The sequence below is a fragment of the Nocardia sp. CA-290969 genome (assembly GCF_050936135.1).
Taxonomy (GTDB): Bacteria; Actinomycetota; Actinomycetes; order Mycobacteriales; family Mycobacteriaceae; genus Nocardia.
The window spans coordinates 4,751,208-4,863,960 of the sequence record NZ_JBNJNJ010000001.1; the positions used below are offsets into that span (position 1 = coordinate 4,751,208).

Annotated in this window: 112 protein-coding genes, 1 tRNA gene and 1 pseudogene (2 of these 114 only partly in view); 56 read left to right on the forward strand and 58 right to left on the reverse strand. The window is 68.0% G+C overall.

Going from position 1 to position 112,753, the window contains the following annotated elements; translation table 11 throughout:
- The 3 genes from crtI to ACQEVO_RS21730 form a co-directional block, all read right to left on the reverse strand.
- Positions 1-58 carry the 5' end (the start) of a phytoene desaturase family protein gene (gene crtI / locus ACQEVO_RS21720; protein WP_432916010.1) on the reverse strand. It extends 1,469 nt beyond the left edge of the window, so only the first 58 of its 1,527 coding nucleotides appear in the window; its start codon is at positions 56-58; the stop codon falls past the left edge of the window.
- Between the two features lie 14 nt (positions 59-72).
- On the reverse strand, positions 73-1,185 hold the full coding sequence (locus tag ACQEVO_RS21725) for a polyprenyl synthetase family protein (RefSeq protein WP_432916012.1): 1,113 nt from the start codon (positions 1,183-1,185) through the stop codon (positions 73-75).
- Positions 1,186-1,280: 95 nt separating this feature from the next.
- Entirely contained in the window at positions 1,281-1,778 is a 498-nt protein-coding gene (locus ACQEVO_RS21730) for a DUF6764 family protein (RefSeq protein ID WP_432916014.1), read from the reverse strand.
- 236 nt (positions 1,779-2,014) lie between these two features.
- On the opposite strand from ACQEVO_RS21730, the gene ACQEVO_RS21735 reads away from it, so the two are divergent.
- Positions 2,015-2,503: a hypothetical protein gene (locus ACQEVO_RS21735; RefSeq protein ID WP_432923412.1), complete on the forward strand. Its 489-nt coding sequence runs from the start codon at positions 2,015-2,017 to the stop codon at positions 2,501-2,503.
- Between the two features lie 147 nt (positions 2,504-2,650).
- On the opposite strand, the pseudogene ACQEVO_RS21740 reads toward ACQEVO_RS21735, so the two are convergent.
- Positions 2,651-3,457: pseudogene (locus ACQEVO_RS21740) on the reverse strand (SAM-dependent methyltransferase); the annotation flags it as partial.
- Positions 3,447-3,716: a hypothetical protein gene (locus ACQEVO_RS21745; protein WP_432916016.1), complete on the reverse strand. Its 270-nt coding sequence runs from the start codon at positions 3,714-3,716 to the stop codon at positions 3,447-3,449. The pseudogene ACQEVO_RS21740 and the gene ACQEVO_RS21745, both read right to left, overlap by 11 nt.
- 364 nt (positions 3,717-4,080) lie before the next feature.
- Here ACQEVO_RS21745 and ACQEVO_RS21750 point away from each other — a divergent pair, with 364 nt between their 5' ends.
- The 8 genes from ACQEVO_RS21750 to ACQEVO_RS21785 all read left to right on the forward strand — a co-directional run bounded on the left by ACQEVO_RS21750 (position 4,081) and on the right by ACQEVO_RS21785 (position 10,119).
- Positions 4,081-5,370 (forward strand): hypothetical protein, encoded by a 1,290-nt coding sequence (locus ACQEVO_RS21750; protein WP_432916017.1) that lies wholly within the window; start codon positions 4,081-4,083, stop codon positions 5,368-5,370.
- Positions 5,352-6,047 carry a RibD family protein gene (locus tag ACQEVO_RS21755; RefSeq protein WP_432916019.1) on the forward strand — a complete coding sequence of 232 codons (696 nt, stop codon included), beginning with the start codon at positions 5,352-5,354 and terminating at the stop codon, positions 6,045-6,047. Before ACQEVO_RS21750 ends, ACQEVO_RS21755 begins: the two co-directional genes overlap by 19 nt.
- 144 nt (positions 6,048-6,191) lie before the next feature.
- Complete coding sequence (locus ACQEVO_RS21760) at positions 6,192-6,407, forward strand: hypothetical protein (RefSeq protein ID WP_432916020.1); 216 nt, start codon at positions 6,192-6,194, stop codon at positions 6,405-6,407.
- A 105-nt stretch (positions 6,408-6,512) separates the two neighbouring features.
- The gene (locus ACQEVO_RS21765; protein ID WP_432916023.1) at positions 6,513-6,998 is read left to right on the forward strand and encodes a GNAT family N-acetyltransferase; all 486 of its coding nucleotides are present in this window, start codon (positions 6,513-6,515) and stop codon (positions 6,996-6,998) included.
- Positions 6,999-7,050: 52 nt separating this feature from the next.
- Positions 7,051-7,449 (forward strand): TOBE domain-containing protein, encoded by a 399-nt coding sequence (locus ACQEVO_RS21770; RefSeq protein ID WP_432916026.1) that lies wholly within the window; start codon positions 7,051-7,053, stop codon positions 7,447-7,449.
- Positions 7,450-7,451: 2 nt separating this feature from the next.
- Positions 7,452-8,252 (forward strand): molybdate ABC transporter substrate-binding protein, encoded by an 801-nt coding sequence (gene modA / locus ACQEVO_RS21775; protein WP_432916029.1) that lies wholly within the window; start codon positions 7,452-7,454, stop codon positions 8,250-8,252.
- Positions 8,249-9,073 carry a molybdate ABC transporter permease subunit gene (modB, locus tag ACQEVO_RS21780; RefSeq protein WP_432916031.1) on the forward strand — a complete coding sequence of 275 codons (825 nt, stop codon included), beginning with the start codon at positions 8,249-8,251 and terminating at the stop codon, positions 9,071-9,073. The genes modA and modB overlap by 4 nt, the downstream gene beginning before the upstream one ends.
- The gene (locus ACQEVO_RS21785; RefSeq protein WP_432916033.1) at positions 9,070-10,119 is read left to right on the forward strand and encodes an ABC transporter ATP-binding protein; all 1,050 of its coding nucleotides are present in this window, start codon (positions 9,070-9,072) and stop codon (positions 10,117-10,119) included. The genes modB and ACQEVO_RS21785 overlap by 4 nt, the downstream gene beginning before the upstream one ends.
- Before the next feature lie 179 nt (positions 10,120-10,298).
- Here the strand turns inward: ACQEVO_RS21785 and ACQEVO_RS21790 are convergent, their stop codons facing one another.
- Positions 10,299-10,760 carry a MarR family winged helix-turn-helix transcriptional regulator gene (locus ACQEVO_RS21790; RefSeq protein ID WP_432916036.1) on the reverse strand — a complete coding sequence of 154 codons (462 nt, stop codon included), beginning with the start codon at positions 10,758-10,760 and terminating at the stop codon, positions 10,299-10,301.
- 96 nt (positions 10,761-10,856) lie between these two features.
- Between ACQEVO_RS21790 and ACQEVO_RS21795 the strand changes: the two genes are divergently transcribed.
- Positions 10,857-11,420 (forward strand): YceI family protein, encoded by a 564-nt coding sequence (locus tag ACQEVO_RS21795; protein ID WP_432916039.1) that lies wholly within the window; start codon positions 10,857-10,859, stop codon positions 11,418-11,420.
- A gap of 233 nt (positions 11,421-11,653) precedes the next feature.
- Here the strand turns inward: ACQEVO_RS21795 and ACQEVO_RS21800 are convergent, their stop codons facing one another.
- The 5 genes from ACQEVO_RS21800 to cobC form a co-directional block, all read right to left on the reverse strand.
- On the reverse strand, positions 11,654-12,928 hold the full coding sequence (locus ACQEVO_RS21800) for a bifunctional RNase H/acid phosphatase (RefSeq protein ID WP_432916042.1): 1,275 nt from the start codon (positions 12,926-12,928) through the stop codon (positions 11,654-11,656).
- A gap of 40 nt (positions 12,929-12,968) precedes the next feature.
- Positions 12,969-13,706, reverse strand: coding sequence for a zinc ribbon domain-containing protein (locus ACQEVO_RS21805; RefSeq protein ID WP_432916045.1), 738 nt, complete (start codon positions 13,704-13,706; stop codon positions 12,969-12,971).
- 115 nt (positions 13,707-13,821) lie between these two features.
- Positions 13,822-14,943, reverse strand: a complete 1,122-nt coding sequence (locus ACQEVO_RS21810) for a Nif3-like dinuclear metal center hexameric protein (RefSeq protein WP_432916047.1) — start codon at positions 14,941-14,943, stop codon at positions 13,822-13,824.
- A 330-nt stretch (positions 14,944-15,273) separates the two neighbouring features.
- Entirely contained in the window at positions 15,274-15,795 is a 522-nt protein-coding gene (locus tag ACQEVO_RS21815) for a nitroreductase/quinone reductase family protein (protein ID WP_432916050.1), read from the reverse strand.
- A gap of 105 nt (positions 15,796-15,900) precedes the next feature.
- Positions 15,901-16,944, reverse strand: coding sequence for an Rv2231c family pyridoxal phosphate-dependent protein CobC (cobC, locus tag ACQEVO_RS21820; protein ID WP_432916053.1), 1,044 nt, complete (start codon positions 16,942-16,944; stop codon positions 15,901-15,903).
- Between the two features lie 43 nt (positions 16,945-16,987).
- Here cobC and ACQEVO_RS21825 point away from each other — a divergent pair, with 43 nt between their 5' ends.
- Both ACQEVO_RS21825 and ACQEVO_RS21830 read left to right on the forward strand, forming a co-directional pair.
- The gene (locus ACQEVO_RS21825; protein ID WP_432922898.1) at positions 16,988-17,491 is read left to right on the forward strand and encodes a low molecular weight protein-tyrosine-phosphatase; all 504 of its coding nucleotides are present in this window, start codon (positions 16,988-16,990) and stop codon (positions 17,489-17,491) included.
- Positions 17,491-18,339 (forward strand): SURF1 family cytochrome oxidase biogenesis protein, encoded by an 849-nt coding sequence (locus ACQEVO_RS21830; protein WP_432922901.1) that lies wholly within the window; start codon positions 17,491-17,493, stop codon positions 18,337-18,339. Before ACQEVO_RS21825 ends, ACQEVO_RS21830 begins: the two co-directional genes overlap by 1 nt.
- A gap of 39 nt (positions 18,340-18,378) precedes the next feature.
- On the opposite strand, the gene ACQEVO_RS21835 is transcribed toward ACQEVO_RS21830, so the two are convergent.
- Entirely contained in the window at positions 18,379-19,329 is a 951-nt protein-coding gene (locus tag ACQEVO_RS21835; RefSeq protein WP_432916056.1) for a cobalamin biosynthesis protein, read from the reverse strand.
- Positions 19,330-19,713: 384 nt separating this feature from the next.
- Between ACQEVO_RS21835 and sigJ the strand changes: the two genes are divergently transcribed.
- From sigJ to ACQEVO_RS21855, 4 genes are all read left to right on the forward strand, one after another.
- A complete protein-coding gene (gene sigJ, locus ACQEVO_RS21840; RefSeq protein WP_432916058.1) occupies positions 19,714-20,652 on the forward strand; it encodes an RNA polymerase sigma factor SigJ in 939 nt (312 codons plus the stop codon).
- A gap of 58 nt (positions 20,653-20,710) precedes the next feature.
- Positions 20,711-21,226 carry a gamma carbonic anhydrase family protein gene (locus ACQEVO_RS21845; protein ID WP_432916061.1) on the forward strand — a complete coding sequence of 172 codons (516 nt, stop codon included), beginning with the start codon at positions 20,711-20,713 and terminating at the stop codon, positions 21,224-21,226.
- A 173-nt stretch (positions 21,227-21,399) separates the two neighbouring features.
- On the forward strand, positions 21,400-21,585 hold the full coding sequence (locus ACQEVO_RS21850) for a hypothetical protein (protein ID WP_432916064.1): 186 nt from the start codon (positions 21,400-21,402) through the stop codon (positions 21,583-21,585).
- Positions 21,586-21,718: 133 nt separating this feature from the next.
- On the forward strand, positions 21,719-22,342 hold the full coding sequence (locus tag ACQEVO_RS21855) for a TetR/AcrR family transcriptional regulator (protein WP_432916067.1): 624 nt from the start codon (positions 21,719-21,721) through the stop codon (positions 22,340-22,342).
- A 2-nt stretch (positions 22,343-22,344) separates the two neighbouring features.
- On the opposite strand, the gene ACQEVO_RS21860 is transcribed toward ACQEVO_RS21855, so the two are convergent.
- A complete protein-coding gene (locus tag ACQEVO_RS21860; RefSeq protein ID WP_432916070.1) occupies positions 22,345-24,171 on the reverse strand; it encodes an Eco57I restriction-modification methylase domain-containing protein in 1,827 nt (608 codons plus the stop codon).
- A gap of 229 nt (positions 24,172-24,400) precedes the next feature.
- On the opposite strand from ACQEVO_RS21860, the gene ACQEVO_RS21865 reads away from it, so the two are divergent.
- Together ACQEVO_RS21865 and ACQEVO_RS21870 are read left to right on the forward strand one after the other, a co-directional pair.
- Positions 24,401-25,582, forward strand: coding sequence for an NAD(P)/FAD-dependent oxidoreductase (locus ACQEVO_RS21865; protein ID WP_432916073.1), 1,182 nt, complete (start codon positions 24,401-24,403; stop codon positions 25,580-25,582).
- A 78-nt stretch (positions 25,583-25,660) separates the two neighbouring features.
- Positions 25,661-26,581, forward strand: a complete 921-nt coding sequence (locus ACQEVO_RS21870; protein ID WP_432916076.1) for an RNA polymerase sigma-70 factor — start codon at positions 25,661-25,663, stop codon at positions 26,579-26,581.
- 31 nt (positions 26,582-26,612) lie between these two features.
- Here the strand turns inward: ACQEVO_RS21870 and ACQEVO_RS21875 are convergent, their stop codons facing one another.
- The 6 genes from ACQEVO_RS21875 to aceE form a co-directional block, all read right to left on the reverse strand.
- Positions 26,613-28,046, reverse strand: coding sequence for an acyl-CoA carboxylase subunit beta (locus tag ACQEVO_RS21875; RefSeq protein WP_432916079.1), 1,434 nt, complete (start codon positions 28,044-28,046; stop codon positions 26,613-26,615).
- A gap of 131 nt (positions 28,047-28,177) precedes the next feature.
- Positions 28,178-29,428 carry a KasA/KasB family beta-ketoacyl-ACP synthase gene (locus ACQEVO_RS21880; RefSeq protein ID WP_432916082.1) on the reverse strand — a complete coding sequence of 417 codons (1,251 nt, stop codon included), beginning with the start codon at positions 29,426-29,428 and terminating at the stop codon, positions 28,178-28,180.
- A 10-nt stretch (positions 29,429-29,438) separates the two neighbouring features.
- Positions 29,439-29,741 carry a meromycolate extension acyl carrier protein AcpM gene (acpM, locus tag ACQEVO_RS21885; protein WP_432916085.1) on the reverse strand — a complete coding sequence of 101 codons (303 nt, stop codon included), beginning with the start codon at positions 29,739-29,741 and terminating at the stop codon, positions 29,439-29,441.
- Between the two features lie 127 nt (positions 29,742-29,868).
- A complete protein-coding gene (locus tag ACQEVO_RS21890; protein WP_432916088.1) occupies positions 29,869-30,783 on the reverse strand; it encodes an ACP S-malonyltransferase in 915 nt (304 codons plus the stop codon).
- 128 nt (positions 30,784-30,911) lie between these two features.
- Entirely contained in the window at positions 30,912-32,243 is a 1,332-nt protein-coding gene (locus ACQEVO_RS21895; protein ID WP_432916091.1) for a PucR family transcriptional regulator, read from the reverse strand.
- A gap of 10 nt (positions 32,244-32,253) precedes the next feature.
- Positions 32,254-35,097, reverse strand: a complete 2,844-nt coding sequence (aceE, locus tag ACQEVO_RS21900; protein WP_432922904.1) for a pyruvate dehydrogenase (acetyl-transferring), homodimeric type — start codon at positions 35,095-35,097, stop codon at positions 32,254-32,256.
- A 210-nt stretch (positions 35,098-35,307) separates the two neighbouring features.
- On the opposite strand from aceE, the gene ACQEVO_RS21905 reads away from it, so the two are divergent.
- The 4 genes from ACQEVO_RS21905 (at position 35,308) to ACQEVO_RS21920 (ending at position 37,048) form a co-directional block, all read left to right on the forward strand.
- Complete coding sequence (locus ACQEVO_RS21905) at positions 35,308-35,862, forward strand: hypothetical protein (protein ID WP_432916094.1); 555 nt, start codon at positions 35,308-35,310, stop codon at positions 35,860-35,862.
- A 130-nt stretch (positions 35,863-35,992) separates the two neighbouring features.
- Entirely contained in the window at positions 35,993-36,415 is a 423-nt protein-coding gene (locus ACQEVO_RS21910; RefSeq protein ID WP_030524044.1) for a DUF3052 domain-containing protein, read from the forward strand.
- A gap of 64 nt (positions 36,416-36,479) precedes the next feature.
- Positions 36,480-36,944: a peroxiredoxin gene (locus ACQEVO_RS21915; protein WP_432916097.1), complete on the forward strand. Its 465-nt coding sequence runs from the start codon at positions 36,480-36,482 to the stop codon at positions 36,942-36,944.
- 32 nt (positions 36,945-36,976) lie between these two features.
- Positions 36,977-37,048 (forward strand) — tRNA-Val (locus ACQEVO_RS21920).
- 119 nt (positions 37,049-37,167) lie between these two features.
- On the opposite strand, the gene ACQEVO_RS21925 is transcribed toward ACQEVO_RS21920, so the two are convergent.
- The gene (locus tag ACQEVO_RS21925; RefSeq protein WP_432916100.1) at positions 37,168-37,878 is read right to left on the reverse strand and encodes a TetR/AcrR family transcriptional regulator; all 711 of its coding nucleotides are present in this window, start codon (positions 37,876-37,878) and stop codon (positions 37,168-37,170) included.
- Positions 37,879-37,993: 115 nt separating this feature from the next.
- Between ACQEVO_RS21925 and ACQEVO_RS21930 the strand changes: the two genes are divergently transcribed.
- On the forward strand, positions 37,994-38,686 hold the full coding sequence (locus tag ACQEVO_RS21930; RefSeq protein ID WP_432916103.1) for an O-methyltransferase: 693 nt from the start codon (positions 37,994-37,996) through the stop codon (positions 38,684-38,686).
- Positions 38,687-38,825: 139 nt separating this feature from the next.
- On the opposite strand, the gene ACQEVO_RS21935 is transcribed toward ACQEVO_RS21930, so the two are convergent.
- Positions 38,826-39,224, reverse strand: a complete 399-nt coding sequence (locus ACQEVO_RS21935) for a DUF5360 family protein (RefSeq protein ID WP_432916106.1) — start codon at positions 39,222-39,224, stop codon at positions 38,826-38,828.
- Between the two features lie 78 nt (positions 39,225-39,302).
- On the opposite strand from ACQEVO_RS21935, the gene ACQEVO_RS21940 reads away from it, so the two are divergent.
- Positions 39,303-40,208 carry an endonuclease/exonuclease/phosphatase family protein gene (locus tag ACQEVO_RS21940; protein WP_432916109.1) on the forward strand — a complete coding sequence of 302 codons (906 nt, stop codon included), beginning with the start codon at positions 39,303-39,305 and terminating at the stop codon, positions 40,206-40,208.
- Positions 40,209-41,002: 794 nt separating this feature from the next.
- Positions 41,003-42,214, forward strand: a complete 1,212-nt coding sequence (locus ACQEVO_RS21945; RefSeq protein ID WP_432916112.1) for a helix-turn-helix domain-containing protein — start codon at positions 41,003-41,005, stop codon at positions 42,212-42,214.
- Here ACQEVO_RS21945 and ACQEVO_RS21950 read toward each other — a convergent pair.
- The gene (locus tag ACQEVO_RS21950; protein ID WP_432916115.1) at positions 42,209-42,613 is read right to left on the reverse strand and encodes a YunG family protein; all 405 of its coding nucleotides are present in this window, start codon (positions 42,611-42,613) and stop codon (positions 42,209-42,211) included. The genes ACQEVO_RS21945 and ACQEVO_RS21950 overlap by 6 nt on opposite strands.
- A gap of 266 nt (positions 42,614-42,879) precedes the next feature.
- On the opposite strand from ACQEVO_RS21950, the gene ACQEVO_RS21955 reads away from it, so the two are divergent.
- Complete coding sequence (locus tag ACQEVO_RS21955) at positions 42,880-44,349, forward strand: glyceraldehyde-3-phosphate dehydrogenase (RefSeq protein ID WP_432916118.1); 1,470 nt, start codon at positions 42,880-42,882, stop codon at positions 44,347-44,349.
- Between the two features lie 74 nt (positions 44,350-44,423).
- Here ACQEVO_RS21955 and ACQEVO_RS21960 read toward each other — a convergent pair whose 3' ends face one another.
- Positions 44,424-45,023 (reverse strand): chloramphenicol phosphotransferase CPT family protein, encoded by a 600-nt coding sequence (locus tag ACQEVO_RS21960; RefSeq protein WP_432916121.1) that lies wholly within the window; start codon positions 45,021-45,023, stop codon positions 44,424-44,426.
- Positions 45,024-45,148: 125 nt separating this feature from the next.
- The gene (locus ACQEVO_RS21965; protein WP_432916124.1) at positions 45,149-46,249 is read right to left on the reverse strand and encodes a GGDEF domain-containing protein; all 1,101 of its coding nucleotides are present in this window, start codon (positions 46,247-46,249) and stop codon (positions 45,149-45,151) included.
- Between the two features lie 237 nt (positions 46,250-46,486).
- Here ACQEVO_RS21965 and ACQEVO_RS21970 point away from each other — a divergent pair, with 237 nt between their 5' ends.
- Positions 46,487-47,389 (forward strand): hypothetical protein, encoded by a 903-nt coding sequence (locus ACQEVO_RS21970; RefSeq protein ID WP_432916127.1) that lies wholly within the window; start codon positions 46,487-46,489, stop codon positions 47,387-47,389.
- 370 nt (positions 47,390-47,759) lie between these two features.
- A complete protein-coding gene (locus ACQEVO_RS21975) occupies positions 47,760-48,071 on the forward strand; it encodes a DUF3303 domain-containing protein (RefSeq protein WP_432916130.1) in 312 nt (103 codons plus the stop codon).
- A 40-nt stretch (positions 48,072-48,111) separates the two neighbouring features.
- On the opposite strand, the gene ACQEVO_RS21980 is transcribed toward ACQEVO_RS21975, so the two are convergent.
- Positions 48,112-49,362, reverse strand: coding sequence for an MFS transporter (locus ACQEVO_RS21980; protein WP_432916133.1), 1,251 nt, complete (start codon positions 49,360-49,362; stop codon positions 48,112-48,114).
- A gap of 465 nt (positions 49,363-49,827) precedes the next feature.
- The gene (locus ACQEVO_RS21985) at positions 49,828-50,445 is read right to left on the reverse strand and encodes a TetR/AcrR family transcriptional regulator (protein WP_432916136.1); all 618 of its coding nucleotides are present in this window, start codon (positions 50,443-50,445) and stop codon (positions 49,828-49,830) included.
- 104 nt (positions 50,446-50,549) lie between these two features.
- Here ACQEVO_RS21985 and ACQEVO_RS21990 point away from each other — a divergent pair, with 104 nt between their 5' ends.
- Complete coding sequence (locus tag ACQEVO_RS21990) at positions 50,550-51,017, forward strand: hypothetical protein (protein ID WP_432916139.1); 468 nt, start codon at positions 50,550-50,552, stop codon at positions 51,015-51,017.
- Between the two features lie 10 nt (positions 51,018-51,027).
- Here the strand turns inward: ACQEVO_RS21990 and ACQEVO_RS21995 are convergent, their stop codons facing one another.
- The 4 genes from ACQEVO_RS21995 to ACQEVO_RS22010 all read right to left on the reverse strand — a co-directional run bounded on the left by ACQEVO_RS21995 (position 51,028) and on the right by ACQEVO_RS22010 (position 55,369).
- A complete protein-coding gene (locus ACQEVO_RS21995; RefSeq protein WP_432916141.1) occupies positions 51,028-51,558 on the reverse strand; it encodes a DUF3145 domain-containing protein in 531 nt (176 codons plus the stop codon).
- Between the two features lie 96 nt (positions 51,559-51,654).
- Positions 51,655-52,485 carry a serine hydrolase domain-containing protein gene (locus tag ACQEVO_RS22000; protein ID WP_432916143.1) on the reverse strand — a complete coding sequence of 277 codons (831 nt, stop codon included), beginning with the start codon at positions 52,483-52,485 and terminating at the stop codon, positions 51,655-51,657.
- Between the two features lie 398 nt (positions 52,486-52,883).
- Complete coding sequence (locus tag ACQEVO_RS22005; protein WP_432916146.1) at positions 52,884-54,014, reverse strand: NDMA-dependent alcohol dehydrogenase; 1,131 nt, start codon at positions 54,012-54,014, stop codon at positions 52,884-52,886.
- A gap of 290 nt (positions 54,015-54,304) precedes the next feature.
- Complete coding sequence (locus ACQEVO_RS22010; protein ID WP_432916148.1) at positions 54,305-55,369, reverse strand: phosphotransferase family protein; 1,065 nt, start codon at positions 55,367-55,369, stop codon at positions 54,305-54,307.
- Positions 55,370-55,448: 79 nt separating this feature from the next.
- On the opposite strand from ACQEVO_RS22010, the gene pabB reads away from it, so the two are divergent.
- Together pabB and ACQEVO_RS22020 are read left to right on the forward strand one after the other, a co-directional pair.
- Positions 55,449-57,089, forward strand: a complete 1,641-nt coding sequence (pabB, locus tag ACQEVO_RS22015; protein ID WP_432916151.1) for an aminodeoxychorismate synthase component I — start codon at positions 55,449-55,451, stop codon at positions 57,087-57,089.
- 29 nt (positions 57,090-57,118) lie between these two features.
- Positions 57,119-57,502, forward strand: a complete 384-nt coding sequence (locus tag ACQEVO_RS22020) for a hypothetical protein (RefSeq protein WP_432916154.1) — start codon at positions 57,119-57,121, stop codon at positions 57,500-57,502.
- A gap of 10 nt (positions 57,503-57,512) precedes the next feature.
- Here the strand turns inward: ACQEVO_RS22020 and ACQEVO_RS22025 are convergent, their stop codons facing one another.
- The gene (locus tag ACQEVO_RS22025; protein ID WP_432916156.1) at positions 57,513-58,013 is read right to left on the reverse strand and encodes a hypothetical protein; all 501 of its coding nucleotides are present in this window, start codon (positions 58,011-58,013) and stop codon (positions 57,513-57,515) included.
- Positions 58,014-58,101: 88 nt separating this feature from the next.
- Between ACQEVO_RS22025 and ACQEVO_RS22030 the strand changes: the two genes are divergently transcribed.
- Positions 58,102-60,315: a TerD family protein gene (locus ACQEVO_RS22030; RefSeq protein WP_432916159.1), complete on the forward strand. Its 2,214-nt coding sequence runs from the start codon at positions 58,102-58,104 to the stop codon at positions 60,313-60,315.
- Positions 60,316-60,389: 74 nt separating this feature from the next.
- On the opposite strand, the gene ACQEVO_RS22035 is transcribed toward ACQEVO_RS22030, so the two are convergent.
- Together ACQEVO_RS22035 and ACQEVO_RS22040 are read right to left on the reverse strand one after the other, a co-directional pair.
- A complete protein-coding gene (locus ACQEVO_RS22035; protein WP_432916162.1) occupies positions 60,390-61,838 on the reverse strand; it encodes a DUF1254 domain-containing protein in 1,449 nt (482 codons plus the stop codon).
- A 96-nt stretch (positions 61,839-61,934) separates the two neighbouring features.
- A complete protein-coding gene (locus ACQEVO_RS22040; protein ID WP_280396852.1) occupies positions 61,935-62,228 on the reverse strand; it encodes a hypothetical protein in 294 nt (97 codons plus the stop codon).
- Between the two features lie 220 nt (positions 62,229-62,448).
- Here ACQEVO_RS22040 and ACQEVO_RS22045 point away from each other — a divergent pair, with 220 nt between their 5' ends.
- Together ACQEVO_RS22045 and ACQEVO_RS22050 are read left to right on the forward strand one after the other, a co-directional pair.
- Positions 62,449-62,727, forward strand: coding sequence for a hypothetical protein (locus ACQEVO_RS22045; RefSeq protein ID WP_432916165.1), 279 nt, complete (start codon positions 62,449-62,451; stop codon positions 62,725-62,727).
- 170 nt (positions 62,728-62,897) lie between these two features.
- A complete protein-coding gene (locus tag ACQEVO_RS22050; RefSeq protein WP_432916168.1) occupies positions 62,898-63,137 on the forward strand; it encodes a DUF6374 family protein in 240 nt (79 codons plus the stop codon).
- 57 nt (positions 63,138-63,194) lie between these two features.
- On the opposite strand, the gene ACQEVO_RS22055 is transcribed toward ACQEVO_RS22050, so the two are convergent.
- Entirely contained in the window at positions 63,195-64,931 is a 1,737-nt protein-coding gene (locus ACQEVO_RS22055) for a BCCT family transporter (RefSeq protein ID WP_432916171.1), read from the reverse strand.
- A gap of 373 nt (positions 64,932-65,304) precedes the next feature.
- Between ACQEVO_RS22055 and ACQEVO_RS22060 the strand changes: the two genes are divergently transcribed.
- A complete protein-coding gene (locus ACQEVO_RS22060) occupies positions 65,305-65,772 on the forward strand; it encodes a MarR family winged helix-turn-helix transcriptional regulator (RefSeq protein WP_432916174.1) in 468 nt (155 codons plus the stop codon).
- Between the two features lie 9 nt (positions 65,773-65,781).
- Here ACQEVO_RS22060 and ACQEVO_RS22065 read toward each other — a convergent pair whose 3' ends face one another.
- Positions 65,782-66,570: an acyl-CoA thioesterase domain-containing protein gene (locus ACQEVO_RS22065; protein ID WP_432916177.1), complete on the reverse strand. Its 789-nt coding sequence runs from the start codon at positions 66,568-66,570 to the stop codon at positions 65,782-65,784.
- Between the two features lie 375 nt (positions 66,571-66,945).
- Positions 66,946-67,611, reverse strand: coding sequence for a TetR/AcrR family transcriptional regulator (locus ACQEVO_RS22070; RefSeq protein ID WP_432916180.1), 666 nt, complete (start codon positions 67,609-67,611; stop codon positions 66,946-66,948).
- A gap of 451 nt (positions 67,612-68,062) precedes the next feature.
- On the opposite strand from ACQEVO_RS22070, the gene ACQEVO_RS22075 reads away from it, so the two are divergent.
- Genes ACQEVO_RS22075 through ACQEVO_RS22090 form a run of 4 tightly spaced genes read left to right on the forward strand, consistent with a single transcriptional unit; the run spans position 68,063 to position 72,961 of the window.
- Positions 68,063-69,559: a sodium:solute symporter family protein gene (locus ACQEVO_RS22075; RefSeq protein ID WP_432916183.1), complete on the forward strand. Its 1,497-nt coding sequence runs from the start codon at positions 68,063-68,065 to the stop codon at positions 69,557-69,559.
- 35 nt (positions 69,560-69,594) lie between these two features.
- On the forward strand, positions 69,595-70,350 hold the full coding sequence (locus tag ACQEVO_RS22080) for a DUF1989 domain-containing protein (RefSeq protein WP_432916185.1): 756 nt from the start codon (positions 69,595-69,597) through the stop codon (positions 70,348-70,350).
- The gene (locus ACQEVO_RS22085) at positions 70,347-70,967 is read left to right on the forward strand and encodes an urea amidolyase associated protein UAAP2 (protein WP_432916188.1); all 621 of its coding nucleotides are present in this window, start codon (positions 70,347-70,349) and stop codon (positions 70,965-70,967) included. The genes ACQEVO_RS22080 and ACQEVO_RS22085 overlap by 4 nt, the downstream gene beginning before the upstream one ends.
- Complete coding sequence (locus ACQEVO_RS22090; RefSeq protein WP_432916191.1) at positions 70,964-72,961, forward strand: 5-oxoprolinase/urea amidolyase family protein; 1,998 nt, start codon at positions 70,964-70,966, stop codon at positions 72,959-72,961. The genes ACQEVO_RS22085 and ACQEVO_RS22090 overlap by 4 nt, the downstream gene beginning before the upstream one ends.
- Before the next feature lie 34 nt (positions 72,962-72,995).
- Here the strand turns inward: ACQEVO_RS22090 and ACQEVO_RS22095 are convergent, their stop codons facing one another.
- The 3 genes from ACQEVO_RS22095 to ACQEVO_RS22105 all read right to left on the reverse strand — a co-directional run bounded on the left by ACQEVO_RS22095 (position 72,996) and on the right by ACQEVO_RS22105 (position 75,694).
- On the reverse strand, positions 72,996-73,649 hold the full coding sequence (locus tag ACQEVO_RS22095; protein WP_432916194.1) for an isochorismatase family protein: 654 nt from the start codon (positions 73,647-73,649) through the stop codon (positions 72,996-72,998).
- 80 nt (positions 73,650-73,729) lie between these two features.
- Positions 73,730-74,878 carry an isochorismate synthase gene (locus ACQEVO_RS22100; protein ID WP_432916197.1) on the reverse strand — a complete coding sequence of 383 codons (1,149 nt, stop codon included), beginning with the start codon at positions 74,876-74,878 and terminating at the stop codon, positions 73,730-73,732.
- Between the two features lie 9 nt (positions 74,879-74,887).
- A complete protein-coding gene (locus ACQEVO_RS22105; protein WP_432916200.1) occupies positions 74,888-75,694 on the reverse strand; it encodes an SDR family oxidoreductase in 807 nt (268 codons plus the stop codon).
- 86 nt (positions 75,695-75,780) lie between these two features.
- On the opposite strand from ACQEVO_RS22105, the gene ACQEVO_RS22110 reads away from it, so the two are divergent.
- A complete protein-coding gene (locus ACQEVO_RS22110) occupies positions 75,781-77,433 on the forward strand; it encodes a (2,3-dihydroxybenzoyl)adenylate synthase (RefSeq protein WP_432916202.1) in 1,653 nt (550 codons plus the stop codon).
- A 47-nt stretch (positions 77,434-77,480) separates the two neighbouring features.
- Here the strand turns inward: ACQEVO_RS22110 and ACQEVO_RS22115 are convergent, their stop codons facing one another.
- The 8 genes from ACQEVO_RS22115 to ACQEVO_RS22150 form a co-directional block, all read right to left on the reverse strand.
- Positions 77,481-77,723: a phosphopantetheine-binding protein gene (locus tag ACQEVO_RS22115; RefSeq protein ID WP_280423565.1), complete on the reverse strand. Its 243-nt coding sequence runs from the start codon at positions 77,721-77,723 to the stop codon at positions 77,481-77,483.
- Between the two features lie 17 nt (positions 77,724-77,740).
- Entirely contained in the window at positions 77,741-78,577 is an 837-nt protein-coding gene (locus ACQEVO_RS22120; RefSeq protein WP_432922907.1) for a siderophore-interacting protein, read from the reverse strand.
- On the reverse strand, positions 78,577-79,881 hold the full coding sequence (gene entS / locus ACQEVO_RS22125) for an enterobactin transporter EntS (RefSeq protein ID WP_432916205.1): 1,305 nt from the start codon (positions 79,879-79,881) through the stop codon (positions 78,577-78,579). The genes ACQEVO_RS22120 and entS overlap by 1 nt, the downstream gene beginning before the upstream one ends.
- Entirely contained in the window at positions 79,878-80,876 is a 999-nt protein-coding gene (locus ACQEVO_RS22130) for an ABC transporter substrate-binding protein (protein ID WP_432916208.1), read from the reverse strand. The genes entS and ACQEVO_RS22130 overlap by 4 nt, the downstream gene beginning before the upstream one ends.
- Before the next feature lie 73 nt (positions 80,877-80,949).
- Positions 80,950-88,452 carry an amino acid adenylation domain-containing protein gene (locus ACQEVO_RS22135; RefSeq protein WP_432916211.1) on the reverse strand — a complete coding sequence of 2,501 codons (7,503 nt, stop codon included), beginning with the start codon at positions 88,450-88,452 and terminating at the stop codon, positions 80,950-80,952.
- A gap of 150 nt (positions 88,453-88,602) precedes the next feature.
- Positions 88,603-89,448 (reverse strand): ABC transporter ATP-binding protein, encoded by an 846-nt coding sequence (locus tag ACQEVO_RS22140; protein WP_432916214.1) that lies wholly within the window; start codon positions 89,446-89,448, stop codon positions 88,603-88,605.
- A gap of 10 nt (positions 89,449-89,458) precedes the next feature.
- The gene (locus ACQEVO_RS22145) at positions 89,459-90,538 is read right to left on the reverse strand and encodes a FecCD family ABC transporter permease (protein ID WP_432916217.1); all 1,080 of its coding nucleotides are present in this window, start codon (positions 90,536-90,538) and stop codon (positions 89,459-89,461) included.
- A complete protein-coding gene (locus ACQEVO_RS22150; RefSeq protein WP_432916220.1) occupies positions 90,535-91,566 on the reverse strand; it encodes an iron chelate uptake ABC transporter family permease subunit in 1,032 nt (343 codons plus the stop codon). Before ACQEVO_RS22150 ends, ACQEVO_RS22145 begins: the two co-directional genes overlap by 4 nt.
- A gap of 433 nt (positions 91,567-91,999) precedes the next feature.
- Here ACQEVO_RS22150 and ACQEVO_RS22155 point away from each other — a divergent pair, with 433 nt between their 5' ends.
- The 5 genes from ACQEVO_RS22155 (at position 92,000) to ACQEVO_RS22175 (ending at position 96,332) form a co-directional block, all read left to right on the forward strand.
- On the forward strand, positions 92,000-92,644 hold the full coding sequence (locus tag ACQEVO_RS22155; RefSeq protein ID WP_432916223.1) for an MspA family porin: 645 nt from the start codon (positions 92,000-92,002) through the stop codon (positions 92,642-92,644).
- Between the two features lie 66 nt (positions 92,645-92,710).
- Positions 92,711-93,373 (forward strand): MspA family porin, encoded by a 663-nt coding sequence (locus ACQEVO_RS22160; protein ID WP_432916226.1) that lies wholly within the window; start codon positions 92,711-92,713, stop codon positions 93,371-93,373.
- 146 nt (positions 93,374-93,519) lie between these two features.
- The gene (locus ACQEVO_RS22165; protein WP_432916229.1) at positions 93,520-94,062 is read left to right on the forward strand and encodes a YaeQ family protein; all 543 of its coding nucleotides are present in this window, start codon (positions 93,520-93,522) and stop codon (positions 94,060-94,062) included.
- A gap of 129 nt (positions 94,063-94,191) precedes the next feature.
- Positions 94,192-95,358 carry an NAD(P)/FAD-dependent oxidoreductase gene (locus ACQEVO_RS22170; RefSeq protein ID WP_432916232.1) on the forward strand — a complete coding sequence of 389 codons (1,167 nt, stop codon included), beginning with the start codon at positions 94,192-94,194 and terminating at the stop codon, positions 95,356-95,358.
- A 68-nt stretch (positions 95,359-95,426) separates the two neighbouring features.
- The gene (locus tag ACQEVO_RS22175; protein WP_432916235.1) at positions 95,427-96,332 is read left to right on the forward strand and encodes a PfkB family carbohydrate kinase; all 906 of its coding nucleotides are present in this window, start codon (positions 95,427-95,429) and stop codon (positions 96,330-96,332) included.
- On the opposite strand, the gene ACQEVO_RS22180 is transcribed toward ACQEVO_RS22175, so the two are convergent.
- A complete protein-coding gene (locus tag ACQEVO_RS22180) occupies positions 96,289-96,969 on the reverse strand; it encodes a nucleoside/nucleotide kinase family protein (protein WP_432916237.1) in 681 nt (226 codons plus the stop codon). The genes ACQEVO_RS22175 and ACQEVO_RS22180 overlap by 44 nt on opposite strands.
- Positions 96,966-97,892: a MerR family transcriptional regulator gene (locus ACQEVO_RS22185; protein ID WP_432916240.1), complete on the reverse strand. Its 927-nt coding sequence runs from the start codon at positions 97,890-97,892 to the stop codon at positions 96,966-96,968. The genes ACQEVO_RS22180 and ACQEVO_RS22185 overlap by 4 nt, the downstream gene beginning before the upstream one ends.
- Before the next feature lie 99 nt (positions 97,893-97,991).
- On the opposite strand from ACQEVO_RS22185, the gene ACQEVO_RS22190 reads away from it, so the two are divergent.
- Positions 97,992-98,597, forward strand: coding sequence for a maleylpyruvate isomerase family mycothiol-dependent enzyme (locus tag ACQEVO_RS22190; RefSeq protein ID WP_432916243.1), 606 nt, complete (start codon positions 97,992-97,994; stop codon positions 98,595-98,597).
- Between the two features lie 149 nt (positions 98,598-98,746).
- Here the strand turns inward: ACQEVO_RS22190 and ACQEVO_RS22195 are convergent, their stop codons facing one another.
- Positions 98,747-99,352 carry a TetR/AcrR family transcriptional regulator gene (locus tag ACQEVO_RS22195; RefSeq protein ID WP_432916246.1) on the reverse strand — a complete coding sequence of 202 codons (606 nt, stop codon included), beginning with the start codon at positions 99,350-99,352 and terminating at the stop codon, positions 98,747-98,749.
- 66 nt (positions 99,353-99,418) lie between these two features.
- On the opposite strand from ACQEVO_RS22195, the gene ACQEVO_RS22200 reads away from it, so the two are divergent.
- Positions 99,419-100,315 carry an oxidoreductase gene (locus ACQEVO_RS22200; RefSeq protein WP_432916249.1) on the forward strand — a complete coding sequence of 299 codons (897 nt, stop codon included), beginning with the start codon at positions 99,419-99,421 and terminating at the stop codon, positions 100,313-100,315.
- A 17-nt stretch (positions 100,316-100,332) separates the two neighbouring features.
- Here ACQEVO_RS22200 and ACQEVO_RS22205 read toward each other — a convergent pair whose 3' ends face one another.
- Positions 100,333-101,181: an LLM class F420-dependent oxidoreductase gene (locus ACQEVO_RS22205; protein WP_432916252.1), complete on the reverse strand. Its 849-nt coding sequence runs from the start codon at positions 101,179-101,181 to the stop codon at positions 100,333-100,335.
- A 54-nt stretch (positions 101,182-101,235) separates the two neighbouring features.
- On the opposite strand from ACQEVO_RS22205, the gene ACQEVO_RS22210 reads away from it, so the two are divergent.
- Both ACQEVO_RS22210 and ACQEVO_RS22215 read left to right on the forward strand, forming a co-directional pair.
- Entirely contained in the window at positions 101,236-101,625 is a 390-nt protein-coding gene (locus ACQEVO_RS22210; protein ID WP_432916255.1) for a MerR family transcriptional regulator, read from the forward strand.
- Between the two features lie 75 nt (positions 101,626-101,700).
- Positions 101,701-102,096 carry a nitroreductase family deazaflavin-dependent oxidoreductase gene (locus tag ACQEVO_RS22215; protein ID WP_432916258.1) on the forward strand — a complete coding sequence of 132 codons (396 nt, stop codon included), beginning with the start codon at positions 101,701-101,703 and terminating at the stop codon, positions 102,094-102,096.
- An 18-nt stretch (positions 102,097-102,114) separates the two neighbouring features.
- On the opposite strand, the gene ACQEVO_RS22220 is transcribed toward ACQEVO_RS22215, so the two are convergent.
- Entirely contained in the window at positions 102,115-102,420 is a 306-nt protein-coding gene (locus tag ACQEVO_RS22220) for a hypothetical protein (protein WP_432916261.1), read from the reverse strand.
- Between the two features lie 181 nt (positions 102,421-102,601).
- On the reverse strand, positions 102,602-103,000 hold the full coding sequence (locus ACQEVO_RS22225) for a PPOX class F420-dependent oxidoreductase (protein ID WP_432916264.1): 399 nt from the start codon (positions 102,998-103,000) through the stop codon (positions 102,602-102,604).
- A gap of 282 nt (positions 103,001-103,282) precedes the next feature.
- Here ACQEVO_RS22225 and ACQEVO_RS22230 point away from each other — a divergent pair, with 282 nt between their 5' ends.
- Positions 103,283-104,581: an NtaA/DmoA family FMN-dependent monooxygenase gene (locus tag ACQEVO_RS22230; protein WP_432916267.1), complete on the forward strand. Its 1,299-nt coding sequence runs from the start codon at positions 103,283-103,285 to the stop codon at positions 104,579-104,581.
- A gap of 155 nt (positions 104,582-104,736) precedes the next feature.
- Here ACQEVO_RS22230 and ACQEVO_RS22235 read toward each other — a convergent pair whose 3' ends face one another.
- Positions 104,737-105,042 (reverse strand): hypothetical protein, encoded by a 306-nt coding sequence (locus ACQEVO_RS22235; protein ID WP_432916270.1) that lies wholly within the window; start codon positions 105,040-105,042, stop codon positions 104,737-104,739.
- Positions 105,043-105,230: 188 nt separating this feature from the next.
- Here ACQEVO_RS22235 and ACQEVO_RS22240 point away from each other — a divergent pair, with 188 nt between their 5' ends.
- Positions 105,231-105,995 (forward strand): helix-turn-helix transcriptional regulator, encoded by a 765-nt coding sequence (locus ACQEVO_RS22240; RefSeq protein WP_432916272.1) that lies wholly within the window; start codon positions 105,231-105,233, stop codon positions 105,993-105,995.
- Here the strand turns inward: ACQEVO_RS22240 and ACQEVO_RS22245 are convergent.
- Complete coding sequence (locus ACQEVO_RS22245) at positions 105,986-106,528, reverse strand: AAA family ATPase (protein ID WP_432916275.1); 543 nt, start codon at positions 106,526-106,528, stop codon at positions 105,986-105,988. The two genes, ACQEVO_RS22240 and ACQEVO_RS22245, sit on opposite strands and share 10 nt — an antisense overlap.
- 132 nt (positions 106,529-106,660) lie before the next feature.
- On the opposite strand from ACQEVO_RS22245, the gene ACQEVO_RS22250 reads away from it, so the two are divergent.
- Positions 106,661-107,188: a helix-turn-helix transcriptional regulator gene (locus ACQEVO_RS22250; RefSeq protein WP_432916278.1), complete on the forward strand. Its 528-nt coding sequence runs from the start codon at positions 106,661-106,663 to the stop codon at positions 107,186-107,188.
- On the forward strand, positions 107,185-107,850 hold the full coding sequence (locus ACQEVO_RS22255) for a nucleotidyl transferase AbiEii/AbiGii toxin family protein (RefSeq protein ID WP_432916281.1): 666 nt from the start codon (positions 107,185-107,187) through the stop codon (positions 107,848-107,850). The genes ACQEVO_RS22250 and ACQEVO_RS22255 overlap by 4 nt, the downstream gene beginning before the upstream one ends.
- Before the next feature lie 96 nt (positions 107,851-107,946).
- Here ACQEVO_RS22255 and ACQEVO_RS22260 read toward each other — a convergent pair whose 3' ends face one another.
- Positions 107,947-108,693: an SDR family NAD(P)-dependent oxidoreductase gene (locus tag ACQEVO_RS22260; protein WP_432916284.1), complete on the reverse strand. Its 747-nt coding sequence runs from the start codon at positions 108,691-108,693 to the stop codon at positions 107,947-107,949.
- A gap of 96 nt (positions 108,694-108,789) precedes the next feature.
- On the opposite strand from ACQEVO_RS22260, the gene ACQEVO_RS22265 reads away from it, so the two are divergent.
- Both ACQEVO_RS22265 and ACQEVO_RS22270 read left to right on the forward strand, forming a co-directional pair.
- Complete coding sequence (locus tag ACQEVO_RS22265) at positions 108,790-109,398, forward strand: TetR/AcrR family transcriptional regulator (RefSeq protein WP_432916287.1); 609 nt, start codon at positions 108,790-108,792, stop codon at positions 109,396-109,398.
- A 30-nt stretch (positions 109,399-109,428) separates the two neighbouring features.
- Positions 109,429-109,623, forward strand: coding sequence for a hypothetical protein (locus tag ACQEVO_RS22270; RefSeq protein ID WP_432916290.1), 195 nt, complete (start codon positions 109,429-109,431; stop codon positions 109,621-109,623).
- Positions 109,624-110,003: 380 nt separating this feature from the next.
- Here ACQEVO_RS22270 and ACQEVO_RS22275 read toward each other — a convergent pair whose 3' ends face one another.
- A complete protein-coding gene (locus ACQEVO_RS22275) occupies positions 110,004-111,530 on the reverse strand; it encodes a hypothetical protein (RefSeq protein ID WP_432916293.1) in 1,527 nt (508 codons plus the stop codon).
- A 9-nt stretch (positions 111,531-111,539) separates the two neighbouring features.
- Positions 111,540-111,938 (reverse strand): hypothetical protein, encoded by a 399-nt coding sequence (locus ACQEVO_RS22280; RefSeq protein WP_432916296.1) that lies wholly within the window; start codon positions 111,936-111,938, stop codon positions 111,540-111,542.
- A gap of 482 nt (positions 111,939-112,420) precedes the next feature.
- Here ACQEVO_RS22280 and ACQEVO_RS22285 point away from each other — a divergent pair, with 482 nt between their 5' ends.
- A protein-coding gene (locus ACQEVO_RS22285) for a DNA/RNA helicase domain-containing protein (RefSeq protein ID WP_432916298.1) crosses the window boundary here: on the forward strand, positions 112,421-112,753 show its 5' end (the start). 1,551 nt of this gene lie beyond the right edge of the window; the window shows 333 of its 1,884 coding nt (coding positions 1-333); it begins with the start codon at positions 112,421-112,423; the stop codon falls past the right edge of the window.

Sequence of the window (112,753 nt, forward strand, 5' to 3'; positions counted from 1 at the left end):
CGGCCAGTCCCGCGCCGATCACCACCACATGCCCGGCGCCACCCGTGACGCGTCGCATCGTGTGTGCCCTCCTCACAGTCGGCGAGTCGTACAGCGGGTGGCCAGGGCATCCAGCAGCGCGCGCCGGCGCACGGGTATCGTCGCGCCGGCCAGCACCTGCCGGGCCGCATCGACACGTTCGCCGATCATCGCCTCGATCCGGGCCGGAGCGCCGGTTGCGGTGATGAGCGCACGTACCCGCCCCACTGCCGCCTCGTCCAGTTCGGGCGCGTCCAGCAAGGAATACAGTTCCTCCCGCTCGCCCGGGCGGGCCATCTCCACCGCGGCCACTATCAGGGTGGTGGCCTTGTGCTGGGCGATATCCGAATCACCCGATTTACCGGTGATTTCGCAGCGACCGTAGACGCCCAGCACATCGTCGCGCAGCTGGAACGCCTCGCCGATCAGGCGGCCGTACTCGCCGAGTGCCGCACCGGCCAGCTCGCCGCAGCCCGCCATGGCCGCACCCATCACCAAAGGCCATTTCACCGTGTAGTCGCCGGATTTCGCCCGTGCGATCGTGAGTACGGATTCCAGCGACGGCCTGGCCCTGATGTCGTTGCACAGATCGGCGAACTGCCCCAGCGCCAGCTCGGTCCGCATCCGGTCGTAATGCGGCCACACCCGCGCGAGGGACGCCGCGGGGACGCCGCTGTCGCGCATCATCTGCTCCGACCACACCAGGCACAGATCGCCGAGCAGCGTGGCGGCCGACTCCCCGAAACGGGCTGCGTTACCGGGCAGTCCGTGGTCGCGGTATTGATCGGCGAATCTCGTGTGGGCGGCGGGCTCACCACGGCGCGCTGCGGCCTCGTCCATCACATCGTCCTGCAGCAGGGCGAACGCTTGCAGCAACTCCATCGCGGCGCAGGCACGCAGCGCGGCGGCGTGCTCACCGGCGCCGCACAACCACCCGGCGTACATGAACGCCGACCGTACGCATTTCCCGCGGCCGGCGTACTGACGCAATACCGGCTCCACCGAGATCCCCGGCACCGGCTCGACGCGGCGGTCCCGGAGGAACTCGGCGAGTTCGGCCAGTACCCGCGTCCGGATTCGGTCGTGCCAGTCCGGCACCTGCTCGACATCGGATACCCGCGGTCTCTTGGGGCACGTACGGGCCGACTGCACGATCTCTGCGTCCATCAGGGTTCCTCGGCGATGCTCCGGCGGCGGATGACGTCACCACCATAACGCGCTTTCGATGCAAAAGCGATGCATCATCAGAATCGCCGGAGCGATCAACGCATGGACACACACCCCTGCCAGGTCTGGAAATCCCCGGCGAACCCGGGACCGCCCGTACACGTCGGCGCCGAGGTTCCGTTCACGGTCACCGACGCCCCCGGCCCGGCGAGGGCGATGGACAGCCCCGGTCGCACCCCGATAGTGGTCGCCTCGGCACCCGGGCCCACCGCGATCGCCGCGGGCCCGGACAGGAACTGCGCGGCCGAGGCCGCGGTGCCGCCGTTCTGCGCGACGGCCAGCGACAAGCTGGTCGGCGCCGCATCGGCCTGGGCGTTCCCATCGAACCCGTACGCGGCGGCGGCACCACCCGCGGCACTCGACGCGGAACAGGCGGCACCCTCACCACCGGCCTGTATCGCCGCTTCACCCGGAGCCGGGCAGGAGGCCGGCGGCGCGGCCGCCGCCGTGGGTCCCCCGACAAGAGCCCACAGCGACGCCGCGCCCACCCCGGCCAGCACACCGATCGAACGCGCAGCAGTGAAATGGAACATGACGGTCTCCTCCATGATGTCGGCGCCGCGGCCGCGGGGCCGGGCTACCGGTCCGAATATCTCCGTCTATGACCCCCTTCACACTACGCCGCTAGTGATTCAACTTCGATGCGTCACGCGAATCGCTCCGGATCCGCCAACCCCCGCTGACAGCGGCAAGCGATCCGGGTAACACGCCCGTGGACGGGTGACGATGACGCAGAGGAAAGGGTTGTACTCATACCGGGAGGACCTTCATGCGCACACTCGGCACCACCCTGGCCGCGGCCGCACTTCTCTGCGTCCCCGCCATCGCTTTCGCCGGCCCCGCAGCCGCCGGCCCCGAACTACAGGCACCCCTCAACACGATGGTCACCGAAGGCAGCGGCCTCTGCTACGGCAATATCCGCGGCAATGTCGATGTGCCCACCGCCCGTATCACCCTCACCTTCGCCTTCTACAACACCGACCCGGCCTTCGTCGCCGACCAGCCCTACGACCCGGACAGCCCCTGCCGCACCACCGCATACGTCACCTGGGAAAACCTCGACACCGGAGCCACCGGCGAGGTCCCGATAGAGTTCGCCGGCGCGGCCGGTTCGATCATCGACCCCAACCAGCATCTCCCGTGGTACAACAGCGCCCAGCTCCCCAAGGAACCCGGCAACTACAAAGCCACCGTGACCACGAAGGAACTGCGCTGGCCCGAGTCGGTCTCCGTCGAATACACGCTCCCCGCCGATTAGCGCCGCATCCTGACGGCGGCGCCCACACGTTCCACCGCTACGCCTTCTCGGCTGTGACTGCCGCAGTCCCCGGCTTCCAGCCGACACCGGCGAGCAACAATCGCTCTGCCACAGAATTGAAGCGTAAGGGCGACCGCACGGCCACCAGTCCCCCGGCGCGACGAGCCCGGGCGTCAGCAACCGCAGGCCTTCGAAGAATCCGGCGATTTGCTCGTAGGTGCGAAACCAGCCCGACCCGAGGAATTCCACATACCGGGCCTGGCACTCCTGCGCGTACTGGTGCAGATTGTCACCGGCGCCGGGGTCGAAAAGGTGCGTAAGTACCAGAAACGAACCAGGAGGCAGCGTTCCGACCAAGTCGCGCACGACTTCCGCCGGGCCGAGAGCGTCGTCCAGGTGATGCAGTACCCCGCACAGCAGCACACCTATCGGATGCTCGAAGTCGAAATACGTCCGGACAGCTTGATTGTTCAACAGGCCAGGGTCGGTCAAATCGCCGAAAACGTAGTGGGACCGTTCGTTCCGCTCGAGCACTGCCCGGCCGTGCGCAACACAGACCGGGTCGTTGTCGACGTAGACGACGACCGGCCGGTCGGCCGATGGGAGACCCCGCGAGAGGTCCACGACCTGGTGGGTGTTGACCGGACTGGACTCCGGGACCGGCAGCCCTGCGCCGAGGTCCAGAAATTGCCACACCCCGGCGGTCTCCGCCAGGTACCGAACCACCCGCTGCTGAAACTTGCGGCATGCCCACGCCGCGGCATACTGGCCCGGCGCCGATTTCTCCAGTTCCTGGGCGACGTCCGCATCAGCAAGATAGTTGTCCTTCCCGCCGAGCATTTTGTTACGGACTCGCGCGGCACTCGGGCGAAAGCCAGGAATACTCTCCGCAGCCCGCGCCTCGGTCTGTGGCACGGCGCCGAGTATGTTCGCGGGGCTGTCGTCAGCCGGCACGCCGCACCGCCCGATGCTGCGCTTTCCATCGGGCGATCACACCATCGATCTCACGTTGTAGGCGTTCGCTGTCCTCGTGGGTCGGCTCGCGTTTCGCATCAGCGTGCGAATCCAAGGCGAGCAATCCATCTCGGGTCCGCTCGAGCAGTTCCCGATACTCCGAGCAATCCGGCCGGCACCGCAGCGTCGACAGCATCACCTCGTCGCGCGCCAGGATCGGACCGGCCACATTCGGCAATCGGACGGGCAGGGGTTCCACGGCAATCCTCTGCTTATCGCACTCGATGACTGTCGGTTCCTAATCGTTTAGTGGAGACATTGTGGGTAAGCGCCCGCCGCCGGGGATGGCCGAGCTGACGACCACCCGTCACGCCCGGGCGGCGCCACCCGTGACGAGCCGGGCCGTGTGCGCCGAAGGCCGGCAGAGCAAGCCATCGACCCGGCGGCGGGGCTGCTTCCACCATTTCGCAGCCGTTCAGCGCGAACCAGGTCCGGACGGGGTACGCCAGAGGTACGCCGGGGGTATTGTCGGTGCACTCGACGCGTAACAGGGGGCGCAACCGGTGGATTCGTGTGGGCGATGGACGGGACGTGAAGTAGCCGCGTTCCGGGAGGCGCTGGGCATGAAGCGTGAGGCGTTCGCAAGCCACACCGGCGTATCCGCCGAGGCGGTGCGGAAATGGGAACGGCGAAGAGAAAGCATCCAGCTCACAGCACCCTACGCCGCGCGAATGGACCGCAAACTGCGCCAAGCAGAAGATGTTGTCGTAGAACGCTTCTGGGCGCTACTACGCAACAGCACCGCTGTCACCGTCACCGAGCCTCAACTCGGCACGCTCCTGGAATCAGCGGCGGACACCGAGCACCTCGTGGTGCGGGCCCACACCGAAGCGGGAAGGGTCGTCCTGGTGTCCGTCCCCCGCCGCGCGTTCGTTGCCGGTATCGGAGCCGGTGCTTTCGGCATGGCCGCGAGTGCCACCCTTTCCAGCGAGACGCTGGCCGCGGTATTCGCCCGCAGCGACATCGACCACGTCAAGTTCTTCCGCGACAAGCGAATGCACATCATCGAATCCGACAACATCTACGGTTCTGCCAGCACCCTCCCGGAGGTGGTCGCCGCCATCGACCGCATACAAGCGCTTCGCCAGGCGAAAGTGGCCGATTCACAGAGCATTCTGCGTTTGCTGGCTATGTACGCCGAAACCGCGGCCTGGCAATGCCAGGACCAGCGGATGTTCCACCACGCCCAGCGCTGGGCCGAGAAGGCCCTGACATGGGCGCACCAACTCGGCGACAACTACTGCATCGGGCTGTCGCTGGTGCGGATGAGCCAGCTTGCCGCCGACCGAGGCGACGGCCCAGGCAGCGGCGAACTCGCCGAAGCCGCCGAGCGCAGCGCTCCTGCCGCGTCACTGTTCACCGCCGCCTCTGTCGCCTACCGTGCACATGCGCTGGCAATGGAGGGCGACCGAACCGGCAGCGCCCGCGCTTATGACACTGCCCGAACACTGGTCGACGCCGCCGACACCGACCCAGGTTGGGGGTTCTTCCTCGATCACGCCTATATCGACGCCTATGAAGCCCACAGCCTCGCGGCCCTCGGCGACAACTTCACCGCCACCACACGGTTCGACCAGGCCACAGCACGGATGCAGTCCGGCTACCCGCGTGACCGCGGTGTCTACCTCGCGCGTGCCGCTGTCGCGCATATGGCCGTCGGCAATATCGAGCGAGCGGCAGCGCTGGGCACTCAGACCCTGCGGATCGGCGTCGCCACCGGATCTGGACGCATCATGGAGCGGGTGACCACCCTGGCGAGCATGATGGACCCCACCAGCACCCAGACCGGCGTCGACGAGTTCGTCGACGAGTTCGAGCAATGGAAGGCGGAGAGTTGCCCCGACCGTACGTAGTTCTTTCCGTCGCGGTCAGCGTGGACGGCTATATCGACGATCTCGTTCCCGAGCGTCTCTACCTGTCCAACGAAGCCGATCTCGATCGCGTCGAAGTCGTGCGCACCGAATGCGATGCCATCCTGATCGGTGCCGAGACTCTGCGCCGCGACAATCCGCGGCTGATCATCAAAAGCCCGCAACGTCTCGCCGCACGCGCAGCCGCCGGGAAATCAGCACATCTGCAGAAAGTTGTGATCACCGGCTCCGGGAACCTCGATCCTGCCGCGAAGTTCTGGCACCACGGCGTCGAGGAACGACGTCCCCTCGTCTACACCACCGATACCGCCGCCGAGAAGTTACGCGACCGCCTCGGTGATCTCGCCGTTGTCGTATCGCTGGGCGCGGCCGTAGGTTTCGGTGCGCTTCTCGATGATCTCGGCGAACGTGGCATCGGCCGTGTGATGATCGAAGGTGGCACCAGTATCCACACCGCGGTACTAGCCGCGGGTCTCGCCGACGAACTGCACCTTGCCGTAGCCCCGCTGCTCATCGGCCAGTCCGATGCACCTCGATTCGTCGACCCTGCCGAGTTCCCAGGCGGTTCCCGCAGGCGGATGCAGCTGGTCGACGTGGCCAAGTTCGGAGATGTCGCCCTGCTCCGGTACCTACCGAAGATCGAGTCCGACGGGAGTTAGCGATGCCATGGCTGCCGCAGTGTCGGGAGCCTGAACATCGCGGATCGACGCAACCGCGACAGCGTCAGTAGGGTGTCCGAGACCAGCGCGCAGGACTTGGGGCGCGTGGTCGATCGGCTCGGTCCGCTTGCGAAGGAGGTCGCGGTGACCACAGCAGAACAACTCCGTGCAGAAGGCCAGGCCAGGGGGCAGGTCAAGGGGCAGGCCAGAATCTTGCTACGCCAGCTCGCCCTGAAATTCGGGCCCCTGCCCGACGGGGTTGCCGAGAGGGTCGAGGCCGGTGAGCCCGCCGAGTTCGAGATGTGGAGCGAGCGAGTGTTGACCGCGAACAGTCTCGAGGAGTTCTTCGGCCGTAGCTGACGCGGAAGGATCGGGCTGCGCGCCGGTGGATCCGACTGACGACCGCTCCCCGATCGGTGTTGTATTCGATTGCTGTGGTGCACTTTTCGGAGGAGCATCAGCGGTATGCGAATACGGACCGTGGTCGCGGACGACTGGCGGATTGCGCGGCGGGTGCGGTTGGACGCGCTGGCCGGGTCGCCGCCGGGGACCTTCTCCACCGGTCATGCCGAAGCGGTGCAGTGGGACGAACGACAGTGGCGGGAGTGGACCGTCCGCCGGGACCCGTTCTTCGTGGCCGAAGACGATTCGGGGCCGGTGGGGTCGGCGGGGGTCATCGTATCGACGGACGGTGTGCCCGAGCTGGTGTCGATGTGGACGGCGCCCGTCGCCCGGGGCACCGGGACATCCGATCGGCTGGTGCAGGCCGTGATGCTGTGGGCGGCGGCCGGGTACCCGGAGTTGCGGTTGTGGGTGGTGGACGGCAACTGGGTGGCCGAGCGGTTGTATCTGCGCAACGGGTTTGTACGGACCGGGGCGACGCGGCCGTGTGCTGAGGATGATCCGCGGCCCGAGCACGAGATGGCGGTGGCGTTACCTCGCGCGGGCTGAGGTCTACAGAAGGGGCATTTTTTTCCGCATGTGCGGATATATACTGCCTCGCGTGACGTATCTGCGGATCAGGGAGGCAGCCGGGCTGCTCGGGGTCAGTGATGACACTGTGCGCCGCTGGATCGATCAGGGGCGGCTGGAGTCGGTCCAGTTGGAGAACGGGCGCAAGGGGGTCCGCGGACAGGATCTGGCGGAGTTCGCGCGGGAGATCGCGGAGGCTCCGGAGCCCGGCGTGACCGTGGCGGCCTCGGCTCGGAACCGGATGCGTGGCATTGTTACCCGGGTAGTCAAGGACACCGTGATGGCGCAGGTGGAGCTGCAGGCCGGGCCGTTCCGGCTGGTTTCGCTGCTGAGCCGGGAATCGGTGGATGAACTCGGGCTCGAAGTGGGCAGTGTGGCGGTGGCGTCGGTCAAGTCGACGCATGTGGTGGTCGAGATACCGGAGAGCTGACAATGACAACGGTAGTTGGACGGGTTCTGCGCGGTGTGGCCGCGGCGGTGGTGCTGGTCACCGTACTGGCCGGGTGCGGCGCGGACGATTCCGGAGGTGATTCCGGTAGTGCTGCGGACGGCGAGATCGGCGGGACCCTCACCGTTTTCGCCGCGGCTTCACTCACCGAGGCGTTCACCACGCTCGGGGAGCAGTTCGAGGATGCTCACCCGGGCGTGAACGTGGAGTTCAGTTTCGCGGGGAGTTCGGCGCTGGCCGAGCAGATCCGGCAGGGGGCACCGGCCGATGTGTTCGCTTCGGCGGCGCTGCGCAATATGGAGCAGGTGGTGTCGGCCGGCGGTATCACCGGCGGGCCGGTCACCTTCGCCCGCAACCGGCTCGAAATCGCGGTGCCCAAAGGCAATCCGGGCAGTATCAGCGGGCTGGCCGATTTCGGGCGGCCCGAACCGCGGATCGCGTTGTGTGCCGAACAGGTGCCTTGCGGGGTGGCAGCGGACAAAGTTTTCGCCGTGGCCGGTGTGACGCCGCAACCCGATACCAGGGAACCCGATGTGAAAGCGGTACTGACGAAGGTCACGCTGGGTGAGGTGGATGCCGCGCTGGTTTATCGGACCGACGTACGGGCCGCGGGCGACGAGGTGACCGGTATCGAATTCCCGGAGGCCGAGCAGGCGATCAACGACTATCCGATCGCACCGGTGGCCGCAGCGCCGAACCCGGCCGCCGCGCAGGCGTTCGTCGATTTCGTGCTCACTCCGCAGGCTCGATCGGTTTTCGCCACGGCCGGTTTCGACGCACCGTGAGCGGCGGCGCGACCTCGTTGCGCCGCCGCCGCGCCGTCCGTGGCCGGCGGCCGTTGATTCTGGTCGCGCCGGCGCTGCTCGGGTTGCTGTTCCTGATCGTTCCGCTGGCGGGCTTGCTTGTCCGCGCGCCGTGGCGGGATCTGCCGGACCGGTTGTTCAGTGCGGAAGTCGGGCAGGCGCTGCGGCTTTCGCTGGTGTGCGCGAGCCTGGCCACGGTGGTGTGCCTGGTGCTGGGTATTCCGCTCGCCTGGCTGCTGGCCCGCGGCGAGCTGCCGGGTCGCGGGCTGATCCGCGCGCTGGTGACGGTGCCGCTGGTGTTGCCGCCGGTGGTGGGCGGCGTGGCGCTGCTGCTGGTGCTCGGCCGGCGCGGGCTGGTGGGCCAGTACCTCTACGACTGGTTCGGTTTCTCGCTGCCGTTCACCACGGCCGGTGTAGTGGTGGCGGAAGCGTTCGTGGCCATGCCGTTCCTGGTGATCTCGGTCGAAGGCGCGCTGCGCGGGGCGGACCCGCGCTACGAGGAGGCGGCCGCCACACTCGGCGCCTCCCGCTGGCTCACGTTCCGGCGGGTGACCCTGCCCTCGATCCTGCCCGGCGTGGCGGCGGGGACGGTGCTCTGCTGGGCCCGCGCGCTCGGCGAATTCGGCGCCACCATCACCTTCGCCGGGAATTTCCCGGGCCGGACCACCACCATGCCGCTGGCGGTGTACCTGGCGCTGGAAACCGATCCGGCCGCCGCCATCGTGCTGAGCCTGGTGCTGCTGCTGGTGTCGGTGGTGGTGCTGGCGGCGTTGCGTGAGCGCTGGATCCGGGGGGCACTGTGACGCTCGCGGCGGAACTGCGGGTGACCCGCGGCGATTTCACGCTCGATCTGGACCTCACCCTCTCCCCCGGCGAGGTCGTCGCGCTACTCGGGCCCAACGGCGCCGGGAAGAGCACCGCCCTGCGGGCGCTGGCCGGGCTCACGCCACTGACCGCGGGTTCGATCCGGCTGAACGAACGGATCTGGGACTGCCCACCCACCGAATTCGTGCCCGCCGAACAGCGTTCGGTCGGCGTGGTGTTCCAGGACTATCTGCTCTTCGCCCACCTCGACGCGCTGGAGAACGTGGCCTTCGGACCCCGCGCACGCGGGATGCGCCGGGCCGCGGCCCGGGCGCAGGCCGCGCACTGGCTCGACCGCGTCGGACTGGCCGATTACGCCCGGAGCCGGCCCCGGGAACTCTCGGGTGGCCAGGCGCAACGGGTCGCGCTGGCGCGGGCGCTGGCCGTCGATCCGGAGCTGCTGCTGCTGGACGAACCGCTCGCCGCATTGGACGCCGCCACGCGGGTGCGGGTGCGGGCCGAACTGGCCCATCATCTCGGCGACTATTCCGGGCATACGCTGCTGGTCACCCACGACCCGCTGGACGCCATGGTGCTCGCCGACCGGCTGGTGATCGTGGAGCACGGCGCGGTGGTCCAACAGGGTCCGCCCGCCGAAGTCGCGCGGCGCCCACGCTCCGACTACGTGGCGGACCTGATGGGGCTCAACCTGTTCCGGGGCGCTGCGGACGGCACCCGGGTGCGGCTCGACGGCGGGGGTGAACTCGTCGTCGCCGAGCCGGCCACCGGACCCGTGTATCTGACCTTCGCGCCGTCGGCCGTCGGCCTGCACCTCGAACGTCCCGGCGGCAGCCCGCGCAACGCGTGGCCGGTCACCGTGGCGGGTCTGGAACAGCACGCGCATACCGTGCGGGTACGCCTCGACGGCCCGGTACCCGCGCTGGCCGATATCACCGCGGCCACCGTCGCCGACCTCCGGATCCGGCCGGGGTCGGCGTTGTGGGCCGCACTCAAGGCCACCGAGATCCATATCTACCCCGCCTGACGATCACCCGGCCCGCCACTCCCTGTGGACGCACGAGCTGGCCGCCACCCGCCGACAGCACACTGCCGGGACACGGGGCCCGGAATGCGGCGATGTGCACGACCTGCGCAGGCGAGCACGGACGGCGGCCGCGATCGAATCGGAGACGGTGCCGCGGAACGAGCACCGCCCGGGTGGTACTACTCCGCGGAGCCGAGCCGCTCGAGGATGCGATCGACGATAGTCGCGAAGGCGTTCACCTGTTCCTCGGTGAGCGCGTCGAAAACCAGCGTGCGTACGGCCTCGACATGGCCGGGCGCGGCCTGTTCGATCGCCGCGCGACCCTGTTCGGTGAGCACGATGAAGGCGCCGCGGGCGTCGTCGGGGCAGTCCTCGCGGCGCACCAGCCCGCGCTTCTGCATCCGGCCCAGATGGTGTGACAGCCGGCTCTTCTCCCATTGCAGGACCTGCCCCAGTTCACCCACGCGGATCCGCGGCTCGGGCTGATCGGTGAGCCGGACCAGGACATCGAAATCGGCCAGCGACAACCCCGAGTCGTTCTGCAGCTGCCGGTGCAGGCGGGCCATGAGCTCCGAGTGCATCGCCATATAACCCCGCCAGGCACGCTGCTCTTTATCGTCGAGCCATCGCGTTTCTGTCATATGCCCAGCGTATCGCAGTAGTTGACATATCACCAATATGAGTGCAGGCTTTATATGACACGTCAACCACTTCTGGATCGCGGAGGAACGAAACCCATGTCGAATCTGAAAGAGCTGAGCGGAACCTACCTCCTGGACCCCACGCACACCCGCGTCGGCTTCGTGACCCGGCACGCGATGGTGACCAAGGTGCGCGGTTCGTTCAACGAATTCAGCGGTAGCGCCTACTTCGACATCGAGAACCCGGAGAACTCCTCGGGTGAGGTGACGATCCAGGTCGCCAGCATCGATACCCGCAATGCCGACCGCGACAACCACCTGCGCGGCCTCGACTTCCTGGGCCTCGACGAATACCCCGAGATCACCTTCCGCACGACGGCGATCTCCCCGACCGGCCCCGACACCTTCGACGCCACCGGCGACCTCACCGTCAAGGGCGTCACCCGCTCGATCACGATCCCGTTCACCTTCGAGGGCCAAGCGGCCGACCCGTTCGGCAACACCCGCGTCGGGTTCGAGGGCTCCACCACCATCAACCGCAAAGACTTCGGAATCACCTGGAACGCGGCCCTGGAAACCGGCGGCGTGCTGGTCTCCGACAAGGTGGTCCTGGAATTCGAGGTCTCCGCGATCAAACAGGACACCGAAGCCGAGGGCTGACCACTCGCGGCGGCCGGCGGCAACCCGGGGCAGCACTTTTCGTCCGACGCCGCGAAAGATCCGACGGCCGCGGCCACCGGTCGGCATGACCGCAACCCCGGCGAGGATCAGCGATACCGCCCGGCACCTGCCGCCGGCGACCATGCCCGGCGGGTGCCGACACGGCAGCATCCAGACGATGGAGGCGCCGGTTCCCTCACCGGGCGCTGCCTGGGGTCATGCGACGCCTCGGGTCAGAGGTAACTCGTATCGTTGACCAGCCGGACCGATGAGCCGCCGTCCGGATAGAACTCCGCGAGCGAGAGCGACGCCAAGTCCAGATGCAGCCGGTACAGCAGTGACGGGCCGACACCCAGCGCGAGCTGCAACAGGGTTTTGATGGGGGTGACGTGGCTGACCACGACGATATTCGCACCCGGATACCGGGCGACCAGATCGCGGCGGACGTTCTCCACTCGCTCGCGGACCTCGTCGAAACTCTCGCCGCCCGGGGCGGGTAAGGACGGGTCGCCGAGCCAGCGGGCGTGCAGATCGGGGTCGCGTTCGGCGGCTTCCCGGAAGGTGAGACCCTCCCATTCGCCGAAATCGGTTTCGGTGAGCCCCTCGATCACCCGGACCTCCAGCCCCAGCGCCGCGGCCGTCGCCTCGGCGGTTTCCCGGGCGCGGCCGAGCGGCGAGGTGACCACCGCGGAGATATCGCCTTTGGCGGCAAGCATTTTCGCGGCGCGGGCGGCTTGTTCCCGCCCCACCGCGGTGAGCGGCGGGTTCCCGCGGCCGGAATAGCGGCGCTGCACCGATAATTCGGTTTGACCGTGCCGCAGCAGGAGGAACCGGGTGGGACGTCCGGTCGCACCGGTCCAGCCCGGCGACCCGGAAAGCCGGGTCGCGGCACTCCGGGAATCCGCGGCCGGATCGGCCCCCGCGGAACCGGCCGTAACGCCTGGAACTTCGCGGCGAGCAAGGTCGGTATCCGCAGCTCCGGCTCCGGCTCCGGCTCCGGCTCCGGCTCCGGCTCCGGACGGCGTGGTAGACGGTCGCTGTGCCGCGGTACTGCCCGGCGAGGTCGCGGCGACGGCCTCGTGGACCTCGTCGATCAGCGCACCGTCGTCCATGGCCTCGTTGGCGAGCCGGTCGGCGTGCGAGTTCTCGGCGCGCGGAATCCAGCGGTAGCTCACCTGATCGAAACCCGCGGCCAGCCGGCGGGCCCGGTCGGCGAGCGGGACCATCGACGCGTGTTTGACCTTCCAGCGGCCCGACATCTGTTCGACCACCAGCTTGGAATCCATCCGCACCGCCACCACCCGTGCACCGAGTTCGGCCGCGGCTTCCAGGCCCGCGATCAGGCCCCGGTATTCGGCGACATTGTTGGTCGTGACGCCGAGCGCTTCCTTACGCTCCGCGAGCACCGCCACCCGGTCGGCGTCGAATACCACCGCGCCGTAGCCCGCGGGCCCCGGGTTACCCCGCGAACCCCCGTCGGCCTCGACGATCACCTCGCGCACACTCATTCCGGCCTCCCACCGCCCGGCCCCGCGCCGGGGCCCGTTCTCACAATCCGGATTCTTTGGTCCGCACCAGCAACGCGCCGCATTCGGGGCAGCGCACCACCACATCGGGCGCGGTTTTCGCGATCCGCGCGATCTCGCCGCGGTCCAATTCGATCCGGCACGCGCCGCAGCGGCGGGCCTGCAGCAGGGCCGCGCCGGTGCCGTGGCCGATGCGCTGGCGGTCGTAGATCGCCAGCAGCTCGTCCGGGAACTTGCCGACGAGGTTCGCACGATCGTTTTCGCAGCGCTGCTGGGCCACCTCGAGATCGGCCATCGCCTGATCGCGGCGTTCGCGGGCGGCGGCCAGATCGGCTTCGGCCTTGTCCAGCCGGGCGCCGGCGTGCTCGTGATCGGCGGCGGAGGCCTCGCGGCGCTCCATCACCTCCAGCAGTTCGTCCTCGAGCACCGAGCGGCGGCGTTCCAGGCTGCCGAGTTCGTGCTGTAGTTCCGAGAGCTGTTTGGCACCGACCGAACCGGCTTCCAGCACACCGCGGTCGCGTTCCTCCCGTTTGCGGACCGCCTCGACCTCACCCTCGAGTTTGCGGATATCGCGGTCCAGATCGTCGAGCACGATCTCCACGGCCACGGCCGCGTCCTTCTGCGCGTTGCGTTCGGCCTCGAACCGGTCGACCTCCTGCTGTTCGGGCAGCACCTTGCGCCGGTGCGCGATCCGCGTCAGCTCGGTGTCGACCTCGGCGAGACGCAGCAGTTGGGCCTGAATCGATGGTTCGACATTCAACGCGAACGAACTCCCTGCACGCTGTGGACGGATAGAACGTCCACCGTACTCGGTCGCCGGCCCGGTCCCTCGGCGGCCGGTCCGATCGTCGCACGGCGAATCCGGACCGGCATCCTCAGCCGCCGCAGCCGACGGTCCACGGGTCGGTCCGCACCTCCGACACCCGGGTTTCCAGCTCCGGTAGCGCGGCCCGGGCCACCCCGGCGGCCTGCGCGCACCACGGGAACTCGGTGGCCCAATGTGCCGCATCGATCAGCGCCGGACCGCCGCGGCGCAGATGCTCGTCGACGGGGTGGTGGCGCAGGTCGGCGGTGAGATAGGCGTCCACACCGAGCCGGGTGGCGGCGTCGATCAGCGAATCCCCTGCCCCACCGCAGACGGCGACGCGGCGCAGCACGCGATCGGGGTCGCCGGCGGAGCGCACACCCCAGGCGGTCGCCGGCAGGGCGGCGGCGGCGCGGGCGGTGAACTCGCGCAGGGTCAGCGGTTCGGGCAGTGTCCCGATACGACCGAGACCGAGATTGCCGGGGAGCGCGGCGCGTTCGGTCACGTGATAGGCGGGTTCCTCGTACGGGTGCGCCGCGCGCAGCGCGGCCAGGATCGTGGCGCGGGCTGGTGGCGACGCGACCACCTCGATCCGGTCCTCGGCCACCCTGGTCAGTTCCCCCACCGTGCCGACGGCCGGGTTCGCACCGTCGAGCGGCCGGAACTGGCCGGTACCGGTGACCCGCCACGCCGCCTCCCGGTAGTCACCGGACCCACCGGCTCCCGCGGCGAACAGTGCCGCGAGCACTGCTTCGGCGTGCTCGACCGGCACCTGGATACTCCATTTATCCACGGCGGGAACGGGTTTCGGATCGAGTGGGCCGGTGACCGTCAGGCCGAGCGCCGCCGCGAGCGCGTCGGAGACTCCGGGGTCGGCGGAATCGGCGTTGGTATGCGCGGTGAACAGCGCACAGCCCGCCCGGATCAGCCGGTGGACGAGGGCACCTTTGGGCCGGTCGGCCGCCACACTGTCCACCCCCCGCAGCAACAGCGGATGGTGCGCGACCAGCGCCTGCGCACCCCATGCCACCGCCTCCTCGACCACGGCCGCGGTGACATCGACCGCGAACAACACCCGCCGCACATCCTCGTCCGGGTCCCCGCACACCAGCCCCACCGAATCCCACGATTCGGCCAGCCGCGGCGGATAGGCCGTCTCCAGCGTCTCGATCAGTTCCGCGAGCCTCGCCACACCACACCTTTCGTAGACCGCCACCCGGCAGCGTCCGCCGGGTGGCTCCCATACGCCTCACCCCAGATCGTCGGTGCAGCGAGTACTGCCCCGGCGACCGAGTGCACCACGTCGGCTTCCGCGCAGCGGGCGAACACCGACGATCCGGCAACAATAATCCGGACCGGCCGGTGAACCGTCCTGCTACCGGTACGGCGAGACACCGGACCACGGCGGCGCGGCCCGGCAGGCGTCCGAGGGAGGTCCTAGTGCTTCGCGGCGCAAGGGGCACGGTGCACCTGCCGCCCAGGCGGCTATGCGCACTTTTCTCGGGCTGCGCTCGCGCTTTTCCTAGCCGGTCTCGTGGGCAGGTCCGTCGCCGTCGAGGGTCAGCACGACCAGCGGCACGGGCCGGTCGACCTTGGACTGGAAATCCGCCAGCAAGGGGTTGTTCGCCAGTACCCAGGCCGCGAACTCGTCGTAGTCCGCACCTTCGAGCACCTTGCCGGTCGCCTGGTGGGTCTTGTCCCGGAGCTCGATGGTGACCTGCGGATTCGCCTTGATGTTGTACCACCAGGCCGGGTACTTGTCCTCGATGAACGAGCTCACGTACATGATGTCGCCCCGATACAAGGGGCCGAGCGGAGTCGTGTGCCGCTTGCCGCTCTTGGCTCCCGTGGTGGTGAGCAGGATGAGGTCCCCGCCCGCGTACGCACCGCCCACCTTGCCCGAGTTCTCCCGGAACTCCTTGATCACATCATCGTTCCAGCCGGCGATGCTGCCCTGCTCGTCCCAGGCCTGGTTCCACGGCGCGTTCGGGTCGTTGTAGTCGGTGATATCGGTCTGCTGCTGTGCCGAGTCGGTTTCGCTCATGATTCGAGGGTGTCGTTTAATCCGGCCGGTTTCTGTCCTAAATCAACGTGCATCGGATACCGAATCGGCCGAGCGGGTCTCGGCTGGGCCTGCGCGCCACCACCGTCAGTCCGGTATCCCCGCGGCACGCAATGCGGCGACGAGCCGGTCCACCTCCGCGGCCGGGCGCACCGCGACGCGCAGGTGGTCGGGCCCCAGCCCTGGGAAGGTATCGCAGCGCCGCACCGCTATTCCCTGCTGCCGCAGATGTTTGCGTACCAACTCCCCGTCGCGGACCTCGAGCAGGAGGAACGGGGCCGCCGCCGGCGAACCGACCCGGACCCCGGCAGTGCCCAGCCGCGCGGCCATCGCCGCCCGTTCGCGGGCGATCCGCACCGCTGCGGCCGCGGTTTCCGCCACCGCTTCGGCCGACGCGGTCGCGGTGATCGCCGCGAGCTGGAGGGTGCCCAGTGGCCAATGCGCGCGACCTCGGACGAGCCGCCGCAACAGTCCGGGCGCACCGAGCAGATAACCGCAGCGCAGCCCGGCCAGCGCCCAGGTCTTGGTGAGGCTGCGCAAGACCAGCAGCCCGTCACCCGCCTCTCCGGCCAGGGTTTCCGGTTCCCCGGGCACGGCGTCCATGAACGCCTCGTCCACCACGACGACCCGGCCCGGGCGCTGCAATGCGCGCAGGGTGTGCGCGGGATGCAGCACCGAGGTCGGGTTGGTGGGATTGCCGACGACCACCAGGTCGGCCTCGGCGGGCACCAGCGCCGGGTCCAGGGTGTAGGGCGGCTCCAGCACGACCCGGGTCACCGCCACCCCGGCTTCGCGCAGCGCGAGCTCGGGTTCGGTGAACGACGGATGTATCACCGCGGCCAGCCGGGGACGTAGTCGCGGAAGCAACGCGAAGCCCTCCGCACCGCCGGCCAGGGTCAGGACGTGATCGGCTTCGATCCCGTGCCGGTCCGCGACCGCCTCCCGGGCGACCCGGTCCTCCTCCGCCGAGGGGTACCGGCCGAGCGAATCCAGTGCCGCGGCCAGCCGTTCCCGCAGCCACCGCGGCGGCGCGGTGCCCTGGACGTTCACCGCGAAATCGAGCAGACCGGGCAGGGCTTCCACATCGCCGTGATGGCGTAGGCCGGCGAGATCGACGTGATCGGCGAGCATGAGACGCACCCTACGTGGCGCCCGCGGCGCCCTACCCGCCAGAATGGCTGTCGTGGGTGAGCTGCACATATCGTTCGTCTGTACCGGCAATATCTGCCGGTCGCCGATGGCGGAGAAGATCCTGGCCGGGCATCTGTCGCGGGCGGGTCTGGCCGGCCGGGTGCGGGTGAGCAGCGCGGGCACCCACGGGTGGCACGCCGGATCGGAGGCCGATCCGCGCACCACCGAGACCCTGCGCCGCCACGGCTACCCCACCGGGCACCGCGCCGCCGAGTTCGGTAACGAGCACTACGACGCCGATCTCGTCGTCGCGATGACCACCGAACACGACCGCCATCTCGCCGTCCGCGGGGTTCCGTCGCAGCGGCGCCGGCTGCTGCGGAGTTTCGACCCGGCCGCCGACGGCCTCGACGTACCCGACCCCTACTACAGTTCGGACGCCGCGTTCGACCTGGTCCGCACCCAGATCGAAGCCGCCGTCCCCGGCCTGCTGGACTGGGTCCGGGCGGCACTCGCCGCCCGCGCCGGCGAACCGGAGCCCGCGTGATGCGCCGCCTGACCTTCCTGCTGCGCCCCGGCTGGCTGATCCTGGCCGCGGTGGTGGCGGCGTTCGCCTATCTGTGCTTCACCGTGCTGGCGCCGTGGCAGCTGGGCAAGAACGAGAGCACCTCCGAACGCAACCAGTTGATCGCGGATTCGGTGGACGCCGATCCGGTGCCGGTCACCGATCTGCTCGACGGCGACACCGGCGCGGCCACCGAATGGCGGAAGGTGTACGCCGAGGGCAGCTATGTCCCGGATTCGACGGTGCTCGTCCGTTTGCGTCATCTCGACGGCGCCCCGGCCTATGGGGTACTCGCGGCGTTCACTCTCACCGACGGCCGCACCCTGCTGGTCGACCGCGGACTGGTCGCCGCCGTCGACGGTTCGCAACCGCCGCCGATCGAACCCGCGCCCACCGGCACGCAGCGGGTCGAGGCGCGGGTGCGGGTCTCGGAGAACGTCGACCCGGAGCGGGTTCCCACTGTGCAGAACGGTGTCCCGCACGTCTACTCCATCGACCTGCCGCAGGAAACCACCGTCCTGGGCCTGCCGCTGACCCCCATCCCGGTGGGCGAGCGCGGCGCCTACCTTCAGCTCGCCGAGAACCAAGCCGGGGCGTTCACCCCCGTGCCGCTCCCCCAGCTCGACTCCGGCCCGTACCTCTCCTACGGCCTGCAGTGGCTGGCCTTCGGCATCATGGCCCCACTCGGCCTCGGCTATTTCGTCTGGGCCGAGATCCGCGAACGCCGCAGGTCACGCGCCCCGGAGCAACCCGAACCGACCGACACCGAGCCGGAACCCGTCACCACGGAAGCACGCCTCGCCGACCGCTACGGCCGCACACCCCGCTGACTTCCCCGGCCGAATCGTGGGACCGGCAAGCGGGTCGGCTCAGCGGCCGCGAGCGCGGCGCCGCTCCCGCGGTACCACGCACAGCGGAGCCAGCACCACGGCCGAGGCCAGGGCGGCGTACTGCACCAGCTCGGACAGCCGCACGGCCCGGCGCAGATCGGCAACGGCCGGCGCCGGGCCGCTGCCCAGTTCGGGCCGGTGTTCGACGCCGTGCCGGTATTCGGTGCGCCCGCCGAGCCGGATCCCGAGTGCCCCGGCCGCCGCGGCCTCCACCACGCCCGCGTTCGGGCTCGGATGCCGCGCAGCGTCCCGGCGCCACGCCCGCACGACCGCCCCCGGCCGGCCCCCGACCATCGGCGCCACCGCAGCCGTGAGCAATCCGGTCAGCCGGGCGGGCAGCAGATTCGCGAGATCGTCGACGCGGGCGGCGGCCCAGCCGAACCGCCGGTAGCGCCGGTTTCGATAGCCGATCATCGCGTCGAGCGTGTTGACCGCTCGATACCCCAGCAAGCCCGGCACACCGGCCACGGCACCCCACAGCAGCGGCGCGACCGCGGCGTCCGAGGTGTTCTCCGCGATCGACTCCAGCGCCGCCCGCGCCAGCCCGTCGGCGTCGAGAACCTCGGGATCGCGCCCGCACAGCGCGGGCAGCAGCTCCCGGGCCCCGGCCACATCCCCGGACTCCAGCCGTTCCGCCATGTCGTGCCCGGTCCGGGCGAGACTCCGGCCGCCCAGCACCGTCCAGGTCGCCAGCGCCACCGGCAGCACACCACCGCGACGCAGCATCAGACCCGCCCCCACCGTGGCGCCGACCAGCACCGTCTCGTGCACGATTCCGGCCCGCCGCCGGTCCGCATAGGTCACCGTTTCCAGCGACGCCGCGAGCATCCCGAATCCGGCCACCGGATGCAGGCGCCGCGGGTCGCCGAACACACGATCCAACACGAACCCGGCAAGCAGCCCGGCCGCGGTCGAAACACCTCCACGCACCCGGTGAGCGTAGCCAGCCGGCGCATATGACCGGACCCTGGTGGTCGGCACGGTGCAGCTCCGGTCGCGCCGTCCCCTGCGCACCCACGCTGCCCGAATACGGCTCGGCACCCGAAGACCACGCCTTGGTACGCGCCCCTCGACGGTCCGGACCCCGGCACAGGTGTCCATCGGCGGGATGACCGGCGGCGTACTGTGGTCCGCGCCCGACAGCCCGCAACCTCGGCACATCGCTGTCGAGGCGCAGCGGTGGCAGGCTCGGGCGAGCCGCGCCCCGGTACGGCAATATCCCGGCGCGCGGTGCGGTTGTCACAGAGCAGAGGCCGGTTTCGTCGTCTCGACGACACCGATCGCCCGCCCCGGGCCAGAGGACAAGGAACCGCAGTGACCGACCGATCCGCCCCCGCCGACCTGGCCGCTCGTTTCGAAGAACTGCGCCCGTACCTGCGCCGCCTCGCCTACAGCACGCTCGGCAGTCTCGCCGACGCCGACGATGTGGTGCAGGAGGCGTGGCTGCGGTTGCAGCGGCATCACGAGACCGGCGGCGCACCGATCGACAACCTGCAGGCCTGGCTGACGACCGTCGTCGGGCGGCTGGCGCTCGATCAACTGGGGTCGGCACGGGTGCGGCGCGAACAGTATGTGGGCGAATGGCTACCCGAACCCGCGGTCACAGAGTGGGAGGACCCGGCCGACCGCATATCGCAGGACGAACGCGTCACCATGGCGCTGCTGGTGGTACTGGAATCGCTGTCCCCGGCCGAGCGCACCGCCTTCGTCCTGCAGGACGTTTTCGGGATGGCGGGCCCGGAGGTCGCCGAGGTGGTGGGCCGTACTCCGGCCGCGGTACGCCAGCTGGCATCCCGGGCACGGAAGCGGGTCGAGGACGGTACGCCGCGGTTCCCGGCCTCACCGGACGAACATCGCAAGGTGGTGTCGGCGTTCGCGCTGGCCTGGCGGTCCGGTGATATGAACGCGCTCCTGGGCGTGCTCGACGAGCGGGTCACCCTCACTGCCGACGGCGGCGGCAAGGTCCCCGCGATCCGCAAACCGGTGCGCGGCGCCGAGCTCATCGCCAAGATGCTGCTCGGCTGGTACCACGCGCCGTCGGCGCCCGGCGGGTGGGGCCGGGCGATCGAGGTCAACGGGGAACCGGGCCTGCTGGTGTTCGACGGCAGGCATCCGGGGATCTTCTCCTTCACCGTCGATGCGGGCCGGATCACCGCCATCCACGCCGTGCGCAACCCCGACAAACTCCGCAACCTCCCGGACGATATCGACGGCGAATGGATCCTGAACACCGCCGAGCCCGACGTGGGCTGAGCGGCACGACGACCGGCCGTCCCCGCGGACCCGGGTGGCACCGGGTTAAGTTCGTGGCATGAGGATCGAAGTCAGCGGACACCGGCCCGAGATTCACGAGGACGCGTGGATTGCGCCCACCGCCTGCGTGATCGGCAAAGTGAAGCTCGAGGCCCAGGCGAGTATTTGGTACAACGCTGTGCTGCGCGGGGATACCGAACTGATCACCGTCGGCGAGCGCAGCAATATCCAGGACGGCTGTGTACTGCACGCCGACCCCGGATTCCCGACCACGGTCGGCGCCGGAGTGTCGGTGGGTCACAATGCGATCCTGCATGGCTGCACCATCGAGGACGACTGCCTGATCGGTATGGGCGCGACCGTGCTCAACGGCGCCGTGATCGGGCGCGGCAGCCTGATCGCGGCCAACGCGCTGATCCCCGAGGGCGCCCGGATCCCGCCGGGTTCGCTGGTCGCCGGAGTGCCCGGGAAGGTGCGCCGCGAACTGACCCCCGAACAGCAGCGTGGGCTCGAGCTCAACGCCATGGTCTACCTGCACCACACGTCCGAGCACCGGACCGCGAAGGAGTTCTGAGGCGCACCCCGCGAGACACTTTTCTGGACAAGCGTCCAGTTGGTGGCTGATACGATGGAGCCAACGTATCCGGGGAGACGGGCGAGCCCGAAACCCGCTGTCCTGCAAGGCGTCGGCGTTTCGGGCGAGCCCGAGCACGTAGGCACCACGGGTGCCGGCAGGAGGTTTGACGGGTGGCGTGTGAGCGTTCCGAGACGCGCCGGCCGAACGGGCAGGTCAGCGTGGCCGATATCGCCGCGCAGCCCGGGGGGATCGAGGCGCTGCGCCGACGGGTCCACGAACTCCGTTCCCGCGGAGTGGATTTCGCGGCCAATGCGATAGAACACGAGATGGCCGAACTCGACCTGGCACCGGAGTGATACCGGGCACGAAAACAACGCAGCAGGCTTTCCGGCCTCCCCGAGTGCGGTACATGCGGCCGGCGGAGGCCGAAGCGTCGGCGCCGGTATCGCATCACGCAATGAACACAGGGTCCGATACAGTGTGGAAACCATGCCACCCGTACCGCCGATCCTGCAACGCATCCTGTCCGAACCTCCCGCCGACAGCGTGAAGGTGCTCGACAGCGCGTTATCGGCGTTCCTGGATTTCGGGATCAAACGGACCAGCATGGGCGAGATCGCGCGCCGCGCCGGAATCAGCCCCGCGACCCTGTACCGCCGCTTCGAATCGAAGAACGACCTGGTGGAAGCGGTGACGATCAGGGAGGCGCAACGCTTCGTCGTCAAAATCGACAACCGGGTGCGCACGGTGGCCGGCTCCGAGGATCAGCTCGTGGAGATCTTCGTCGCCTTCATCTCCGCCATCGCCGGTAACCCGTTGCTGCTGCGCCTGCTGCGCACCGAACCCGACCTGGTGCTGCCCCGCCTCACCACCGAAGCCGGTCCGATACTGGCCGTCGGCCGCACCTACCTGGCCGCGAAACTGCGCGAACTGAGCGATAGCGGGGACAGCGCCGATTTCGACCCCGACCTGATCGCCGAGATCATGGCCCGGCTGGCGCTATCGCTGGCACTCACCCCCGACGGTCTCATCCCCATCGACGACGAAGCGGCCGGCCGGGAGTTCGCCCGGCGCACCCTGCTCCCGATGGTGTCCGGGCACAAACCCGGCTGAGCTCAGAGCGCGAACGATCGGTTCACCAGCTCGTCCAGTTCGCCGTGGGCGGCCGGCCCGGGGTCGGGGTCCTGCGCCAGTTCACGCACCAGCCGCACGATCGCGGCGGCGCACGCGGTCGCCGGATCCGGCACCGGCAGCCGCGAAACATACTGGGTTATCCAGCGCCGGCGACCGGAATACAGCCGGTTGCCGCAGACCGCGTCGTAGAAGCGCACACCCAGCGACGAGTTCGCGACACCCATCATCAAACAGGCCAGCTCCTCGGCCCGGGCTTCGCCACCGAGATCGGACAGCGAGATCCAGTAGCAGTCGCCGTTGACCACCGCTCCCGAGCGGTCCAGCGCGAATCGCGGCCGATCGCTGATATCGGGGAACACCATCTTGGGCATCCGCCACAGATGCGGCCGCTGCGGCACCCAGTGCTCGAACCATTGGCGCCCGGCGCCGGTGAGGTAAGTCCGCGCGCTGAGCACCTCGCGATGCTGTTCGAGATAGGCCGCGGTCCGCGGATAACGCTCGAGGTCCACCGGTCTCCGGCGCGGATGATCCAGGTCGTACGGGTACAGGACCCGGGTCTCGCGCCGCCGCACGATCCGCCACGGCCGCAGATCGTGGTGGGTGATGAGGTCGCACAGCAGCTCGGGTTCGGCGGCCGGATCGCCCCAGTGCGCCGCGATGAAGATCTTGTCGGCGTTGGTCTTGATCCCCACCCGGATACGTCCCAGGTCCCCGAAGGTGCGCCACCTCCGCTCGGCGACCCCGCGCAACCAGTCGTCGTGCCCCACCCGCGACATCCGCCACCCCATCGAGGCTGCCGCCGCGCCGGGTTCGGTCGCCAGCTCCCCCACCGTCACCGCGAACCGGCGGCCCTGCCGCCACACCATTGCATCGGTGGTACCGCCCAGAGCCGCGAACAGTTCCGGCTCACCGTCCCCGGCCGCCGGGCTTCCCACGGGTTCGGCGGCGCCGCGCGACACGCTTGCGGTGCGCCCGGCCACCGCCTCCGGTGCCTCCCGGGCCGAGACGGCCGGACCGCACTCGGCGCGCGAGCCCGGCGCTCCCACGGCCGGTAGCGCGCCGGCCACGCCCTCGATTTCCCTGCTGCGGGTGGTTTCGGCCCCCTCCTCGTAGACCGACACGTACCGGCAGCTCCCCCACGTCCCGCCGCGCACGGCGATCGTCACCGCCGGCAGTACCGCCGCCTCGAACAGCTTGGTATCCCCCAGGTCGTACAGTTCCACCGGCGTCAGATCGACCAGCAACACCCTCCGCAGGTTCGCTCCCGCCTTCGTGGTGAGAAACCGATTGGCACACAACAGACCCAGCACCGCGCCCGGCGCCATCAAGCGCGGCAGTGCCGCGACGAACGGATGGGTGAGATCGATCCGGCCCCGCAACCCGAACTGCCCGCGCAATGCCAGCGCCGCCTCCCCACCCAACTGCTGAGTGCGCACATACGGCGGATTAGCGATCACCACATCGAACGATTCGGCGGGCATATCCGCACAATCGGCCAGAAAATCCCGCTTCCGCCATTCCGCGCCGATCCCCGATTCCGCGGCTCGCTGCCGAGCCAGCGCCAGCCCCGCCGGATCCAGGTCGTAACCCACCAGCTCGACCGGAACTCCCGGCAGCCGGTCGGCCAGCGCCGCCTTGATGGCGAACAACAGCTCGCCGGAGCCACACGCCGGATCGAGGACCCGCACCCGTCCCGAGGTGCTGATCCGCGCCGCCACCCGGCCCGCCAGAAAACCCGCGAGCGCTGCCGGGGTGTAGTGCCGGCCATGACGCTTTCGCTCGCGAGCCCCCGCTCCATCGCGTCCCATCTGCGCATTGTCGTCCACGGGGGCGGGTGACGGGCGACTTCCCGGTTTTCGACACGGCCGGCGTGGTGGGCGGCGCACAGCGGCGCAATGCAGGCGAGGTTGCCGGTCACCTCCGGCGGCACAGCCGGCTCCGTGCATGTGACCCAGATCACTCTTCCGAGTGTCACGTTCTCCGCGACCCGTCTGTCTCATCACCGACCCCGCACAAAGCGCCACCCAAGGAGCAGTGATGAACACCGACACCACCCACGAGATCGTCGTCCTCGGAGCCGGCTACGCCGGCCTGATCGCCACGGCCCGGCTGGCCCGCTACACCCGCAAGTCGGACACTCGCATCACCGTGGTGAACCCTTCGTCCCGCTTCACCGAGCGGTTGCGCATGCACCAGGTCGCGGCAGGTCAGGAACTGACGGACTTCCGGATCCCGGACCTGTTGACGGGCACCGGCGTGGAGTTCCGGCAGGGGGTGGCCACCGCCATCGATACCACCGGCCGGCAGGTCTGCCTCGACGACGGTGCGGTCCTGCACTACGACACGCTGGTCTACGCACTCGGCAGCACCACCGACACCGGCATCGTGCCGGGCGCGGCAGATCACGCCTGGACCCTGAACGACCCCCGGGCGGCACATCACTTCTCGGAACGACTGCCGGAGATCGCGGCCGCCGGCGGGACGGTCACCGTCTGCGGTGGTGGGCTCACCGGCATCGAGGCAGCCGCCGAGATCGCCGAGGCGTACCCCGCGCTGACCGTCACGATGGTCAGCGCCGCCGAACTCGGCGCCATGATGGGCGACAAAGCCCGCGTCCACCTCAACCGTGCCCTGGACCGGCTGGGTGTCGTGCGCAGGGTGGGTGTGAAGGTCGACAAAGTGCTGCCCGACGCCGTGCGCCTGGACACCGGCGAACTCGTCGGCTCGGATCTGACCCTGTGGACCACCGGCGTGCGGGTGTCCCCGCTCGCCACGGAGTCCGGGATCGCCACCAACGCGCAGGGACTGATCATCACCGACCCCACCCTGCGGTCGGTCTCACATCCGGAAATCCACGCCATCGGCGACGCCGCCCTGGTCCGGCAGCCATGGGGACAGCTCCACGGCACCTGCCAGAGTGGCGTGGTCACCGCTGACTACACCGCAACTGTCATCGCCCGGCTGCTGCGCGGGCAGGCACCGAAGCCGCTGCGTTTCGGCTACTTCCACCAGCCGGTGAGCCTGGGCCGCAAGGACGCGGTCGTTCAGTTCACCCGTGCCGACGACACCCCGGCCCGGTGGTATCTCACCGGCAAGGCCGCAGTGATCTACAAAGAGCAGGTCAGCGGCACCCCGCCGGTAGCGGCGAAGATGAGTCGCTACGTCAAGCTGCCGGTTCAGTTGTCGAAGGGCGGCCGCGCCACCCGGAAAGTGGCATGACAGGCACCGGCACCGGCCAGAGCTACCCGGCTGCATCCCGGCCCGGCCGTCCGAACCATGACCGGAGGAAGGATCTCCATGCCAGCGCACAGCACCGACCCCCCGTTGCCGGCGCAGCCCGGTAACGCGACCGCCGACCCGTTCGCCGAGCATCGCCGTTTGCTCTTCGCCACCGCGTACCACCTGCTGGGCAGTGTGGCCGATACCGAGGACATCCTCCAGGACGCCTGGCTGAAATGGAACGCGGTGGATCCGGCGTCGGTGGACCGCCCCAAGGCCTATCTGGTGCGCACTGTCACCAACCTGGCGCTCAACCGCCTCACCTCCGCCCGGACCACCCGCGAAACCTACATCGGACCGTGGCTTCCCGAACCACTGCTCACCACACCCACTGCCGCCGAGGAGACCGAAATGGCCGATACCGTGTCCACCGCCATGCTGGTCGTCCTCGAAACCCTCAACCCCGTCGAACGAGCTGTTTTCGTGCTACGGGAGGTCTTCGGCTACTCGCACACCGAAATCGGCGATCTCCTCGACCGCCCGGAGGCCACCGTCCGCCAGATCTCCCACCGCGCCCGCTCGCACGTCCGGTCGCGCCGCCCCCGCTTCGGCGCGGACGACGCCACCCGCCGTGAGGTCACCGAGAAATTCATGGCCGCATGCCACGGCGGTGACCTCCCCGCCCTCCTGGAACTGCTCGCACCGGACGTGACGCTGTGGAACGACGGCGGCGGCATCGTCACGGCCGCCCGGCGTCCGCTACACGGGCCGGATCATGTGGCCCGGTGGCTGCTGGGCGTCATGACCAAACCGGTCTCCGCCGGCATTCGTCTCGAATCCGCGGTGGTCAACGGCGAGCTGAGCGTTATCGGCGTCATCGGCGAACATCGCATCGGTGCACTCACCTACGACATTCACGAAGGACGCATCGAAAACATCCGCTTTCAGGTCAATCCCGAGAAACTGAACGGTCTCCGCACCGTGGACGGTGCCTCGTGAGCCCGCAGTTCGCAGAAATCCTGAGCACGGACTACAGCGGGATGTTCTTGTGGTGGCTGGGGCGCGCCGGGACGGCGGCCAGGGCCGCGGCGATTACGCTGCGGGTCTTCGCGGGGTCGATGACCTCGTCCACGACGCCGATGGCGAGAGCGCGTTCCACACCGCCGGCGATGGCCTCGTGTTCGGCGGTGAGCCGTTCGTGCAGCGCCTCCCGCTCTTCCTCCGGCGCGGCGGCCAGCGCTTTCTTGTGCAGGATGCCGACCGCGGCCTTGGCACCCATCACCGCGACCTCCGACCCCGGCCAGGCGTAGACCGCGGTGGCGCCCAGCGAGCGGGCGTTCATCGCGATATAGGCGCCGCCGTAGATTTTGCGAGTGACCAGGGTCACCCGCGGAACCCGGGCTTCGGCGAAGGCGTGCAGCAGCTTCGCGCCGCGCCGGACCACACCGTCCCATTCCTGGCCCACACCGGGCAGGTAGCCGGGAACGTCGGTGATCACGATCAGCGGGATACCGAAGGCATCGCACAGCCGGACGAACCGGGCCGCTTTCTCGGCGCTCTTGGAGTCGAGGCAGCCACCCAGCCGCAGCGGGTTGTTCGCCAGCACACCCACCGTGCGACCGGCGAGCCGGCCGAGACCGGTGACCATGGACCGGGCGTAGCCGCCCTGGAGTTCTTCGAAGCTGGATTCGCCGTCGACATTGTCGAGCAGTTCGTGCACCAGCGGTTTGACGTCGTAGGCACGTTTGGCCGATTCCGGCAGCATGGCCCGCAGGTCGACATTGCCGTGTTCGGCGGCGACCGGATCGAATTCGCCCTGTTCGGCGAACATCGAAACCAGGCGGCGCGCCCGGTGCACGGCATCGGCCTCGTCGTCGGCGACGATATGGGTGACGCCGGACTTCTTGCCGTGGGTTTCGGGACCGCCGAGGGTGGCCATATCCACCTGCTCACCGGTCACACTGCGCACCACATCGGGGCCGGTGACGAACACCCGGCCCTCGGGCGCCATGATCACGATATCGGTGAGGGCGGGACCGTAGGCGGCGCCGCCGGCGGCGAAACCGAGCACCACCGAGATCTGCGGTACCAGACCGGACGCCCGCACCATGGCCTCGAACACCAGGCCGACGGCGTGCAGCGCCTCGACACCTTCGGCGAGACGGGCCCCGCCGGAATGCCACAGGCCCACCACCGGAACACCGGAGTCGATGGCGGTATCGATGGCGGCGACGATGTGCTTGCAGCCCTCGACACCCATCGCGCCACCCATCACGGTGGCATCGGAGCAGTAGGCGACGGTCCGCACGCCGTCCACTTCGCCGATCGCGGCGAGCACACCGGACTTGTCCCGCGGATGTAGCGGCAGCACGGTACCGGGGTCGAAGAACCGTTGCAGCCGGCCGAGGGGGTCACGCGGGTCTGTCGCGGTGTCCTGGTGGCGGGCCGGGGCCATGGTTGTCATCGCGTTCTCTCCTCGATGATGTGTGGCCGAGGCACGGGCCACAGGTGTCGAAAGCCCGCGCGGGGGCCGCCGGTGTCCCGGCGGCCCCCGCACTGGGTCGTCGAATCTATTCGGTCAGGTCCGAAAAGCCGTCAGGCCCGACCGAAGGCGAGCGCGACATTGTGCCCACCGAAACCGAACGAGTTGTTGATCGCGTACTCGATCTCCTGGCGCCGGGCTTCGCCGTGCACCACGTCGAGGTCGATCTCGGGATCCTGGTTGTCCAGGTTCAGGGTGGGCGGCACGATACCGTCCCGGATGCTCAGCACTGTGAGCACCGACTCCAGCGCACCGACGGCACCGATCGAATGACCGAGCGCCGATTTGGGTGCGTAGACCGAGGCATGGTTGCCGACGGCCTTGTTGATCGCCTTCGCCTCGGCGGTATCGCCGATCGGGGTGGCGGTGGCGTGCGCGTTGATATGGGTGATGTCCTTCTTGGTCAGCCCCGCGGTCTGCATGGCCCGGGTCATGGCGCGGGCGGCGCCGGTGCCCTCGGGGTCGGGTGCGACCAGATGGAAACCGTCGGAGGTGATCCCGGCGCCGAGCAGGCGGGCGTGGATCGTGGCTCCGCGGGCCTTGGCGTGCTCCTCGGTCTCGATGACCATCAGCGCACCGGCCTCACCGAAGACGAAACCGTCACGGTCCTTGTCGAACGGACGCGAGGCGGCCTTCGGATCCTCGTTGCGGGTGCTCATCGCGCGCATCATGGTGAACGCCGCGATCGGCACCGCGTCGATGAAGCCTTCGACGCCGCCGGTGACGACGATATCGGCGTCACCCATGACGATCATCCGCCAGGCGTTGGCGATGCCCTCCGAACCGGACGAGCATGCCGAGACCGGAGTGACCACTCCCGCCCGGGCCTGCAGCTCGAGACCGACGACGGCGGACGGCCCGTTCGGCATGACCATCTGAACAGCGAGCGGCGAGATCTTGCGATAGCCCCCGTTCTTCAGTTTGTCGACCGAATCGATGAGCGCGTCACCGCCACCTAGTCCAGTGCCGATGGCCACACCCAGCCGTTCCGGATCGACCTCCGGGCTGCCCGCATTGCGCCACACCTCGCGACCGAGCACGGTCGCGAGCTGCTCGACGTAGGCCATCCGGCGGATCTCGACCCGGCTCAGCAAGCTTTCGGGACGGACCTTGAGGTGGCCGCCGATGCGGACGGGAAGGTCGTATTCCTCGATGAAGGAATCCTCGAGAACGTCGATACCGCTCTCGCCGTTGAGGAGTCCCTTCCACGTCGCATCGACGTCACCCGCGATGGACGTGGACGCCGCCAGGCTCGTGACGACGACGTTCGGGAAGTTCCCGTTCAAGGTGGAAGGAGTGGTCACGGTGTCGGCCCTACTCGGCGCTGTCGAACTTGGCCTTGAGCTCGGCGGCCATCTCGGCGTTCTCGGCCTCGAGCTTCTGGACGTACGCGACGGAGTCGCCGACGGTCTTCAGGCTGGCGAGATCCTCGTCCGGGATCTTGACCCCGTACTTGTCCTCCATTTGCACCGCGATCTCGACCATCGACAGGGAATCGATGTCCAGGTCGTCGACGAAGGACTTCTCCAACGTCACCTCGGAAGGCTCGATACCGGTCACCTCTTCGATGATCTTGCCGAGTTCCTCGACGATTTGTTCCTGGGTCAGAGCGGCCACTTCGTGGCTCCCTTCTTGTTTCTTCCGTGTAGGGCTCTACAGGTTTCTTCGGGCCGAACCGGCGATCGGTTACGCCGTTCGGGTGGCCGTGGCCTCCCGGGGTCGGGAAAACACGGCCGCAGGCAAGCTAGCCGGTGCTCGTGAGCCCGGCCAGCGCGGGGATGTCCTCGGGCGTTTTCAGCGCCAGGTTCGGGGTGCCCTTGAGCTCCCGTTTGGCAATGCCGACGAGGGTGCCCGCCGGTGGCAGCTCCGCCACCGCCGAAACGCCGGCCTGCCGGACGGTTTCGGTGCACAGGTCCCACCGGACGGGCCGGGTGACCTGCGCGGCGAGCTTAGCCACCGCGTCGGCACCGGATTCGACCGGCTTACCGTCGGCGTTGGACAACAGTGTCCGGGTGGGCTCGTGCGGCGTGATCTCGGCGATGGCCGCCGCTACCGCCTGCTGGGCCGGTGCCATGAACTCGGTGTGGAACGCACCCGCCACCGGCAGTGCCCGCACGCGTGCCTTCTCCGGCGGGTTCGCCGCCAGTTCGGCCAGGGCGTCGAGTCGACCGGCCGCGACGATCTGGCCGGCGGCATTGCGGTTGGCGGGCACCAGCTCCAATTCCTCGAGCCGGGCCAGCACGGCGGCCTCGTCGCCGCCGAGCACCGCGGACATACCGGTCGGCTCGAGCGCGCACGCTTTCGCCATTTCGGCACCGCGGATAGCTGCCAGGGTAACCGCTTGGTCGGCGGAGATCACTCCGGCGACAGCGGCGGCGGCGAGTTCACCCACCGAATGGCCGGCCACGATGGTGTCGGCCGGTACCCGCTTCTCGCCGATCTCGGCGAAGGCGAGCAGCGCGGCCGCGACCACGAGCGGCTGGGTCACCGCGGTGTCGGTGATCTCTTCGGCGGTCGCCTCGGTGCCGAGCCGGACCAGATCCAGACCCGATTCCTTCGACCACAGTGCGAGGCGGTCATGCGCGCCCGGCAGGTCGAGCCAAGGCGCGAGCATGCCGGGTGTCTGAGAGCCCTGTCCAGGGGCGAACAACGCGATCACGTACCTAAGAAAACACTGTGAGGGCACTCTCGCGAGATGTCGACGCGAATGAAGCTTTCGCACGGCTTTTGTATGGTCCCCACAAAAGCCCGCGTGGGGTGTCCGGATCGACCGAAACGTCCCAGCCGTTACAGCCCATCTTTGTCGATCGGGACAAAAGTTTCTTCTGGTACGGATGTTGACGATTCGTTACGAGTTCGTGTCAGCCGACCCACTGTGGCGGCAATTCGGAGCACGTAGGCGTCCCGCGGGTTCAGCGGATCGCGACCCGTCACTTCACTGATCCGCTTCAGGCGATACCGCACAGTATTTGGATGAACGTACAGTTGCCGAGCGCACATCTCGACCGCACCGCCGCATTCCAGGTAGGCATCCAGGGTGTCCGCGAGCGCGGAACCGGCCGACGCCAACGGAAGCACAAGGTACTCGACAAGTGCGTCCACCGCAGCTCGATCGCCGAGCAGGGCACGTTCCGGCAACAGTTCCATCGCGTGCACGGGTCGCGGCGCGTCGCGCCAGCCGATCACCGCTTCCATACCGGCCAGTGCTTCGAGGGCGCTGTTGTGGGCGGCGCCCAGAGTTCGAGTGGTGGGCCCGATCACCACGGGACCGTCGGAGAACGCCTCGGTGAGCAGATCGTCCATGAACGGCGTGGAATGCGGTGGGTCCATATGACCGCTGACCACCATCACCAGCCGCGACCCCTGCACCACCGCGAGCGCCGCGCGGCCGTGCCGGGCCGCGATGGTATGCACGGCGCCGACCACGGAGACACCCTGATCCAGCGGCGGGGTACCGACGAGCACCGTGGCGGGCGCAGTGGCGTCCCAGTTCAACGTGGCCGCCCGGGAGAGCATGTCCGGGCCGGTGTCCCCGCGTACCACCGCGTCCACCACCAGCGCCTCCAGCCGGGTATCCCAGGCGCCCCGGGATTCGGCCGCGCTGGCGTACACCGAGGCAGCCGCGAAACCGAGCTCCCGCCCGTACCGCAGCACCGCCTCGGTGAGCGCCACCAGCTGGCGATCGTTGCGCGCCAGGGCGGGTAGCCATTGTTCGAAGAACTCCATGGCCACCCGCACCATGTCCACGGTCTGGCGCAGCGTCAGCCGCCGCGCCAGATCCTGCGGGATCACCTGGAAGGCGTCCAGGCTGAACCGGATATCACTGTCCGGGTCCTGTAGCCATTCCAGGAAGTTGACCACCGCGGTCTGCACCAGCATCTGCACCCCGGCGCGCTGAGCGGCGTCCAGATCGGCGAAGAACGGCAACCGATCCTGCATCGACCCCACGGCCTCGGTGGAAAGCCGCCCGGAGAACTGCTTGACGCGTTTGAGCAGTGTGTCCGGCAGGGGGTCGCGGGTCTGCCGGTTCGGCGACAGTGCACCGGTCGGCAGATATACCTCGTGCTCGGAGGAGCCCTCGGTGACCCGGCGGGGCCGCGGTGGTCTGCGTTCGATCATCGAGTTGTCGTCACTCCGCGTCTCCTGCCCCGCCGGCGGTGAACTTCTCCGCGGCGGATACGTCGTCGATCCGGTACCGGGCCGCGGCCTCGGCGGCCTTGGCGGGGTCTATCTTGCCCATCCGGGCCAGTCCCGCCAACGCGGCGACGGTGATGGATTCGGCGTCGACGTTGAACACGCGGCGCGCGGCCGGGCGGGTGTCGGAGAAACCGAACCCGTCGGTGCCCAGGGTGGTGAAATCGCCCGGCACCCATTTGCGGATCTGGTCGGGTACCGCGCGCATCCAGTCCGATGCCGCCACGAACGGCCCCTCGGCGCCGGCCAGCGCCCGGGCGATATAGGGCTGACCCGGATCCTCACCCGGATGGTGCAGGGCCTCGATCTCCAGTTCGAGGGCCTCGCGGCGCAGCTGCCCGTAGGAGGTGACCGACCAGACGTCGGCCGCCACGCCCCAGTGCTCGGCCAGCAGCTGCTGGGCGCGCAGACCGTCGGGCACGGTGACGCCGGAGACCAGGATCTGCGCGCGCATCTCGCCCGCCCCGCCCTTGCGGTACAGGTAGATCCCCTTCAGCAGACCGTCCACGTCCAGGTCCTCGGGCTCGGCCGGCTGCTGGTAGGGCTCGTTGTACAGGGTGAGGTAGTAGAAGATGTTCTCCCCGCCGAACCCGTCCACACCCGGAGTGCCGCCGTACATCCGGCGCAGCCCGTCGCGCACGATATGGGCGATCTCGAAGGAGAACGCCGGATCGTAGGACACCACAGCCGGATTGGTGGACGCCAGCAGCAGCGAATGGCCGTCGTTGTGCTGCAGGCCCTCACCGGTGAGCGTGGTCCGCCCGGCGGTCGCTCCGAGCACGAACCCGCGGGCCAGCTGATCGGCGGCGGCCCACAGCCCGTCGCCGGTGCGCTGGAACCCGAACATCGAATAGAAGATGTAGAGCGGGATCATCGGCTCGCCGTGCGTGGCGTAGGAGGTGCCGACCGCGGTGAACGAGGCGGTGGACCCGGCCTCGTTGATGCCCTCGTGCAGGATCTGCCCGACGGCGCTCTCCTTGTAGGCGAGCATCAGTTCCGCGTCGACCGAGGTGTAGAGCTGGCCGTTGCGGTTGTAGATCTTCAGCGACGGGAACCACGAGTCCATGCCGAAGGTGCGGGCCTCGTCCGGGATGATCGGCACGATCCGCTTGCCGATCTCGGAGTCCCGCAACAGCTCCTTCATGAGCCGCACGAGGGCCATGGTGGTGGCCACGTTCTGCTTGCCCGACCCCTTGCGCACCGACTTGTACGCCTCGTCGCCGGGCAGTTTCAGCGGTGCGACGTTCGTGCGCCGTTCCGGCAGGAAACCACCGAGCGCCTTGCGGCGATCCAGCATGTACTGGATCTCCTTGGTTTCCGTGCCCGGGTGGTAGTACGGGGGCAGGTACGGATCCTTCTCCAGCTCGGCATCGCTGATCGGGATCCGCTGCAGGTCCCGGAAGTCCTTGAGATCCTGCAGCGTCAGCTTCTTCATCTGGTGGGTCGCGTTGCGGCCCTCGAAATGCTTACCGAGGGTGTAGCCCTTGATGGTCTTGGCGAGGATCACCGTGGGCTGGCCCTTGTGCGCCAGCGCCGCCGCGTACGCCGCATACACCTTGCGGTAGTCGTGACCGCCGCGCTTGAGATTCCAGATCTCCTGATCCGACAGATCCTGCACCAGCGCTTTGGTGCGCGGATCGCGGCCGAAGAAGTGGTCGCGGACGTAGGCGCCGTCGTTGGCCTTGTAGGTCTGGTAGTCGCCGTCGGGTGTGGTGTTCATCAGGTTCACCAGCGCACCGTCCCGGTCGGCGCCCAGCAGCGCGTCCCACTCGCGGCCCCAGATCACCTTGATGACGTTCCAGCCGGCGCCCCGGAAGAACGACTCCAGTTCCTGGATGATCTTGCCGTTACCGCGCACCGGGCCGTCGAGACGCTGCAGGTTGCAGTTCACGACGAAGGTCAGATTGTCCAGACCCTCCATCGCCGCCACATGCGCGAGACCACGCGATTCGGGTTCGTCCATCTCGCCGTCGCCGAGGAACGCCCACACATGCTGATCGGAGGTGTCCTTGATCCCGCGATCGTGCAGGTAGTGGTTGAACCGCGCCTGGTAGATGGCGTTCATGGGCCCGAGGCCCATCGATACGGTCGGGAACTCCCAGAAATCGCTCAGCAACCGGGGATGCGGATACGACGGCAGACCCTTGCCGAGGCCGCCGTGGCTGTATTCCTGGCGGAAACCGTCGAGCTGGTCGGTGGACAGCCGGCCTTCGAGGAAGGCGCGGGCATAGATACCGGGCGAGGCGTGACCTTGGATGAAGATCGAATCGCCGCCGCCGGGATGGTCCTTACCGCGGAAGAAATGGTTGAACCCGACTTCGTACAGCGCCGCCGAGGACGCATAGGTCGAGATATGCCCGCCGACCGCGATCCCCGGGCGCTGCGCCCGGTGCACCATGATGGCCGCGTTCCAGCGGATCCACGCCCGATAGCGCCGCTCGGTCTCCTCGTCGCCGGGGAACCAGGGCTCGTTCTCGGTGGGAATGGTGTTGACGTAGTCGGTGGACGTCAGCGAAGGAATGGAAACCCGGCGCTCACCGGCGCGTTCGAGCAGCCGCAGCATCAGGTAGCGGGCCCGTCCCGGGCCTTCGCGCTCGAGCATCTCGTCGAAGGATTCGAGCCATTCGCTGGTTTCCTCCGGGTCGATATCCGGTAGGTAGGAAGCCACTCCTTCACGAATCACGCGGACTCGGCCACCGGGCGGCGCGCCGTTGGCGTCGCGAGGGGTGGGAGCGGAACCCGGCTCAGCGGATTCCGCCGGGACGCCAGAGTGGATCAGATCGGTCAAAACTGCTCCTCGTACAGGGGGTGGTCGAGCTGATGGCTGCGGTAACCCCGGATGGCCCGCTGGTGTGCGGATCACCCGTGACGACTTGTCCGGGCGCGCCCGCGTCCTTGCGTGGCGCGTCCCACATCATCATGTCAGCCGACCATCCAGTACCGTTCGACAGGCAGGGCTACGCAGTGGTAACCGAGGAGTCGGAGGACGATGCAAGGGCTGGACCCGCGCCGATTCGGGCTGGTATGCGCAGCGGCGGCACTGGTCACCGGCGTGACCCTCGCGGGTTGCGCGAACCGGATCGAAGGTGTCGCGACACCGAACGCCGCCGAAGCCACCGCCTACCGCAACCTCGCCTCCTCCTCGGCGGCCGCCGCCACTTCCTCGCAAATCGCCGCCGCGCGCGACCGCGCCGTCGCCGACAACTGCGCGCAGTTCCCCGGCACGACCGGCGCCGGGGTGGCCAAGTACAACGAGTTCGTCGACGCGCACGACAGCAACGCCCCCGACTACGACGCCAAACGCGACGCCGCGGTGACCGCGATCGACGACGCCGCGAATCAGGTGCAGGGCCGGGCCGACGCCGCCGGCACGAACCTGCCCGAGGACTTGAAGGCGAAACTGATCGAGTACGTCAACGCCGCCCGCGCACTCGCCCAGGCCACCGGCGCGATGACCTACACCTCCCCCGTCGGTCCGCTCAACGAGGCGAGCCGGCGCGTGAACGACGCGCGCAACGCGGTCCGCGATGCCTGCCCCGGCTGACCCTTATCGCCCGTCACCAGGGCTTTGTCGCGACATCAGAAATTCGATCTACCCGATCGGCTTGCGTTAGGGCCGATAACCATGTTCGCTTGCAGATATCTTGTAGTCGGGAGTTGAGGAGGACGCCACCGTGGTCGCCGCGGCGGACGATCAGAATTTCGCTCAGAAGCTTGGCATCACCCACGGCATGGTTGTCCAGGAGCTGGGCTGGGACGAGGACACCAACGACGACCTCCGGGCCGACGTCGAGGAGACCTCCGGCAGTGAACTGCTGGACGAGGACTCCGACGAGGTCATCGATGTCGTCCTGCTGTGGTGGCGGGACGGCGACGGTGACCTGGTCGACGAGCTGATGGAGGCGATCGGCCCACTGGCCGACGACGGCTTCATCTGGGTGCTGACCCCCAAAACCGGTAACGACGGGCACGTCGATCCCAGTGAGATCGCCGAAGCCGCACCGACGGCAGGTCTCACGCAGACCTCGGCGATCAAACTCGGCGAATGGTCCGCCAGCCGGCTGGTACAGCCCAAGGCGCCGACCAAACAGCGCTGAGCCGCCCACAGCTGTGCCGCACCTCCGTGGACCGGATGTGCGGCAGGAGATTCGGAGGAGACCCATGCCCCTCGAAGTAGGCACCCAGGCGCCGGAGTTCACGCTCAAGGACCAGAACAATCAGGAAGTCTCGCTGTCGGATTACCGCGGCAAGAAGAACGTCCTGATCGTGTTCTACCCGCTCGCCTTCACCGGCATCTGCCAGGGCGAGCTGTGCAAGGTCCGCGACGAACTGCCGCGCTTCCAGAACGACAACGCCGAGATCATCGCGATCTCGGTGGGCCCCCCGCCGACCCACAAGATCTGGGCCGCGGAACAGGGCTACACATTCCCGCTGCTGTCGGATTTCTGGCCGCACGGCAAGGTCGCCCAGGACTACGGCGTCTTCAACGACGTCACGGGCTTCGCCAACCGCGGAACCTTCGTCGTAGACCGCGAGGGAATCATCCGTTTTTCGGAAATGAACGGCCCCGGAGAGCCCCGTGACCAGGCGGCTTGGGAGAAAGCGCTCGCCGCGCTAGATTCATAGACCGTTCCCCCCGGACACGCTCCGGGGGCTACGGGCGTATAGCTCAGCGGTAGAGCTCTGGTTTTACACACCAGCGGTCGGCGGTTCGAACCCGTCTGCGCCCACCGACAATATTCGACTGCTACTGCGTTGCAGACCATCGTGGCGGCTCACGCGGGTTTATGGGCCTGCGTAGCAGCGTCCGGCACTCGATGCCCGCAAGCCGGTCGCCCCGGGACGGAATTCACCCCGCGGGAGCGGCGAGGTTTTCTATCGTGCGGATCACCTCGGCGACCATGTGATCGAAGAGGCCGTCAGAGTCGAAACGAGACTGCGTCGCTGCCCGTCGCAGTAGCGGAAGATCGAGATCACTGCGCTGGTCGAGCCAATTCTGCGGCGCCGGGTACTGCTGGTCGACCGCGGCGCCGATATCCACCCGGTAGTCGACCAGCAACACCAAGCCGTAGATCCGGATCATCAGATCGGCATGGACGAGGAGTGCATCGTCGAGGCTCAGGCCGACCTCGACCAGAAACCGGAGAAACCCTTCGGGGGCTGTGAGGCGTTGCGCGGGGACGCGCATATCGCCGACCTGCTCATCCAGCGAAACCAGTAGCGCGCGGGGATAGCGGCGCGCGATCTGGCGGTGCAACCGGCAGAACCCGCGCAGGCTCGCCCGCCAGTCCTTCGGGTCGAGCTCGGGTTCGGGCCACTGCGACAGCCACAGCTGCACGGCCCGATCGACGACCTCCGACCGGTCCTGTACGTGCCGGTACAGCGCCCGGACGGTGACACCCAGCTCGGTGGCGAGATCCTGCATCGTCACCGCCTGGAACCCCCGGCGTCCCGCCAAGCCGAGCATGGTCGCGGCGATGGAATCGGCGGTCAGTGTGGCGCGTCCGGCGCGAGTGCGCGGGCTGCGGCGCCGACGGCCCGGCGGAAGCGGTTCGGACACCGGCTGGATCTTACGCGTGCCCATTAACGTTCACAACACATTGACATTAAGCGTTTCGGTCCCGAAACTGGGGTGCCGGCACCAACCGGTAGCGAGCGACCGAAAGGCCATACCGATGACATCCAGTCCGCTGCAAGACCCCGATCTCGACCGGCTCGTCGCCGACCTGCAACAACGCAGCGCAGACCAGATCACCTCGATCACCACCTATTTCGCCGATCGCGCCGCTCGTGGCAACGCCGCGGACCTCGAGAACCTCGACCCCGACGCCGACGGGTTCCTCGCCGACAAACTCGTCGCCCTCGAACACGACAAGGCTCTGCTGTGTCATCGGCTCTGCCTGGCATTGCGGGCACGCCACGTGGTGGAGGTCGGCACCTCCTACGGGGTTTCGACGCTCTACCTCGCCCAAGCCGTCCGGCTGGTCACCGACGCAGACGGCGGCACCGGCACTGTGATAGGCACCGAGAAAGAACCCGACAAAGCCGCCGCCGCGAAAGAGAACTTCCGGCGTGCCGGACTCGACGCCTATATCGATCTACGGGAGGGAGATCTCCGCGAAACTCTCCTGGACCTGCCACCATCCATCGATGTCGTCTTGATCGATATCTGGCCGGCGATGGCGCGACCGGCCCTCGAACTGATCACACCCCACCTCCGCCCCGGCGGACTGATCCTGGTGGACAACACCGAAAACCGTCCCGACACCTACCGCGACGCCTTCGAATACATCGACGACCCCGCCAACGGCCTACTCCCCCAGACCCTCCCATTCCGCGGCGGTCTCGAGATAATCGTCAAACGCTGACCGCCGATCAGCGCCGGAGCACAGCACCGGGTAGCCCGAGAACCGTACATGCTGAGCAGCCCGTACCCGCGCTACCGCATCCGTGGTTCGAACCTGCGTGTGAATACGGCCCCAGGACGGTGGGCACAACTACCTCGGCTCAACGCGCCGCCGTCGACGGGGTAGCGATGAGCATGGCGGTGATGGCCACCGTGGGAAACAGAACCAGCCAGCCGTTGGGAATCCACCAGGCAGGATCGAACTCGCAGCGAATCAGATAGAAGTTCAGTGCCATCACGCCCGCCGCCGCGGTGGCCGTGAGGGAAACGAGCATCAGCCGTTCGCCGGCCTCCGGCCGGCGACGCGCCAAGAGCAGGCTGCCGAGGCCGAGGCCGATCGCAGCAAGATCCAGGCCGAGGAACGACCAATTCCACTGCTGCAAGAAGGGGTCTGCGCCGACGCTGACCACACCCAGCACAGTGGCGATCCAGTAGGCGAGGAATCCCAGATCGGTCCACAACAAAACTCTCTTGATGCGCGCGAGGCCTCCGCCTGTCATGCTGTCGATTCTGCTACAGACAAGCAAGCACCGGGCGAAGGACAACGGCGGAAGCACCGCTTCCGGGACTATGTCATCGTGATCAATCCGAAGCCGAACACCAGCCCCGAGACAGCTGCGGGTTCGGTGCGCGTGGCGACTTTCAATATTCTGTCACCGCTGCTCGCCGATTGGCACCGCCGAAAGACGGTCGTGGCAGAACAAATACGGGCGGCCGAACCCGACATCATCGCTCTGCAAGAGATCGACTCCGGTGAGGATCGCGAGCAGGGCATTACCGATCTACTCGGCCCGGGCTGGCACGTCGCGTGGCACTCCCGAGCAACACCGGATGGCGTCGGATTGGCGCTGGCCAGCCGCTGGCCGTTCAGCAGTATTCACGAACACGGCCTGGGTGTCACCGATCGCGCGGCGGTATTCTCATGGTCGGCTGTGGTCGTCGCCGAGGTCCGCGCTCCACAACCATTGGGTGCACTGCATATCGCCCACCACAAACCGGTCTTCCAGTTCGACTACGAATACGAACGCGAGTTGCAGGCAGTCGAGGCGGCCCGGTTCATCGAGGAAGTTCTCGACGACCGCAATGAGCACGTTGTCGTGGTCGGCGACTTCGACGCCACCCCCGACTCGTCGAGCGTACGGTTCTGGACCGGTCGCCAGTCACTGGCAGGTGTGAGCGTCAGCTATCACGATGCGTGGGAAGCGCTGCGGCCCAACGAGCCCGGGCATACCTTCACCCCGGACAACCCGCTGGTCGCCTGCGGCGATATGTTCTCCGCCGCCGGACGGCGCATCGACTACGTGATGGTGCGAGGCGGGAGTTTCGGGCCCACGCTCGAGGTGCGGTCCGTCGACCGAATCGGTGTCCAACCGCAAGATGGGATCCAAGCGAGCGACCACTACGGCGTTGTCGCCGAACTGACAGTTCCTGCCCGCGCACCCGGGAACTGGGCGGACATCCGGAATAGGCCGGCGGCCGGGTAGTCATCGTCATCTCTCTGCTCATCCGCGGAGGTGGCGGCCGCACCCGCCACCAGGTACACCGACCCCTGAACCATCTCAACGGGTAGGCCAGATCAGACACCACAGCAGCACCAGCAGCGGTATCCCGGCTGCAACGATCAAACCGAAGGCAACCACCCGTACTACCGGCCGCCCCGACCCGAGTCCTGCCCATACCGCGGCCCTGTGGCAGGCCACTGAAATCCCCTCGGGTACAGTCGCATCGGTGTAATGAGCGCCGCGAGCTCGGTAACTGCGTTTCTGTATCCGACCACGTGAGCAAGCGATGGCACCACTATCGCCGAGGCGCTGTGCTCGAAAACCACGTCGGCCACTATGAGCGCCGAGGTCATCGGCCCGGTATCGAGATGTACCGTCCACACCATGTGATACCCGTGGCGTTCCGCCAATTCACTGATTTCCGTATCGCTGTGCCCGTCCATGTCTCTACGGACCAGTCCGACCGCTCGCTGCGGCTCGCCCATGATTCACCCCGTTCGAAGTGTGTTGGTTCGGTGCCCGGTACCGGGGGCATTTCGCCACCGGCCTGCCTCCCGTCGGGCAGGCGATGCGCCGCGCGAGGTGCGGCGTCGGCCCGGTGCCGGGCACCGAAAGGAACGTAAGGCGTAGAGCCCGGCCGAAGCGGCGGCAGATTCGCGAACCCTTCTGGGATATACCGAGATCGGTATATCGTGCGATCTGGCATGAGAACTTCGGCGACCATGGCTCGTGTCCCGAAGACCAATCCATTGCGGCACAAACAAGCGGGGGCTGAGATGTCTGTGACCATCGGCGAGAAGATTCGGCGAATACGCAGGTCGAGCGGTCTGACCCAGGCAGAACTCGGCGCACTGATCCATTTCACCCAACCGGCCGTCTCACACCTGGAGCACGATGGACCAGCCGCTTACGATGTGCGCGTCTTGCGCCGCGTGGCAACGGCGTTGCAGGTTCCGCTGACCGCGTTGCTGGCAACTGATGAGGAGGCGGAGTTGAAGCGACGCCAGTTCTTCAAGGCCGGGATGATCAGCACCGGGGCGACGCCGGCTGTCGATACCGAGGGGCGAACGTGCTCGGCCGTCGCCGAGCACGAGAAGATCGGCACATCCGATGTCGAACGAATTATCAGCAGTGTCAACCGGTTACACGAGCTTCAGCTTGTCGCGGGCGGTGACCGGCTGTGTGATCTGGCCGCGAACCAATCACGCTATGTGCAATATCTGCTCGATCACGGCGACTACTCCGAGAAAGTCGGAGCGACGCTGGCTCGTGCAGGTGCAGAAATGATGACGGTGGCGGGCTGGATCCATTACGACGCCGGACGCTGGGAAAACGCCAAACGCTACTATGCCGACGCCGCCCAGGCCGCCACGGCAACAGGCGACGGGGTTGCCGCGGCGCATGCGTGGATAAACGCGTGCCTGCTGTCATATCGGGACGGATCTCGGCCGCGAGAAGGCATCAAGCTGGCCGAGGCAGCCCAGTTGGCTGCGCGTCGTGAAGGAGGTCCCAAACTGCGCGCGCTGGCGGCCATACGCGAAGCCGAGGCCCACGGCGTCATCGGGGACCGCTTCGCAATGGTGGCAGCTGTCGGACGTGCACATCGAGCATACGAATCAACCCGGGGCCGTGATCCCGGCTACCTCGCTCATCTACCCGAAGCGCAGATCAGCGGGCTTACCGGACTGGTCTTCATGCGAATCGGCAGCCATCGGGAAGCCACCGCCTACCTGCACGCTGCGATCGCGGGTACGGCCGCCTATCCCCGAGAGACGGCAGCCTGGCAGATCAGGCTCGCCGAGAGTTATGTGCAGTCGGGCTCCATTGCCGACGCCTGTACATTGCTGACCGAGAATTTCGATTCCCTCGGCGCTGTTGCCTCCACTCGGTTGCAGGCGGCACTCCACGGAATCGTGTCGGCCATCCGGCCGCACAGCGCGGTACGAGAGGTACGCGAGCTACTGGGTATGTGGACAGCCCGATCATGACCGTTCAACGGCGCTGAGCGCTTTCGCCACGCGCGCGCTGAGCAGTTCGTACCGCTGCCGAGTGCTGTCATATGACAGGCAGTAATCCCGCGTCGATGGCTTCCCTCCGGTTTTCGGCACCGGTGCGGTGAAGCTGGTGCCGGGTGGGAATTGCTGCGCGGTCAAATCGATGATCTGCCCATCGACCGAATTGAGGTAATGCGAGACCGTTACGCCACTGGGCAGGGTCGCGACCGTGTTGAGGATGTCTCCCCCGAGATAGTCGTGAACTACGCACGCCGTAACGGCGCACTGTCCCTTCGCTGGGACATCGGTTCCAGAAGCCGGTGCACTGCTGGTTTCGGCGGACCAGGAGGATCGGATCGCATCGATCAGAGCGGCCAAGACGACAGGGCCCATAGTGCGATATTACGTCGGTGTCCCGCAGCTCGGTTCGAAGAAACCGGCGCGGTCAGGGCAGGGGCGTGACCGCGGATGGTTGCCAGGCGCCGCAGTTGTAGAGGGCCTCTTCGCCGGGCGGGGCCGGCACTTCGTCTTCGTGTCGTGGCAGCCGAGCGCGCGCCGACGGGCGAACCTCTCAACTGGGCGGCGGGGCGTTGTGAACTCCGCGAGCCCGTTAGCCTTCGATGGATTACCGGAAATGCGCAGAGTAGGAAGCCGAACCAGTGACTACTGACCACCTCGACCGCTGGAACGCCTACGAAGCGTCCGCGGAGGCAATGATTCCGATCATCGGCAGGCTGTACCGGCAGAAGGGAGTGACGATTCTTCTGCACAGCCGATCGCTGGTGAACAAATCCGTGATCAGCATCCTGCGCACCCACCGGTTCGTCCGGCAGATCGAGGGCGAGGAACTCTCGGTCGAGCAGACCCTGCCGTTCCTCGAGGCGCTCGCCACGCTGGATCTGGGGCCGTGCAAGATCGACCTCGGCCGCCTGGTCTTGAACTATCGCGCCGATGCGCGGGGGCTGTCGATACCCGAGTTCACCGCGGCAATGCTCGCCGACATCACCGGCGGCAACAAGGCCGAGTCGCGTGGCCCCCGTGACGTGGTTCTGTACGGCTTCGGCCGGATCGGCCGGCTGGTCGCCCGGCTGCTCATCGAGAAGACCGGATCCGGTAACGGGCTGAACCTGCGGGCCGTGGTGGTGCGTAAGGGCGGCGAGGGCGACCTCGTCAAACGGGCGTCGCTGCTGCGGCGGGATTCCGTGCACGGCCAGTTCGACGGAACGATCAAGGTGGACACCGGCAACGACACGATCACCGCGAACGGCAGCGTGATCAAGTTCATCTACAGCGACGATCCGGCGACGATCGACTACACCGAGTTCGGGATCGACGAGGCAATCCTGATCGACAACACCGGCCGGTGGCGTGACCGCGCGGGCCTGGCCCAGCATCTACGCCCCGGGATCGCGAAGGTGCTGCTCACCGCGCCGGGCAAGGGTGATGTGCCGAATATCGTGCACGGGGTCAACCATCGCGGCCTGGATCGGTCGGAGCGGATCGTCTCGTGCGCGTCGTGTACGACCAACGCGATCGTGCCACCGCTCAAGGCGATGGACGACGAGTTCGGCATCGTCCGCGGTCATGTGGAAACGGTGCATTCGTTCACCAACGATCAGAACCTGCTGGACAACTTCCACAAGGCCGACCGCCGCGGTCGTTCCGCTCCGTTCAACCTGGTGATCACCGAAACCGGCGCCGCGTCCGCGGTCGCGAAGGCGATGCCGGATTTCAAGGCCAAGATCACCGGGAACTCGATCCGCGTCCCGACCCCCGACGTCTCCATCGCGATCCTGAACCTGCAACTCGAACGCGAAACCACGCGCGCGGAAGTGCTCGAGTACCTGCGCCAGGCGTCGCTCTCGGGGCCGCTGAGCCGCAATCTGGACTACACCGCGGCCACCGATGTGGTGTCGACCGATTTCATCGGTTCACGCGCGGCGTCCATCGTCGACGCCAACGCCACCATCGTCGACGGTGACACCGCGATCCTGTACCTCTGGTACGACAACGAGTTCGGCTACTCGTGCCAGGTGGTGCGGACGGTGCAATACATCTCGGGCATCGAGTATCCGACCTACCCGCTGCTCGGCGACCCCGCCGCAGCCGCGCTCACCGCGAGCGTGTAGCCCGGGAACAACCGGCCCGACCACGCGGACCGGCCGGGCGGCGGAACCCGGCGCACCACGTCCGCAGGCGGACGCTAACCGCATCCCGGGCCGGACCGCAGGACCGTTCTCGCCAGGGTCGCAGGTGTTCCGGTGGTCGTATCGACGATCGTGTCGTAGGTGAAGCCGTGGTCGTGGACGGTGTGGAAGTGCCCCCGGGCCAATCCGGCCGGATTCCTACGCCCCTGCTCCCGCTGCTCGGCGACGGCCAGTGGGCAGGTGACGGAGACCAGTTGCACGTCCAGGCCGGCCAGCGCTTCCATCCAGACCGGCAGCAGGTCGGGGCTCAGGAGCATTTCGTCGATGACCACGTTGTCGCCGCCGTGGGCGAAGGCGGCGGCCGCGGTGCATGCGGAATGCAGCATTCGCCGGCCGACGTGGCCATAGCGGATGACCACGGTCGGGTGGCCGTCTTCCGCCGGGGCGGTGCGGTCGTACCAGAATCCGTCGCGGCTGAGCGGGCCGTCGCGGCCGCCGCCCCAGTTCGGAGGCACCAGAGCGAACAGGGTGTCGATGCCCCAGTAGACGAACGGGGTGTGGCTCTCGTCCTGGATGGCGCGAGCCAAAGTCGTCTTGCCCGAGCTGGACGTTCCGTTGAGAAGGATGACTCGACCGGCAGGTGCTGTGCGCGGCATCCGGCCAGAGTAGTCGACTGACGCTTCTGCGCTTCGGCAACCGACCTCGAGCACATCGTCGCCGTGACCGGCGACGGCCGCGGGCTCCCACCGCCGCGTCCCGTCCCGAACCGGCCTCGGCGGCGCTACCCGGGGACGGGATGGCGGTGCCCCTGTGGCGGGGTGAGTTCGTCGACGACCACCAGGTTCCCGCCGGACTGTTTGGCGCGGTACATGGCGGCGTCGGCGGATTGCAGCAGGCGGTCCGGGGTCGGGCGCGGACAGTGCGGGCAGACGGTCGCATCGAAAACCGCGACGCCGACGCTCGCGGTGACCTCCACCGTCGTTTCCGGCGGTTCGGCGACCGCGCGGCGCAGGCGTTCGGCTTCGGCGCGGGCGGCCGCGGCGGCGATGGGGGCGGCGACCACGAACTCCTCACCGCCCGTGCGGGCCACCACAGCCGCATCCCCCGCGGCATCGTGCAGGCGGCGGGCGGTCCGTACCAGGACCGTGTCGCCGACTCGGTGCCCCCAGGTGTCGTTGACGCTTTTGAACCGGTCGAGGTCGAAGGTCATCACGCAGATCGCGGGATACCGCTCCACCAGCTGCGGCAGCCGGCTCTCCAGCCCCCGGCGGTTGAGCAGTTCGGTGAGCGGGTCCGACAGCGATTCGGTGCGCAGCAGCCAGTACATGAGCTGCAGCGCGGGCAGCACGCTGACGGCCGATACGAGCAGCAGACCGACCGCGATGGCCAGCCGGATGTCCTCGCCGCCGGTAGCGAGCCGCGCCGCGAACACGATCCCGGACAGCACCGCCCATACCGAATGGGCGGCCAGGACCCGGGCGCTGTGGAAGAAGCCCACGTAGCTACCGGTGACCACGAGCAGCACAGCACCCATCGCGCCGAACAACCGGTCCTGCACCTGGAGGAATTCGATGGTGAACAGCACATCGGCGAAGGCGATCAGCATCAGCGATTCGGTTTTGCCCGGCCAGGGCAGCAGCCACCAGCGCAATGCCCACAACGTCCCGGACAGCACCCCGACGGTCGAGGCCACGCCGGGGTTGCCGGGCGGGCCCACCGGCGAGCCCGCGATCACCGCGCCCATCACCGCGATAACAGCGCCCGCGACGCCGAGCAGTACCTTCAGCGGCCCCAGTGCCGATCGGGCCGCCAGGGTGCGGATCAGCCAGCCGTAGTCGACGGGATCGTCCCACCAGGCTCGCAATGTTTTGCTGTCATTCATCGACTCACCCTTGGTCCCGACCGCGTTACCCACCGTCGCTCGTACCGGGTGTGAGAGTTCCACGGAATCTCACCAGCTCATCCGGTGCAGTCTAGGCCGAACACACTCATATCCGGCACACGAGTATGTGTCGCATCCCACGAACGGCGTATCGGCCGCATCGATCGGCCCAGTGCCCCGTATCCAGCATCAGATCACCCACCCGACACGCCGATCCCACAGCACACGCCGTACGCGATGTGGCCATACAGCCATCCCATCGCTAACTTTCGCCACATGGTCGGAGCGCAGCACGAGGCGATGCACCGGATCTTCCAAGACGATCCGGGCGTATTCGCCCGCGCCATTCACGAACTGAAGCTCCCTTTCGGGGACCCGATAGCGGTCGAGATCCTGCCGACCGATGTCACCGAGATCGAGCCTCTCGAACGCCGGATCGACACGCTACTCCGCATCACCACACGGGACGAAACGTTCCTGCTGGTCGTCGAGGCGCAACGCAGCGAGGACGCCGACAAGCTCATTTCGTGGCCCTACTACCTGACCTACCTGCACAGCAGGTACAAACTGATCCCTCACCTGCTGGTGATCTGTCAGGACGAGAAAATCGCCCGCTGGGCGGACAAGCCGATCACCGCCGCATCGATCGGCCGGACCAGCTTCGTTGCATATCCGCTGGTCCTCGGGCCCCACAACGTCCCGATCGTGACCGATCCAGCAGAAGCGGCAGCCGATGTCCCGTTGGCCGCGCTTTCCGCCATCACTCACGTGAACGACCCATGCATCGGTGCCATACTGAAGGCACTGGCCGGCGCGCTGCAGAGCATCGACGAGAGCGACGCCGAAGTTTTCGCTCTGCTCACCGAAGCCGGCCTCGGGAAGACCCCGGCCGGAGACACTTGGAGGCACCTGATGACCCTGACCTCGTCGATGATCCGCACGGTGACCACCGAACGCATTCGCGATGAAGGGCGCGCCGAGGAAGCAGCGGGCAGCGTCATCAGGATCCTGGAGCGCCGTGGGCTCACGGTCAGCGCCGAGGTTCGGAACCGGATCGGGTCCTGCACCGATCTCGAGCTTCTCCGCGACTGGCTCGACCGCGCGACTACCGCGACGTCCGCGGAAGAAATTTTCACCTGATCAATTTCACTCGGTCCCCGGAGCGCGGCGGCCGGAGTGATCCCCGCAGGACCATTGAGATAAATTATAGCTAAGCGCTATAATTGCGGCGTCATTATCTCGTCCTGCAAGTGGAAATCCGGCTGCATATCGAACAGCTGCCATCCCGCAAGCATCCCCAGCCGAGCAGTTCAGGCGAAGTTCCGGTTCTCCTCCACCGCTCGCCCGAGCATGAGCGGGACCCGCAGCCGCATCGAGTCCACTTGTCAGCAAATGGCTTTCGCAACAGCCCGCCGGAAACTGCGACACGACCGATATCGCCTGAGCGGGTCATATCTCGATGGCGGGCACCCATTCGCGTAACGAACTTCGGAACATCCCTGGAGGACCGATGAAATACGTAGTTTCCTGGACGTATCGCTGGACCGGCACCGCGACGGAGAACGAGGACAGCATCCGCCGCGCACTGAAGGTTTTCGAAAATTGGAAACCGGTCGAAAGTGTCACCTACCACCAAATGGTCGGCCGGCTCGACGGCAGCGGCGGGTTCGCCGTGATCGAAACGGATAACCCTCTGGATCTGGCCGACGGCCCCAAGATATTCGGTTTCTTCGCCGACTACGAGGTCCACCCCGTCGTCGAAATCGCCGAATCAGTGCAGACGATCGAGGAGGGCGTCACCTTCCGGGAGTCGATCGGCTGATATCTCGGTGCCGAGAGCCGGCCAGCCCAGCCACGTCCGCTCAGACGTCCACGGGCTGTTTCTCGCCGCGGGCCACCCGGTCGAGCGCGGAGCACGCAGCTGGTCGTAGCCGCGGGGCGTGCAGGGCCGGAAGAATCGCGGCGATCGCCAGTACGGCCAGAACGATGCCGAGCACGATCGGGGCACGCAAACCGAACTCGGGAATGAGCCGGGAACCGATCGCCGAGCCGAGTACGACACCGAAGGTGATGAACGAGGTGTGCACCGTGTTCACGAGCACTCCGGTGCCTCCGGCGCGCTGGACGCGCACCGCCATCGCCGGGTTCATGGTCACGCCGACGAGGCCGATACCGAGCATGAACAGGATCACGAGCGGCTGGGAACCGGCGCCGAGGGCGAAACCGAGGAGGAAGACGATATTCAGCAGCGTGCCCACCAGCAGCGTCGGCACGGTGTGGCGATCGGCCAGCCGGCCGACGAGGAAATTGCCCAGGACGGTGGCCGCGCCATAGGCGAGCAGTAGCAGCGGCACAGCGTCTTCGGTGAAGCCGGTGATCCGGGTGAGGATCGGGGCGAAGAAGCTGAAGACGGAGAACGTCGCACCGATGATCAGCGTGCTGGATACCAGTGCGAACAGCAGGCGGGGCCTGCGGAAGACCCGGAGTTCTTCCGTGAACGTTTCGGTTCGGGCGTCGGGCCCGCCCGCCTCGCAGGGGTTGTGGACCAGCGCCAGGGTGAGCGCGGCCGCTATCGCGGTGAGGACGGCGACCGCCCAGAACGCCGCCTGCCAGCCGAGCCGGCCGCCGATGAAGGTGGCGAGCGGCAGGCCCAGCAGGGTGCCGAGCATGAGACCGCTCATCGCGACACTCACCGCCCGGCCGCGGATACTCGGGTCGACGAGCCGCATACACAAAGAGACGGCGAGTCCGAAGAACGCCTGCGCCGCAATACCGGTCACCACCCGGGCCACCACCATCACGGCATAGGAAGAGGCCAGCGCCGCCAGCAGATTACCGGCGAAGAAGATCACGAAAACGGTCATGATCGCGGCTTTGGGCGGTATCCGCAGCAGCGCCAGGATCAGCAGCGGCCCGCCGAATGCCATGGCGACGGCGAAAATCGTGACGAGGTAGCCGATCTGCGGGATACCGGTGTCCAAACTCTCGGCCAGTTGCGGCATCAGACCGGCGACGGCGAATTCACTGGTAACCATGGCGAATACGCCCGCGGCGAGCACATATACGGCGGCGGGGACAGCGAGCGCCCGGCCGCTGGGCAACGTGGGTGTCAACGAAACTCTCCTGACCAATTCTGGAATAAACGTTCTAAAACTCGGATGGGCATTGCCTGCAACGCTCGGCACGACAGGACCGCACGAGCCGACGGGTCGGCCGTGCAAACCAACCGCACTACCCGGCCGCGGCTCCTCGGAGCGAACACCGGCCCATGGATGGCGGACGATTTCGGCAGCCGGTGGTCATCGAACACGCGCCGGCACACAATTCGCCGTGACGACCATGCGGCAGCGACCACGCACCTTGCCGGAAAGCCCGGCTTTCAACCGGAGCAGGCAACGAAGACGCCCGTACACCGGGTGAGCCTCGGCAGGCCACCACGACCAGGGCGGCGCACGAGCCGTTGCCGCCGCAAACACGGCCCGCACAGCACTACGGCTACACGGTGATCGCTCGCAAATATTTTGTAACAAACTGTCCAAAATTACCGCGCGCGATAGATCGAGCCCGCTCATACCGGCTCAGCCTTCCAGCGGCTGCGGCCGCAGCCCCCGCAGGGTCGCCGCGATGATGTCCCGAGACCACGGCCCGGCGACCCTCCCCTGCGACGACACCCGCAGCCCGGCGACCGCCGAGTTCACGAAGGCCGCCAGACCTTCGGCGGAAATACTCGTCGTGATCTCCCCCGCCGCCTGCCCCGCCCGCAACACGGCGCTGAGCAACTCCAGGCGGGCGGCGGTATCGCGGCCGATCCGTTCGACACTGGACTCGTAGGCGGGATCGTCGGCAAGTTCGGTCACCGTGTTCACCGCGAGGCAGCCCAGCGGCGCACCGGATGCCGCGCGTTCGGATTCCTCGGCCGCGACCCGGTGCAGCAATGTCTCGATACGGTCGAGCGTGCCCTGCGTGGTGTCACCGACGATTTCCTCGGTGCGTGCCAGCGTCCGGTTCAGGTAGGCGTCGAGGCATTGCGCAAACAACTCGTCTTTGCTGCCGAATGTGTTGTACAGACTGCTACGACCGAGACCCGTTGCGCGACAGAGGTCTTCCGCGCTGGTGGCATGGAGTCCCGAGCGCTGGAACTGCCCCATGGCGGCGTCGATGACCTGTTCGTGTTCGAAGCTCCGCGGTCGTGCCATGACAGCACCCTAACGCGTTTTGTAACGATATGTCCATAACTCGGCTCGATCCCGGCCGCACAGACCTCGTTGCCCGGGCGCGCGCCATTCGCGATGATGGGCCGATGAGCAAGGTCACGCTGTCGACCGAACTGCCCATCCCCGCCCGCGACGCCTGCCTGCTGGCGCAGCGTCCGGAGTTGTTCGAATACGTTGTCGCACCCCTGCTCCGCGTGCCCGATCTCCACTTTCCCGATCCGATCGCGCCGGGGGTTTCCGGCTCGGCACGGCTGTGGTGGTTCGGTTTCGTGCCGAGCTGGACCCATCGGCTCACCCTGATCCACCTCGGCCCCACCGAGATCTACACCAACGAGGGCGGCGGCCCGGTCCGCGTGTGGAACCATCGCCTCACCTTCACCCCGCTCGGCGAAACGCGGTGCCGATACACCGACGAGATCGAGGTGGCGGACGGCTGGCGCGGGATCGGCGTCCGGCTGTTCGTGCACCTCATGTTCCGGCACCGGCAGCGCCGCTGGCGGGAACTGACCCGAGTCCTGGCGGCGAGCGGCTGGGTCCGCGGCGAACCGCGATGAGCCCCGGGGTTCAGCCCACGTCGCGGCGCAGCCAGGTGATTTCGGCGCCCTCGCTGCCGGTGCGGTAGACCTCGAGGTCCTCGTCCCAGGCGGTACCGAGGGCCCGGTCGATTTCGGCGGAGAGGTCGTAGACCGAATGCCGGCCCAGTTCGCGGGCGGCCTGCAACATGACCCGCAGGCGCATCTCGCTCACCATCACATCACCGTTGGCGCTGGTGGCGCCGTGCCACAGGCCGAGGTTCGGAACGAAACTGTAGCGTTCGCCGTCGACCCCCTCGCTGGGATCCTCGGTGACCTCGAACCGCAGCACCGGCCACGAGCGCAGCGACTGGGCGATCCGGGAGGCCGTACCGACGGGGCCCGCCCATTCGGTGGTGGCGCGGAGCTGGCCGGGCGCCGCGGGTTGCGCTGTCCAGCGCAGGCCGGCGGGGCTACCGAGCGCGGCCGCGAGCGCCCACTCGATATGCGGGCACAGCGCGGTGGGCGACGAGTGGATGTAGACCACACCCGCCGTCTCCGCGTATCGAGCCGATGCGCGCACCACGTACACCTCCGGTTTCGACGATGCTCGTCTTCCCCAACGATCCCGTCGACAAGGCGTTGCCCGAGTGTACTCGAGTGCCCGGTGTTACATGTGTTACTGCGCGGCTGTGTTGCCGGCGAGTGTGGTCTCGCCGATGACCGAATCGCTGAACGGGGGCCATACTTCGCGCGACCAGTCACCGAAATTCTCGTCGCTCAACGCGACACACGCCACCTGGACCTGCGGATCCACCCAGAGGAACGTGCCCGACTGACCGAAATGACCGTATGTCCGTGGCGAGTTCGCGGTTCCGGTCCAATGCGGTGATTTACCGTCGCGGATTTCGAAACCCAGCCCCCAGTCGTTCGGCCGTTGCGAACCGAAGCCGGGCAGTACGCCGTTGCTGCCGGGAAACTGGACGGTTGTCGCGGCGGTATGGGTTTCGCCCGAAACGAGCCGCGGTTCGAGCAGTTCGGCGGCGAAACGCAGCAGATCGGCCAGGGTGGAATGCGCGCCGTGCCCCGCCGAACCGGTCAACTCGGTGGCGGACATCCCCAGCGGCTCGAAAACGGCCTCGCGCAGATACTGCGGGAACGGGATACCGGTGTGCTCGGCGACGAAATCGGCCAGCAGTTCGAAACCCGCGCTGGAATAGATTCGCTTGGCCCCGGGGCGGGCGAGGATATCGGTGGTGTCGAAGGCGACCCCCGAGGTATGCGCGAGCAGATGCCGGACGGTCGACCCAACCGGTCCCGCCGGCTGGTCGAGTTCGATCGCACCTTCTTCCACGGCGATCAGCACCGCGTACGCCGCCAGCGGTTTCGTGACCGAAGCGAGTCGGAAGACCCGGTCGCCCTCGCCCGCCGACCACGTTCCGTCTCGGGTGACCACGCCCGCCGCCGCATGCCGGACCGGCCACTGCTTGATCTGCTCGAGTGCGCGCACAAGTCGAGGTTACGAGACGCGTCCGTCAGCACGGAATTCGCCCGAGCATGATCGCACGGCGAGACCCCCGACGGATGCGGCGCGCGGCCGACCCGGATGCCACGGCCGGTTCGGCACCCGAAAGCCGGCCACGGCCGCACACCGGAGCAACCACCGGCGGGCGCTCGGAGCGACCGCGTACAGGAGACGGCAACGCGTCGGCGGCGCACTCATCGCCTGAGCAGGGTCGAGCACAGGCCGTTCGCCGCGATATCGCACTCGATCGGGGGTACCGGCGCTTTTGCTTTTCGACCCCCGTGGTCCCGCCCGCGGCGCCCAGCGCGTCCGGGCGCCGGGCGGGCCGAGTGCACGCCCGAGCGGGTGCTCGCAGCCCGCCGGGCGACTCCGCCGGCGCGGGATCAGCGGTCGGCGTCGGTGTATTTGATGATGCCGCGAATGTTCTTGCCGTCCAGCATGTCCTTGTAGCCCTGGTTGATGTCTTCCAGCGCGTAACTGCGGGTGACCATATCGTCCAGGTTCAGCTGTCCCGACTTGTACAGCGACAGCAGCTTCGGCACGTCCTGGCGGGCATTGCCGCCGCCGAAGATGCAGCCCTTGACCGTTTTCTGCAGCATGCAGAGCAGGAAGTTGTTCATCTTCACATCGAAGGCGTCCATCCGGCCCATGGAGGTGACCACCAGGGTGCCGGCCTTCGCGGTGAGGATGAGGCCCTCTTCGATGTAGGAGCCCTCCATCTCACCCATGGTGAGAATGACCTTGTCCGCCATCCGGCCCTCGGTGACCTCCATCAGCGGGGCGATGGCCTCGGTCATGCTGGCGTAGGCGTGGGTGGCACCGAATTTCATGGCCTGTTCCCGTTTCCACGGGTTCGGGTCGATGGCGACGACCTTCTGCGCCCCCGAGAGCACCGCACCCTGCAGCGCACTCATCCCGACACCACCGACACCGACGATCGCCGCGGTCTCCCCCGGCATGACGTTGGCGACGTGGGTGGAGGATCCGAAGCCGGTGGGCACACCACAGCCGACGAGGCAGGCCACCTCGAAGGGGATCTCCGGGTCGATCTTGACCACCGAGGTGTGGTGCACCGTCATGTACGGGGAGAACGTCCCGAGCAGGCACATCGGGATGACATCCTTGCCGCGGGCCTGGATGCGGAAGCTACCGTCGCTGACCGACTGCCCGGACAGCAGGCCCATGCCGAGGTCGCACAGGGCCATGTTCCCGGATACGCAGGCCGGACAGCGGCCGCAGGCCGGGATGAACGACAACACCACGTGGTCGCCGACGGCGAGGTCGGGCGGCGTATTGGGTCCCAGCTTGGTGATGACGCCCGCGCCCTCGTGGCCGCCCATCGCCGGGAACGACGGCATCGGGGTGGCACCGGTGACCATATGGTGGTCCGAATGGCACATACCGGCGGTTTCCATCCGGATCTGCACCTCACCGGCGCGGGGATCGCCGAGTTCGATTTCCTCCACGGACCACGGCTCGTCGATCCCCCACAGGATCGCGCCCTTCGTCTTCATTCGTGTCCGACCTCTCGCATGCGCGGGCTTTCATGTGACAGCCTCCACACTACGATACGAACTGGAACACGTTCTAGTGGGTTGGCGAAGAATTTCCGCGGACAACTGGTCGGCCGACCACCACGCCGCCTCCACCGCTACGCGGGCGGCGCACAATACACCCGAATCGTCCGCTTCCACCGCCGATACCGCAACAGCCGCCGGCGTCCGGCATGCTCCACCCCGCGCACAACAGTGGCCCCCGGGTACAACCGAGGGCCACCGTACCGTGTGGGGAGTGAAACTTGTTCCTACTCCATGAGGCCGCGCGCCCGCGCGAACAGCTCCAGAGTGTTGGCGTGCAGGAAATCGCCGACCTGCTTGGGCGCCTTACCGGCGAACGCCCGCGCGTAGGTACCTTCCAGCACGATGCCGAGTTTGAAGCAGGCCAGCACCGTGTACCAGGTGACGGCACTCAGGTCGCGGTCGGAGAACTTGCCGTAGTGCTCGATCATCTCCGCGCTCGACGGCAGACCTCCGGCCGCACCGAGTTTGCCGATCAGCGCGGCGCCCGAGGTGCCCGGTTCCGGCCGGGTGGCGATCTGCCAGCCCAGATCCAGCAGCGGATCGCCGATGGTCGACATCTCCCAGTCCACCAGCGCCGCTACCTCGGGGCGCTGGTAGGAGAACATGATATTGGCGAGATGGCAGTCGCCGTGCAGGATTCCGGGGGTCCAGGCGGCGGGGCGGTGGCGTTCCAGCCAGTCGGCCACCTCGGTCACACCCGGGATCTCCGGCCCGGGGTAGCCCTCGTGCGCCGAGTACGAGTCGAGTTCGTGCATCCACCGCCCGACCTGCCGCTCGAGGAAACCCTCCGGTTTGCCGTAATCGGCGAGTCCGAGCGCCAGGTAGTCGAGGGCGCCGAGGCGGGCGATGGCCTCCACCGCGGAAAGCCCCATGGCGTGCCGCGCGGCGGGGTCCGCGGCGACCTCCGCCGGCAGTTCGGTCTGCGGGTTGTAGCCCTCGATCGGTTCCATCAGATAGAACACCGCGCCCAGCACCGATTCGTCCGGTTCGGCCGCGATCACCCGGGGCGCGCGCACATCGGTCTCGGACAGCGCGCCCAGCAGCCGCGCCTCCCGCCGGATCACCTCGTTGCTCTTGGGCCGCAGATGCGCGGGCCCCCGGCGCAGCACGTAGTCCCGTCCGCCGCGGGTGAACCGCAGCATGATGTTCTGCGTACCGCCGCCGAGGGTTTTCACCTCCCGGAACTCACCACCGGGGAGCCCGCGCTCATCCATCCAGTTCCCGACCACGGCGAAATCGACGTGTTCGCGATCCACGCCTACCGGCTGCGCAACAGACATGCCTGACATTGTGCCCCACCTCGCGTATGCAACTGCGGGCAACCGACAACAGTTTGGGACACGGGTTCGGCGTAGGGTTCGGACCACGATGTCTTTCACCGCCACAGTCCAGCACCGGGTGCTCGAACGCGCCGTAGACACCGAGGCCGCCTTCCTCCGCCTCTACGGCACCTCGGACACCGCGTTCTGGCTGGACAGCGAACACGTGGAACCGGGGTTGGACCGCTTCTCCTTCCTCGGCGACGCCGGCGGCCCGCTGGCCGAGGTGGTGCGGTACCGGGTCGGCAGCGGGTTCGTCACCGTGACCGGTTCCTGTGGCCGGATCCGGCAGGAACCGGGCACCGTCCTCGACTATCTGGCCGCCACGCTGCGCACCCGCCGCCTGCCGCTGCCCGCGGAGCTGCCGTTCGACTTCGCGGGCGGTTACGTGGGCTACCTGGGCTACGAGGTCAAAGCGGAATGCGGGGGCGCGGCCGCACACCACGCGCCCACGCCCGATGCCCAGTGGATCTTCGCCGACCGGCTGGTCGTGGTCGACCACCTCGCCGGACGGACATACCTGCTGGCTCTCACCGGCGCGGGCGAAAAGGCTCGCCGGGCGACCCGAGACTGGCTGGACGCCACGGCCGCCGTACTCGCGGAGTTGCCGACCTGGTCGAATCCCCCGCCGCTCGGCGATTACCCGGGCCTACCGGAGTTCGGCGCCCAGCACCCCGCCCCGGCCGGCACTCACTCCGGCATCACCACACCCGGAGCCGACCACCGCGCCACCACACCCGGAGCCGACCACCGCTCCGCGGCGTCCGGAGCCGATCACGACCAGGCGGCGGCCGGTGTAGATGGTGAGCGTTCCGCGTTCGAGCACCATCTCGTCCGCGGCCATGCGCAGTACCTGCGCGATATCGCGGCGTGCCAGGCCGCGCTGCGCGCCGGCGAATCGTACGAGATCACGCTCACCGATCAGCTGATCCTGCCCGCCACTGCCGGCGGGCTCGAGACCTACCGCGTGCTGCGCCGCGCCAACCCCGCCCCGTATTCGGCCTACCTGCGGTTCGGCGACCTGGAAATCGCCTGCTCCTCCCCCGAACGCTTCCTGAAGATCGACCGCACCCGCACGGTCGAGACGAAACCCATCAAGGGCACCGCCCGCCGCGATCCCGACCCGGCCGTCGACGAACGGTTGCGCCGCGCGCTCACCGAGGACCCGAAAACCCGCGCGGAGAACGTGATGATCGTCGATCTGCTGCGCAACGATCTGGGCCGGGTCTGCGAGATCGGCAGTGTCCGGGTGCACCGGCTACTCGCCACCGAAACCTATTCCACCCTGCACCAACTGGTTTCCACTGTTCGCGGGACATTGCGCGCCGAGACCGATGTGATCGACTGTCTGCGCGCGTGCTTCCCCGGCGGTTCCATGACCGGCGCGCCGAAGATCCGCACCATGGCGATCATCGATGAGCTGGAAACCCAGGCGCGCGGGATCTATTCGGGCACCATCGGCTTCCTGGGCCTCGGCGGTACCGCCGACCTCAATATCGTGATCCGCACCGCGGTGCGCCATGCCGGCCGCTGGCAGATCGGCGCCGGCGGGGCGATCGTGCTGGATTCGGAGGCCGCGGCCGAATACGACGAAATGCTGCTCAAAGCCGGTGCGGTCTACCGTTCCGTGGCCGCGGTGGCCGCTGGGCGGTCCCGCCCGCCGAGCGATGTTCCGGCCGGTATCCGATAAGTAACCGCGAACAGCGCCACAATGGAGCGATGGCACAGCTCTGGGTGAAAACACATGGTGGGGACTGGCTTCGGGCCGATCAGATCATCGAAATCGGGATCGAGGCGGTGCAGTCCGCGCACGACGGCACGGGCACGGCCGAAGTAGTCGCGCGGCTGGCGGTGGCCACCGGCAGCGGGAACTGGGATTACGACCGGGGCGGCGGCACGGTCGGGCCCAGCGCGCGGGTGCTCGGCCGCTACCCCGATGCCGCGGCCGCGCAGCGGGTGGCCGATCAGCTGGTGCTGGTGCTGCTCAACGCCGCGCGCAACGCGCAGATCACCTTCGAAGGCGAAGAGGTTCTGGTCCGGCCGGTCCACGACCGCACCGATCACGACACCCCCTACAACGGCCACGCTCTCGACCCGAGCTGACCGCCACCGCTCACGGTTTACGGCGCGGCCGCTTCCGGGGCGGGTCGGGTTCGGGTTCCGGCAGGTCCGGCGCGACGATACCGGTGATCCGGCCGAGCCGGCCCACCCCGGGCAACCGGGCGAGCGCGCCGAACAGATCCTCACCCAGTGCGATCAGCGCCTCCAGCCGGGGCAACAGCCGGTCGTAGGCGGCGAAGGCGGGGTCGGCGAGGGCCAGCGTGCGGTCGAGACGGTCCGCCGTGGCATTGAGCCGGTCGATGGCGGTGGACAGATTGTCCAGCAGATCGGGCAGTTGCGCGGCCAGCTGCGCCGAGGCCGGTGGCAGCCGCACCGCCGTATCGAAGGCCTGGCCCGCGGTGAGTTGCGCGGCCTCCAGCGCCTGACCCGCGGCGGATTGCGCCGCGTCCACCGCCGACTGCGCGGCGGCCAGCACATCGGCGGGCGTGGGCACCCGGCGCGCCCCCGGCCGGTTCGCTGACCTCTTGTCCCCCGGCTGTACCGGATCGGGCATACGACAACTCTGCCGCATCCACCCCGAACAAGGCCATGACCTGCGCGCCTGCGGGCGTGTCGGGTGCGCATGGCATAGTGCGACGACGATGGAACTGAGCAAGGGCGCCAATACGCCGATACCGACATCTCTTCTGGCCGTGGTGATTTCCTGGCGGTCCGAACATGTGGTGGACGCGCACGCCCTGCTGCTGCGCGGCGACGGGACGGTCCGCGACGACAAGGACCTGGTCTTCTACAACGCGCCCCGGCACATCTCCCAGGCCGTCACCCTGGACCAGGATCCCGCGCCCGGTACGGCCCGGCTCAGCGTCTCGCTGCCGCGGACGGAAGCCGAAGTGGACCGGATCGTGGTGTCGGGATCACTGGAAACCGCCGATTTCACCCAGCTCGACGACCTGTCTCTCACCGTGCACGCCGTGGACGGTCCGGTCGCCCGGTTCGCCGTCACCGATACCGAGGCGGTGACGGCCATGATGTTCGGCGAGTTCTACCGCCGCGACAGGGGCTGGCGTTTCCGCGCCGTCGGCCAGGGCTGGGCGTCCGGAATGGCGGGCCTGGTCACGGAGTTCGGGATCCAGGTCGACGATCCGCCGCCGGGTCCGCCGGGTGGCGCACAGCGCCCGCGCACACCGGCCGACCGCACCGGCCCCACTGCGACGGACTCGGACAGCGGACGAGCGCTCGGCGCCGGCGCACGCCCTTCGGGCGGTCCCGGAGAGGCGGGCGCCGTTGTCACCACGGCCCAGGCACCCCATGGGGACCCACCACTCGGCAGCGGTGGACCCGCACCCACGGCCACCCTCCCGAGCCGGCCGGAGCCGGCACGCTCGGCAATCCGGCGCACCGAACCGGGGCGGGGAACACCCTCCGGCGCGATTGCGGCAGGCGAGTCCGCAGAACCCGCACAACCGGCAACTCGGCGCGGCGGTTTCGATCCGCGGGAGCAAGCGCACCCCCGGGCGAACGGAGCGACCCCGGCCGGAGCGACCCCGGCCGGATCGGCGGACGCCGGAGCCATGGTGGATCGCAGCCGGTCCGGCGAGCACGGCGGTGCAGACCAGGCACCCGAGAGGCATCCCGGTAATGCCCACTACCGGCTCGACGAGCGGCCCGGGGCCGGTATCGCCCCCGCCCCCTGGGATCGTTTCGCCGAACCACAACCGACCCGGCGCACACCGGGCACCGTGACGCTCCGCCGGCTCACCGTGCCCGAACCCACCCCTGTCGAACCGCCGCCGGGGTCGGGCCGCGCCGACTGGTACCGCGACCCCACCGAGCCGACCTTGTTCCGCTGGTGGGACGGCGAAAACTGGACCTCCGACACCCGGCCCACCGCCCGCCCGCATCCGCACGACTGCGACCGCTGCGGGGCCCGCCGCCGGCGCCGGGTCTTCGGCGGACATCATCCCTGCGCCGCGTGTGCCGCGCAGACCGAGGAATTCCTGATCCACTGGCATACCCGCGCCGCGCGGGTGCTCGCCGCGTCAGGACCGCGCGGTGCCGAATGGGATGCGCTGTGGGCGTCGCTGCGCTATCAGCGGATCGACGAATCGGCCGCCCGGGCGGCGCTGCAACCGGAGGCGTGGCAGTACGTGGAGCGGCGGGTCGCGTTCGCCTTCGCCGACGGGCAGATCTCGGCACAGGAGTACGACGAGTTCGACCATGCCGTCACCGAACTGGGCTTGACCGGCCGCCCGATCGACGATCTGCGCGCCCGGATGGTGCGGGGCCGGGCCCTGTCCCGGCTGCGCGAGGGCGATCTGCCGACGGTGCGTACCCCGGATCTGCATCTGGACGCCGAGGAGCTGGTCTACCTCGATATCGGCGCCACTCATATCCGGGAACTGGCCCGCGGGCCCAAGCACACCGACGGCCGGTTGATCGTGAGCACCAAGAAATTACGTTTCGTGGGGTCCGGCGCCGGTGTGGAGATCCCGTGGTCGCGGATCGTCTCGGTATCGGCCGAGTACGAGACGGTCGTCGTCGCGGCCACCTCGGCGCGCGGTGGCGCGAGTTTCGCCGTCGCCGATCCGGAATATCTCGCCGCCGCGCTGGAGGGTGCGCTGCGGATCGCCAAACGGCTGGTACTGGCTCCCGGTCAGCGTGATTCGCGCAGTATCCCGCAGGAGGTCAAGGCCGAGGTGTGGCAGCGCGACGGCGGTCGCTGCGTGGAATGTGGAGAGGGCCACTACCTCGAATTCGACCACATCATCCCGCTCAGCCGCGGCGGCGCCACCAGCGCCGCCAACCTCCAGATCCTGTGCCGCGGATGCAATCGGGACAAGGGCGCCAATATCTGAGTGCCCGCGCGTATCCCGTCCGCACCGTCCGGCTCCGCATCGGGTAGCCGGCAAGGTGGCGGCCTCGTTGTTGCTCAGGGTTCGAGCGGCGGCGGGAACCATTGCTTGTCCAGTACCCGCTGGTCCGGTTCGTACAGGCGCATGACCAGCGAGAACTGTCCTTGGTCGGGGATCGGCAGCCAATTCTGCCGCGGCACGTCCGGCCCCGGATCGGTGGCCTGGACCAGGATCTCGATCGTCCCGTCGGGCGCCGCCACCGGTGCGACCGGATGACCCACCGTATGCAGATCCGCCGGGTTCTGCACGAGATAGCCCTGATTGTCGTAGGCGGTGAGCGACCAGAACGCGGCCACCGGTGGCGCCTGCCCGGGCGGGAACCGCAAGGTGAACTCCAGCGGGGTGCCGTCGTCGTCGGCCTCGCCGAACAGCGCCGGATATACCACGACCACCGCCAGGTTCGCGCCGACTCCGCGGTTCGCGGTCGCCGCCCGCAACAGATAGTTGGTGCCGTAGCGGCCGACGTTCAGGTCCACCACCCAGCCGTTGCGCAACAGGCTGCCCGGGTCCACATAGGCCGCGATCTTGCTTTTCGCCGCGTCGACGCCCGCATCGAGTTCGCCCGTGCTCACCCCCTCCGGTGCACCGCCCGGCCGGATACCGATGGTGGCGAACCGCCGCATCGCGGGCTCGTCGGCCGCCGCGGGCGGATTGTCCTCCATGAGTTCGCACATGCGCTCGAAGTACTCGCGGGACGGCATCTTCCTCAGGGTGTCCAGGCCCGCCGATTCCGACCAATCCTGGTTCTCCGGAATCGAATCGGATTCCGCGGCGGCGGGGGTGGTCCAGGCACTGAGCGGGGCCAGACGCAGCCGGGACTGGATGGCGCGCACGGCCGGCACGTCCGACGGGCCGCGTACCTCGATCCGCCCGTACAGCCAAGCGTCCGCGGTGGGCACCGGCAGCTGCACCGTCCCCGGCGGAAGTTCGCCCTTCCAGCCCGGTCCGGTGACGGCGTAGGTGAACGGCGCGGACGCACCCGGTTCCACCTGGGGTTGCAGGCTGGTGGGCGTGAACACGGTATTGGACCAGGCGTCGAGGACCTGCATCACCCAATACCGGTCCTCGATCTCCGGCACTTCGAACAGGACGGGTTCCTCCCGCAGGTCCAGCCAGGCCACCGAAAACAAATTGTCCAAATCGATCTGGACCACGGTGCGCTGACTGGCCGCGGGCAGGCTGGAGGTGTGCTGGAACCGGTTGGCCGAGCTGAACTGCAGCGCGCGACCGCGGATCGTATCGATCAGCATGAGCGGATAGCCGAAAACGTACGCGTCGGACGCCACTTCGCGGCGATCGGCCGGTGTGCCCGACGGCATGATCTCGGTATCGTCGCCGGTTTCCCCGCAGGCCGCCAGCCCGGTCGTCGCGAGCAGGCCCAGCAGCGCACGCCGGGACATCCGGAACCGGTCGGGTGCCGAACCACGCCGCGAACTACCGGATACCGCCGCCGGGGCCTCGCCCATGCGCATTCTCCCTGCTCATCGCCGTCGACTGGACCGCTTTGCAGGATACGCCCAGGATTAGCCGAACCGTTGCCGCCACGGTCGGCGCGGCTGTTCTCACATGGTGAGCACGGTGTTCATGATGGTGCCGGCACTGGTGGCGACGACACCGCCGATCATGGCACCGGCCACCATCTTCGGCGATTGCATCGAGCTGCCGGACCATTTTTCCCAGGCGAACTTGCCGCCGGCGTAGACAATGCTCACCGTTCCGGACAGGATCGCCAGCCAGGTCGCGTAACGGACGAACTCCATGATCTTGTCCGCCAGCGGCGGCGGTTCCGGAGTGGGATTGCTGACCTGTGCGTATACCGATACCGCGTCGACAACCGACGCCGCGATGATGCTCACCGTCTGCTCCCTCACCTCTGTTTGCGGGCACTGCGACCCCACCTCCATCATCCAGACGCAGCCGGGCAGGGCGCAAGTTCTTGCCGCGCATCGTCTTTCGCGCTATAACCGCTGATGCCCCCGGATCCCTCCCCGGAACTGGGATTACTGCGACCATCCCGGCGAGCGGTTACGATGCGTGTGCGTTCCCGCCCTCCCCGAACACAGAGTGAGCTGCGAGATGATACTGGCCGCCGTCACCGATACGCTCCTGGCGCAAATCGGCAATCCCACCCCACAAGCCCCACCGCTGGCGGACAAGATCATGCAGCTGGTGCAGTATCTGACCTGGTTCGTCCTGCTCGCCGGTATCTGCGCGATCATCTACGCCGGCGGCCGGTTCGCCTGGGAGAAATGGTCCGGTGGCGGCCTCGAATCACCGAAGATGGTGGCCGGTGCCATGATCGGCGGCGTGGTCGCCACCAGTGCGGGCACCATCATGAACGCGGTGATCGGCTGAGCCGCTCGCCCGCAATCGATTCCGCTCGAGGTCGGCACATCGGGCCCGGGCGCGGTCCGGACGACCGCCCGGACCTGCGGTGATCCGCTCGGATCGAGCCGCTGACACCGCCGAATGATGGCCGATTTCCGCTATCGAAAATATGTTCGATTTGCGGTAGCGTGACCCGCATGCCCGAACTCGCGCCCATCCCGTTCGCCCGGCTCAACCTCGAACAGGTACGGGAACGACTGCTCGCCGCGGCGGCCTTCGGCGAGGTGCTGTCGCCCGATCAGCTCGAGGCTCTGGCCGGCAAGCTCAGCGCCGGGCTGAGCATCTACATCGAGGCGACGCAGAACAGCTCGCCGCGGGCCCACCGCCCGGCGCCGCCCGGGCGCGCCTGCCTGGATTTCCGCGGGCCCCGGCACTGAACCCCGGCCGCCGCGAGGATCGCGGAGCCGGGACTCGGTGCCGGGTGCGCGGCCGCGCTACTCGCGGGGATCGGATTCGTCGTCGTCCACCGTTTCGACCGGCGTGGTGACCAGCGCGAATTCGCCTTCGTGCAGGGCCGTCCCCTGCACCACCGCACCCTCGACGAGTTCCACACCGAGGTTCTCCCGCATGATGATCGGATCGCGGCGCACATCGCGGTACAGCGATACGCACATCATCACCATGACGATCATGAACGGCAGCGCGACCACGGTGGTGAGGGCCTGCAACCCGGTCAACGCACCGCCCAGATCATCGGAATCGGCGATCACCAGCATGATCGCGGCTACAGCGCCGGTGGCCGTACCCCAGAAGATTACCGTGACCCGCGACGGTTCGATACTGCCGCGCTCGGACAGTGTGCCCATCACGATCGAGGCCGCGTCGGCACCGGAGACGAAGAAGATACCCACCAGGATCATCACCAGCACGGTGGTGATCGAGGTCAGCGGATATTCGTCGAGCAGATGGAACAGCGCGAAATCGGGGTTCACACTGCCGTCCGGTTCGGTGAGGTCGTGGTTCTCGCTCTGCTGCCGGATCGCCGCACCGCCGAAAACCGCGAACCACACCAGGCTCACCAGGCTCGGCACCAGCAGGACACCGGCCACGAACTGGCGGATGGTGCGGCCGCGGCTGATCCGGGCGATGAACATACCGACGAAGGGGGTCCAGGAAATCCACCACGCCCAGTAGAAGATGGTCCAGCTCGACAGCCACTTCTCCATTTCCTCGCCACCGGCGATCCCGGTGCGCGAGGCCATGGTGGGCAATTCACCGATGTAGTCGCCGAGGGCGGTGGGCAGGAAGTTCAGCATGAACAGGGTGGGTCCGGCGACGAAGACGAAACCCGCCAGCACCACGGCCAGCACCATGTTGATATTCGACAGCCACTGGATGCCGCGCGCGATCCCGGAGACCGCGGAGAGGACGAAGGCGATCGTCAGCCCGGTGATCACCAGCACCAGGCCGAGTTTCGCGACGGTGTCGATATAGCCGTTGAATTCGAGTCCGGCGCCGATCTGCAGGGCACCCAGGCCCAGCGAGGCCGCCGAACCGAACAGCGTCGCGAAGATCGCCATCATATCGATGGCCTTACCGCCCAGCCCTTCCGCGACCCGCTTGCCGAGCAGCGGCCGGAATACCGACGAGAACAGCTGGGAACGGCCGCGGCGGAAGGTGGAGTAGGCGATGGCGAGCCCGGCGACCGCGTAGATCGCCCACGGGTGCAGGGTCCAGTGGAACAGCGTGGTGGCCAGCGCGACCTCACTGGCCTCCGGGCTCCCGGGCGCGGCGGTACCCGGCGGCGGGGAGGTGAAATGAGTCAGCGGTTCGGCGACGCCCCAGAACATCAGGCCGATACCCATCCCGGCGCTGAACATCATCGCGATCCAGGAGACCGTCCGGAATTCCGGTGTCTCGTCGTCGGCACCGAGCGGAATCTTGCCGTAGCGGCTGAGGGCCAGCCAGATCACGTAGACGACGAACGAGGTGGCGACCAGCACGAACAACCACCCGGTATTGGTGATCACCCAGGCCTGCGCGTTGGAGGCGACCCGCGCCAGGCTCTCCTGGTCGATGGCTCCCCACAGGACGAAGGCCACCGCCCCGATCGAGGTGATCCCGAAGACCAGCCGGTCGATTCCGCGCTTGCGCAGCGCCGGTCTGCCTTCCGGGGAGCCCGGCAGACCGCCTTCGGGCGTCGCTGGGCCTGATCCGGCGTCGATCACCATGGACGAGTCCTTTCAGATCGCACTCCTGCGTTCCGCACACGACCACGCACACCACGGGGACCAGCCGTTATTCGGTCCTCGCCTGCGCCCGCGCCGCATTGCCGAACGGATGTACCGGGAAAAACCGTACCGCCCCGTCCGGTCCGCGAGGTACCGAACACGATCCGGCAGGTTTCGTGGCGGCGATCGAGACCTCGCCGCAACGGGCCGCCGGACGGCCGGGCGCCGCAGCGCAGCGGGCGCGCAGGCGGGAATCGGACTTGCACGATACAACGAGTATGTATGATGCAACACACTCCCGGCGGCGTGGTATAACGACTGGCGGGACGCCCGCCGAGCCCGAGGGCAGAAGCAGACGAGCAGGACACCCGCCATGGACAAGCCGACCCATCTCATCGAATTCGAAACCATGCTGCTGGGGCGGCACAGTCTCAACGCGCACCTACGCCGGCCCGACCATCTGGACCGCAGCGCCTACCTGGTGCTGAGCCGGCTGTGGATCGAAGGCCCCATGTCCATCGGCGAACTGGCCGAAGCCTTCGGCCTGGACACCTCGACCGTGCACCGGCAGACGGCGGCCATGATGAAAGCGGACCTGGTCGAACGTATTCCCGACCCGGCGGGTGGGGTGGCGCGGAAATTCCGGATCACCGCGGAAGGGGAACGCCGGCTGCGGACCGACCGCGAATACAACGTCAACGCGCTCGACCGGGTGCTGCGCGGGTGGAGCGAGCAGGACGTCCGGGCTTTCGCCGCCTACCTCGAGCGGTTCAACACCGATCTCGAACAGCTCGAGGCACGGCCTTGGCCGCGACCCACCCCTACCGAACCGGGCCGGTAGCACGCGCCGTCAGAACCGCGACATATCGACCTGCCGCCGCACATTGGACACCGCGGTGACCACCGCCGTCCCCAGCGGCCCGGTGCGGTCGTAGAGGGCGACGGTGCCGACCGATATCCCGGCCACCCCCACCTGGTCCTGTGCCAGCACACCGATACCCGGGCCGATGGGCAGCCGCGCCAGGGTCAGGGTCACATCGGAATTGATGTAGCCGATACCGGCGCTGCCCCAGTTGGTCATGAAACTCGCCGCGTCACCGGCCATCGCGGCGCGCTGGAAGGGGGTCACCGGATCGCCCGCCACCACCGGCAGCATGTTCTGCCAGATGGCCTTGCGTTCGGCGTTCTGGGAGGCGGCGAAATCGCGGGTCCATTCGCCGTCGCCGCTCTTGAACAGCGGGTGCGCACCGGCCTCGGAGGTATCCGGGATATCGGGAACCGGGAGGTCGCGGCCGGGCTGCCAGAGGTCGCCCGCGGGCACCTCACCGGTGCGCAGATAGACCACGGTCGCACGCGAACGCACCTCGTCGTGCTGCACCAGCTCGGCGTCGATCACGCAGATGCGCTTGCCCTCCCGGACCACCGTGCTGCGCAGCGATGTGGGTTCGTCGGCCACCGGGCTGAACAGGTCGACGGTGAGCCGAGCCGGAACGAACTCCTGCCCGGGCGACCGCGTTTCCAGTTCGCGGGCCAGCAGCCCGCAGATCGCCGGACCGCCCACCTGGGTGGGGCTCCAGCTGGATATGGCAACCCGGGTGGGCAGGAACTGCTCACCTTCTCTGGTGAAGAATGCCAACACGGTATCGACTCCTCTCGCGGCAACCCGCACCAGAATTACAACACGTTCTAGTTTCCGCTGGTGAGGAGGTACCCCGGCAGCAGCACCGAGACCACTCGCCCGCCACCGCCCGCGGCCCCCGTTCGGCCACCGGCAGGATCCCGCCGTCGGGCCGGGCCGAACCACCCACTGCGCACCTGCTGACCCTCGGCACCACCGCGTGCACCCACCGCCGCCCTTGTTACGCGCGGGCTGCCGTAACCCCCCGGGCATGCCCGGCGATCCCGCGACCGGGATACCGGCGCCGGCGGCGGCCGGTCGACCGGCGCCCAGGCGCTGACGCCCTACGGCGAACCGGGCACAAACGCCCCGACGACTCCGGCGGCGACCGGCCGGTCAGGCACCGGAGGTGCCCATGAGGGCGTCTGCCGAGTCCGCGACCGTGGCGACGTCTCCGTGCCAGCCCAGGACCCGCAGGACCGCCTCCGCGATGGCACCTCGCGTATCGGCCGATACCGCACCCTCGTCCGAACGGATGTTGATCACGGTCTCCACCAGGCGGAACGGGATGGCCGACGCTTCCGCGACACCTCCCGCGCCGATTTCGGCGACGACGCGGGCCGCCAGCGATTCGTAACTTTCACGCAGCCTGTCGCGGCGCACCCGGAATTGCGCGAACCGCTCGCCGCGCAACTCCGGCAGGAAGTACAGCGCGCCGACATTCCACCGTGCGGCGCACAACTGCTCGATATCGAAACGCGCCAGCGCATACAACCGCACGGCGGCCGGCTCGCCGCTTTCACTCAGCCGGGCGGCCAGTTCCGCCGCCTCGGCGATGGTTTCGCCGAGCAGGGCGTCGAGAATATCGTCCTTGGCGGCGAAGTGATGGTAGAGCGAGGCCTGCCGGATCCCCACCGCTTCGGCGATCGCCCGCGTGGAGGTGCTGCCGTAGCCGTTGGTGGTGAACAGTTCGGCGGCGGCGTCGAGGATTTCGGCACGCGGCGTACGCCCTTGCCGCCGCCGCGCCTCGAGACGCGGCCGGCCCGGACCGAGTTGGGTCATACACCCATTGTCGCCGCCGCCGGTCCCTCGCCGGCCCCGGCCGGTACTCCACCGCCGCCGGGGATCGAGCTCCTCGATCCGGTCGCGGGGCGAGCCGGTGTCATCCTGCACCACGACGATCGCACCACGAACGCGCAGCGGCCGCCGGCCGCTCTCGTGGCAACAGGCGTTGCTCGCCCGCACAGCGGACACCACGCCCGGTCCGTTGGCGGCCGGCAGGCCCTCGGGTGCCGCTGCGGACTCCTGGCACCTGAGCGTCCGCGCCCGGAAACCATCGGTGCTCACGATGCCGCAGGCGCCGGTGACCAATTTCTGTCACTCGACAGAAATACAGGCAACGCAGACGTTACGCGTGAGACCGATACGGATACATCGCCGTCACCACGACGTCTCGGCGCGCGGGAAAACTTTCAAGCGATAGATATTCGTGTCGGATGAAGGGCCCCGGGCCATGATCATTCTCGGAATCGCGGTCAGCGTGCTCGCGGTAATCGGCATCGGCCTGCTGGTTGCCCGCAAGGTGGACGGGGACAGCGTCAACTTCCTGGTCGCCGGACGATCGCTGGGCCTGCCGCTGGTCGCGGCCGGACTCATGGGGCAGGCGGTCGATTCCAACGCCACGCTCGGCAACACCGATCTGTCCGGCTCGCTCGGTTTCTGGGCGGGCGCGTCCCTACCGCTCGGGCTCGGGCTGTGCCTGCTGCTCACCGGTATCTTCTTCGCCAAACCGATGAACCGCATGGGTTTGCTGACCCTGCCGGACTTCTACCGGATCAAGTACGGGCGCGGCGTGGAACTGTCCGCCTCGGTCCTGATGATCTTCAGTTTCTGCATCCTGCTCGCCGGCAACCTGGTCGCGGGTGGTTATCTGTTCGAACGTTTCCTGGGCGTCCCCTACACCGCGGGTGTCCTGCTCATCGTGGCGATCGTGCTCACCTACACCGTCTCCGGCGGAATGTTCAGCGACGCCTACACCGCGCTGGCGCAGATGGTGATCACCGTGATCGGCTCGCTCTCCCTGCTGATCTGGGTGGGTTCGACCTACGGCATCCACATCCCCGACGGGATGGGCCCGTTCGACCTGGGCCAGCTGAGCAATACCTCCGAAGGCGCGGCGATCAACTGGGCCACCCTCATCGCGCTCGGGATCGGCGATATCGTCGCGATCGATTTCATGCAGCGCATTTTCTCCGCCCGCTCCCCCGAGATCGCCCGCCGCGCCTGCTTCGCCGGTGCCGCGGGCACCGCCCTGGTCGGTATTCCGTACGCGCTGGTCGCGCTGGCCACCACCGATATCGTCGACGCCGAGGGCGGGCCGCGCCTGCTGGCCCTGCTCGACGAGCACGCACCGGCGGGCCTGGCGATCCTGGTGCTGTCGGCGGTGATCGCCGCGTCGTGCTCGACCGCCAACGGAGCCATTCTCGGCACGGCCGCGGTCGCGACCCGCAATATCGCCGGCCGCACCGACCGCACCGATTCCGGCGGTCGCGACACCCTGCTGCGCGATGTGCGGATCACCATGCTGCCCGTGGCCGCGGTGGCCATCTTCTTCGCGGTGCAGGTGCCGCAGACCGGCATCCTGCTCACTCTCGCCTTCGACCTGATGCTGGCCGGGTTGATCGTGCCGTTCGTGGCCGCGCACCTCACTCGGCGAGTCACCACGGCCGCCGCGGTGGCGGCAATGGTCGTAGGGCTCGGCGTGCGGCTGGTGCTGTTCGTGCTCACCCCCACCATGTACGGCGTGCCGAATACGGTGCTGCACCTGGAGAATTCGCTGATCGGTCCCGGTTTCGACGGCTGGCCGACCTTCCTCGGGTTCCTGGCGTCGCTGGTCGCCTTTCTCGGCGTCCTCGCCGCGCAGCGACTGCGGGACGCCCGCCGCACTGCCACGACGCCGCCCGTCCCGGTGCCGCTGCCTGCCCCGGAACCCGCCAATCAGCCCGGCTGATCCGCGTCCGCCCGTCCGACGAGCAAGGAAAGACGATGACACCTCCCACCACCGCCTCCACGACGGGCGCCCGCGAGCACGCTCGCGCCCAGGCCACGGCCACCCTGGCCACCCCGGATCTGCCGGAAGGTGTCCGGCTCGCGGACACCACCTGGACCGTCCGGCTCCCGCCCGGCGGCCACACCAGCACGGTGCTCGGCCGCGGCACCCGGTTGCGGCTGGCCGATCCGCAGGGCTCGGCCTGCGCGCATCTGTTCCTGCTGCGAGCGGAAGCCCCGTGGGAGCGCCTCAATATCGCCGACACCATGAAAGTGCCCTGGCAGGCCTATATCGGGCCCGGCCATCCTCTGCTGTCGGACCAGGGCAGGGTGCTGGCGACCGTCCTCACCGATACCGCCGGGCGGCACGACACCCTGTGCGGCGCCACCCGGGAGGGCCGGCTGCTGCTGGAACGCGCGGGGAGCAAACACGGTCTCGAACCCCGGGATATCGGCCCGACGCTGTCGTTGTTCCGCGGTGTACGGGTCGGCGCGGACGGCAGCCTGAACGCCTCCGGTTCCGCGGACCCCGGCGCCTGTGTCGAACTGCTGATCCACCTGCCCGTGACCGTGCTGGTGGTCAATACCGCCCATCCGCTCGACGACGCCCCCGTCACCGATCTCGACCTGGTCGCCTGGCCGGGCGCACCCCTGGACACCACCACCGTGAACAGCGACCCGGAATACCTGCGGGCCGTGCAGAACACCGAACAGGCCTGGTCGGCCGCCCGGACTCGACAGGAGTGGGTATGAGCAACGCTGCCACCGCGACCGTAGTTCTCGACGAAACCGTGCCGGCGTGCGCGCCGTGGTCGGCGATCGTGCGCGCGGGCGAACGGCTCGACATCATCGACCTGCACGGTAACCAGGCCGTGGACTGCCTGCTGTACTCGGCGGCCGATCACACCGACCGCTACAGCGCGCAGGCCACGATCACCGCCCAGCGCAATATCTTCCTGACCACCGGCAGTGTGCTGCGCACCGACGCCGGTACCGCGCTGATGACCGTGATCGCCGACGAGGTCGGCAACCACGACACCATCGCCGGGGCCTGCTCCCAGGAGTCGAATACGCTGCGCTACGGCCACCACACCCGCCACCAGCACGCCTGCGTGGAGAACTTCCTGGCCGAGGCCGCGAAATGGGGTATGGGCAAACGGGATCTGGTATCGAATATCAACTGGTTCATGAATGTTCCGGTGGAATCCGACGGCACGCTCGGGATCGTCGACGGCCTGTCCGCGCCGGGTAAGACGGTCTCGCTGCGCGCGGAGATCGACACTTTGGTGCTGGTCTCGAACTGCCCGCAGATCAACAACCCGTGCAACGGTTTCGATCCGACGCCGGTGCGGATGGTGGTGACCCGATGACCGCCCCGGCGGCGCTCGAGCCGGATCCCGGGATCGCCGTACCGCAGGCGATGGTCGAACGACCGGGCATGCTGACCACCGTCCAGGACTGGCCCGGCCGGACCGGCTACTGGCATGTGGGCGTGCCGCCGTCGGGCCCGATGGACGATCTGTCGTTCCGGCTGGGCAACCGCGCACTGGGCAATGCCGAGGGCGCCGCCGGGCTGGAATGCACGATGGCCGGGCCGGCGCTGCGGTTCCCGGAGCCGACCTGGGTGTGTGTCACCGGCGCACCCGTCGACGTGACGGTCGCGGGCCGGCGGGTGCCGCTGTGGCGGCCGGTCCTGGTACCGGCGGGCGAGCTCCTCGATATCGGGACCGTACGGGGACCCGGGATGCGCTGCTACGTCCTGATCTCCGGCGGTGTGGCGCTGCCCGACTACCTGGGCAGCGCGGCGACGTTCACCCTCGGCCGGTTCGGTGGGGTCGCCGGCCGCGCCCTCGCCGCGGGGGATGTGCTGCCTCTCGGCCCGGCACCCGAGGCGCCGTCCGGTCCGGTCCCGGGTGGCGAACAGCCGGTACTCACCCGCACCTGGCAACTGGCCGTCACCGAAGGACCGCACGGCGCACCGGAATTCTTCACCCGCGCCGATATCGACACCCTGTACGGCACCGCCTACGAGGTGCATTTCAACTCCGACCGCACCGGCGTCCGGCTCATCGGGCCCAAACCCCGCTGGGCGCGGCCGGACGGCGGCGAGGCCGGGCTGCATCCGTCCAATATCCACGACACCGCCTACAGCGTCGGCGCACTCGATTTCACCGGCGATACCCCGATCCTGCTCGGCCCGGACGGTCCCAGTCTGGGCGGTTTCGTCTGCCCGGTCACGGTCACCGCCGCCGACCGGTGGAAACTCGGGCAGCTGTGCCCGGGCGATAGGGTGCGATTCGTCCCCGTCCGGGCCGATCGGACGGCCTCGCCCCGCGCGCTCGGCCCGGAACGCCGCGCCGGCTGGCCGACGGTTCTGTCGAGCGGCGGAGACGGCGACGACGGGGTCGTGCGGCGCGCCGAAACAGCGGACGGCACCCCGATCACCTACCGCCGCGCCGGGGACGACGGAATCCTGGTCGAATTCGGCACGATGACCTTGGATCTCGAACTGCGCGCCCGGGTACACGCGCTGCACGAACGGCTCCGGCTCGGCCGGGAACGCGGGATCACCGAGCTCACGCCGGGCGTCCGGTCGCTGCAGATCCGCCTCGACCCCACCGTCCTGAGCACCCCGGCGGCGCTGGATATGCTCACCGAGATCGAAGGCGAACTGCCCGCCGCCGCGGATCTGGTGGTGCCCAGCCGCACGGTCGAACTACCGCTGTCCTGGGACGATCCGGCCACCCGGGAGGCGATCACCCGCTATATGCACGGCGTACGCGCGGACGCGCCGTGGTGCCCGTGGAATATCGAGTTCATCCGCCGGATGAACGGGCTGGACTCGGTCGACGATGTTTTCGATACCGTCTTCGCCGCCGAATACCTCGTCCTCGGTCTCGGCGACGTCTATCTCGGTGCCCCACTGGCCACCCCGGCCGACCCGCGACACCGGCTGATCACCACCAAATACAATCCCGCCCGTACCTGGACTCCGGAGAACGCGGTCGGCATCGGCGGCGCGTACCTGTGTATCTACGGAATGGAAGGCCCCGGCGGATACCAGTTCGTCGGGCGCACCACTCAGGTGTGGAGCCGGACGGACCACGAAACACCCTGGCTGCTGCGGTTTTTCGACCGGATCAGCTGGTATCCGGTGAGCGCTGAGGAATTGCTGGACCTGCGGGCCGATTTCGCGGCCGGGCGCGGTGAACTCCGCGCCCGCGACGGCGAGTTCCGGCTGGCCGAGCACCGGCGGTTCCTTGCCGACAATGCCGCATCGATCGACGAGTTCAAGACGCGCCAGGCGGCGGCCTTCGCGGCCGAACGGGAATCCTGGCGCAGATCCGGCGAACTCACCGAATGAGGCCCGGCGGGTGCCGGAACCCGCCGGGACCGGCTCAGGCTCCGGCGTGTACCGGCGCCTCGAGCTGGGCCAGCACCCCGTCGGTGCTCAGCACCATGCCGCAGCGCCGGGCGGTGTAGCGCAACGCGATCGCATGCTCGTCGCGGCTGAAATCCGCGACCGCGTCGTGCACCATGAAGGCGCGGATATCGTTCATGAAGGCCTCCGCGGCGCTGAGCATACAGCCCATATGCGCGTAGACGCCGGTGACGAGCAGCTGGTCACGATTGCGGTAGCCGAGCAGCTGGCGCAGATCGGTGCGCTGGAACGCCGAGTACCGCCATTTGGTGACCTGGATATCGTTCTCGTCCGGTTTCAGCTCGGCGATGACCTCGGTATCCGGGCCGTCCGACATACCGGTGCCCCAGAAATCCGCGAGCAGGCCGCGGCGGTCGGGATGCTGATCACCGGGCTGCATACTGTAGACGACCGGAATGCCCAGCTCATGACATTTGTCGCGGAGCCGGACGATATTGTCGATCATCGTCCGGGCCGGATCGCGATCGAGCTGGTACGCGGTGAGGAAATAGTTCTGCATGTCGTGGATCAGCAGGGCACATCTGTCGGGGTCGAGTCGCCAGGACACCTGGTTGGTGATCTCGTCGTCCAACGACGGCATCGCATAGGGCGCGATCGGCTGCATGGGCATGTCCAGAACTCCTCATCTCTTGGGGCCCACAACTTTCTGGCAGGCTGCGGGCCCGGGCGCAGTAGCGGAATATCGTCGGGTCAGGGCACCGTGGCGGGCCTCCCGGTGACTCCCAGCGGGCCGAGGACGCGCTGGAGTTTGCCGGTGGTTTCGGCCAGTTCGTCGTCGGGATCGGATTCGGCGACGATGCCGCCGCCCGCGTACGCGAGCAGGGTCCGGTGGTCGGCGGCCAGCTCCGCACAGCGGATGCTCACCATCCATTCCCCGTTGCCGTCGGCATCGCACCAGCCCACCGCGCCCGCGTAGAAGCCCCGTTCGCCTTCGAGTTCGGCGATCAGCCGCGCGGCCGCGGCGGTCGGGGTACCGCAGATCGCCGGGGTGGGATGTAGCGCGTCGGCGAGTTCGAGTGCCGTCGGGCCGCCGGCCGATACCGTCGCGCCGATCGTGGTGCCGAGATGCCACATGGCCGGTGTCTCGGTGAGATCCGGGGCCGCGGGGGTACGCACATCGGTGCACCGGTCGCGCAGCACATCGGCGACATGCCGCACCACATAGCCGTGCTCGTGCTGGTCCTTGGCCGAGCCGAGCAGGGTTTCGGCGGCGATTCGGTCGGCCACCGGATCCTCGACTACCCGGCGGGCGGACCCCGCGAGCGGATGGCTGGTGACCTCCGGGCCGAGCCGCCGCACCAGGATCTCCGGGCTCGAACCCACCAGGTGGCGGCCGGTGTACACACCGCCCGCCGCGGAAAGGTCCACCAGGTAGCCGTTACCGGCGTGATCGGTGGAGACCAGCAGATCCAGCAGATCGACCGCGCGCACCGCACGGCCGGTGCGGGCCCGGACCTTCCTGGCCAGAACGACTTTGCGCAGCGGGTTCGCCGGATCGGCCAGCAACCGGACGGCACTGCTCACGCGGCGGACGTGTTCTTCCGGCTCCGGGAGACTTTCGGTGATCGCGATCTCGGGCGCGCGCACCGCACGGGCGGCCCGGGGGCCGTCGGTGATCGCGACGGTTTCCGGTGCCCACAGCGCGGCGGGGGCACCGGGAGTGAACGGCAACGCGCCGACGATATGGCTCACCCGCCGCGACCGCAACTGGGCGGCGGCTTCGGCGGCGCTGTGGAAGACACGGTTCCCGGCGGACGCGGTCACGGTGCGTTGCGGCCGGGACAGGACAAAAGCGGGATCCGCGGGATACGCGGAATTCTCGGCGTTGATGATGATCATCCTCTCGTGTCACATATCCAGCGTTGCGCCGCCGTCGACCCGCAGGTCGTGCATGGTGATGTGGCGCGCGGCATCGGAAACCAGGAAGCGGACGGCGGCGGCGATATCGGCCGGTTCGGCGATCCGCCGCAACGGGATTCCCAGCCGGTAGTTCTCGGGATCACCGTCGAGCAGGCTCGCCCGCGCGGTGTCGCCGAGGCCGTGCTCATCGGAATCGGCGTACATTCCGCGCAGCAGCGGGGTATCGGTCGAGCCGGGCGATACCAGATTCACCCGCACCCCGTGCGGTGCGACCTGCAGCGCCAGCGACCGGGTGAACGCGGTGGTGGCGGCCTTGGCGGCGCCGTATGCGGCCAGCCCGACCCTGGGTGTGGTGGCGGAATTCGAGGAGACGACCACGATGGAACCGCGCCGCACGGCGACCATTTCGCGGGCGGCGCGCTGCGCGACGTACACGGCGGCGTTGGTATTGACGGCGAGGCAGCGCTGCCATTCGTCGGCGGCGGTGTCCAGTGCCGAGCCACCGATCATCGCGCCGGCGGTGTGCACCACGATCCGGGGCGCGCCGGATGCGGCGACGGTGCGGTCGAACGCGGCGGCGACGGCCGCGGCGTCACGGAGATCGATTTCGGTGCCCCGGGCGGTGATTCCCTCGTGCTGTTGCCCGATCCGATCGGCCACCTCGTGCACCCGAGGGTCGGTGTCCCACAGTTCTATGAGCGGAGAATCGCCGGCGAGTTCGGTGGCGACGGCCGCTCCGATACCCCCGGCGGCTCCGGTGACGATGACCCCTTCGCCCCATTGCTTCGTGACCATTAGGTTAGCCTAACCTGAAGTTACATCGTAAGGCTAGCATTCCGGTGTGACATCGAACAAGATCGCCGATCGGAAAGAGGTGCTCCATGCCATCGTCCGTCCTGCCCGGTTTCACTCCGTGGCCACCGGATCAGGCCGCCCGGTACCGCGCCGAAAAGTGCTGGACCGGTGAGACGTTCGCGGACCTGCTGAGCAACCGAGCCGCGGCGACCCCGGAGGCGATCGCGGTCGTCGACGCGAACCATCGCTGGACCTACGCCGAACTGGACCGCCGCGCGCGGTCGCTGGCCACCGGGCTGATGCGGCTCGGGATCGGCCGGCACGACAGGGTCCTGGTGCAGCTGCCCAACCGGGCCGAATTCGTCGAAGCGATCTTCGCGTTGTTCAAGGCCGGCGCGCTGCCGGTGTTCTGCCTGCCCGCGCACCGGGCGGCCGAACTGGTGCCCATCGGCACCGCGAGCGGCGCGGTAGCGATGATCACCTGCGACACCCACCAGCGTTTCGACCATGCGGCGCTGGCCGATACGGTCCGCCGGCAGGTCGATACCCTGCGGCACGTCCTGCTGCTCACCGACCACCCGGACGCCGAGTTCGCCGAGGGCGCAACGAATCTCGCCGACTACCGTGACGAACCGGGCGATATGCCCGCGCTCGACGCCGGTGATGTCGCATTCCTGCAGCTCTCCGGGGGCAGCACCGGAATCCCGAAGCTCATCCCCCGCACCCACGACGACTACCTCTACAGCGTGCGGCGCAGCGCCGAGATCACCGAACTGGGCCCGGACTCCGTGTACATGGCCACTCTGCCGGTGGCACACAACTTCCCGATGAGTTCGCCGGGCATCCTGGGCGCGCTGTACGCGGGCGGGACGGTCGCGATGACACCGGACCCCACCCCGTCGACGGCGTTCGCGGCGATCGAACGCTTCGGGGTCACCATCACCGGACTGGTGCCGCCGCTGGCGCGGCTGTGGGTCGAACGGGCCGAAAAGGGCGGCGAGCTGCCGGACCTGTCCAGCCTCCGGGTGGTTCAGGTGGGCGGGGCCCGCTGCCCGGACGAACTGGCCCGCCGCGTGGGACCCGCGCTGGGCGTCACCCTGCAGCAGGTTTTCGGGATGGCCGAGGGGCTGGTGTGCTACACCCGCCTCGACGATCCGATCGAGGTCGTGGTCTCCACCCAGGGCCGGCCGATGTCGGGACTGGATCAGATCAAGATCGTCGACGACAACGGCGACGAGGTCGCGCCGGGCGCGGACGGCAATCTGAAAACGCAAGGGCCCTACACGATTCGGGGCTATTACGACAACCCCGAAGCCAACGCCCGCAGCTTCGATGCCGACGGCTGGTACAGCACCGGCGATATCGTCGCGTTGCGCCCGGACGGCAACCTCGTGGTGAAGGGCCGCGCCGGCGACTGGGTCAACCGGGGCGGCGAGAAGGTGTCGGCCGAAGAGCTCGAGGCCCATCTGCTCGAACACCCCGGGATCCGTGACGCGGTGATCGTGGGAACCCCTGACCCGGTACTCGGGCAGCGGATCTGCGCCTTCGTCCAGCCCGCCGATCCGGCCACGCCACCCACGCTGACCGCGGTGCGCAGTTTCGTCCGCGAACGCGGTATCGCGGCCTGGAAGATGCCGGACGCCGTGGTCACCATCGAGGAATTCCCGGAAACCGGAGTCGGGAAGACCAGCCGCCGCGATCTGCGCCGGCTGCTCGCCGAGGGCCACCGCGCACAGTGACCCGCGGTGCCGCGAACCACGCGCCCGGCGCGGTTCGCGGCGCCCGGTCACGGGCACAGCACCTCCAGCCAGGACTCCAAGACGGGGTCCCCGGCCAGCATCATCGGATCGACGGTCTCGTGACCCTCCGACCGCCATTTCTCCACCAGTTGCATGATGCGCACCGAATCCAGCCCGGCGTCGAGCAGATTGGTGTCGGTGGACAGTTCCTCGACCGGAACCCCCATCACCTCGGCGACATCGCGGATGAAGCGGTCGCGATCGGTGACGGCCGCCGCGTCGTTCGTCATGTTGTTGTGTCCTCTCGTCATTCTTCGCCGTCGAAATTCGCGATGCCGTGTTTCCAATAGCCCGCGATCAGGCAATCCTTGGGGCCGACACCGAGTTCGCCGCGGACCCATTTGCGGATCGGGCGCAGCTGCCCGGCCTCACCGGCCACCCACGCGTACACGTTCTGCCCGTCGGGCACGGTGACCGAGCGGATCGCCTTCTCCAGCAGATCCCCGGTGCCCGGTGCGGCGTCGCCGCGATGCAGCCACCGGACCTCGATCCCGGCCGGCGCGTCCAGATCGATCTCCTGGGTCGCGTCGATGACCTCGACGAACGCCCAGCCGGTGGTCTCGCGCGGGAGCCATTCCAGCCAGCGGGCGATCGCGGGCAATGCGGTGATATCCCCGGCGAACAGGTAGTTGTCGTAGCTGGTGGGCACCACCACGCCGCCGGGTGGCCCGGCGATATGCATCCGGGCGCCCGGTTGTACGGCCAGCGCCCAGTCCGAGGCGAGCCCGCCGGGATGGACGGCGAAATCGATATCCAGTTCGCCGGCCGCGGCGTCGTAGCGGCGCACCGTGTACTCCCGCGAGACCGGCCGCGGCGCAGGCCATTCCAACGAGAGACCGTCTTTCACCGGCAGCCGCAGCGAGCCGTCGCTGTCGGGGAAGACCACCCGGACGTGTTCGTCGGGCACATAGCTGTGGAACCCGTCGAGTCCCGGACCGCCGAAGGTGATCCGGATCAGCCCCGACCCGACCTGCGCGGTCCGCAAGACTTCCAGTTCCCGCAGCTCGATCGGATAGCCGACCTTCGCACCGTGTGTACCGGCCAGCACCTCGGCGATCCGCTCACGGTAGGCACCGCGATCCATCACACACCGTCCTTTCCTTTGTCCGCGATTCCGGTGGCCTCGACCGGCGGTTTCACCGGCGGCCCGGCCGGTGCGCCGGGCGCGGTGAGCCGGGCCAGCGGCACCATGAAGAGCAGGGCGAGCACCAGCAGCCCGAGCACTGCACCGCCATAGACCACCAGGGCGGCCCCCGGTTCCACGAGCCCGCCGATCACACCGGCCGCCATCGAACCGAGCGCCGTTCCGGTAACCGATTGCACCAGTTGCAGACTCGACAGCCGGCCGCGCATATCCTCCGGCGAATGCTGCTGCAGCACCGCGTAACGCAGGATGTTGTTCACCGCGCGCGCGATGCCGAAGGCCGCGAGTCCGAGGAAACTCCAGGCGATCTGCGGCCACGCGCCGGCCATGATCACGCCGAGCGGCATGAGCGCCAGCGAGACCAGCAGGGCCAGGCCGTTGCGCCGGGTGCGGCCGATCCAGCCGCTGGTCAGGGACCCGAGTACGGCGCCGACACCCGGGGCCGCGTAGAGCAGGCCCAGTGTCGCCGGACCGGCCTGCAGCGTTTGGTCCGCGAACGCCGGCAGCAGGACCAGCGGTCCGCTGACGAGCATGGCAAGCAGACCGCTCACCAGCACCGCGCGGATAACGCGGTGACGCATGGCGAATACGATCCCCTGACCCATTTCCACCAGCGGATTCCGCAGGTCCCGGGCCGGTGGCGGAGCCGAGCCGATGGCCCGGATCAAACCCACGGTGGCCGCGGTCGCCGCCGCGGCCGCGAAGAACGCGAACGAGACCCCGATCTGGGCGATCAGCACACCGGCGATGGCCGGGGTGATCATGGTGCCCAGGTCCGAGGTCAACGTGATCAGGGCCCCCGCCGCCGGCATCTTCGCGCGGTCCACCAGCATCGGCACCAGCGCCATCATCGCCGACCCGCTGATCCCGCCGGCCAGCCCGTCCACGACACCGGCCGCGTAGATCACCGGCAGGATCGGATCGGCCAGGATCGCGTTGATACCCAGCGCCAGGAACGCCAGCCCGGCCGCGGTCCGCGACCACTGCATCACCGTGCGCCGGTCGAACCGGTCGGCGATCACCCCGCCCGCCAGGCTTCCCGCGAACAGGGCGACCGCCATCGTGGTCGATACTCCGGCCACGTGCAGGCTCGACCCGGTGAGGTCGTAGACCTGCACCGGCAGGGCCACCATGAGCAGCCCGATGCCGAGCACGGAGATCAGCCGCGCGCCGAAGGCACAGCGGAACCGCCGGCTCTCCCGCAACGGGGAGATATCGATGAGGAGGCCGGCGGTGGCTGTCACTTGAACTGCTCCTGGATCAGGTCGAGGGTGTTCATGACGCCGCGGTAATCCGGCCGGTAGCTGGTGGCCGGCAGTTCGTAGACCTTCTTGTCCTTGAACGCGGGCAGCTGCGCGAACATCGGGTCCTTGGCCAGATCGGCCGCGCTCTTGGCACCGCTGAGCGGAACCACGATCACCACGGGCTGGTCGACGACCTTGGTCAGCAGCTCGGGGCTGAAGTTGAACCAGTCGGCGGAGGGGTTGATCTCGGGGTTACCGGCCTTGGCGACAACCTGGTCGTCGGCCTTGAAACCCAGCTCGGCCAGCAGCGTCGGCAGAGCGGCGTTCGGCAGGACCATCTTCGGCTTACCGTCGGCCGCGGACTGGAAGTAGCCGATCTGCTGCGCGGGCGCCTTGACCGTCTCGGCGACCTGCTTGAACTTATCGTCGTAGGCACCGATCAGCTCGCCGACCTTATCGCCCTTGCCGACCACATCGGCGAGCAGTTTCAGCTGATCCTGCCAGCCGGTGACGTCACCGGGCACCAGCACGGTCGGCGCGATGGCACTGAGCTGATCGTAGGCGTCGGTCGACTGTTTGGCCGGGAAACCCTGGCCACCACCGATGATCAGGTCGGGCTGCATCGAGGCGACGAACTCCACGTTCACGCTCTGCCCGATCGGCACCACCTGGGTGCCCTGTTCGGTCGCGTCGGCCTCCCACGTGGGCGGGAACTTGCCGCTGCGGTCGGTCACGCCGAGCACCCGGGTGTCCGCCGCGACCACCGGAACGTCGAGGTCGTAGAGGTAACCGGCGAGCGCGCCGTTGAGCACCACGACCCGCTGCGGGTTCGCCGGCACCTCGATGGTGCCCTTCTGGGTCTGGATCGGCCGGGTCCCGGATTCCGCGGCCGGCTCGGCATCGGAGCTACAGCCCGCGACCGCGACGACCGCGACGAACAGGCCGACTACGGCACGTAGCCAGGCCGCGAAGCGGCTGTGGGATAACAGCGACATAGGTGTTTCACTTTCTTTCTCGAACCACCGGGGCACCGGATGATGCCGCGGCAGAGTCTGTGGGGCGCACGGGTCAGGTCCGCAGCGCCGGATCGGTATCGAGCAGCGCGGCGACCTCGGCCCATCCGGCGTCGGAGACGATCCCGAAATGGGTGTAGGGCAACCGGCGCGGGATGATCCGGGCGCCGGCGGCGCGCCACCCGGCCAGCTGGGCCGCGACGCGCGGTGCGTCGTCCTCCGCGCCGGGGTCGGCGGCGTAGAGCGCCACCGGGCCGGAATACCGCGGGGCCGTGGATTTCGTGACCATGTGCAGGAGTTCACCGGCGGCGCCGCGGACGAGCGCGGCCAGATCCGGTGCGTCGTCGGGCAGTTCCGGCAGCAGGGCGTCCAACCGGGCGGGGTCGGCGAGGGCCTCGGCCGCCTGTTCGGCCAAGTTCGCCAGCGGATGCGAATCGACCAGGCCCGCGAACGCGACCTCGGCGCCGGCCGCGGTGAGCTGCGCCGCCATCGCGTGCACGATATTGCCGCCGAGCGAATAACCCAGCAGGTGATACGGGCCCTCGGGCTGGATTTCGCGCACGGTCGCCACATAACGCGCGGCCAGTTCGTCGATGGTGGTTGCCCCGGAATCCTCGCCACGCAGCGCGGGCAATTGCAATCCGATCAGCGGGCGGTCGGCACGCAAACGCCGGGCCAGCGGAGCGAACTGCCACGCGGTCCCGCCCACCGGATGCACGCAGAACAGGGGTTCGGCGCTACCGCGGTCACGCACGCGCAGGACATGATCGAGACGGCGGCCGAGCATCGCGATTTCCTCGGACACCGGCTCCGGCGCCGCCGATGCGGCCGGCACCGATTCCGGCGCCGCCGAACGCCGGTCGAGGGAATCGGTCCCGGCGGGCGGGGCGGCCCCTTCGATCCGCGCCGTGAGCGCCCGCACGGTGGGCGCCTCGAACACGTCGTCGACCACGACCTGGTATCCGGCTCGCCGCAACCGCCCGACCAACCGGACCGCGGTGAGTGAATGCCCGCCGGCGGCGAAGAAATCATCGTCGTACCCGATCGCGGGGATACCGAGCACGGCGGCCATCGCAGCGGTGACAGCCTCGGCCACGCCCCGCATACGCGAGGCCGCCGAAGACCTGTCCTGCCCTGGTAGCGGCCCACGTGAACCGGCCGACGCGACCGCGTTCCCGGCCGATCCGCCCGGGCCCGGCGCTGAACCGGCGAGGCCGGCCGGCGCTCCTGACCCCGCCGAACCGCCCGGGCCGATCGGAGCGCCCGGCCCCACCGTCGAGCCGGCGGCACCTGTTGTCGTCGCGACCGCGGTCGTGCTGCCGCGACCGGCCGGTATACCCGGCTCCACATCCGATCTCCCCTGACCGACCGCGCCGACCGTCCCCACAGTGGACCCGTCGGGACATACTGTCGCCGGCGCCACGGCCGGTCCGCCGGAGCCGGCCGGACCGCCGGCAACTCCCGCCGGACCGCCCAGGGTCACCGCGTCAGCGATGGCGGCCGCGTCCACCGGATACTCAGGGACCGGCAGCGCCTTGCGATCCAGTTTGTCGCTGATCGTCATGGGGATCTCGTCGAGTTCCACGAAGGCCGCGGGAATCATGTACGACGGCAGCACGTCACGCAGCGCGGCCCGGAGCGCCTCGGGGTCCACAGTGGCCCCGGAACGCGCCCGCAGGTAGGCCACCAGGCGTTGATCGCCGGGAATGTCCTCGCGGAGGATCACCGCGACCTGGGCGATCTCGGGGCGGCGCAGGATCGCCGATTCGATATCGCCGAGTTCTATCCGCTGTCCGCGCAGTTTGATCTGGCTGTCGGTGCGGCCGATGTAGTCCAGTTCGCCGTTACCGCCCCAGCGCACGAGATCACCCGTGCGGTACATGAGTTCACCGTTCCCGGCGGGGTCGGCGACGAAGGTCCGCGCGGTGCGCGCCGGTTCGTGCAGGTAACCGCGGGCGAGTTGCACACCCGTCAGATAGAGCTCGCCGACCGTACCGAACGGCACCGGCCGCAACCGCTCGTCGAGCACCCGCACCCCGGCTCCGCCGGGCGGGCGGCCGATCGGGACCGTGTCCTGATCGGTGTCGTCGGTGACGTGGTAGGTGATGCAGACCGCGGCCTCGGTGGGCCCGTACAGGTTGTTCACCTTGGTACCGGTCGCTTGCCGGAACCGCTGCGCGGTGGCCGGGGGCAGCGGTTCGCCGCCGGTGAAGACGCAACGCAGCGCGGAACAGCCGGACAGGTAGCTTTCCTCGGCCATGGTGGTGAGCATGGAGGAGGTCATCTGGACGGCGGTCACGCGTTCGTCGGCCATGAGCTGCGCCTGGTAGTAGGGGTCGCGGTGGCCGTTCGGGCGGGCCAGCACGATCCGGGCGCCCACCAGCAGCGGCAGATAGATCTCCAGCAGCGAGGCGTCGAAGGTCGCCGGGGTGCGGTACAGCATGGTGTCGCCCACGCCGAACCGGTGCTGTTCCTGCAACCAGGCGAAGGTGTTCACGATGGCGGCGTGGCTTACCGCGACACCCTTGGGCACACCGGTGGATCCCGAGGTGAACAGCAGGTACGCGGCGTTGTCCGGGCGCAACGGCGCGAGGCGGTCGGCGTCGGTCAGTGGTCCGGTCGCGAACCCGGCCAGGTCCAGGGTGTCGGTGGCGACGACGGGCGCCCGCCCGGTCGTGAAATCGTCCGCGCTCGTGGTCAATACCAGCGCCGGGCGTGCGGTCGCGAGGATCGTATCCACTCGTTCGGCGGGCTGGCCCGGATCCACCGGCAGATAGACACCGCCCGCACGGCTGATCGCATGTGCCGCGATCACCGCGTCCGCGCAGCGCCGCATCGCGACCACCACCACGGTCTCCGGACCGATGTCCCGGGAAACCAGCCAGCGGGCGAGCCGGTCGGCGCGCGCACCGAATTCGCGGTAGCCGATCGTCACCCCGTCGGCGGTCACCGCCGGCGATTCGGGGTCGATTTCCGCTGCGGTGGTCCAGTCGGCCAGTGTCGCACCGTGTGTGTCCGGGTGCCGGGTCTCGTCGAGGACCGCGCGCACGGTGGCCGACGGGTCGGCCACCAGCGCGGTGAGCACCGCCCCGAGCCGCGCCGCCATCCGCTGTGCGGGCGCCTCCTCGACCGCGCCCGGTGCGTAGTGCAGCATCAGACGGAAGCTGTCGCCGGGCAGGGCCGTCACGGTCACCGGATAGTGGGTGAGGCTGTGCACGGCGACGTCGGCCACACCGACCTCGTGCGTGTCCTTCGGCCCCACACCGGTTTTCGGGAAGTTCTCGTAGACAACCAGGGTGTCGAAGAGCTGTCCGACCCCCGCGGCGCGTTCCACGGTGGAAAGCCCGAGATACCCCTGGTTCTGCAGTTCCAGTGCGGTCCGCTGGAAATCGGCGAATTGTTCGGCCACCGGCCGCGCGGGATCGAGGGTCATCCGCATCGGGACGGTATTGCTGAACAACCCGACCATTCCGCCCACACCGGGCAGATCGGCGGGCCGGCCCGAAACCACCGCGCCGAACACGACGTCGGTGCGACCGAGTTGTTCGGCCAGCACCATCGACCACGCGCCCTGCAACAAGGTGTTCATGGTGAGCCCGTGCGCCCGGCCGAAGGTCTCGAGCGCGGCCGCGGTCTCCTCCGCCAGCGGTACCCGCAACCCGACCGCCGCCGCACGCGGACCGGGCGCGCCGATCAGGCCGGGCGCCTCCAGCTCCGCCAGGTACTCACCCCAGCGCCGGGTCTCGGCGGCGGTGTCGCGGGCGGCGAGCCACGCCAGATACGTGCCGTAGTAACCCGGTTCGGGCAGTTCCTCACCGTGGTAGCGGGCGAGCATCTCGCGCAGCACGATCGGCACCGACCAGCCGTCGGCCAGCAGATGATGAGCGGTGAGCACCAGCCGGTGCACGGTATCGGACAGCCGGATCAGCAGGGCGCGCAGCAGCGGCGGAGCGCCGATATCGAACAGTTCCGCGCCCGCCTCTTTCTCCAGTGCCAGGGCGCGGTCGGCGGCGTCCGGCCGGTCGCGCAGATCCGCCACCCGCCACGCGACCCGTGGATCGCGAGGGATCACCTGAACGGGCTGATCGGCCTGGTCGTAGCGGAACGCGGCACCCAGGTTCGGGTGCCGGCGCAGCACGTCCGCGAACGCGGCCGCCAACCGGTCCGGATCCACCGGGCCGGCGAGTTCGAAACGGGCGGTGAGGGTGTAGACATCGGCGGCACCGTCACGCAGCGCGTGGAACAGCAGACCTTCCTGCAACGGCGACAGCGGCAGCACATCGGCGATCGGCCCGTGCGCGGCGGCCAGTTCCGCGAGATTGCCCGAGGGCAGGGCGATCGTCACGGATTCGGCACGCGGCAGCGGCTCCGGACCGGCTTGCGCCGAAACCGCCACGGGCTCGGCCGCGGCGGCCAGATCGGCGAGACTGCGGCGGGTCAGCAGATCCTGCGGCGCGAGCACGTAACCGCGTTCCCGCAACCGGGCACAGACACCGATCGCGGTGATGCTGTCGCCGCCCGCACCGAAGAAATCGTCGTCGATATCGACATTGTCGCTGTCACGACCGAGCAATTCGGCCACCACCTCGCCGAACGCACGTTCGGCCGGTGTCACCGGCGGCCGTCCACCCGAGGTTTCCACCGGATCGGGCAGCGCGGGCCGGTCGACCTTGCCGTTCACCGTCCACGGAAGTTCGCCGAGCACGACGATCCGGGCCGGCACCATCGGATCGGGCACCAGTTCGGCCAGCCGGTTGCGTAGCCGGGCGCCGAGGTCCGCGGACCCGTCCGCCGAGTCGACCGCGGCGTCCTCGGTGGCCACCACATACCCGATCAGACTCGGCCGCCCACCGAGCTCGCGGATATCCGCGGCCGCCGCCAGCACCTCGGGCAGTCCGCTCAACGCGGCCTCCACCTCGCCGATTTCGATGCGGTGCCCGCGAATCTTGACCTGCGCGTCGGCCCGCCCCGAATAGAAGTAGCCCTGCCCCGGCACCCAGCGCGCCAGATCGCCGGTGCGATACATCCGCGCGCCGGGCGGACCGAACGGGTCGGCCACGAAACGCTGCGCACTGACACCGGGCCGGCCCAGATACCCCTGCGCGATCCCGGCACCCGCCAGATACAACTCCCCCGGCTGCCCGTCCGCGACCACCTGTAAACCGTTGTCCAGCAGGTACGCCCGCACACCCGGCAGCGGTACACCGATATGCGGATCGGTCCCGCGCACGGGCGCGCCGATGGCATCGACGGTGGCCTCGGTGGGCCCGTACAAGTTGACCGCGACGATTCCGGCGTCCTGCACCTGCTGCCACAGGTCCGGCGGGCAGGCTTCGCCACCCAGCACCAGCAGCCGCGGCGCCACGTCCGCCAGACCGTGGGCGAACAGCGCGGCGGCCAGCGTGGGGGTGCCGTCGACCACCTCGATCCCGTCCGCGCCGAACGCCGCCACCAGCGCGGCGGGGTCGCGACGGAGCGTGCTGTCGTACAGCTGGATCCGGTGCCCGTCGAGCAGCCACAGCAGCGGGTCGAGCGCGGCGTCGAACGCGAAGGACGTGGTGTGCGCGATCGCCAGCCGGCGGCCGCCGGCGCGATCGACGGTTTCGGCGTAGATCCCGGACCGGTGCCCGGCGAGCAGTTGCGCAAGTGCGGTGTGGTCGATCACCACACCCTTGGGCGTGCCGGTGGAGCCGGAGGTGTACAGCACGTAGGCGGGATGGTCTCCACGGACGGCAACCCCTTCCGGCGGGGTTTCCGGGTAGTCGCGCAGTGCGGCGGCGACCTGTTCGTCGTCGAGCGCGACGACCCGGCCCGCGAGTTCGCCCGCCAAGGCGTGGTCGGTGAGCACGAGTACCGGCGCCGCGTCGTCGGCCATCGTCTGCAACCGGGCCACGGGATGTTCCGGGTCCAGCGGCAGATAGGTCGCGCCCGCGCGCCACACCGCCAGCAGCGCCACCACCAGATCCGCGGTGCGCGGTAACGCCACACCCACCGGATCACCGGTGCGCACACCCTGATCGCGCAGGTACCGGGCCAGCCGATTCACCCGCGCCCCGAGTTCGGCCGCGGTGTAGCGGTGTTCGCCGGCCACCAGCACTGTCTCGCCGGCGTGTTCGGCGACCATCCGGTCCAGCGCCGCCGGAATCAGTTCGGTTCCGGCCGCGGCCGCGGGCCCCGGCCGTTCCGCGAGCAGCCGGCCGCGATCGGCCCGGTCGAGCAGTTCCAGCGCGCCGACCGGCACCTTGTCCAGTTCGGTGAACGCCTCGATGACCCGCACCAGCCCCGCCATCCGGCGGTAGGCGGTCTCCGGATCGTTGGTGCGCGCATCGCATTCGAAGTTCAGCAGCACGGATTTATCGGGTAGCGGGGTCACCACCAGCCCCAGATCCTCCGGTGGCCCGCCGGCGATATTGCGCAGCACGCCCTTGGCGCCGTCGAAATCCAGTGCGAAATCGAAGACCTTCAGGTTGATCCCGATCCCGTGCAGCAGTTCGCCCGCACCGAAACCGCGCAGATCGCGGGCCAGATCGGCACCGCTGTAGCGCTGATGCTTCCGCATCTCCCGCAACGTTTCCGCGACCCGCACCCCGAGTTCGCCGACCGTCTCGTGCGCGTGCACGGCCAGCCGCAGCGGCAGGACGTTCACCGCCATCGCCGGAGTGCTCAGCGCGACCCGCCCGACCCGGCCCATCATCAGCATCGACAGCACCACATCCGAGGTGCCCAGCAGCCGTTGCAGATACGCCGCGTAGCAGGCGATCAGCCCGTCCGCCCAGGTGATCCGGTAGCGCTCGGTGCAATGCTTGAGCCGGTCGAGGGTGGCGACCGGCAGAATCGCCTCCGCGCGGATCGTCCGCTCCACCGCGCCGCCGAGCGCGGTACCGCGCCCGTCCAGCGACGGTGCGGGACTGAGCTGTTCCTGCCAATAGTCCTGGTCGGCGGTGAACTGTTCACTCTCCCGGTAGGCCTGTTCGTCGGCCACCAGATCGGCGATGCTCCCGAAGGTCGCCTTCGGCGCTTCGGTGCCCCGGCGCAGTGCCGTGTAGTGCGCGGCCACCCGCCGCGAGAGCAGCGCCGCACTGTATCCGTCGACGATCAGGTGGTGATACAGCTGCACACACCACACTTCGCATTCGGTGAGCCGGATCAGCGTGTAGTTGTAGAGTCGCCGGTCGACCATCCCCCGGCACCGCTGCGCGGCTTCGTGCCGTTCCAGCGCGACGGCCTCGTGTGCGAGCGATACCGGATCCGCGGCGCCACGCAGATCGATCATCGGCCGCAGCACCGCCGGTTCGTTGCCGACGAATTGCCGGGGGCCCGAATCGGTATCACGGAACCGCAGCCGCATGTTCTCGGCCTCGGCGACGGTGCGCCGGATGGCCTCGGCCAGCAACTCGACGTCGATCGGTTCCGCGCCGGATATTTCGAGAACCTCGCCGACCAGGTAGCGGCCGGATTCCGGATCGAACTGCTGTGCGTTCCAGATTCCCAGCTGGGGGCCGGTGAGCGGCAATCCTGGATCGCTGACCATCGACGCGTTCTGCACTGCCGCCGGCACGGCAACTCCCTTCGCTGTGAACCACTTTCGCCTGTCGCGCTGCCCGGTGGAACCCCGCGGCGCGACACACGATCACAGTTGAGGTTAGCCTAACCTTTACTAAAGTAAAACATCTTGATTGTAGTAAGACCTAGTGCTCCCGACCGGCGTTCAGTGCACCCGCACAGCGTTCACACCCAGCGGAACCACCAGCGGCGAACCCGTTTCCGGATCGCCTATCACCCGACAGCCCAGGTCGAAGACCTTCTGCACCAATTCCGCGGTCACGATCTCGCGCGGCGGCCCGGCCGCGACCACCGCGCCGTCGCGCATCGCGATCAGGTGATCGGCATAACGGAACGCATGGTTCAGATCGTGCAGCACCGCGACCACCGTCCGGCCGGTCTCCCGGTTCAGTTCCCGGCACAGGTCCAGCAGTTGGATCTGGTGCGCGATATCGAGAAACGTGGTCGGCTCGTCGAGCAGCACGATCGGGGTCTCCTGGGCCAGCACCATCGCGATCCACACCCGCTGCCGCTGCCCGCCCGACAGTTCGTCGACCAGCCGCCCGGACAACTCGGTCACCCCCGTGGCGGCCATGGCCGCGGCCACCGCCTCCTCGTCGTGCCGCGACCACTGCCGGATCAGCGACTGATGCGGATACCGGCCGCGGGCCACCAGATCGGCGACCCGGATTCCCTCGGGCGCGGTGGAGGTCTGCGGTAGCAGGCCGATCCGGCGGGCCACCTCCTTGGCGGGAAAGGAGCCGATCGCCTTTCCGTCCAGCAGCACCGTGCCGGATTCCGGCGCCAGCAGCCGCGAGAGCGCCCGCAGCAGTGTCGATTTACCGCAGGCGTTGGGTCCGATGATGGCGGTGAAGGTGCCGTCGGGGATATCGACGGTGAGTTCGTCGCTGATCACCCGGTTGCGGTAGCCCAGCCGTAGCCGGTCGGCCCGCAACCGGGCGGCCGCGCCGTCGGTCTGCACGCCCGCGTTGTGCTCGATCTTTTCGTCCACGAAAGTTCCCTCAGTTCCGTCGAGCCTCGACCACCAGCAGGTAGGCCAGATACGCGCCACCGACCGACGCCGTCACCACACCGACCGGCACGGTGGTCGGCGCGAACGCGCGGCGGGAGATCCAATCACACAGCGCCAGCAGGAACGCCCCCATCGCCGCCGCGGGCAGCAGCGCGGTCGTCGGCGTCCGGGCCAGGCGGCGGCCCAGCTGCGGGGCCGCCAGCGCGACGAAGGCGATCGGCCCCGCGACCGCCGTCCCGACGGCGGTGAAGGCGACACTCAGCACCGTGAGCACCACTCGCGCCCGCCCCACCCGGACCCCGAGGGCCTGCGCGGCGTCGTCCCCCAGTTCCAGGATCTGCAACTGACGCGCCGCGGGCACCACCGCGATCGCGAGCAGGACGAGAACCACCAGCGCGGGCGTGATCTCGGCCCAGGTCAGGCCGTCCAGCGTGCCGACCCCCCAAGCGGCGGCCGACATGGCGGCGTCGAGGTCGGCGCGCAGGATGAGCCAGGTATTGACCGCGGCCAGCATCGCGCCGATACCGATACCGACGATCACCAGCCGGAACCCCTTGACGTTCTGCCGGAACGCGAGCACGAAGATCGCCAGCGCGGTGGCCAGCCCGCCGCCCACGGCACCCGCGGCCGTGGCGTAGTACCCGCCGCCGGCCAGGATGACCAGCAGCGCACCGGTGTACGCACCGGAGTTGAATCCGACGATATCGGGGCTGCCCAGCGGGTTGCGGGTCACCGATTGCAGGATCGCACCGCTGATTCCCAGTGCCGCGCCGAGCACCAGCGCCATCAGCACCCGCGGGAACCGCCATTCCCACACCACGAGTTCGTCGCCGCCGACCCCGCTGCCGAGCAGCGCCCGCAGCACCCGGTCCGGCGGAATCGCGAAATCCCCCGACCCCAGTGCCACCAGCGAGACCGCGCAGGCCCCGACGACCAGCACCACCGACACCACCACACCGCGCACCCCGATCCGCGCGGTGAGGCCGCGCGCCCGCAGCACGCGGACGGTGCGGCCGAAATCCACGGCCGAATGGTTGCCGATCCGGGGCTGTTTCCGCACCGTGGTCACGACTGCCTCATCTCCGAGCGGCGGGCGAGCCAGATGAGCACCGGCGCGCCGAGGAACGCCGTGACCACGCCCGCGGAGAGCTCGTCCGGCGGAATCGCGACCCGGCCGAGCACATCGGCGAAGAGCACCAGCGCCGGCGCCAGGACCAGCGCATAGGCGACGATCCAGCGATAGTCCGGCCCGACGATCCAGCGCGCGATATGCGGTACCGCGAGCCCGACGAAGGTGATCGGCCCGACCGCCGCCGTGGCCGTCCCGCACAGCAGGATCAGGGCCAGGGCGGTGAACGTCCGGGTCCGTGTCACATGTACGCCGAGCGCGCGGGCCATATCGTCGCCGAGCGCCACCGCGTTCAGCGAACGCGCGGCGATCCCGGCGAAAACGATTCCGGCCACGATGAACGGTGTCGCGCCCGCGAGCACGTCGTAACCGCGGCCGGTCAGCGCGCCCGCGTCCCACTGCCGCATCTCGTCGAACGCATTCGCGTTCAGCAGGATCAGCCCCTTGGTGATACCGGTGAGCACGGCCGTCACCGCGACACCGGCCAGGGTGAGCCGGATCGGGTCGGTACCCCCGCGGCCGACGGTTCCCAGCCGGTACACCGCCACCGACACCACCGCCGCCCCGGCGAAACCGAACCACACATAGGAGGCGATACCACTGGCGCCCAAATACGCCACCGCGACCGCGATCGCGAAGGCCGCGCCGGCATTGATACCGAGCAGTCCGGGGTCGGCCAGTGGGTTGCGGGTGAGGCCCTGCATGAGGCAGCCCGCGATACCGAGCGCGCTGCCCGCGAGCAGGCCGAGCAGGGTGCGCGGCAGACGGTATTCGCTGATGATCAGATCATCCGGTGATCCGCTGGGCTCCCAGAGCGCAGAAAGGATCTCCGTGATCGGAATCTGCTTGACACCCACCGTCAGGCTGAGTATGCAGGCAAAAATCAGGAAGATTGCCGCAAGTAACCACCCCAACCACCTGCGGATCGAGACCTGAGTGTGATATTCATAGGACGAACCGGTCGTCATGACACGGTGCTACAAGAACTGTGCATCGAATCGTCCCTTCCCGGCACGTATGAGATACGTCACGGTCGTAGCTCACAATTTTTGTTAACTAACCTTTATAGTGAGCTGAGGCTAACCTAAGTACAACAGGCTAGCAACAGACTGTGCCGCAAGGCGCGGAGCCACCGGCCGTACCCGGCCGGGCTGCAAGAAGATAGACAGGATGAGGGATTTGATGGCGCAGTACTTCGTCACCTGATCGCCCAGGTATCGACGATCCGACACCACCGGTGGACTCTTCGTTCCCACCGGATTTCACCTGCGAGTACGCAGCACCCGGAACAAGGCATGCCTTCGGCTGCTCTCGTCCCGGGGATTCGTGCTGCCGTTTTCGCCGGCCACCGCGGCCACGACCGCCTCCGGCGATGCCTCGCGAGACCATGAGGGACACACGATGAATATCAAAGGGATTGCTGCCACCGCGGCGATGACGGCGGCGGTTATCGGCGTTGCCGGTGGAACGGCGAGCGCGGACACGTTCGTGCCGCTGCCCGGCGGTGAGAAGGCCGGCCCCGGCGGCAAGGTCACCCGCGTCAACGAGAGCGCGCTCATCTCGCCGTCGATGTCGGCCAACGGTGCCGGCCGCGTCGCGTGGCTGACCGCGCAGGTGCACGCGGACGTCACCGCCACCCCCGAGGGCGAAGCGGGTCCGTGGAAGGGCCCGACCAACGCGCCGGGTACCAACAACTCCTCCACCCACGGCGCCTCGCGGCTGAGCACCGGCTACATCGTCGGCTGCCAGGTCAGCATTGCCGAGAACGCGCTCTCCGCCGGTGTTTCCGCCAGCGTGGACACGACCTCCTTCGGTGGTAGCGGTTCCCTGAGCATCAAACTCGGCCCGGGCGAAGTGAAGTTCGTCCACATCGAGGGTGTCGACATCACCAAGCCCGGCCAGTACTGGGTCGACTACAAGGATGTCGAGATGAACATCGAGGGCTGCGCCGGCTACGCCCAGGCCCGGTCCTACTCGGTGCTCGAGATCATCGGTGACCACTATTCGAAGACCACCCTGTACGGAGCTCCGTTCAGCATCGGCTGACCTACGTCAGCACTGGTCGATCAATCCGTCGCTGAACGGAATATCTCTTCCGAGAGGGAAAATGTCATGTCTGTAGTGAAGAAGAGCGCCGTGCGTATCGCCAGCGTCGCCGCCGCGGCAGCCGCCGCCGTCGGCCTGTTCTCGACCGGCGCCGCCAACGCCGATACGTTCATCCCGCTGCCCGGCGCCGAACTGCACCACACCCTGCCCAACGGGCTGCAGGTCACCGCCCGGATCGCCAACGAGTCGGCGCTGATCAACCCGTCGATGGGTTCGACCCCGCTGCACCGCAACACCTGGGTCTCGGCCAGCGCGCAGGTCGAGGTGCACGGTAAGCACAAGGGCACCAAGATCACGCCCGGTTACGTCGTGGGCTGCCAGGTCGATATCAGCGGTGGCACCGGCCAGGGCGGCGCGGGTGCGGCGATGAAGGGCGAGAATCTCTCCGCCAACGCCAGCACGGGCGCGAACCTGACCCTGGGCCCCGGCCAGGCGACCTCGTTCCTGATCCTCGATATCGAGAAGCCGGACGTGTACGGCAACGAGGGCCACCAGTTCGCCACCAAGTTCACCGGCCCCAGCGGCTCGGTGACCTGGACCGACACCACCATCGGCCTCAACGGCTGCGCCGGTTACGCCCAGGCCCGCTCGTTCGTGCGGGTCGAGGTGAGCACCGATAACGGCATCTCCGAGTTCCGTGTCTGGGGCGCGCCCTTCAGCCTCGGCTGATTCGAGCCCGCTCACGCAGGTACCGAACGTAGCCCCGGCCTCTCCGGCCGGGGCTACGTTCGGCTCGTGACCGGTTGGCGGGTCCACCCGCCAGTGCCATCCGGCCCGGACCCGGTCGCCCTGCCGCCGTATAGGCTGACCCGTCTATGGCTATCGGCGCGACTCTGCACACCTTCGCTGTCCAGCTCTCCGACGTCGACCGCGGCGTCTACCAGGAGCTGGACCTGCGCCTGGCCCGGCATCCCTCGGAGACCGCGGAATTCCTGGTCACCCGGCTGCTGGCCTACTGCCTCGAATACGAGGAGGGGATCACGTTCAGCGACGGCGGGGTGTCCTCGGCCGACGAGCCCGCTGTCCTGGTCCGCGATCTCACCGGCCGGGTCACCGCATGGATCGAAGTGGGTGCCCCCGATGCCGACCGCGTCCACCGCGGCAGCAAACTCGCCGACCGGGTCGCCGTCTACACCCACCGCGACCCGGTGAAGGTTCTCGCCTCGCTGTCGGGCAAACGGATCCACCAGGCCGAGACCATCCCGCTCTACAGCGTCGACCGTGCCTTCGTCGACGCCGCGGCCGCCCGCTTGGAGCGACGCAACAATGCCACGCTCTCGGTGCTGGAACGACAGCTCTATCTCCAGCTGAACGGCACCGATCTCACGGCACCGATCGCCGAGCACCCCCTCGCCTGACGCGGCCGCACGGCCCCGGGCGCATGAGCGGGCAACTCCCACTGTCCGATGGTTCCGGTCACACTCCCGTCACGCCGGACCGGCTCGTCTCGTCTACCGAAGAGAAGAGCCGACCGGACGGAGAGAACCATGCCCGACCCGCAGCACACACAGGTAGTAGTCCTCGGCGGCGGTTACGCCGGGACCGTGGCGGTCAACCGCCTGCGGCGCCGCCCCGATATCGACATCACCCTGGTCAATCCCCGGGCGGAATTCGTCGAGCGGATCCGGTTACATCAGCTCGTCGCCGGAACCGGCAGCGCGACAGTCCCCTACAGTTCCCTACTCGGTGACGGCGTGCGGCTGGTCGTCGATACCGCCGTGCGTATCGATACCTCGGCCCGCGCTGTGGAACTGGCGGCCGGCGGCGCGCTGCCCTACGACTATCTCGTGTACGCCGTCGGCAGTACCGCCGGCGATACGGCGCCGGTACCCGGCGCGGCCGAATATGCCTATTCGGTGGCCGAGCTGGAGCAGGCGCACCGGTTGCGGGAAGCAATCGACGGTCTGCGGCCCGATACTCCGGTGACGGTGGTGGGCGCCGGTCTGACCGGTCTCGAAACCGCCACCGAGCTGGCCGAATCGGGGCGCCCGGTGCGCCTGCTCTGCGGCGGCCTCCTCGGACCGAGTCTGAGCGCGCCCGGCCGCCGGTCGGTCGCCCGCCGGCTCGCCCGCCTCGGTGTCGATGTGCGGGAATCCGCGGTGGTCGCCGAGGTGCGCGCCGATGCCGTGGTACTCGGCGACCGGACAGTCCTGCCGAGCCCGGTGACCATCTGGACTGCCGGATTCGGCGTCCCGGAGCTGGCCCGCGCGAGCGGATTGCACACCGATGCGCTGGGCCGGCTGATCACCGACGAGACCCTGACCAGCATCGACGACGACAGGGTGATCGCCGCCGGCGACGCCGCCGCCCCGTCCGGGCAGCCGTTGCGGATGAGCTGCCAGTCCGCGACCCCGCTGGGCGCTCAGGCCGCCGACACCGTGCTGAACCGGATCGCCGGGGCGCGGCCTACCCCGATCGATCAGGCCTTCATCGGTTCCTGTGTGAGCCTGGGACGCCGTGGCGCGATCGTGCAGGCGGCCCGGCGCGACGACACACCTGTCAATGTGTTCCTCGCCGGCCGGGTGGCGGCCGCGGTCAAGGAGACCATCTGCCGGAGCACGCTGTGGCAGATCCGCCGGGAGGCGGCGAAACCCGGTTCGGCCGTATGGCTGAAGGGCGGCCGTAAGGCGGTGGAGCCGGAATCGGTGACGTGAAACCGGCTCTGCGATCATGAGTGGCCGACCCGCACCCGACACATTCGAGGAACAGGACCCCGCCCGCCATGAAATCCGGTCTGTTCGCCGGACTCGCCACCGTCGATATCGCCTACCGGGTCGGCGCCTACCCGGCCGAGGACACCAAGACCCGGGCGGTGGACCAGTTCATCGGTGCGGGCGGCCCGGCGAGCAACGCGGCCGTCGCCTACGCGGCACTCGGCGGTGCACCCACCCTCGTCACGGCGGTCGGGCGGCATCGGCTCGCCGATCTGATCCACGGCGACCTGTCCGCCCATGGCGTGCGGATCGTCGACGTCCTGCCCGGCAGCGATCATCAGCCGCCCGTATCCTCCATCGTCGTCGCGGATTCGGCCGCAACGCGCACGATCGTCTCGATGGACGGCGACCGGATCACCGTCGAGTACGACCCCGGGCTTGCCGACCATCTGGCCGGCGCGGAATTCGTGCTGGTGGACGGGCATTATCCCGCCATGGCCGCAGGTCTCTGCGCGCAGGCACGGGCTCGCGGAATCCCGACCGTCCTGGATGCGGGCCGGTACCGCGAGACCCACGCCGCTCTTCTTCCGCACATCCGATCCGCGATCTGCTCGTCCGCATTCACACCACCGGGAATTACGCCCGGGGACGTCGAGGCCGTCATCGGCTTCCTGCGCGCCGCGGGGGTCGCGGATATCGCGGTGACACACGGAGCCGGACCCATCACCGGCGTCTCCGGCGACCGCGCTTTCCATATCGACGTACCGGCCGTCCCCGCGGTGGACACGCTCGGTGCGGGCGACATCCTGCACGGCGCGTACTGCTACTACGCGAGCGCGGGCCACGATTTCGTGGACGCCCTGACCCGCGCCGCGGCGGTGGCGAGTTTCTCCTGCCGGTTCTTCGGCACCCGGGAGTGGTGTTCGCGCCTCAGCGAACTACCCGGACGAGATACCGATCCCCCCGGGCCGTGAGGACGAGATCGGCGCGTCCGACGGTCGCGGCCACGAGCGCCGCGTTCGGCAAATCCGTGCCGGTGACCTTCGCTCGGGCCACGGCCGGCGGTTTCCCGCCGGCGAGATGCCGCTCGTACAGGCGCCGTTCGATCAGCTCGGTAGCGGCGTCCAGATACCAGCACTCGTCGAGCAACGAGCGCACCTCCCGCCAACCCGGTGCGTCCAGCAGCAGATAGTTGCCCTCGACCACGATGAGCCGGTGCCCGCGGAAAACGACACCGTCCGGCACGGGATCGTGAATCCCGCGGTCGTAGACCGGCCACCCGACCTCGGCGCCCACCCGTGCCGAACGCAGCTCGCCCAGTTTCGCCGTGAAGGCGCCCGGATCGAAAGACCCCGGTTCCCCTTTTGTTCCGAGTTCGCCCGCATTCGACAACTCCCGGTTCGTCCGATGGAATCCGTCCATCGGCGCGACCCCGGCAAGAGCGCCGGCCTTCCGGTTCAATGCCGCGCAGAGCGCTGCCGCCAGCGTGGACTTTCCCGCGCCCGGCGGTCCGGCCAGCCCCAAGACATACCGTCGCCCGGAATCGGTGCCGGCAGCCGTCCGCACCCGGTGCGCCAGATCGTCGATCGAGAGGCCGAGCCGGGCTCTCACCGGCTTGCCTCGCTCGCCGCCGGCCGCCGCGGAACGCGGACATCCGGCCCGACCGAACGGAGGAGGGCGGTGTCCAGCCACTGCTGGACCGCGCCCGTGGTGTGGGGCGTGCCGAGCGCTTCGGCGGTGAGCGCCCAATAGCGCGCGGCGGTGTGATCGGCGGCCGGGACACCGCGGGCCAGCGCGCGCCGGAATCCGGCGGTGTCACGGCGACCGCGGGCAATCGCGTGCGCCGCGACGTATCGGTCCAGTTCCGAGCCCGCTGCGGGCGGATCGCCGGCGGCGAGCCGGTGCGCCACCGCGGCATGGGCGGATGCCATCTCGTCGATCAACCCGCGTCTGTCCCGGATCTCCGGTTGCGCCGGGCCCCAGACCTGCCGGGAGAGCACTCGTGCCAGTGCGGGCGAGCGCACCAGCCGGCCGAGTTCGGCGAAGACGAGAACATGACGTGATGACGGCACCGCCGGCAGCCGCGGGATATCCATCTCGACGAAACCGTCGAACAGCGGCGCCGGCATTCCGGCCAGGATCCGCCGCCAGAAGTCGATGAGGTCCGTGCGCGCCGTGCCGCGATCGGCGACCGCCGCCAGTTCGGCGAGCACCAGCGGATCCTCGGCCTGCTCGACCGCGACCAGCAGCGCGCGCCGCCAGGACAGCGCATCGATGTCGGCTTCCACAGCGGCCCGTTCCGCCGCGACCACCTCCGGGACCGCGCGCACCCCGGCGAGTACATCGGAGATGGCGGCCAAGCCGAGGCCCAGCGCCCGCAACCGCCGCACGGTATGCAACCGTTCGAGGGCGTCCGGGGTGAACACGCGGTGGCCGCCGCTGGTGCGCTGCGTTGCCAGAATCCCTGCGTCGCAATAGAACCGGATGGTTCGCACCGGGAGGCCGGTGCGCCGGGACGCTTCCCCGATACTCACCGCATTCGAAGGATAAGTGAGGTAGGTCACAACTACTGGAACCTCCACCCGACTGGAGTTCCTACGCTACCGGAACCCTCGAATACAGGAGATCCGGATATGAACGACACCGAAGAACTCGTCTGGACGGCCGTGTCCGCCGAACGCACCGGCCTGGCCGACCTACTGGAAGGGCTGACCGAAGAACAGTGGAACCACCCGTCGTTGTGCGACGGCTGGCGAGTCCGCGATGTGGTCGCCCATATCCTGCTCACCTCCCAGGCAAAGCTCCCCTGGCTGCTGTGGCAGACGGCGCTGGCACGCGGCAGCATCACCCGGATGAATTTCGGCACCGCGATCCGCTACGCCGACAGCACGTCCCCCGCAGAACTGCTCGCCGAACTCCGCGCGATCGCGGGCCTGCAGCACAAGCCGATCGCCACCAACGCCGTCGACCGCCTGATGGACCTACTGGTCCACGGCCAGGACATCGCCGTCCCGCTGGGCATTCCCCGGGAGATGCCGATCGACTCCGCCCGCTGGTCGGCCGACCGCGTCTGGAACATGGGCTGGCCCTTCCACGCCCGCCGCACCCTCGCCGGCCACCGGCTGACCGCGACCGATACCCACTGGTCCGCGGGTTCGGGCACCCCGGTAGCCGCCCCGATCGCCGACCTCCTACTCCTTGTCACCGGCCGGAAAACACCAGCAAGCCTCTACCCGTAATCGCCTCGGGGCGCGGCCTCCGTGGCTGCTGCGTGGGTTGCGGCGATCGCGGCTTGGATCTGTGAAGCGAGGGTGACATTCCGCGCCTCACACGCCGGGGCATCCGTGTCGCAGGAATCCCGGCATTCGGTATCAGCCGGTCACGCCGACTATGAACTACGCCCGGTGCCGCGGAGAAACTGTTCGACCGTCGTATCGACCAATCCGTCGAGCATCCCCGGTTCGATGAAATCGCCGTTGACGAGCGAGGCGAGCCCCTGCATGGTCGCGAACAGTACGAGTCCGAGCTGCCGGGTATCGCCCGCAGGTAGAGCTCCCTGTTCCTGCCCCTCCACGACCAGATCGTTCATCAGCGAGAACGGCGCTTCGGCCGCGCGGGCGATCCGTTCCGCGCCCGGCCGGTGCTTACCGGTGTACATCAGCTCGAGGAGCGCGGCGTTCTCGGTCGCGAAGCGGGTGTAGGTGGCCATCGCGACCCGCAGGCGGTCCGGAAAATCGCCGCCGGCTTCCACGAGCGCGGCACGCAGCGCCGTATCCAACTGGGCGAAACCGGATTCCGCGAGCGCGTCGAGCAACGCCTGCCGGTCCGCGAAATGCCGGCGCGGCGCGGCATGACTGACGCCGATCTCCCGGGCCAGATCCCGCAGCGACAACTGGTCCGCGCCGCGTTCCCGCAGGCTGCGCCCGGCCGCGTCGAGCAGCGCGGTCCGGAGACTGCCGTGGTGATAGGGCCGTTCGGCGGACAGGTCGGGCATAGCGCCCACCCTAGCGAATCGACGTTTCCGTCGACAACATTGTTGCCATCGTCTACTTTGTAGACTATGACAACATTCTCCGCCTCCAGCGTTCCTTCCATGACAGATCGCACGGTCATCGTCACCGGCGCGAACAGCGGAATCGGCCGCGTCGCCGCCCGCGTTCTCGCCGCCCAGGGAGCCCGTGTCGTTCTCGCCGTACGCACCCTCGACAAGGGCCACGAAGCCGCCGCCTCGATGACGGGCAACGTGGAAGTCCAGCGGCTCGACCTGGCCGACCTCGCCTCGGTACGCGCCTTCGCCGAAAATTTCACCGGCCCCGTCGATATCCTGATCAACAACGCGGGCGTGATGATCCCGCCCCTCACCCGCACCGCGGACGGCTTCGAATTACAGTTCGGCACAAACCATCTGGGCCATTTCGCCCTCACCAACCTGCTGCTCCCGCAGATCCGGGAACGGGTCGTCACCGTGTCCTCGAACGGCCACAAAACCGGCTCGATCGATTTCGACGACCTCAACTGGGAGCGCAAACCGTACCGGGCGATGCCCGCCTACGCCCAGTCCAAACTGGCGAACCTGCTGTTCACCGCGGAACTCCACCGCAAACTCACCGGCGCCGGCTCTCCTGTCCGCGCCACCGCCGCCCATCCCGGCATGGCGGCCACCAACCTCCTGCGCTCCGGCAGCCGCGGTCTCGCGACCCGCCTCACCGAGAAGGCAGCCACCCTGTTCGCCCAGAGCGACGAAGCCGGCGCCCTGCCCACGCTCTACGCGGCGGTCGCCGATATCCCCGGCAACAGTTACGCGGGACCGAGCGGATTCATGGAGGGCCGCGGCGCTCCGAAGCTGGTCGGCCGGTCCGCCGAAGCCCGGGACGCCGCGACGGCACAGCGCCTTTGGGAAGTCTCGGAATCGTTGACAGGGGTCACGTTTCCACAGCACGCGCTCCGGTCGAACTGATCCGACGCCGAACCAACTCAGCGGCCCAGCCCATGGACCACCTCGGCGAACCGGTCCAGCCGTTGCAGCGCCGCGTCGCGCGGGAGGACAGGAACGATGCCGAGCAGAGTGCGATGAATGCCCAACTCCACGAGGCGCTCCAAGTCGCGAGGTTGTGGATCGAACAGTGTCGCGATCACCGGCACCGGTGGCCGGCCGTGGCGGTCGGCCAGCGACCGGAGTTCCCGAACACCCTTTTCGAGCTCGTCGAGCGGAATACCCACCGGGGCCAGCCAACCGTCGGCGTGATCGAGTATACGTTCGTGCGTGGACGGTCCCCAGCCACCGAGCCACACCGGCGGGCGCGGCTGCTGCACCGGTTTCGGCCACGAATACAGCGGATCGAAATCGACGAACCTCCCGTGGAATTCGGCCTGTTCCTCGGTCCAGATGGCGCTCATCGCCAGCAGTCGTTCCCGTTGTAGCGCCACGCGGGTGCGGGGGTCGGTGCCGTGGTTGCGCAGCTCCTCACGCAGCCAGCCGACGCCCACGCCCAGCTCGAACCGCCCGCCCGAGGCCAGGTCCAGGCTCGCCACCTCCTTGGCCAGGATGATCGGATCGCGCTGGACAGCCAAGGCCACGGCGGTGCCGATCCGGAGCCGCCGGGTCGCGGCCGCGGCGAACGACAGCGTGACGAACGGGTCGAGGTTGCGGTAGTAGTCCCGCGGAATCTCACCGCCACCGGGATACTCGGTGGCGACCGTGACCGGGATATGGGTGTGCTCGGCCACGAACAGCGATTCGAAACCGCGGTCTTCCACCGCTCGGGCAAGGTCGGCCGGGCCGATACTTTCATCGGATACGCCGGTGAAGATTCCGATATGCATGCGGCTACGGTAAACATTGACACCAATGACAATGTCAAGGTCGAGGTGAGCGGAATGCAGATCGGCGAACTGGCACAGCGCACCGGCAGCAGCACCCGCTCCCTGCGGTACTACGAGCGCCAGGGCCTGCTGTCGGCCACGCGCAGTGGCAACGGCTACCGCAGCTTCGACGACTCCGCGGTCGACACGGTGCTCCGCATCCGCGCCCTACTCGCCGCAGGTCTGTCCACCGACGTCATCCGCCGCATACTTCCCTGCACCCGCGGCGCGGTCCCACAACTCGAACCGTGCACCGAGGTCGTGGCGGTCCTGCACTCGGAGATAGCCCGGATGGACACGCTGGCCGCAAACCTGGCCCTCTCCCGCCGGCTCCTCGCCTCGATCCTGCTCGACTCCGGAATCCCGGACCCCGGCGACAATCGCCGGCAGCACGCACCTGCGTGACGGGACGCTCGCGAGGAGGGAATCTCCTACCGCAGAACGATTCTCGTCGGACCATATCTCCGTAGACTCACCACGATGACGGGCATCGACAAGCCGCTACCGAGCTACTTTCCCGGGTGGCTCGACCGGTTGGGCATACGACTGGTGAATCCTTGGATGCGCCGGGTCGCGCCGTGGCTTCCGGGTTACGCCGTCGTCGAGCACACGGGCCGCCGGACCGGCCGGTCCTACCTCACTCCGGTCGCCGCATTCCGCAGGGGCCGGGTGATGGCGGTGGTCCTGTTACACGGCGAGACCGACTGGGCGCGCAATGTCGTCGCCGCGGGAGGTGCCTCGCTGCGCTACCGCCGGACGACGATCATCGTGGGAAACCCCCGTGTCCTGCGTCCGCGCCGGGCTTCCGCGGACGTGCCGCGTATCGCACGGCTCGGCAACCGACTGGCCGGGATTCTCGTCTTCGATATCGAATGACCGACCGCCTCGGCGGTCCTATCCCACTCGCCGGTCGATACGGACACCGAAACGCGCGGCGAGGACACCGAGCAGCGCGCCTGCCACCGTGGGTGCCAGCACCAGACCCACCCACAACCAGCGGGTCGGCCACATCTTCCACGCCATCTCGCCGAACATCTGATCCGAGTCCGGTTCGTAACTCGCCCAATAGCAGCTGACCGTGTTCGGTCCGAGCCACCACCACACCGCGGTCATACCCACCGCCGCGAGCCCGCACAGCACACCGAGCACGGTCGCGGCGAGCACGGTGCTACGCATCGCCGGCCAATTGTTTCCGCTCATGAATCCCTTTCCGACGACCGTGGCGCCGGACCGACACCCACCGGCCGCTGCTGCCACCGGAACAGGTATCGGAGCCACGATCCGGACAGAACATCGCGACACCGCCCGCAGCGTTTCAACTATTCGCGGTTCCACTGCCATCCCACCGCGCACCAGGCAAGCTGAGCAGTATCGACGCGGACTACTCGGCGGCGCGACTGGTGAAGTCGAAGGATCCGCCGTCGATGCCCCAGGAGATGATCCGTTCGGGGCGAATTCGGATGATCGCGCGTTCCTGGGGCGGGAACGGCGGCTCCTCGTCGTCGAGCGCCTCGGCCGTGCCGCGCACCTCGATGCCGCGAATCACATAGGGCTCCAGGGAAACCTGCTGGTCGATGACGAACGACACCCGGCTGCCCGCCTCGACATTGCGGTACTTCCGGCTGCCACGCATCCGCATACCCCCGATGTCGATGGTGCCGTCGGGGTTCACCCGATAGCTGGTCGGGTTGTTCTGTACGACGCCGCCGGGCGACACCGTGGCCAGCCGGCCGATTCCGGCTTCCGCGAGGAACTGCTGCTCGTTGCTGGTGAAGGTCATGTCGATTACTCCTCGTGATCCGGTCGGAGGCGCCAAGTTCTGCCGCCTCCGTTTCTAGCATTGCTAGAAGCAAGAGCGACAGTAACATCCGTTCGCTACTTTGTCTAGCAACGCTAGTTCTCCGGCTGCGGGACAGCGAATCGTGCTCGAATCAGCAAGCGGCACAAGCCGGAATACAGCCGAAAGGTATGCGCCGGAGCAGCCGGCAAGCCGGGTGCAGGCGAACCCGGAATTGCGAGGGGCGCCTACCCTCGGAACGAGTTCTACGACAGGAGCCTCCCGATGGCGGAGCGACGTTATCTGCATCTGAACCTGGTGGCCAACGACCTCAACCTGCATCAGGGCGCCCACCGGTACGAACAGGCCCACGGTGTTCCCGAGCGCAGCACGTTCGAGCGTTTGCTCGAATACGGCAGATTCGGCGACGAGGGCCTGTTCACCGCATTGTTCGTCGGCGACATCCCGGGCATGCAGGGCTCCCCCGCCTTCGACGGCGGGCCGGCGGAACCCATCACCGCACTCACCGCGATCTCCCAGCACACTCGGTATGTCGGCCTGATCGCGACAGCGTCGACCACGTTCTACGACCCCTACAACCTGGCCCGGCTGCTCGCCTCGCTCGACCAGGTGTCCGACGGCCGCGCCGGATACAACGCGGTCACCTCGGTGATCGACCGCTTCGCCCAGAACTACAGCCTGCAAGACCATCTCTCGCGCGAAGCGCGCTATCACCGCGCCGACGAGTTCCTCCAGGTCCTGCGGGCCTTGTGGGACAACCGTTCCATGCGTCCCGATCCGAGTGGCCGCGCCCGCTTCCACGCCGAACCGATCAACCACGACGGCCCCCTCTTCAAGGTCACCGGACCACTCAACATCGCACCCAGCCGGCAGCAGCGCCCGCTCATCGCACAGGCCGGCGGTTCGGGCCCCGGTATCAAGGTCGCCGCCAAGCACGCCGAAATGGTGTTCACCAACTCCGCCACCCGCGCGAGCGCCGCCACCTACCGCCAGACACTGGACAAAGCCCTCATCGAAGAAGGCCGGCCACCCGGCACCGTCCCCGCCATCCCCGGCCTCATCCCCTACCTCGGCCGCACCACCGAAGAAGCCGAAGAGAAACTGCGGGAACTCGACAGCTACGTCGACTGGGCACCCCTCGCACCGGCCGCCCTGGGACAGTTCGGCCTCGAAATCCCCCTCGGCGATATAGACGACCCGTTCCCCACCCATCTGCTACCGCGCCCGGACGACGTCGAGCAGACGATCAAGAGCACCTTCGGCAACTACGTCGGCCTCTACAACTGGGCCCAGGAACACCCCGGCGCCACCGTCCGCGACGTCGTCGCCCAAGCAGTCGGCCGAGGCGGCGCCACCCACCGCAAATTCATCGGCACCTACGACGAACTGGTCGACGATTTCGCAACTTGGCACGAGGACGGCAACATCGGCGGCTTCAACCTCATGTTCTCCGCCGGATCGACAGCCATCCGAGAGTTCATCGACGAGGTAGTCCCCCGCCTCATCGACCGCGGAATCTACCCCAGCACCCCCACCGCCCTCCCCCTCCGCCAACGGTTCTGAACTCCCGTCATCGTCGAGCGCCGCCGGAAACCAACGACCTCGCCGGATAGAACGTCGCTCGTCCTCTGCCGATCGGGCCATGGGTTCGGGCCACACGATTGCCGCCACCAGCACGAAAAGCGGCAACCCGATCGCGACCACGAACCCCAGCGCGATCAACGCCCCGCGCTCTGCATCGACCACCGGGCGAAGGACAGCCGCGGTAGCACCGTCTCGACATCGGCGATATCCATGATCCTGTTCAACTCGAGCGGGCCGAGGTGATGCGGACCGGGCAGGACAACCGCATCCACGTCGGCGGCGCGAACCTGGTCGAACAGCGGGAGCACCGACGCTACGTCGGGCCAGATCACCAGGTAACCGAGGTGGCGCGCCAGACGTTGCACCTGTGCCCGATCCCACGCCGGTGAATTGCTCACGTCCAGATCTACATATCCGAGTGCGGTCGGCCGGTAACGCATCGGTATCCCCTGTCCCTCTGTCCCCGTGTGTCGTTGGCTGCACCCGCCGCCGGGGCACTGTGGTCGTCCCAGCGGCGGGGCTGCGTCTACCTTGACCTGCCGACCTGCGGCGAAACGACGACCGAGAAGACGTCAATACATACATATTTCAGGCGACATTCAGGCGTCCAACGCCTAGGCTTCGGCGCATGGCCACGACACCGAACACAGCGTTGCGCGCAGCCCGCAATGCCCGGCTGATGAGTCAGGACGATCTCGCTCGCGCCCTGCGCGAAGCCGGATGCGCCAGCGCGACAAAACGACTCGTCCAACGCTGGGAAGCCGGGAGAACCCTCAATCCTCGGCCCTCCCACGCCCGCGCATTGGAGAAAGTCATGGGTCTTCCGATCGAGACACTCGGGTTCGGTGCGGTCATGGCCGGCCGTAGCCTGTCCGGGCCGGACGACGGCCGCGACGTGGAATCCGCAATCGGCGATATCGAAGCCGGGCAGCACACGACGCCGGGCAGCGGATCCCTTTCCCGGCTTCCCGGTTCGTATTCCGGTGTGTGGCTTTCGCGGTACGAGTACTACTCGAGCGGCCGGGACGCGACATTCACGGCCGCCCACTACGTCGTGCTGCTGCAGCACGACAACCGGTTGACCGTGCGCAGTCTGCCCGGCTCCTCCCCCTCGTCCCTGGAAATGGATCTGACCGTGGACGGCCATGTGACAACCGGGACGTGGAGTGAACTCACCGCGCCGGACGGCTACTACCGCGGCGCCCGGTACCACGGGTCGATCCAGCTACTGATCGAGCTGACCGGCACCCGGATGGCCGGGAAGTGGGTCGGGTTCGGGAAGAATTTCGAAGTGAACACCGGGCCATGGGAATTGGTGCTGCAAAATCCCTCGACCTCGAAATCAGCAATCGACGCCTACAACAAGCCCCCGGAGTCGGATACTCAGCCGTAGCGTGGCTCATAACCGGCCGATGCCAGTTCGACTCGCTCGGCGAGCTCGGCACAGTCGACCGGTTGCGTCGTATCTACGAAAACGGTGGGCACGAGGCCGAGCGGTTCGGCTTGTTCAGCCCAGGTGTCCCAGTGATCGGTGAGGCGTTGCCGGTCTCGATAGAGATCCGGACGACGCCTCGCCATATATCGCTCTCTCGCCGTATCCGCCGGCACCTGACACCAGACCTCGACCACCCGGTCGGCCTGCGCCCGCCCGATGCCGATCTCCGCATATCGCAGGTCGCGGGGCTTGAACCACCATGAATCAATGACCACGGATTTCGGCAGCACCCGAGCGAGCGCCCAGACCGTATCCATGGCAACACCGCCGAGATCGGCGGCGATCTCCCGGTCATCCACATATGCCGCAAGCGCTTCCTTCAAAGCGTCTTTCGAGAGGAATTGCGCGTTCAGTGTCGCTGCCAGTGACCGGCCCAGAGTCGACTTGCCCGAGCCCGGGAGTCCGTTGACCAGGACCAGTAGCTTGTCCACCTGCCCATCATGACGGACCCGCGCCAGCGGACTCAGCCGAGTTGTGCGGGATGCAGCAGGAGCGGCGGACGAATCGACGCGTGGGCCCTACCATAGGCAGCGTTCTCATATCCGAAGAGATATACTAGGTAAATGGCTGTAGAACGTCTGCTCACGCAAGCTCGCGAAGCCGCAGGCCTGTCGCAGGCTGGGCTGGCCCAAGCGGCCGGAACATCCCAGCCCACGCTCTCCTCCTACGAGCGCGGTCAGAAGTCACCGACACTCGAGACCGCCGCCCGGATCGTTGGAGAAGCGGGCTTCGAATTCGCACTCACACCTAAGATCGACTTCGTCGAAGCCGGCACTATCCGTGGCCGCCCGATCTCGACCCCCACAGTTCTACCCCGGCTCGCGCCAGAAAAGGCTCTGGCGATGGTCGAGCTTCCTCTGCACCTGAACTGGTCCGACCGCGGGCGCCGCTACAACCTGCGCGACCGGCGCCAGCGCGCACGGGTGTACGAGATAGTGATCCGCGAAGGCGGGCCGGCCGACATTCTCGCCTATATCGATGGCGTTCTGCTCGTGGACATATGGAACGAACTCGTACTTCCACCCGCGATACGTGCCGCCTGGGAGCGAGTCATCATTGGTACCGGTCGCGCGGAACCGAGTGTGGCGTGACGAAAGGCAGTCGGCCACACAGCGCCACGGACCTGACGAAGTTCCAAATAGAGGTTGCTCGCGCCTTCTTCCAGTTGAAGGAATCGGTGGGGTTCGTCGTATCGGGTGGAGCGGCTCTGCTCGCCGCCGGGCTGATCACTCGCCCCACCGAAGACCTCGATCTGTTCACCCACGCACCGACCGATTCGGTTCTGCCGGCCAAGGAGTCCTTCCTTGAATCCGCTGGCGTACACGGCTGGGACGTCTCGGTGATCCGGGAATACCCGACGTTCTGTCGTCTCGTAGTCCTCGGCCGAGACGAGGAAGTTCTCGTCGACCTCGCCGTGGACTCGCCACCGGCGGATCCGCCGACGATGACAATCTTGGGGCCAACCTTGGCACCCCTGGAGTTGGCAGGTCGCAAGGTACTAGCGCTGTTCGGCCGAGCCGAAGCACGCGACTTCGCGGACGTCTACGCACTCGCCGAGCGTTTCGGCGCCGAGGCATTACTCGTTCAGGCCACTGAGCAAGACAGGGGATTCTCTCGGTCCCTATTTGCCGAGATGATCGCGACACTGGACAGGTTCACCGACGACGAAATCCCGGCGCCGCCGTCCGATCTCCGCAAGATACGCACATTCTTCGCCGACTGGGCTACGCAGATAACTGGAGACCACCCTTGAGAGAAAGGCCGACGCCGCCCGTCCTGTCCGCACCCAGGGACCGATTGCAGCGGACGCCCGGCCCGGCCATCATGGCGAACCTACGCCGACAGGCCACTATGCGCCGTATCCGCCGTCGATCCTCAGCACTGTGCCGGTGATGTAGGAGGCCTGCGGACTGGCGAGGAAGACAACGCCCGCGGCGATCTCCTCCGGCCTGCCGTAGCGTCCCATCGCCGTTGTCGGCAGGAACATGGATGCGGCCGGGCTGTCGGCGGGGTTCATCTCGGTGTCGACGAATCCGGACTGGATGATGTTGACCGTGATGCCCCGGTGGGCGAGATCGCGTGCTGCGCCGCGGCTGTAGCCCTCGAGGGCCGACTTGGTCCCCGCATAGTCGGTCATCCCGGGAAAACCTACCCGCGTTCCCACACCCGAGCTGATACTCACGATTCGCCCGCCCTCGGGCAACAGCGGGAACGCCGCCCGGATCGCGGCCACCACACTGGTGTAGTTGATGGCGAGCTGGCGGTCGAAGGCGGATTCGTCGGCGAGCTCGCTGTCGATCGGGACACCGACGGTGACGCCCGCATTGTTGACCAGAATGTCCAGCTTTCCGAACTGCTCGACCACGCTGTGGATCAGACCCGCCGCCTGCGTGGCATCCGCCTGGTCGGCCCGGAAGGCCGCCGCGCGCACTCCTTTTGCCTCCAGCTGGGCGACCACGGCCTCGGCCCGATCCGCCGAGGACGAGTAGCTGATCGCGACGTCGGCTCCTTCGTCGGCCAGCGCCAGCGCCGACGCCGCCCCTATCCCCCGCGATCCGCCGGTCACGATCGCCACCTTGTTGTCCAGCTTTCCCATGTGCTTCTCACTTCCCTAGACGCAACGACATTCTTGACCGTGCGGTCCACAATAGGGATGGTGGACCGCACGGTCAAGAATTAGTACCCTGGTCGCATGGCACGTCCGCGCGCGTTCGACGAGAAACAGGTGCTCAACGCCGTCCGGGAACAGTTCTGGGACGCCGGTTACGCCGCGACCTCACTGGAAGACCTGATGCGGGTCAGCGGGCTCGGCAAAGGCAGCCTCTATGCAGCGTTCGGCGACAAACGTCAACTCTTCCTCCGGGCACTGCACGGCTACACCGACGACAGCCATAACCATCTGCGGAAAGCCCTCACCGAGACCCCCCGGGCCGTTGACGCACTGCGGATGCTCCTCGAGGCACCGATCGACGACCCGACCGGGACCCGGCGTGGCTGCCTGATGGCCAACAGCACCTGCGAACTCGGTAACGCCGATCCAGAAGTCCTCGCCCACGCCCACCGCACCTACGAGACCTCCACCGCGCTGATCGCCGACTGCGTCGCCCGCGCCCAACGCGAGGGCGACCTACCGGCCGAAACGGATCCGATCGCACTGGCGCGGGCCCTCCTGGTCGCACAACAAGGCATCGTCTTCATGGGCCGGACCGGGTTGGACACGGCCACGCTCACCGCCACGGCACGATCACTCGCGACCCAACTCCTGCCCCGCGCGGACAGCGCAAGGACTGGTAGTCCATGAGTACGAGACGATCCGGTTTACCCTGGGCCCGTGGTGGTTCACGAGCAAGTGACCTGTTCGGTAATCCGTGGGTACCGGCCGCTGTTGCTGGATCTGCACATTCCCGATGGGGTCGAGCGGCCGCCGGTTGTGGTCTGGATCCACGGGGGCTCGTTCCATTCAGGTGTGGCCGGCCTGGTGACCGAAACGATCGAGTTCTTACGCACGCGGCTTTCCTCGATCTGAGGAATAAGGCAAAGCGGTGTTTGTGGGGCGGGTGGGGCTCGAACCCACGACCAATGGATTATGAGTTCAATCACTGTCAGCGGTGTACGCACCAGCAAAGAACCTGCTGATCAGAGAGCATTTGACCATAATCTATTGGTGTAAATCTCCTCTAAGAGACAGCGCCGAAATCCGCGCCAGGTCGGGTTCTCACAGCCCTGGCTTGGCGCCCTCTGAACGTAGTCACGGTCGCCGCCCGCCATTTGACACAGCAACTGGCGATGCGTTCGATGCGACGGGTCATGCCAAAGCACGGCCGTGCCCCATCTGGGCTCGGAGCCGAAGACGCCGGGACGATCAACAATGACGGCCGGAAATGTCCCGGCCTGAAGCGGCGCAAGCTACCGCACACGAGTAGGCGCGTCGACACTGTGGGTGAGCTCTTCCCAATGGCGCCCTTCGATCTTGCGGACGACATCGTTGATCACAGACGCAGTATTCTGAGCCTTGGCTTCGACTATCGTCGCCGTCCTGCCTTCGTCATCGGTTATTTCACGGGTCTTAGTAGCACCGGTTTGGGAGTCAACGGCCGCACCGGTGATTGCGATCCAGTGCTTGCGGTGCCGGTACCAGTCGATCTGCTTCAGACGTTTCGTGAATTCTTCCATGGTCAGTGCCGGCGTCTTGGGGTCCTCTCGCTGGGTCGCGTCCAGGTACGCCTGCCGAGCTTCTTCTGCAGTAGTGTGCTCGTCCTTGCTTGCAGCCCCGGGCCCGATCGGCGCCGACAGTGGACCGATCTTGTCGATTCGGACGTCGTGGTAAACGATGGCAAGGGCCTTCAAAGCAAACGGCCAACCATGCACATACAGTCGCCGATAAGTGTCAGTGCCTTTGGGGGTGTTCTCGACCCATTTGTCGCCGAACATATCCTGCAGTAGCAGCAGGAACTCGCGACAGTACGGCACAAAGTAGTCAACGTGGAAGCTTTTGATGTAGTGGGGCTTCGCGTTCCCTCGTGAGATCACGTTGAGGAGCATCTGATCCATCGTGGAAAGGTCCACGATCGTCTTGGTGGCTGTGACAGTGGCGCCTCCGCTGCGTCCGTCGCCGAGGCGATGCTCGAAGATGGTTCCTTCGATCGCGCGCGCACGCAGCTGCGCGAGGGCAGAGGAGCTATCCATCTGCGCCACGAGGTTCTTGTTCTTTTTCGAGCCTCGTCCATTACGGTCTGCGAAGCTCTGTTTCGCCGCCAGGTTGTCGACGTTGAGTTCGACCTCGAGGGTCGTGCCGAAGGAGTCTCGGCCTCCGGATTTTTCGGCTATGCCGGTGGCGAACGCTTGAAAGAGGGCCGCCGTCTGAGTCTGGCCATCGGACTGCAGTACTGGCCGCTTCGGCAAGAACAGCATTCCGTACAGAGCTCTGGGGTTGCTTTCGTCGTACGCTATGAAAACGGTATCGGCAAACGCGCTCTGCGGCTGCCATCCGCTGACGGTAGGCAGGTAGGCGACTCGGTCACCTCGGATAGCTTCAACGATGTACTGCTTGAAGTGGGCCAGATTGTCGCGTTTGGCGCCCTTGAAGTCCTGCTGAGTCTGGCGGTGAGCCTCCCGCATCTCCAGGGCATCGTAGTCGTCTGGAGGCGGCGCCGCCGGATCGTAGCGCACGATCTCCACGAACTGCCGCAGGGTCAGATGCATCGTTGCTGTGATTCGATAATCTTGCTCCGACCCCTTGAGCGCAAGGGTGACCCCGCGGATCATGTGGCGCTTGTCGAGTTCATGCAAGAACTCGTAGCGGTTTCCGTCGACGGCCTGCCGCTCGTCTGTGTTGGTCTGATAGCGAACGATCTTCATCCCCTTGTACTCAGGGTCCGAAGTGATTTCGTTCATGGAAACGAGTGTGGTTTGCGGGATCATCGGCATGCTCATGGCCAACTCCTAGAGGCTGTGGACTGGGGATGGCGCAAGTCGCGGTATCACCGGGACCGGCGCGATGGAAGGCGGCTCCGGCGGCACATATCCGCCGGCCCGCAGTTTGGCTGGGATCACCACCAATTCCAGTCCGAGATTGAGGTTCTCGACGGCTGCAATGATCTGAGGCCGGATCTCGAAGGCAGCGAGAACCCCTTTGACCTGCCGCTCCTGTTTCGCGGCGATCCGTTCCTGGGCCCAGTACGCCAGGGCTTGACCCAGTCCGTCGTAGCTGGCTACAAGTTTGAACTCCCAGACTCGCACCACATCAGTGCGGTCGATGGTGCGCATGTCGGCCCGGATCCCACTGCCCATGAAGGTGTGCTCGGTCTGAAGAAGCATCTCGTCCGGTCGGAACTCGTCCAACCGGGAGGCGTACAGATCCCGAACTGCGCACTCTCGCGCAAGGCCAACGGGAAGCGTCGGTGAACTCTTCATTCAACCCCCTTGTCTACCAGCAGAGTACACAACTCTTCGCGATGAGCAAGGGGATCTTGTCGAAAGCTATTCATATCTCGAAGATCTCGCTCGACATCTCGAAGGTGAGGCGGCAGGCCGACTGGTGCAGCCACCGTAAGCGGGTGCCCTCCCAAAGGAATCGGAGTAGCCGCCTGAACTGCTACACCATGGTCACGACGTCTGAACTGTCGGCAACTGCCAGCGGCAATCACACGCGAGCCCATGCCGCTCGGCTGATGCGGCGGGGAGCGGCAGGAGAGCGATGTGGTGATAACCGTTCCGAGGAGACCGCTTCAGTACACCCGAATGAGCCCCCAGACTAGCGGTGACGCCAGCATCTGTATGGCCGGATACGCTATCGCCACAGTGTCTTTCAGAGTATGGGGTGGATGGTGTCGCTTAAAGTGTTCCGGGCAACTGCGGAGGCTGTGCTCGATTTCCAGTCCGGCCAGGAGTTGGCCGAGGCGATCGCGCAGGCTACTGGGTTGAAGGCCGATGGTGCGCGCGCCCGCTCGTGGGTTGAGAGTGTTCCCGAACTCGCTCGAGTGCTGGTGGATGTCGGCCTGGGAATGATCGAGATGTTGGTGGAGTATCCGTTCCCTGGCGCTGGGCAGAAGCGCGCCGATGCCGTGCTCGCGGGTGTACACCCTCAGACCGGCGACGATAACTACGTCGTCGTCGAGTTGAAGCAGTGGGATGAAGCGTCGCTGGCTTACAACAGT

Bases quoted from the DNA above. Each gene is read 5' to 3' on its own strand.
- ACQEVO_RS22010 (WP_432916148.1), bottom strand. From the start codon at position 55,369: ATGTCAGGCATGTCTGTTGCGCAGCCGGTAGGCGTGGATCGCGAACAC.
- ACQEVO_RS21990 (WP_432916139.1), top strand. From the start codon at position 50,550: ATGAGCAAGGTCACGCTGTCGACCGAACTGCCCATCCCCGCCCGCGAC.
- ACQEVO_RS22025 (WP_432916156.1), bottom strand. From the start codon at position 58,013: ATGCCCGATCCGGTACAGCCGGGGGACAAGAGGTCAGCGAACCGGCCG.
- ACQEVO_RS22110 (WP_432916202.1), top strand. From the start codon at position 75,781: ATGCCATCGTCCGTCCTGCCCGGTTTCACTCCGTGGCCACCGGATCAG.
- ACQEVO_RS21950 (WP_432916115.1), bottom strand. From the start codon at position 42,613: ATGGGCCCTGTCGTCTTGGCCGCTCTGATCGATGCGATCCGATCCTCC.
- ACQEVO_RS22170 (WP_432916232.1), top strand. From the start codon at position 94,192: ATGCCCGACCCGCAGCACACACAGGTAGTAGTCCTCGGCGGCGGTTAC.
- ACQEVO_RS22165 (WP_432916229.1), top strand. From the start codon at position 93,520: ATGGCTATCGGCGCGACTCTGCACACCTTCGCTGTCCAGCTCTCCGAC.
- ACQEVO_RS21895 (WP_432916091.1), bottom strand. From the start codon at position 32,243: ATGATCGAACGCAGACCACCGCGGCCCCGCCGGGTCACCGAGGGCTCC.
- ACQEVO_RS21905 (WP_432916094.1), top strand. From the start codon at position 35,308: ATGCAAGGGCTGGACCCGCGCCGATTCGGGCTGGTATGCGCAGCGGCG.
- ACQEVO_RS22030 (WP_432916159.1), top strand. From the start codon at position 58,102: ATGGAACTGAGCAAGGGCGCCAATACGCCGATACCGACATCTCTTCTG.
- ACQEVO_RS21750 (WP_432916017.1), top strand. From the start codon at position 4,081: ATGAAGCGTGAGGCGTTCGCAAGCCACACCGGCGTATCCGCCGAGGCG.
- ACQEVO_RS22220 (WP_432916261.1), bottom strand. From the start codon at position 102,420: ATGAGCGGAAACAATTGGCCGGCGATGCGTAGCACCGTGCTCGCCGCG.
- ACQEVO_RS21865 (WP_432916073.1), top strand. From the start codon at position 24,401: ATGAACACCGACACCACCCACGAGATCGTCGTCCTCGGAGCCGGCTAC.
- ACQEVO_RS22035 (WP_432916162.1), bottom strand. From the start codon at position 61,838: ATGGGCGAGGCCCCGGCGGCGGTATCCGGTAGTTCGCGGCGTGGTTCG.
- ACQEVO_RS21845 (WP_432916061.1), top strand. From the start codon at position 20,711: ATGAGGATCGAAGTCAGCGGACACCGGCCCGAGATTCACGAGGACGCG.
- ACQEVO_RS22105 (WP_432916200.1), bottom strand. From the start codon at position 75,694: ATGGTCACGAAGCAATGGGGCGAAGGGGTCATCGTCACCGGAGCCGCC.
- ACQEVO_RS22115 (WP_280423565.1), bottom strand. From the start codon at position 77,723: ATGACGAACGACGCGGCGGCCGTCACCGATCGCGACCGCTTCATCCGC.
- ACQEVO_RS22155 (WP_432916223.1), top strand. From the start codon at position 92,000: ATGAATATCAAAGGGATTGCTGCCACCGCGGCGATGACGGCGGCGGTT.
- ACQEVO_RS22055 (WP_432916171.1), bottom strand. From the start codon at position 64,931: ATGGTGATCGACGCCGGATCAGGCCCAGCGACGCCCGAAGGCGGTCTG.
- ACQEVO_RS22130 (WP_432916208.1), bottom strand. From the start codon at position 80,876: ATGTCGCTGTTATCCCACAGCCGCTTCGCGGCCTGGCTACGTGCCGTA.
- cobC (WP_432916053.1), bottom strand. From the start codon at position 16,944: ATGCTCGCCGATCACGTCGATCTCGCCGGCCTACGCCATCACGGCGAT.
- ACQEVO_RS22265 (WP_432916287.1), top strand. From the start codon at position 108,790: ATGGCACGTCCGCGCGCGTTCGACGAGAAACAGGTGCTCAACGCCGTC.
- ACQEVO_RS22095 (WP_432916194.1), bottom strand. From the start codon at position 73,649: ATGCCCATGCAGCCGATCGCGCCCTATGCGATGCCGTCGTTGGACGAC.
- ACQEVO_RS21730 (WP_432916014.1), bottom strand. From the start codon at position 1,778: ATGTTCCATTTCACTGCTGCGCGTTCGATCGGTGTGCTGGCCGGGGTG.
- ACQEVO_RS21765 (WP_432916023.1), top strand. From the start codon at position 6,513: ATGCGAATACGGACCGTGGTCGCGGACGACTGGCGGATTGCGCGGCGG.
- ACQEVO_RS22260 (WP_432916284.1), bottom strand. From the start codon at position 108,693: ATGGGAAAGCTGGACAACAAGGTGGCGATCGTGACCGGCGGATCGCGG.
- ACQEVO_RS22085 (WP_432916188.1), top strand. From the start codon at position 70,347: ATGAGCAACGCTGCCACCGCGACCGTAGTTCTCGACGAAACCGTGCCG.
- ACQEVO_RS22020 (WP_432916154.1), top strand. From the start codon at position 57,119: ATGGCACAGCTCTGGGTGAAAACACATGGTGGGGACTGGCTTCGGGCC.
- ACQEVO_RS22250 (WP_432916278.1), top strand. From the start codon at position 106,661: ATGGCTGTAGAACGTCTGCTCACGCAAGCTCGCGAAGCCGCAGGCCTG.
- ACQEVO_RS22045 (WP_432916165.1), top strand. From the start codon at position 62,449: ATGATACTGGCCGCCGTCACCGATACGCTCCTGGCGCAAATCGGCAAT.
- ACQEVO_RS21960 (WP_432916121.1), bottom strand. From the start codon at position 45,023: ATGCCGCGCACAGCACCTGCCGGTCGAGTCATCCTTCTCAACGGAACG.
- ACQEVO_RS21930 (WP_432916103.1), top strand. From the start codon at position 37,994: ATGACATCCAGTCCGCTGCAAGACCCCGATCTCGACCGGCTCGTCGCC.
- ACQEVO_RS21860 (WP_432916070.1), bottom strand. From the start codon at position 24,171: ATGGGACGCGATGGAGCGGGGGCTCGCGAGCGAAAGCGTCATGGCCGG.
- ACQEVO_RS22175 (WP_432916235.1), top strand. From the start codon at position 95,427: ATGAAATCCGGTCTGTTCGCCGGACTCGCCACCGTCGATATCGCCTAC.
- ACQEVO_RS22275 (WP_432916293.1), bottom strand. From the start codon at position 111,530: ATGAGCATGCCGATGATCCCGCAAACCACACTCGTTTCCATGAACGAA.
- ACQEVO_RS22225 (WP_432916264.1), bottom strand. From the start codon at position 103,000: ATGACCTTCACCAGCAACGAGCAGCAGTTCCTCGCGGAAGCCGGAATC.
- ACQEVO_RS21870 (WP_432916076.1), top strand. From the start codon at position 25,661: ATGCCAGCGCACAGCACCGACCCCCCGTTGCCGGCGCAGCCCGGTAAC.
- modA (WP_432916029.1), top strand. From the start codon at position 7,452: ATGACAACGGTAGTTGGACGGGTTCTGCGCGGTGTGGCCGCGGCGGTG.
- ACQEVO_RS21975 (WP_432916130.1), top strand. From the start codon at position 47,760: ATGAAATACGTAGTTTCCTGGACGTATCGCTGGACCGGCACCGCGACG.
- ACQEVO_RS21815 (WP_432916050.1), bottom strand. From the start codon at position 15,795: ATGAGCGAAACCGACTCGGCACAGCAGCAGACCGATATCACCGACTAC.
- ACQEVO_RS22200 (WP_432916249.1), top strand. From the start codon at position 99,419: ATGACAACATTCTCCGCCTCCAGCGTTCCTTCCATGACAGATCGCACG.
- ACQEVO_RS22070 (WP_432916180.1), bottom strand. From the start codon at position 67,611: ATGACCCAACTCGGTCCGGGCCGGCCGCGTCTCGAGGCGCGGCGGCGG.
- ACQEVO_RS21790 (WP_432916036.1), bottom strand. From the start codon at position 10,760: ATGACAGAAACGCGATGGCTCGACGATAAAGAGCAGCGTGCCTGGCGG.
- ACQEVO_RS22060 (WP_432916174.1), top strand. From the start codon at position 65,305: ATGGACAAGCCGACCCATCTCATCGAATTCGAAACCATGCTGCTGGGG.
- ACQEVO_RS21725 (WP_432916012.1), bottom strand. From the start codon at position 1,185: ATGGACGCAGAGATCGTGCAGTCGGCCCGTACGTGCCCCAAGAGACCG.
- ACQEVO_RS21875 (WP_432916079.1), bottom strand. From the start codon at position 28,046: ATGACAACCATGGCCCCGGCCCGCCACCAGGACACCGCGACAGACCCG.
- ACQEVO_RS22080 (WP_432916185.1), top strand. From the start codon at position 69,595: ATGACACCTCCCACCACCGCCTCCACGACGGGCGCCCGCGAGCACGCT.
- ACQEVO_RS21855 (WP_432916067.1), top strand. From the start codon at position 21,719: ATGCCACCCGTACCGCCGATCCTGCAACGCATCCTGTCCGAACCTCCC.
- ACQEVO_RS22195 (WP_432916246.1), bottom strand. From the start codon at position 99,352: ATGCCCGACCTGTCCGCCGAACGGCCCTATCACCACGGCAGTCTCCGG.
- ACQEVO_RS21965 (WP_432916124.1), bottom strand. From the start codon at position 46,249: ATGAATGACAGCAAAACATTGCGAGCCTGGTGGGACGATCCCGTCGAC.
- pabB (WP_432916151.1), top strand. From the start codon at position 55,449: ATGTCTTTCACCGCCACAGTCCAGCACCGGGTGCTCGAACGCGCCGTA.
- ACQEVO_RS22150 (WP_432916220.1), bottom strand. From the start codon at position 91,566: ATGACGACCGGTTCGTCCTATGAATATCACACTCAGGTCTCGATCCGC.
- ACQEVO_RS22100 (WP_432916197.1), bottom strand. From the start codon at position 74,878: ATGATCATCATCAACGCCGAGAATTCCGCGTATCCCGCGGATCCCGCT.
- ACQEVO_RS22120 (WP_432922907.1), bottom strand. From the start codon at position 78,577: ATGGATCGCGGTGCCTACCGTGAGCGGATCGCCGAGGTGCTGGCCGGT.
- ACQEVO_RS21830 (WP_432922901.1), top strand. From the start codon at position 17,491: ATGCGCCGCCTGACCTTCCTGCTGCGCCCCGGCTGGCTGATCCTGGCC.
- ACQEVO_RS21935 (WP_432916106.1), bottom strand. From the start codon at position 39,224: ATGACAGGCGGAGGCCTCGCGCGCATCAAGAGAGTTTTGTTGTGGACC.
- ACQEVO_RS21800 (WP_432916042.1), bottom strand. From the start codon at position 12,928: ATGAGTGTGCGCGAGGTGATCGTCGAGGCCGACGGGGGTTCGCGGGGT.
- ACQEVO_RS21735 (WP_432923412.1), top strand. From the start codon at position 2,015: ATGCGCACACTCGGCACCACCCTGGCCGCGGCCGCACTTCTCTGCGTC.
- ACQEVO_RS21795 (WP_432916039.1), top strand. From the start codon at position 10,857: ATGTCGAATCTGAAAGAGCTGAGCGGAACCTACCTCCTGGACCCCACG.
- ACQEVO_RS22160 (WP_432916226.1), top strand. From the start codon at position 92,711: ATGTCTGTAGTGAAGAAGAGCGCCGTGCGTATCGCCAGCGTCGCCGCC.
- ACQEVO_RS21945 (WP_432916112.1), top strand. From the start codon at position 41,003: ATGTCTGTGACCATCGGCGAGAAGATTCGGCGAATACGCAGGTCGAGC.
- ACQEVO_RS21825 (WP_432922898.1), top strand. From the start codon at position 16,988: ATGGCTGTCGTGGGTGAGCTGCACATATCGTTCGTCTGTACCGGCAAT.
- ACQEVO_RS22240 (WP_432916272.1), top strand. From the start codon at position 105,231: ATGGCCACGACACCGAACACAGCGTTGCGCGCAGCCCGCAATGCCCGG.
- ACQEVO_RS22190 (WP_432916243.1), top strand. From the start codon at position 97,992: ATGAACGACACCGAAGAACTCGTCTGGACGGCCGTGTCCGCCGAACGC.
- ACQEVO_RS22235 (WP_432916270.1), bottom strand. From the start codon at position 105,042: ATGCGTTACCGGCCGACCGCACTCGGATATGTAGATCTGGACGTGAGC.
- ACQEVO_RS22075 (WP_432916183.1), top strand. From the start codon at position 68,063: ATGATCATTCTCGGAATCGCGGTCAGCGTGCTCGCGGTAATCGGCATC.
- ACQEVO_RS22090 (WP_432916191.1), top strand. From the start codon at position 70,964: ATGACCGCCCCGGCGGCGCTCGAGCCGGATCCCGGGATCGCCGTACCG.
- ACQEVO_RS21970 (WP_432916127.1), top strand. From the start codon at position 46,487: ATGTGGCCATACAGCCATCCCATCGCTAACTTTCGCCACATGGTCGGA.
- ACQEVO_RS21915 (WP_432916097.1), top strand. From the start codon at position 36,480: ATGCCCCTCGAAGTAGGCACCCAGGCGCCGGAGTTCACGCTCAAGGAC.
- ACQEVO_RS22050 (WP_432916168.1), top strand. From the start codon at position 62,898: ATGCCCGAACTCGCGCCCATCCCGTTCGCCCGGCTCAACCTCGAACAG.
- ACQEVO_RS22005 (WP_432916146.1), bottom strand. From the start codon at position 54,014: ATGAAGACGAAGGGCGCGATCCTGTGGGGGATCGACGAGCCGTGGTCC.
- ACQEVO_RS22215 (WP_432916258.1), top strand. From the start codon at position 101,701: ATGACGGGCATCGACAAGCCGCTACCGAGCTACTTTCCCGGGTGGCTC.
- ACQEVO_RS22210 (WP_432916255.1), top strand. From the start codon at position 101,236: ATGCAGATCGGCGAACTGGCACAGCGCACCGGCAGCAGCACCCGCTCC.
- ACQEVO_RS22230 (WP_432916267.1), top strand. From the start codon at position 103,283: ATGGCGGAGCGACGTTATCTGCATCTGAACCTGGTGGCCAACGACCTC.
- ACQEVO_RS21985 (WP_432916136.1), bottom strand. From the start codon at position 50,445: ATGGCACGACCGCGGAGCTTCGAACACGAACAGGTCATCGACGCCGCC.
- ACQEVO_RS22205 (WP_432916252.1), bottom strand. From the start codon at position 101,181: ATGCATATCGGAATCTTCACCGGCGTATCCGATGAAAGTATCGGCCCG.